The sequence below is a fragment of the Nocardiopsis coralli genome, assembly GCF_014892575.1.
GTDB lineage: Bacteria > Actinomycetota > Actinomycetes > Streptosporangiales > Streptosporangiaceae > Nocardiopsis > Nocardiopsis coralli.
In genome coordinates, this window is record NZ_JADBGI010000015.1 from 1 (window position 1) to 112,963 (window position 112,963).

105 protein-coding genes (1 of these 105 cut by a window edge) are annotated in these 112,963 nt (G+C 72.1%); 49 read left to right on the forward strand and 56 right to left on the reverse strand.

The features are described 5' to 3' along the window. Both IDM40_RS17205 and IDM40_RS17210 read left to right on the forward strand, forming a co-directional pair. Positions 1–346, forward strand: a 346-nt coding sequence (locus tag IDM40_RS17205; protein ID WP_193123034.1) for an HNH endonuclease signature motif containing protein, incomplete at its 5' end; no start/stop codon positions are given. Positions 347–1,663: 1,317 nt separating this feature from the next. Continuing rightward, complete coding sequence (locus tag IDM40_RS17210; protein ID WP_193123035.1) at positions 1,664–3,922, forward strand: hypothetical protein; 2,259 nt, start codon at positions 1,664–1,666, stop codon at positions 3,920–3,922. Here IDM40_RS17210 and IDM40_RS17215 read toward each other — a convergent pair. Then, complete coding sequence (locus IDM40_RS17215; protein WP_193123036.1) at positions 3,887–5,302, reverse strand: PQQ-binding-like beta-propeller repeat protein; 1,416 nt, start codon at positions 5,300–5,302, stop codon at positions 3,887–3,889. The genes IDM40_RS17210 and IDM40_RS17215 overlap by 36 nt on opposite strands. Positions 5,303–5,380: 78 nt before the next feature. Here IDM40_RS17215 and IDM40_RS17220 point away from each other — a divergent pair, with 78 nt between their 5' ends. The 3 genes from IDM40_RS17220 (at position 5,381) to IDM40_RS17230 (ending at position 9,076) form a co-directional block, all read left to right on the forward strand. After that, positions 5,381–7,009, forward strand: coding sequence for a sensor histidine kinase (locus IDM40_RS17220; RefSeq protein ID WP_193123037.1), 1,629 nt, complete (start codon positions 5,381–5,383; stop codon positions 7,007–7,009). Positions 7,010–7,027: 18 nt separating this feature from the next. Beyond that, positions 7,028–7,708, forward strand: a complete 681-nt coding sequence (locus IDM40_RS17225) for a response regulator (protein WP_193123038.1) — start codon at positions 7,028–7,030, stop codon at positions 7,706–7,708. A 93-nt stretch (positions 7,709–7,801) separates the two neighbouring features. Beyond that, complete coding sequence (locus tag IDM40_RS17230) at positions 7,802–9,076, forward strand: alpha/beta hydrolase family protein (RefSeq protein ID WP_193123039.1); 1,275 nt, start codon at positions 7,802–7,804, stop codon at positions 9,074–9,076. 40 nt (positions 9,077–9,116) lie between these two features. On the opposite strand, the gene IDM40_RS17235 is transcribed toward IDM40_RS17230, so the two are convergent. Together IDM40_RS17235 and IDM40_RS17240 are read right to left on the reverse strand one after the other, a co-directional pair. Beyond that, a complete protein-coding gene (locus tag IDM40_RS17235; protein ID WP_193123040.1) occupies positions 9,117–9,938 on the reverse strand; it encodes an ABC transporter permease in 822 nt (273 codons plus the stop codon). Next, a complete protein-coding gene (locus IDM40_RS17240; protein WP_193123041.1) occupies positions 9,935–10,873 on the reverse strand; it encodes an ATP-binding cassette domain-containing protein in 939 nt (312 codons plus the stop codon). The genes IDM40_RS17235 and IDM40_RS17240 overlap by 4 nt, the downstream gene beginning before the upstream one ends. 273 nt (positions 10,874–11,146) lie before the next feature. Between IDM40_RS17240 and IDM40_RS17245 the strand changes: the two genes are divergently transcribed. Genes IDM40_RS17245 through IDM40_RS17260 form a run of 4 tightly spaced genes read left to right on the forward strand, consistent with a single transcriptional unit; the run spans position 11,147 to position 15,805 of the window. After that, the gene (locus tag IDM40_RS17245; protein ID WP_193123042.1) at positions 11,147–12,676 is read left to right on the forward strand and encodes a long-chain-fatty-acid--CoA ligase; all 1,530 of its coding nucleotides are present in this window, start codon (positions 11,147–11,149) and stop codon (positions 12,674–12,676) included. Between the two features lie 38 nt (positions 12,677–12,714). Further along, entirely contained in the window at positions 12,715–13,689 is a 975-nt protein-coding gene (locus tag IDM40_RS17250) for a Bug family tripartite tricarboxylate transporter substrate binding protein (RefSeq protein ID WP_235997701.1), read from the forward strand. Next, a complete protein-coding gene (locus tag IDM40_RS17255) occupies positions 13,686–14,201 on the forward strand; it encodes a tripartite tricarboxylate transporter TctB family protein (RefSeq protein WP_193123043.1) in 516 nt (171 codons plus the stop codon). The genes IDM40_RS17250 and IDM40_RS17255 overlap by 4 nt, the downstream gene beginning before the upstream one ends. Beyond that, positions 14,201–15,805 (forward strand): tripartite tricarboxylate transporter permease, encoded by a 1,605-nt coding sequence (locus IDM40_RS17260; RefSeq protein WP_193123044.1) that lies wholly within the window; start codon positions 14,201–14,203, stop codon positions 15,803–15,805. Before IDM40_RS17255 ends, IDM40_RS17260 begins: the two co-directional genes overlap by 1 nt. 45 nt (positions 15,806–15,850) lie before the next feature. Here the strand turns inward: IDM40_RS17260 and ctaD are convergent, their stop codons facing one another. Beyond that, positions 15,851–17,512, reverse strand: a complete 1,662-nt coding sequence (gene ctaD, locus IDM40_RS17265; protein ID WP_193123045.1) for an aa3-type cytochrome oxidase subunit I — start codon at positions 17,510–17,512, stop codon at positions 15,851–15,853. Between the two features lie 247 nt (positions 17,513–17,759). Here ctaD and IDM40_RS17270 point away from each other — a divergent pair, with 247 nt between their 5' ends. The 3 genes from IDM40_RS17270 to IDM40_RS17280 all read left to right on the forward strand — a co-directional run bounded on the left by IDM40_RS17270 (position 17,760) and on the right by IDM40_RS17280 (position 21,406). Then, positions 17,760–18,686 carry a ketopantoate reductase family protein gene (locus IDM40_RS17270; protein WP_193123046.1) on the forward strand — a complete coding sequence of 309 codons (927 nt, stop codon included), beginning with the start codon at positions 17,760–17,762 and terminating at the stop codon, positions 18,684–18,686. Between the two features lie 122 nt (positions 18,687–18,808). Beyond that, entirely contained in the window at positions 18,809–19,843 is a 1,035-nt protein-coding gene (locus IDM40_RS17275; RefSeq protein ID WP_216630951.1) for an NAD(P)-dependent alcohol dehydrogenase, read from the forward strand. Between the two features lie 54 nt (positions 19,844–19,897). Next, positions 19,898–21,406, forward strand: coding sequence for an amidase (locus IDM40_RS17280; RefSeq protein WP_193123047.1), 1,509 nt, complete (start codon positions 19,898–19,900; stop codon positions 21,404–21,406). Positions 21,407–21,424: 18 nt separating this feature from the next. Here IDM40_RS17280 and IDM40_RS17285 read toward each other — a convergent pair whose 3' ends face one another. After that, positions 21,425–21,823 carry a winged helix-turn-helix transcriptional regulator gene (locus IDM40_RS17285; RefSeq protein WP_193123048.1) on the reverse strand — a complete coding sequence of 133 codons (399 nt, stop codon included), beginning with the start codon at positions 21,821–21,823 and terminating at the stop codon, positions 21,425–21,427. A 75-nt stretch (positions 21,824–21,898) separates the two neighbouring features. On the opposite strand from IDM40_RS17285, the gene IDM40_RS17290 reads away from it, so the two are divergent. After that, on the forward strand, positions 21,899–22,309 hold the full coding sequence (locus tag IDM40_RS17290) for a RidA family protein (RefSeq protein ID WP_193123049.1): 411 nt from the start codon (positions 21,899–21,901) through the stop codon (positions 22,307–22,309). 60 nt (positions 22,310–22,369) lie between these two features. Here IDM40_RS17290 and IDM40_RS17295 read toward each other — a convergent pair whose 3' ends face one another. After that, entirely contained in the window at positions 22,370–23,977 is a 1,608-nt protein-coding gene (locus IDM40_RS17295; RefSeq protein ID WP_193123050.1) for an OmpA family protein, read from the reverse strand. A 280-nt stretch (positions 23,978–24,257) separates the two neighbouring features. On the opposite strand from IDM40_RS17295, the gene IDM40_RS17300 reads away from it, so the two are divergent. Then, positions 24,258–25,160, forward strand: coding sequence for a helix-turn-helix transcriptional regulator (locus IDM40_RS17300; RefSeq protein ID WP_193123051.1), 903 nt, complete (start codon positions 24,258–24,260; stop codon positions 25,158–25,160). Between the two features lie 150 nt (positions 25,161–25,310). Then, positions 25,311–26,168 (forward strand): aldo/keto reductase, encoded by an 858-nt coding sequence (locus IDM40_RS17305; protein ID WP_193123052.1) that lies wholly within the window; start codon positions 25,311–25,313, stop codon positions 26,166–26,168. A gap of 149 nt (positions 26,169–26,317) precedes the next feature. On the opposite strand, the gene IDM40_RS17310 is transcribed toward IDM40_RS17305, so the two are convergent. Both IDM40_RS17310 and IDM40_RS17315 read right to left on the reverse strand, forming a co-directional pair. After that, positions 26,318–26,614, reverse strand: a complete 297-nt coding sequence (locus tag IDM40_RS17310; protein ID WP_193123053.1) for a hypothetical protein — start codon at positions 26,612–26,614, stop codon at positions 26,318–26,320. A gap of 343 nt (positions 26,615–26,957) precedes the next feature. After that, positions 26,958–27,989 carry a hypothetical protein gene (locus tag IDM40_RS17315; protein WP_193123054.1) on the reverse strand — a complete coding sequence of 344 codons (1,032 nt, stop codon included), beginning with the start codon at positions 27,987–27,989 and terminating at the stop codon, positions 26,958–26,960. Positions 27,990–28,405: 416 nt separating this feature from the next. On the opposite strand from IDM40_RS17315, the gene fdhA reads away from it, so the two are divergent. The 3 genes from fdhA to IDM40_RS17330 all read left to right on the forward strand — a co-directional run bounded on the left by fdhA (position 28,406) and on the right by IDM40_RS17330 (position 31,571). After that, a complete protein-coding gene (gene fdhA / locus IDM40_RS17320; protein WP_193123055.1) occupies positions 28,406–29,626 on the forward strand; it encodes a formaldehyde dehydrogenase, glutathione-independent in 1,221 nt (406 codons plus the stop codon). 208 nt (positions 29,627–29,834) lie between these two features. Then, the gene (locus tag IDM40_RS17325) at positions 29,835–30,992 is read left to right on the forward strand and encodes a glycerol dehydrogenase (RefSeq protein ID WP_193123056.1); all 1,158 of its coding nucleotides are present in this window, start codon (positions 29,835–29,837) and stop codon (positions 30,990–30,992) included. A gap of 135 nt (positions 30,993–31,127) precedes the next feature. Continuing rightward, positions 31,128–31,571 carry a protein-tyrosine phosphatase family protein gene (locus IDM40_RS17330; protein ID WP_193123057.1) on the forward strand — a complete coding sequence of 148 codons (444 nt, stop codon included), beginning with the start codon at positions 31,128–31,130 and terminating at the stop codon, positions 31,569–31,571. 32 nt (positions 31,572–31,603) lie between these two features. Here the strand turns inward: IDM40_RS17330 and IDM40_RS17335 are convergent, their stop codons facing one another. The 3 genes from IDM40_RS17335 to IDM40_RS17345 are packed head-to-tail and all read right to left on the reverse strand — an operon-like array spanning position 31,604 to position 34,709. Then, complete coding sequence (locus IDM40_RS17335) at positions 31,604–32,473, reverse strand: carbohydrate ABC transporter permease (RefSeq protein ID WP_193123058.1); 870 nt, start codon at positions 32,471–32,473, stop codon at positions 31,604–31,606. Then, positions 32,470–33,450 (reverse strand): carbohydrate ABC transporter permease, encoded by a 981-nt coding sequence (locus IDM40_RS17340; protein WP_216630952.1) that lies wholly within the window; start codon positions 33,448–33,450, stop codon positions 32,470–32,472. Before IDM40_RS17340 ends, IDM40_RS17335 begins: the two co-directional genes overlap by 4 nt. Beyond that, the gene (locus tag IDM40_RS17345) at positions 33,447–34,709 is read right to left on the reverse strand and encodes an ABC transporter substrate-binding protein (protein ID WP_193123059.1); all 1,263 of its coding nucleotides are present in this window, start codon (positions 34,707–34,709) and stop codon (positions 33,447–33,449) included. Before IDM40_RS17345 ends, IDM40_RS17340 begins: the two co-directional genes overlap by 4 nt. Positions 34,710–34,965: 256 nt before the next feature. On the opposite strand from IDM40_RS17345, the gene IDM40_RS17350 reads away from it, so the two are divergent. Continuing rightward, the gene (locus IDM40_RS17350) at positions 34,966–35,358 is read left to right on the forward strand and encodes a VOC family protein (RefSeq protein WP_193123060.1); all 393 of its coding nucleotides are present in this window, start codon (positions 34,966–34,968) and stop codon (positions 35,356–35,358) included. Positions 35,359–35,403: 45 nt separating this feature from the next. On the opposite strand, the gene IDM40_RS17355 is transcribed toward IDM40_RS17350, so the two are convergent. Continuing rightward, positions 35,404–37,116 carry an AMP-binding protein gene (locus IDM40_RS17355; RefSeq protein ID WP_193123061.1) on the reverse strand — a complete coding sequence of 571 codons (1,713 nt, stop codon included), beginning with the start codon at positions 37,114–37,116 and terminating at the stop codon, positions 35,404–35,406. 79 nt (positions 37,117–37,195) lie between these two features. Then, positions 37,196–37,816 (reverse strand): LysE/ArgO family amino acid transporter, encoded by a 621-nt coding sequence (locus IDM40_RS17360; protein ID WP_193123062.1) that lies wholly within the window; start codon positions 37,814–37,816, stop codon positions 37,196–37,198. Between the two features lie 78 nt (positions 37,817–37,894). Here IDM40_RS17360 and IDM40_RS17365 point away from each other — a divergent pair, with 78 nt between their 5' ends. The 3 genes from IDM40_RS17365 (at position 37,895) to IDM40_RS17375 (ending at position 40,374) form a co-directional block, all read left to right on the forward strand. Then, positions 37,895–38,791: a LysR family transcriptional regulator ArgP gene (locus IDM40_RS17365; RefSeq protein WP_193123063.1), complete on the forward strand. Its 897-nt coding sequence runs from the start codon at positions 37,895–37,897 to the stop codon at positions 38,789–38,791. 119 nt (positions 38,792–38,910) lie between these two features. Further along, positions 38,911–39,258, forward strand: a complete 348-nt coding sequence (locus IDM40_RS17370; protein ID WP_193123064.1) for a DUF3817 domain-containing protein — start codon at positions 38,911–38,913, stop codon at positions 39,256–39,258. A gap of 303 nt (positions 39,259–39,561) precedes the next feature. Further along, positions 39,562–40,374 carry a peptidoglycan recognition protein family protein gene (locus IDM40_RS17375; protein ID WP_193123065.1) on the forward strand — a complete coding sequence of 271 codons (813 nt, stop codon included), beginning with the start codon at positions 39,562–39,564 and terminating at the stop codon, positions 40,372–40,374. Between the two features lie 94 nt (positions 40,375–40,468). Here IDM40_RS17375 and IDM40_RS17380 read toward each other — a convergent pair whose 3' ends face one another. From IDM40_RS17380 to IDM40_RS17395, 4 genes are all read right to left on the reverse strand, one after another. Continuing rightward, the gene (locus IDM40_RS17380; RefSeq protein WP_193123066.1) at positions 40,469–42,118 is read right to left on the reverse strand and encodes an AMP-binding protein; all 1,650 of its coding nucleotides are present in this window, start codon (positions 42,116–42,118) and stop codon (positions 40,469–40,471) included. 14 nt (positions 42,119–42,132) lie between these two features. Then, positions 42,133–42,879 carry an SDR family NAD(P)-dependent oxidoreductase gene (locus IDM40_RS17385; RefSeq protein WP_193123067.1) on the reverse strand — a complete coding sequence of 249 codons (747 nt, stop codon included), beginning with the start codon at positions 42,877–42,879 and terminating at the stop codon, positions 42,133–42,135. A 73-nt stretch (positions 42,880–42,952) separates the two neighbouring features. After that, a complete protein-coding gene (locus IDM40_RS17390) occupies positions 42,953–44,101 on the reverse strand; it encodes an acyl-CoA dehydrogenase family protein (protein ID WP_193123068.1) in 1,149 nt (382 codons plus the stop codon). Positions 44,102–44,114: 13 nt separating this feature from the next. Next, positions 44,115–44,903 carry an enoyl-CoA hydratase-related protein gene (locus tag IDM40_RS17395; protein WP_193123069.1) on the reverse strand — a complete coding sequence of 263 codons (789 nt, stop codon included), beginning with the start codon at positions 44,901–44,903 and terminating at the stop codon, positions 44,115–44,117. Between the two features lie 135 nt (positions 44,904–45,038). On the opposite strand from IDM40_RS17395, the gene IDM40_RS17400 reads away from it, so the two are divergent. After that, a complete protein-coding gene (locus tag IDM40_RS17400; protein WP_193123070.1) occupies positions 45,039–45,692 on the forward strand; it encodes a TetR/AcrR family transcriptional regulator in 654 nt (217 codons plus the stop codon). Positions 45,693–45,777: 85 nt separating this feature from the next. Here the strand turns inward: IDM40_RS17400 and IDM40_RS17405 are convergent, their stop codons facing one another. The 3 genes from IDM40_RS17405 to IDM40_RS17415 all read right to left on the reverse strand — a co-directional run bounded on the left by IDM40_RS17405 (position 45,778) and on the right by IDM40_RS17415 (position 48,367). Further along, the gene (locus IDM40_RS17405) at positions 45,778–47,271 is read right to left on the reverse strand and encodes an aminopeptidase P family protein (RefSeq protein WP_193123071.1); all 1,494 of its coding nucleotides are present in this window, start codon (positions 47,269–47,271) and stop codon (positions 45,778–45,780) included. 168 nt (positions 47,272–47,439) lie between these two features. Further along, complete coding sequence (locus IDM40_RS17410) at positions 47,440–47,979, reverse strand: GNAT family N-acetyltransferase (RefSeq protein ID WP_193123072.1); 540 nt, start codon at positions 47,977–47,979, stop codon at positions 47,440–47,442. A 130-nt stretch (positions 47,980–48,109) separates the two neighbouring features. After that, positions 48,110–48,367 (reverse strand): DUF3099 domain-containing protein, encoded by a 258-nt coding sequence (locus tag IDM40_RS17415; RefSeq protein ID WP_193123073.1) that lies wholly within the window; start codon positions 48,365–48,367, stop codon positions 48,110–48,112. 171 nt (positions 48,368–48,538) lie between these two features. Here IDM40_RS17415 and IDM40_RS17420 point away from each other — a divergent pair, with 171 nt between their 5' ends. Continuing rightward, positions 48,539–49,423, forward strand: a complete 885-nt coding sequence (locus IDM40_RS17420; protein ID WP_193123074.1) for an aldo/keto reductase — start codon at positions 48,539–48,541, stop codon at positions 49,421–49,423. A gap of 24 nt (positions 49,424–49,447) precedes the next feature. Here the strand turns inward: IDM40_RS17420 and IDM40_RS17425 are convergent, their stop codons facing one another. Beyond that, positions 49,448–49,897, reverse strand: coding sequence for an Lrp/AsnC family transcriptional regulator (locus IDM40_RS17425; protein WP_193123075.1), 450 nt, complete (start codon positions 49,895–49,897; stop codon positions 49,448–49,450). Positions 49,898–50,033: 136 nt separating this feature from the next. Between IDM40_RS17425 and IDM40_RS17430 the strand changes: the two genes are divergently transcribed. Together IDM40_RS17430 and IDM40_RS17435 are read left to right on the forward strand one after the other, a co-directional pair. Continuing rightward, positions 50,034–50,648, forward strand: a complete 615-nt coding sequence (locus IDM40_RS17430) for a LysE family translocator (RefSeq protein WP_235997703.1) — start codon at positions 50,034–50,036, stop codon at positions 50,646–50,648. 79 nt (positions 50,649–50,727) lie between these two features. After that, entirely contained in the window at positions 50,728–51,825 is a 1,098-nt protein-coding gene (locus IDM40_RS17435) for a pyridoxal-phosphate-dependent aminotransferase family protein (protein WP_193123077.1), read from the forward strand. On the opposite strand, the gene IDM40_RS17440 is transcribed toward IDM40_RS17435, so the two are convergent. Next, positions 51,822–52,733 carry an oxygenase MpaB family protein gene (locus IDM40_RS17440; RefSeq protein WP_193123078.1) on the reverse strand — a complete coding sequence of 304 codons (912 nt, stop codon included), beginning with the start codon at positions 52,731–52,733 and terminating at the stop codon, positions 51,822–51,824. The genes IDM40_RS17435 and IDM40_RS17440 overlap by 4 nt on opposite strands. A gap of 38 nt (positions 52,734–52,771) precedes the next feature. Further along, entirely contained in the window at positions 52,772–53,773 is a 1,002-nt protein-coding gene (locus IDM40_RS17445) for a helix-turn-helix transcriptional regulator (RefSeq protein ID WP_328807046.1), read from the reverse strand. A 61-nt stretch (positions 53,774–53,834) separates the two neighbouring features. Between IDM40_RS17445 and IDM40_RS17450 the strand changes: the two genes are divergently transcribed. Beyond that, positions 53,835–56,150 carry an excinuclease ABC subunit UvrA gene (locus tag IDM40_RS17450; RefSeq protein ID WP_216630955.1) on the forward strand — a complete coding sequence of 772 codons (2,316 nt, stop codon included), beginning with the start codon at positions 53,835–53,837 and terminating at the stop codon, positions 56,148–56,150. Here the strand turns inward: IDM40_RS17450 and IDM40_RS17455 are convergent. Then, positions 56,111–56,815 carry a LuxR C-terminal-related transcriptional regulator gene (locus IDM40_RS17455; RefSeq protein WP_193123079.1) on the reverse strand — a complete coding sequence of 235 codons (705 nt, stop codon included), beginning with the start codon at positions 56,813–56,815 and terminating at the stop codon, positions 56,111–56,113. The genes IDM40_RS17450 and IDM40_RS17455 overlap by 40 nt on opposite strands. Beyond that, positions 56,782–58,182 carry a sensor histidine kinase gene (locus tag IDM40_RS17460; protein ID WP_193123080.1) on the reverse strand — a complete coding sequence of 467 codons (1,401 nt, stop codon included), beginning with the start codon at positions 58,180–58,182 and terminating at the stop codon, positions 56,782–56,784. The genes IDM40_RS17455 and IDM40_RS17460 overlap by 34 nt, the downstream gene beginning before the upstream one ends. Before the next feature lie 150 nt (positions 58,183–58,332). On the opposite strand from IDM40_RS17460, the gene purB reads away from it, so the two are divergent. The 3 genes from purB (at position 58,333) to IDM40_RS17475 (ending at position 60,578) form a co-directional block, all read left to right on the forward strand. After that, positions 58,333–59,763, forward strand: coding sequence for an adenylosuccinate lyase (purB, locus tag IDM40_RS17465; RefSeq protein ID WP_193123081.1), 1,431 nt, complete (start codon positions 58,333–58,335; stop codon positions 59,761–59,763). A 178-nt stretch (positions 59,764–59,941) separates the two neighbouring features. Next, entirely contained in the window at positions 59,942–60,226 is a 285-nt protein-coding gene (locus IDM40_RS17470) for a hypothetical protein (RefSeq protein ID WP_193123082.1), read from the forward strand. A gap of 55 nt (positions 60,227–60,281) precedes the next feature. Continuing rightward, positions 60,282–60,578 (forward strand): SelT/SelW/SelH family protein, encoded by a 297-nt coding sequence (locus tag IDM40_RS17475; RefSeq protein ID WP_193123083.1) that lies wholly within the window; start codon positions 60,282–60,284, stop codon positions 60,576–60,578. 20 nt (positions 60,579–60,598) lie between these two features. On the opposite strand, the gene IDM40_RS17480 is transcribed toward IDM40_RS17475, so the two are convergent. After that, positions 60,599–61,561: a threonine ammonia-lyase gene (locus IDM40_RS17480; protein WP_193123084.1), complete on the reverse strand. Its 963-nt coding sequence runs from the start codon at positions 61,559–61,561 to the stop codon at positions 60,599–60,601. 50 nt (positions 61,562–61,611) lie between these two features. On the opposite strand from IDM40_RS17480, the gene IDM40_RS17485 reads away from it, so the two are divergent. Continuing rightward, positions 61,612–62,220 carry a flavin reductase family protein gene (locus tag IDM40_RS17485; protein WP_193123085.1) on the forward strand — a complete coding sequence of 203 codons (609 nt, stop codon included), beginning with the start codon at positions 61,612–61,614 and terminating at the stop codon, positions 62,218–62,220. 28 nt (positions 62,221–62,248) lie between these two features. Here the strand turns inward: IDM40_RS17485 and IDM40_RS17490 are convergent, their stop codons facing one another. The 4 genes from IDM40_RS17490 to IDM40_RS17505 all read right to left on the reverse strand — a co-directional run bounded on the left by IDM40_RS17490 (position 62,249) and on the right by IDM40_RS17505 (position 65,575). Beyond that, positions 62,249–62,908 carry a methyltransferase domain-containing protein gene (locus IDM40_RS17490; RefSeq protein ID WP_193123086.1) on the reverse strand — a complete coding sequence of 220 codons (660 nt, stop codon included), beginning with the start codon at positions 62,906–62,908 and terminating at the stop codon, positions 62,249–62,251. Between the two features lie 158 nt (positions 62,909–63,066). Further along, on the reverse strand, positions 63,067–63,735 hold the full coding sequence (locus IDM40_RS17495; RefSeq protein WP_193123087.1) for a maleylpyruvate isomerase N-terminal domain-containing protein: 669 nt from the start codon (positions 63,733–63,735) through the stop codon (positions 63,067–63,069). A 116-nt stretch (positions 63,736–63,851) separates the two neighbouring features. Beyond that, the gene (locus tag IDM40_RS17500) at positions 63,852–64,472 is read right to left on the reverse strand and encodes an FMN reductase (protein WP_193123088.1); all 621 of its coding nucleotides are present in this window, start codon (positions 64,470–64,472) and stop codon (positions 63,852–63,854) included. After that, on the reverse strand, positions 64,469–65,575 hold the full coding sequence (locus tag IDM40_RS17505; RefSeq protein ID WP_193123089.1) for an LLM class flavin-dependent oxidoreductase: 1,107 nt from the start codon (positions 65,573–65,575) through the stop codon (positions 64,469–64,471). The genes IDM40_RS17500 and IDM40_RS17505 overlap by 4 nt, the downstream gene beginning before the upstream one ends. Before the next feature lie 145 nt (positions 65,576–65,720). Here IDM40_RS17505 and IDM40_RS17510 point away from each other — a divergent pair, with 145 nt between their 5' ends. Further along, positions 65,721–66,035, forward strand: coding sequence for a hypothetical protein (locus IDM40_RS17510; protein WP_193123090.1), 315 nt, complete (start codon positions 65,721–65,723; stop codon positions 66,033–66,035). A gap of 520 nt (positions 66,036–66,555) precedes the next feature. Here the strand turns inward: IDM40_RS17510 and IDM40_RS17515 are convergent. The 12 genes from IDM40_RS17515 to IDM40_RS17570 all read right to left on the reverse strand — a co-directional run bounded on the left by IDM40_RS17515 (position 66,556) and on the right by IDM40_RS17570 (position 78,225). Further along, positions 66,556–68,811 carry a serine/threonine protein kinase gene (locus tag IDM40_RS17515; RefSeq protein WP_193123091.1) on the reverse strand — a complete coding sequence of 752 codons (2,256 nt, stop codon included), beginning with the start codon at positions 68,809–68,811 and terminating at the stop codon, positions 66,556–66,558. Positions 68,812–68,918: 107 nt separating this feature from the next. Next, the gene (locus IDM40_RS17520) at positions 68,919–69,890 is read right to left on the reverse strand and encodes a protein kinase domain-containing protein (RefSeq protein ID WP_193123092.1); all 972 of its coding nucleotides are present in this window, start codon (positions 69,888–69,890) and stop codon (positions 68,919–68,921) included. Between the two features lie 177 nt (positions 69,891–70,067). Beyond that, positions 70,068–70,493 carry a hydroxyphenylacetyl-CoA thioesterase PaaI gene (paaI, locus tag IDM40_RS17525; protein ID WP_193123093.1) on the reverse strand — a complete coding sequence of 142 codons (426 nt, stop codon included), beginning with the start codon at positions 70,491–70,493 and terminating at the stop codon, positions 70,068–70,070. 116 nt (positions 70,494–70,609) lie between these two features. Further along, the gene (gene paaE, locus IDM40_RS17530; protein ID WP_193123094.1) at positions 70,610–71,704 is read right to left on the reverse strand and encodes a 1,2-phenylacetyl-CoA epoxidase subunit PaaE; all 1,095 of its coding nucleotides are present in this window, start codon (positions 71,702–71,704) and stop codon (positions 70,610–70,612) included. A 2-nt stretch (positions 71,705–71,706) separates the two neighbouring features. Then, entirely contained in the window at positions 71,707–72,222 is a 516-nt protein-coding gene (paaD, locus tag IDM40_RS17535) for a 1,2-phenylacetyl-CoA epoxidase subunit PaaD (protein WP_193123095.1), read from the reverse strand. Continuing rightward, positions 72,216–73,094, reverse strand: coding sequence for a 1,2-phenylacetyl-CoA epoxidase subunit PaaC (gene paaC, locus IDM40_RS17540; RefSeq protein ID WP_193123096.1), 879 nt, complete (start codon positions 73,092–73,094; stop codon positions 72,216–72,218). The genes paaD and paaC overlap by 7 nt, the downstream gene beginning before the upstream one ends. 76 nt (positions 73,095–73,170) lie before the next feature. Further along, positions 73,171–73,482 (reverse strand): 1,2-phenylacetyl-CoA epoxidase subunit PaaB, encoded by a 312-nt coding sequence (gene paaB, locus IDM40_RS17545; protein WP_193123097.1) that lies wholly within the window; start codon positions 73,480–73,482, stop codon positions 73,171–73,173. Continuing rightward, positions 73,479–74,453, reverse strand: a complete 975-nt coding sequence (paaA, locus tag IDM40_RS17550) for a 1,2-phenylacetyl-CoA epoxidase subunit PaaA (protein ID WP_193123098.1) — start codon at positions 74,451–74,453, stop codon at positions 73,479–73,481. The genes paaB and paaA overlap by 4 nt, the downstream gene beginning before the upstream one ends. A gap of 134 nt (positions 74,454–74,587) precedes the next feature. Further along, positions 74,588–75,376, reverse strand: a complete 789-nt coding sequence (locus tag IDM40_RS17555) for an enoyl-CoA hydratase/isomerase family protein (RefSeq protein ID WP_193123099.1) — start codon at positions 75,374–75,376, stop codon at positions 74,588–74,590. A 4-nt stretch (positions 75,377–75,380) separates the two neighbouring features. Next, a complete protein-coding gene (locus IDM40_RS17560; protein ID WP_193123100.1) occupies positions 75,381–76,253 on the reverse strand; it encodes a 3-hydroxyacyl-CoA dehydrogenase family protein in 873 nt (290 codons plus the stop codon). Continuing rightward, a complete protein-coding gene (locus IDM40_RS17565) occupies positions 76,250–76,993 on the reverse strand; it encodes an enoyl-CoA hydratase/isomerase family protein (RefSeq protein WP_193123101.1) in 744 nt (247 codons plus the stop codon). The genes IDM40_RS17560 and IDM40_RS17565 overlap by 4 nt, the downstream gene beginning before the upstream one ends. Continuing rightward, on the reverse strand, positions 76,990–78,225 hold the full coding sequence (locus tag IDM40_RS17570; RefSeq protein WP_193123102.1) for a thiolase family protein: 1,236 nt from the start codon (positions 78,223–78,225) through the stop codon (positions 76,990–76,992). Before IDM40_RS17570 ends, IDM40_RS17565 begins: the two co-directional genes overlap by 4 nt. A gap of 243 nt (positions 78,226–78,468) precedes the next feature. On the opposite strand from IDM40_RS17570, the gene paaK reads away from it, so the two are divergent. After that, positions 78,469–79,824: a phenylacetate--CoA ligase PaaK gene (gene paaK, locus IDM40_RS17575; protein WP_193123103.1), complete on the forward strand. Its 1,356-nt coding sequence runs from the start codon at positions 78,469–78,471 to the stop codon at positions 79,822–79,824. Positions 79,825–79,891: 67 nt separating this feature from the next. On the opposite strand, the gene IDM40_RS17580 is transcribed toward paaK, so the two are convergent. Beyond that, positions 79,892–80,695, reverse strand: a complete 804-nt coding sequence (locus tag IDM40_RS17580; RefSeq protein ID WP_193123104.1) for an SAM-dependent methyltransferase — start codon at positions 80,693–80,695, stop codon at positions 79,892–79,894. Positions 80,696–80,869: 174 nt separating this feature from the next. Here IDM40_RS17580 and IDM40_RS17585 point away from each other — a divergent pair, with 174 nt between their 5' ends. Continuing rightward, positions 80,870–81,628 (forward strand): nucleotidyltransferase domain-containing protein, encoded by a 759-nt coding sequence (locus tag IDM40_RS17585; RefSeq protein WP_193123105.1) that lies wholly within the window; start codon positions 80,870–80,872, stop codon positions 81,626–81,628. An 860-nt stretch (positions 81,629–82,488) separates the two neighbouring features. Here IDM40_RS17585 and IDM40_RS17590 read toward each other — a convergent pair. Further along, entirely contained in the window at positions 82,489–82,908 is a 420-nt protein-coding gene (locus IDM40_RS17590) for a hypothetical protein (protein ID WP_193123106.1), read from the reverse strand. A 182-nt stretch (positions 82,909–83,090) separates the two neighbouring features. On the opposite strand from IDM40_RS17590, the gene IDM40_RS17595 reads away from it, so the two are divergent. Together IDM40_RS17595 and IDM40_RS17600 are read left to right on the forward strand one after the other, a co-directional pair. Continuing rightward, positions 83,091–84,851, forward strand: a complete 1,761-nt coding sequence (locus IDM40_RS17595; protein ID WP_193123107.1) for a hypothetical protein — start codon at positions 83,091–83,093, stop codon at positions 84,849–84,851. Positions 84,852–84,993: 142 nt separating this feature from the next. After that, complete coding sequence (locus IDM40_RS17600) at positions 84,994–85,224, forward strand: hypothetical protein (protein WP_193123183.1); 231 nt, start codon at positions 84,994–84,996, stop codon at positions 85,222–85,224. Positions 85,225–85,247: 23 nt separating this feature from the next. Here IDM40_RS17600 and IDM40_RS17605 read toward each other — a convergent pair whose 3' ends face one another. After that, positions 85,248–85,814: a TetR/AcrR family transcriptional regulator gene (locus tag IDM40_RS17605; protein WP_193123173.1), complete on the reverse strand. Its 567-nt coding sequence runs from the start codon at positions 85,812–85,814 to the stop codon at positions 85,248–85,250. Between the two features lie 255 nt (positions 85,815–86,069). Between IDM40_RS17605 and IDM40_RS17610 the strand changes: the two genes are divergently transcribed. Continuing rightward, positions 86,070–87,641 carry a coiled-coil domain-containing protein gene (locus IDM40_RS17610; protein ID WP_193123108.1) on the forward strand — a complete coding sequence of 524 codons (1,572 nt, stop codon included), beginning with the start codon at positions 86,070–86,072 and terminating at the stop codon, positions 87,639–87,641. A gap of 42 nt (positions 87,642–87,683) precedes the next feature. Here the strand turns inward: IDM40_RS17610 and IDM40_RS17615 are convergent, their stop codons facing one another. The 3 genes from IDM40_RS17615 to IDM40_RS17625 all read right to left on the reverse strand — a co-directional run bounded on the left by IDM40_RS17615 (position 87,684) and on the right by IDM40_RS17625 (position 91,423). Then, the gene (locus tag IDM40_RS17615) at positions 87,684–88,775 is read right to left on the reverse strand and encodes a magnesium and cobalt transport protein CorA (RefSeq protein WP_193123109.1); all 1,092 of its coding nucleotides are present in this window, start codon (positions 88,773–88,775) and stop codon (positions 87,684–87,686) included. Positions 88,776–88,866: 91 nt separating this feature from the next. Then, a complete protein-coding gene (locus tag IDM40_RS17620) occupies positions 88,867–89,514 on the reverse strand; it encodes an alpha-ketoglutarate-dependent dioxygenase AlkB family protein (RefSeq protein WP_193123110.1) in 648 nt (215 codons plus the stop codon). A 106-nt stretch (positions 89,515–89,620) separates the two neighbouring features. Next, positions 89,621–91,423 carry a hypothetical protein gene (locus tag IDM40_RS17625; protein ID WP_193123111.1) on the reverse strand — a complete coding sequence of 601 codons (1,803 nt, stop codon included), beginning with the start codon at positions 91,421–91,423 and terminating at the stop codon, positions 89,621–89,623. Positions 91,424–91,567: 144 nt separating this feature from the next. Between IDM40_RS17625 and IDM40_RS17630 the strand changes: the two genes are divergently transcribed. Beyond that, on the forward strand, positions 91,568–91,993 hold the full coding sequence (locus tag IDM40_RS17630) for a hypothetical protein (protein ID WP_193123112.1): 426 nt from the start codon (positions 91,568–91,570) through the stop codon (positions 91,991–91,993). After that, a complete protein-coding gene (locus IDM40_RS17635) occupies positions 91,990–92,304 on the forward strand; it encodes a winged helix-turn-helix domain-containing protein (RefSeq protein ID WP_193123113.1) in 315 nt (104 codons plus the stop codon). Before IDM40_RS17630 ends, IDM40_RS17635 begins: the two co-directional genes overlap by 4 nt. Positions 92,305–92,333: 29 nt before the next feature. On the opposite strand, the gene IDM40_RS17640 is transcribed toward IDM40_RS17635, so the two are convergent. Beyond that, positions 92,334–93,341 carry an EamA family transporter gene (locus tag IDM40_RS17640; protein ID WP_193123114.1) on the reverse strand — a complete coding sequence of 336 codons (1,008 nt, stop codon included), beginning with the start codon at positions 93,339–93,341 and terminating at the stop codon, positions 92,334–92,336. Between the two features lie 71 nt (positions 93,342–93,412). Here IDM40_RS17640 and IDM40_RS17645 point away from each other — a divergent pair, with 71 nt between their 5' ends. Then, the gene (locus tag IDM40_RS17645; protein WP_193123115.1) at positions 93,413–94,339 is read left to right on the forward strand and encodes a LysR family transcriptional regulator; all 927 of its coding nucleotides are present in this window, start codon (positions 93,413–93,415) and stop codon (positions 94,337–94,339) included. Positions 94,340–94,341: 2 nt separating this feature from the next. Here IDM40_RS17645 and IDM40_RS17650 read toward each other — a convergent pair whose 3' ends face one another. Together IDM40_RS17650 and IDM40_RS28670 are read right to left on the reverse strand one after the other, a co-directional pair. Further along, positions 94,342–95,271 (reverse strand): LysR family transcriptional regulator, encoded by a 930-nt coding sequence (locus IDM40_RS17650; protein ID WP_193123116.1) that lies wholly within the window; start codon positions 95,269–95,271, stop codon positions 94,342–94,344. Positions 95,272–95,358: 87 nt separating this feature from the next. Then, the gene (locus IDM40_RS28670) at positions 95,359–95,481 is read right to left on the reverse strand and encodes a hypothetical protein (RefSeq protein ID WP_268959352.1); all 123 of its coding nucleotides are present in this window, start codon (positions 95,479–95,481) and stop codon (positions 95,359–95,361) included. Positions 95,482–95,608: 127 nt separating this feature from the next. Here IDM40_RS28670 and IDM40_RS17655 point away from each other — a divergent pair, with 127 nt between their 5' ends. The 3 genes from IDM40_RS17655 (at position 95,609) to IDM40_RS17665 (ending at position 99,756) form a co-directional block, all read left to right on the forward strand. Next, complete coding sequence (locus IDM40_RS17655; protein WP_193123117.1) at positions 95,609–96,151, forward strand: GNAT family N-acetyltransferase; 543 nt, start codon at positions 95,609–95,611, stop codon at positions 96,149–96,151. A 211-nt stretch (positions 96,152–96,362) separates the two neighbouring features. Then, complete coding sequence (locus IDM40_RS17660; protein ID WP_193123118.1) at positions 96,363–97,595, forward strand: coiled-coil domain-containing protein; 1,233 nt, start codon at positions 96,363–96,365, stop codon at positions 97,593–97,595. A 79-nt stretch (positions 97,596–97,674) separates the two neighbouring features. Then, entirely contained in the window at positions 97,675–99,756 is a 2,082-nt protein-coding gene (locus IDM40_RS17665; protein WP_193123174.1) for an FUSC family protein, read from the forward strand. Positions 99,757–99,791: 35 nt separating this feature from the next. Here IDM40_RS17665 and IDM40_RS17670 read toward each other — a convergent pair whose 3' ends face one another. Beyond that, entirely contained in the window at positions 99,792–100,445 is a 654-nt protein-coding gene (locus IDM40_RS17670; protein ID WP_193123119.1) for a cyclase family protein, read from the reverse strand. A gap of 213 nt (positions 100,446–100,658) precedes the next feature. Here IDM40_RS17670 and IDM40_RS17675 point away from each other — a divergent pair, with 213 nt between their 5' ends. The 6 genes from IDM40_RS17675 to IDM40_RS28850 all read left to right on the forward strand — a co-directional run bounded on the left by IDM40_RS17675 (position 100,659) and on the right by IDM40_RS28850 (position 110,031). Next, on the forward strand, positions 100,659–101,348 hold the full coding sequence (locus tag IDM40_RS17675) for a lysophospholipid acyltransferase family protein (RefSeq protein WP_193123120.1): 690 nt from the start codon (positions 100,659–100,661) through the stop codon (positions 101,346–101,348). A 292-nt stretch (positions 101,349–101,640) separates the two neighbouring features. Beyond that, the gene (locus IDM40_RS17680) at positions 101,641–102,987 is read left to right on the forward strand and encodes an FAD-dependent oxidoreductase (RefSeq protein WP_193123175.1); all 1,347 of its coding nucleotides are present in this window, start codon (positions 101,641–101,643) and stop codon (positions 102,985–102,987) included. Between the two features lie 406 nt (positions 102,988–103,393). Beyond that, positions 103,394–108,334, forward strand: coding sequence for a penicillin-binding transpeptidase domain-containing protein (locus tag IDM40_RS28845; RefSeq protein ID WP_328807047.1), 4,941 nt, complete (start codon positions 103,394–103,396; stop codon positions 108,332–108,334). Positions 108,335–108,689: 355 nt separating this feature from the next. Further along, positions 108,690–108,995: a hypothetical protein gene (locus tag IDM40_RS17690; protein WP_193123121.1), complete on the forward strand. Its 306-nt coding sequence runs from the start codon at positions 108,690–108,692 to the stop codon at positions 108,993–108,995. Positions 108,996–109,066: 71 nt separating this feature from the next. Beyond that, positions 109,067–109,336, forward strand: a complete 270-nt coding sequence (locus tag IDM40_RS17695; protein WP_193123122.1) for a hypothetical protein — start codon at positions 109,067–109,069, stop codon at positions 109,334–109,336. Between the two features lie 68 nt (positions 109,337–109,404). Further along, positions 109,405–110,031: a CAP domain-containing protein gene (locus IDM40_RS28850; protein ID WP_328807048.1), complete on the forward strand. Its 627-nt coding sequence runs from the start codon at positions 109,405–109,407 to the stop codon at positions 110,029–110,031. Between the two features lie 92 nt (positions 110,032–110,123). Here IDM40_RS28850 and IDM40_RS17705 read toward each other — a convergent pair whose 3' ends face one another. From IDM40_RS17705 to modA, 4 genes are all read right to left on the reverse strand, one after another. Beyond that, positions 110,124–110,447: a DUF3040 domain-containing protein gene (locus IDM40_RS17705; protein ID WP_193123123.1), complete on the reverse strand. Its 324-nt coding sequence runs from the start codon at positions 110,445–110,447 to the stop codon at positions 110,124–110,126. A 143-nt stretch (positions 110,448–110,590) separates the two neighbouring features. Then, complete coding sequence (locus IDM40_RS17710) at positions 110,591–111,646, reverse strand: ABC transporter ATP-binding protein (protein WP_193123178.1); 1,056 nt, start codon at positions 111,644–111,646, stop codon at positions 110,591–110,593. Continuing rightward, a complete protein-coding gene (locus IDM40_RS17715) occupies positions 111,646–112,482 on the reverse strand; it encodes an ABC transporter permease (protein WP_193123124.1) in 837 nt (278 codons plus the stop codon). Before IDM40_RS17715 ends, IDM40_RS17710 begins: the two co-directional genes overlap by 1 nt. Then, positions 112,479–112,963, reverse strand: partial view of a molybdate ABC transporter substrate-binding protein gene (modA, locus tag IDM40_RS17720; RefSeq protein ID WP_193123125.1) — the 3' portion only. 367 nt of this gene lie beyond the right edge of the window; only the last 485 of its 852 coding nucleotides appear in the window; its start codon lies beyond the right edge, outside the window; it ends in the stop codon at positions 112,479–112,481. Before modA ends, IDM40_RS17715 begins: the two co-directional genes overlap by 4 nt.

The window sequence follows — 112,963 nt, forward strand, 5'->3', positions numbered from 1 at the left end:
CCTGCCCCTGGACCTGGGCCGCGCCCACCGCCTGGCGCCGGGCTACCTGCGCACTGCCGCTTTTGCCGGGCACACCACCTGCGCCTGGTCCGGTGGGTGCGATGTGCCGGTCTCGCAGTGCGAGGCCGACCACATCACCGAGTTCTCCCACGGCGGCGAAACCAAGGCCACCAACCTCCAGCCCCTGTGCTCCACGCACAACCGCGCCAAGTACCGCCGCTCGAACAACAACCACACCGGCGGTCCCGAAGACGCCAACGACGGCTCGGGTGCCGAAGGCACCGACACCACCGGCACCACCGACACCGGCGCCACCGACACCGGCACCGGCACCGGCACCGGCTAGACCGGCAGGCCTCTTCCACAGGCCGCCCACCCCAGGCCCGATCCCCCTGCCGAGCCCCGCTCTGGCCGTCAGAGAATCTCCAGGCCCGGCTCCAGCGGTGCACGCCGGGACGGCCACTGCCGCAACCGGCACCGCCGAGGCCCACCGCCCACCGCCCACCACGCACCGGGCACCAGGTGCCGGGCACCGCTTCCGGAGCATCTCCATCGAAGGCCCAACACATACCCACCCACGGCGGCGGCCCGCACTCTGTCCCCACCGGACCCGATCGCACGTGAGCCTGCTCCTGGCCCGAGCGGCCGCTCCCAGCGGTTGACAGTGCTCTTTCGAGCACCTGAAAACGTTGTCAGTGCCTAATTGAGCACTACCAACGACACAGAGCCGGATACCTGCCCCACCGGGCACACCAGCGCCACCAGTAACCAGGGGTGGACCGCCCAGAACAGGTCCGCCCGGGCCCGCCCGCACACGTGCCACCCCCGAGACTCAATGCCCTGCCGGGAGCGCGCGGGGCCCGGGAGGCCACCCGCACACGTGCCACCCCCGACACTCAATGCCCTGCCGGGAGCGCGCGGGGCCCAGGAGGCCACCCGCACACGTGCCACCCCTGAGACTCAATGCTCGGCCGGGAGTGCACGGGGCGGCTTGTGCTTCCGCAGGAGCGAGCCACCATGCCCACGCCGGAAGCGTTGGTCGCAATGAAACACCCAAGGGGGGATAGCAGTGACCACCGTTCTCTTGGCTGCGGGCGGGGGCCTCGGGGGTGAAAGGGGTTCGTCGAGGTGGGTCGGGTCAGCCCGGCGAACAGGGCCGGAACGCACACCCCCAGGCGCCCCGACCAACCACGCACAACGCCGCCACCATCACCACTCAGAGAAAGGGCCGGGGGTGGCGCCGAAGTGGGTTGCGGGAAGGCCCGGCCGGGCTACGATCCCGACCCCGACGAACCACCACCCTCGAGGCAACACCACAGAACACCCCAAACCCGTCACCTACTCACGGGCCGGACACCACGGCCCGGACACCACACCCTCCCCCGCCTCGAATCGCGTCCGGATACAGCCGTTGCCCACACCCACCGCCCCACCCGTCGCCATCGGCTCAACCGTGTGCAGAAAGGAACCGACAGCGCGTCTGGAAAGTATCGGCCCCTGTTGGCGGAGGCCGACGGTGCGCACCTCGGCGGCGAGATCCAGCCGCTGGGACCACCGGTGCGAGTTCGGCAGAGACCCACTCCACCCAGCCGATCCCGACCGCGCTCGAATGCGGGCAGACCAGTAGTCTTCGGCGCGCATCCCCCGACACGGAAGGACCACGGTGAACGAGCCCGGCCAGGACCCGGCCCCCGAAGAACCCGCCGGGCCCACGCACGGCCTCGACACCCACGAAAAATGGTGGGGACTGATCGGGGCTCTCCTGCGCACCTACCCCCGGGCCCTGGTCCCGATCATGGTGGCCGCGTGCCTGCCCATGGTTCCCCTGACCCTGCTCGCCCTGCCCTGGGAGCTCTGGCTGGCGAGCGACTCGGTGGTCGTGAACGGGGCGCGCGAGTCCTTCGTCGACCCGATCACCCCGGGGACACTGGCGGGGGCGGGTGTGCTCCTGCTGCTGACCCTGGCAGTCAGCCCAGTCGCGGCGGGTTCCGGGGTGCTGATCGCCGCCACTGCGCTGCTCGGCCGCCGGATCCGGGTGCGCGACGCATGGCGGCAGGCGCTGCGGCGGTACTGGACCGGCCTGACATGGGTGCTGGCTGCGGCCGTGCTGCTGGTGGCAGCGGCGGCCGCGGCGCTGTGGGCGCTGTCGGCCGAGTGGGAGCCAATGTTGGTGAGTGTCCTGCTCGTTCCCGTCCTGCTCGTGGTGTGGCCCCCGCTGATGGTCACGCTGCCCGTCGCCCTGGTCGAGGGCCACAACCCGTGGCGGGCGTTCGCGCGCGCATGGGTCCTGGGCCGTCAGCGGCGGCGCCTGCACCTGGGGATGGTCGTGGTCGGCTTCGGGCTGCTGTACATGTCCGGGACCGGCCTGGAGCACGCCCTCACCGAGTGGACCCCGTTGGTGGAGGGCGACCAAGCGATCTCGGCGGCGCAGGCGTTGCTGTCCCTGCCCATCACCCCGATGGTGCTGTTGCTGCTGAGCGCGCCGGTCGCCTTCCACGGCCGGTTCTTCCCTCCGGACGACCAGTCCGAAGTTCCCACCCCCGTCTACATGGACCTGGAACGGGTCGACGGGCACATCCCCGCCGCCCGGCCCGCGGGCGTGCGGCCGCGCGCGGTGACGGTGGTGGTCGTCGCGGCGGCGTTGATCGTTCCGCCCCTGGTGACCCCCGTCGTGGTCGCCGCCGACCCCTTCAGCTCACCGGAGCTCACCGGCGCTCCCCTCGACGCAAGCAGCCTGGACGGAGAACGGGTCGAGATGTGGGTGGAGGACGACCGCGCTGTGGTCTCCTTCAACGGTCGCCAGGCCAATCAACTGGTGTGCGATCCCCGCTGCGAGCTCGTCGAGGAAACCCCGGGCCACTTCGGTTTCGGGCCCCTGACCCAGGTGGGCGAGGCCTACGTATACCCCGAGTGGGTGGAAGTCCTGCACGAGGACGAGGAATACGAGAGCGCCCAGTACGCCCCGCACGAGGAATCCGGCCTCTACCTGCACGTGTGCGAAGAGCCCGGCGACTGCGAGCTCGGACCCCAGGTTCGCCCCTTCGCCGGCTCCCACCACGACGTCGACGCCGTGGCCGCACCCGTGGGCGGGGAACTGGTCGTGGTCTCCCACGTGAGGTCCTACGACTACGACGAGGAGGACATCGCCTTCGCGGAGGAGGGCGACACCGCTGGGCTGCGCGCGCACGTGTGCGCGGACACGGACTGCGAGGACCCGGTCGCCCTCGACCTGCCCGAGGACCTCTCGACCAACGCCTTCCTCGCCAACGGCCACCACCTCGACCTGGAACCGGTGGGCGAGGGTTTCCTCCTGCTGGTCACCGACGCCGCCTTCGGTGCCGTCCACGCACTCCACTGCCCCGACACCGCCTGCTCGGACATGGAGGTCACCGAGCTGGCCGCGGACACGTTCGACCACGAGTACGAGGACGAGCTCCGGACCCTGGTGGGTGCCCGGGCCATCGAGCGGTCGGACGGCACGTCGGCGGTCATGCTGCGCGAGGCCGGTGACGGATCGGTGCGGGTTCTGGACTGCCAGGACGCCGCGTGCACCGAGTACACGGAGGAGACTGTGACCGGCCCGGGTTGGGTGCGGCCGGTCCCCGGGTTCGACCTGGACTCTCAGGAGCGCCCCCAGCTGCTGACCCCCGACCTCGACGACGAGCGCATGCTCCTCGTGTCGTGCCTGGACCGCGGGTGCACCGAGGCCGTGGAGACCCCGCTCACAGGCTACGAGTTGGATCCGAGGCTCACCGGGCTCGCCCTGGACGACGGCGACCGGCCCCACATCGTGTGGGGCGACGGGGGGTCGCGGTTCAACGGCGGGTACCTCACCGAGGCCCAGTACCTGCGGTGCGAGGACGCCTGGTGCGGCGCCGAGGTCCGCCTAGATTCCCAGGTCGACGGCGAACAGGCGGGGTGAGGAGCAGGGATTGCCGTCAGCGGGCGCCGCGGCCTCCTCCGGCTCCAGCCCGTCGGGTGCGCACCCCGTGAAGAGGGAGACGGCCGCCCCGTCGTCGGTGGCGTAGTCGGTCACGTGTGCGATCCCGGACGCGTGGTCCACGGTGATCGGCTCGTGTCCGGGGACGTTGATCTCCGCGGCTGCCGTGAACGGGTCGTCGTTCTCCTCCCCGGTCGCCCCTTCCTCGTGCCAGGGCATCGACACGGTCGCCGCGAGTGCCGCGAGGCGGGCCTCCCCTCCGCCTGCCGCGCGCACGACCTCCCCGCCCTCCGGGTCGACCCACCAGTAGCCGTCGGCGTCCTCGACCAGCAGGAGGACACCCTCGTCCTCTTCGACGACCTCGCGGACGGTGCTGGGCTCGGGGTGTTCCCAGACCACGTCGCCGTCGCCGGTGTCCATGCCCGTGACGGGCCGGGTGCACGGGTCCTCGTCGTCCTTCGGGTCGCAGTTGGGCTGCAGGACGACCCGGTCCTCGCTGGTGGCGACGAGCCGGCCACCGCGCTGGTGCTCAGCGAGCTCGACCGGGTCGCCGACGTCCCCGTCGGCCAGGTCCACCTCGAACAGCAGGTCGGGGTCGTCCTCCTCGGCGTCACCCGATGCACTGACGTACAAGGTGTCCCCGACCACGCCCCTGTCGACCGTCCGCCCGGGCAGGTCGGCGCTCCACTCGGCTTCTCCGGTGGAGGCGTCCACGAGGTGGTACGGGTGCGGCGCCCCGTGTTCGCCGGGCGGCTGGTCGCCCTGGAGGACGAGGAGTCCCTCGCCGTACGTGTGCGCACTGGCGGCGTCGAACTCGCCCTCAGGGGGCTCGATCGCCTGCCACTCGAGCGCGCCCTCGGGGGTGGCCTCGGCCGTGTAGAAGAGCCCGTTCCAGTCCCGGGGTTCGATCGCGTGCAGCACGAGCCGGTCCCCTTCGAGGAAGAGCTCGTCGACGCTCTTGTTCTGTCCGGGGTCGGCCTGCTCGCCTGACCGCAAGACCTCGCCGGTCCCGGCGTCGAAGGCGGAGAACCGGTCGCGTTCGTGCAGGTGCACGGTGCCCTCGTGCACGACCGCGCGGGGCCGGGCGAAGGAGGTGACGACCGCATCCTGCACCGGCGTGAGCACGGCAGGGTCCTGATGGTGGGGGAGGTGCACGTGGTAATCGTCCTCCAACGGCACCGACCAGCGCACCGCGCCCGCTTCACCGCAGTCCCCCTCGTCCTCACAGTGCACGAGCTCGTCGGGGCTGATCGCGGTCGGGGCGTACTCGGGCCCCTCGGGTTCGTCCTCCAACAGGGAGCAGGAGCTCACGAGCAGCGTCAGGGCACAGGCAACGGCGGCGGGGGATGTTCCACGGGGCATGCGCGCATCGTAGCGACCGCTGCCCGGCCCTTCCCACGCGCCCCGGTCCCGTCGGCGGCGGCCCCGTAACCTGGGCCCATGGACGCACCGCGGCACCGTCGCCGGCGATGGGCGGCCCCCGCCGCCGACCTCCTCCTGTGGGCGGTCCTGGCCGGGGCCGCCGTGGCCGAGCTCTGGGACGACCCCGGCCGGGCTGCCGTGCCCGAGTCGGCGGTGGCGCTGGTGGTCTCCGCGGTCGCGGTCGCGCTCTCCCGCCGCGCCCCGGCCGCCGCGCTGGTCCTGGTCACCGCCTACGCCACCGCGCAGGCGGTCTCGACCGGGCTGGCGCTGTTCTCCACGACCTTCCCGATGGTGCCTCTGCTCTGGCAGGCGGTCATGGCGTTCCGGTACGGGTCGCGTTCGGATCGCCCCGGGCCGGTGGTGGCGTCGTCGGTGCTGGCGGCGGGCACCACGTTCGCGGCGAATCTCGGATCGGCGGTGTGGTCGGGCCTGGAGACCCGGGCGTTCCTGTCGTCCTTGGTGGACTGGTCCGGCGGGGCACTGGCGCTGGTGTTGGCGGTGGTGGCCCCGTGGTTGTTCGCCCGGTACAGGCGCCGGCGCCTGGAGCTCACCCGCGGGGGCTGGGAAGTAGCGGCGCGGATGGAACGCACCCGCGCGGCCGAGGCCGACCGTTCCCGGTTGCGCGAACGTGCACAGATCGCCTCGCGCATGCACGACTCCCTGGGCCACGACCTGTCGCTGATCGCGGTGCGTGCGGCGGCGTTGGAGATGGCCTCCGGCGACGACCCGGAACGCTCTGCCGCCGCCGCGGAGCTGCGGTCGGCGGCGCACGAGGCCAACCTGCGCCTGCGCGAGGTGATCGGGGTCCTGCGCGAGGACCCCGCTGAGGGCCCCGGGGAGAGCGTGGCGGCGCTGGTGGAGCAGGCCGCGGAGGCCGGTCTTGCGGTACGGCTCCTCCGTGAGGGCCCGGGGCCGGACCCGGACTCGTGGGCGGGCGGCACGGTCCACCGGGTGGTGCGGGAGGCGCTCACCAACGCGGCGAAGTACACGCCCGGTTCACAGGTGTCCGTGCACGTGGTGCGGGAGGAGGGCGCGGTGCGCGTGACCGTGTCCGACACCGGCCCGGGGGCGGCCCCTTCCCTGCCCGGCCGTACCGACGGGGAGGGAGGCCTGGCCGTGCTGCGTGCCTCGGTGGAGGAGGCCGGCGGACACCTGGAGGCCGGCCCGGAGCGGGAGGGGTTCGTGGTGCGGGCACGGATCCCGGGGACCGGCACACCCGCGGAGGCCGACGATCCCACGGCAACCGCCCACGCACCGCCGAGTTCGGAGACCGACCGGCTGCGCTCCCGGGCCGGCTCGCAGGCATGGCGGAGCCTGGTCACCGCCCTCGTGGTGCCGGTGGGGCTGGGCGCGCTCGTGCTCGGGCTGGCCTTCTCAACCCTGTCGTGGGTGAGCGCCAACTCGGTGCTGCCCCCGCAGGACTACGACCGGCTCTCGCTCGGCGACCCCGTCGACCGCGTCGAGGCCGTGCTGCCGCGCTTCGAGTACCCGGCGGGTTCGGTGGAGGACCCGCCCCCGGCACCGGAGGGATCCGACGAGTGCCGCTTCTACCTGGTCGAGAACGAGAGCGGGCTGCCCCCGGTGTACCGGCTGTGTTTCTCCGACGGGGTGCTCGCCGACAAGGAGGAGATCGAGCGCCGGCAGTGACCCCGTTAGTCTGGGCCGGTGGACGAGACCAACGGCGAGACGGCGATCCGGGTGCTGGTGGCCGACGACGAGGCCATGATGCGCGCCGGGATCCGGGCCATCCTCACGTCCGTGCCCGGGTTCGAGGTGGTGGGAGAGGCGGCCGACGGCCGGGAGGCCGTGGCCCTGGTCGCCGAACTGGCCCCGGACGTGGCGCTGATCGACGTGCAGATGCCAGGGACCGACGGGCTCGCCGCGACCGAGACCATCACCGCCGAGCACCCGGGGACCGCGGTGGTCGTGCTCACGACCTTCTCCGAGGACACCTACATCGCCCGGGCGCTGTCGGGCGGCGCGGCCGGTTTCGTGCTCAAGTCGGGCGACCCGCACCAGCTGGTCGCGGGCCTGCGCGCGGTGGTGGCCGGCGGTGCGTACCTGTCGCCGGAGGTGGCCCGGCGGGTGAGCCACGAGCTCGACGGCGGACGGCTGACACGCGCCGCGGCGGCCCGGGAGAAGGTGGAAACCCTGAGCGGGCGCGAGCGCGACGTGCTGGCGCTGCTCGGCGAGGGCTGTTCCAACGACCAGGTCGCCCGCAGGCTCCACATCGCACCCGGTACTGCCAAGGTGCACGTGCGCTCGATCCTGACCCGGTTGGACCTGGAGAACCGGGTACAGGCGGCCGTGCTGGCGTACGAGGCGGGGTTGGCCCACCGGTACTGACCCCGGTCCGCCCCTCGTCTACCCATTTGTGACGAGGCGGTCGCGGCCGCCCGGGCGATGTGCGCGGAGGTGCGGGCGTCGCACGATACGGGCATGGCCGACAAGAACACCTTCCGCGACCGCACCCGTGACCGCCGCCGGGCCCCGGCCCGCCTGTGCGCCCATTCCGCCGCCGCCCTGGTCCTGGCGGCCTCCTTCTGTGTCCCGGCCCTGCACTCGGCCGCCACGACCGGGGAGAGCGTGGCCCTGAGCCCGCCCGGGCCCACCGGACCGTACACCGTGGGGCGCTCCGACGTGCACCTGACCGACCCGTCCCGGGGCCACCCGTGGGTGGAGAGCGCCGAGGAGCGCGAGCTCATGGCGAGCCTGTGGTATCCGGCCGAAGCCGGGTCCGGGGCCGAGCCGGCGCCGTACCTGACGCCGGGCATGGCCGACGCGCTGGTCTCGGGCCTGTACGGATCGGGGGTCCCGCGCGGGGCGATCGACACGGAGGGGTCGACCGCCAACGCCCTGGCCGACGCGCCGGTGGCCGAGGGCGCCTCGGGCCTGCCCGTCCTGCTCTTCTCCCCCGGGTTCGGCGAATCGCGGTTCAACAGCACCGCCGACCCGGAGGAACTGGCCTCCCACGGGTACCTGGTCGTCGCCATGGACCACCCGTACGAGTCCACCGCGGTCGACATGCCCGACGGCCGGGTCCTGCGCCAGGCCTACCCGGAACGGGAGACCCCGACCTACCGGGAGGCGATCTCGGTGCGCACCCAGGACACCCTCTTCGTCCTCGACGCTCTGGAGGAGGGAACGCTCCTGCCGGGGCCGCTGGACGAGGCGGCCGACACGAGCACGGTGGGCATGTTCGGGCACTCGGCCGGCGGCCTGACCGCCGGCGAGATCATGGTGGACGACGAACGCATCGCCGCCGGGGTCAACCTGGACGGGAGCGTGGCCTACCACGTGGGCGACGAGGAGTGGGCGCGCTCGACCACACACGGGGTGGACCGCCCCTTCGCCTACATGGGCGCGGGGACCTCGGGGGCCGACCTGCCGCACCACAGCGGGCACCACGAGGACCTGCGGCTGTTCCGGGCGGCCTCGTCCGGCCCGTTCCACGAGGTGTTCATGGCCGAGGGCGAGCACCGTTCGTTCGCGGACGACCAGTGGGCGCTGCCGGCGTTGGAGGACGAGCACGGGCTGTCCGGGCGGTCGTGGGAGAACCGCAAGGGGGGCATCGGGCACGTGGACCCGGAGGGTTCGATCGCGGCCCAGCGTGCGTACCTGCGGGCCTTCTTCGACACCTACCTGCGCGGCGCCGACGACCCGCTGGTGCACGACCCCTCCGGTGAGCACCCGGAACTGGAGCCGGTCGAGTGAGCGTGGTGCGGGGCCGCTCCTCCGCCCCGCACCACGGGTCTCACACGTCGCGCAGCGCCAATTCGCACCGGGCGGCCAGCAGGGCCGCCACCGTCCATCCGACGACCACGGCGACGTTGACCGGGCCGTCGAAGGGTGCGCTGTAGAAGCCGACGTCGCCGGCTGCGTAGAACTCGATCCCCGCGAGCCCGGGGGTGAGGGCGGCGAGGTCGTCGACGAGATCGACACCGGACAGCTGCATCACCAGCGGGAGCCCGAGCAGCAGCAGGAACCCGGCCATGACGGTGCCGGCGGTCCCCCGCAGCACGGTGCCCACCCCCACGAACAGCGCGGCGAACAGCGCCATGCACAGCCCCGCGCCGAACACGGTGGCCAGGATCTCGCCGAGGGGGAAGGCCACGTGCCCGGACAGCAGGGCGGCCAGCACCCCGGTCCCGGTCAGCCCCGCAACGACCGACGCGGCCGCGGCCAGGGCGGCGGTGACCAGGGCTCGGGCGAGCAGGACCACGGAGCGGTCCGGGTTCCAGGCCAGGGTCGCCGCCGCGCTGCGGTGCGCGAACTCGCCGGTCGAGGCCAGTGCGGCCAGCACGAGCACGCTGAACTGGACCAGGTAGAAGTAGCCCTGCGAGGTGAGCTGGGCGAACTCCACGTCGCTGCTCGCGAGCGCGTCGTCGCGGGCGGCGCTGAGCTGGGTCCAGCCCATGAGCCCGGCGAAGAGCGCCATCCCGGCCACGGCGGCGGCCACGCACCACCAGGTGGAGCGCAGGGACGACAGACGGACCCATTCGGCCGCGATCTCCCGGCGCAGGGCGCGGTGGCGCGGCACCGGCGCAGCGGCCGTGTTCTCGGTGTGCGTGCTCATGCGTGCACCTCCTCGGGTGTACGAGCCTCGTGCTCGACGGAGTTCTCGGTCAGTTCCAGGTAGGCCTGCTCGAGCGAGGCGCGTTGCGACCACAGGCCGTGCACGGGGGTGCCGGCCTCGTGGGCGAGGTCGCCGACACGTTCCGGGGACAGTCCGAAGACACGCAGGGCACCGTCGCCGGACGTTTCCACGCGTACGCGCGCGTCCGTGCCCGCGGCCCGTTCCAGGCACTGCCGCAGCGGTCCGGGGCGGGGGCTGTGCACCACGACGTGGGCGTGCGACCAGGCGCCGATGAGCTCCTGCACGGGGGCGTCGGCGACCAGGCGGCCGCGCCCGACGACGAGCAGGTGGTCGGCGACCTGTTCGACCTCGCTCATGAGGTGGCTGGAGACGAGCACGGTGCGCCCCTGGTCGGCCAGGCGCCGGGTGAGTTCGCGCATCCAGCGCACGCCGTCGAGGTCGAGGCCGTTGACGGGTTCGTCGAAGAGCAGTACCCCGGGGTCGGCGAGCAGTGCGTCGGCCACGCCCAGCCGTTGCCGCATGCCGAGCGAGTACCCGCCCACGCGCCGTCCGGCGGCCGCGGTCAGGCCGACCTCGTCGAGGACCTCCTCCACGCGGATGCGGGGCAGGCCGCAGACGTGGGCCTTGGCTCGCAGGTGGGCGCGCCCGGTACGGCCGGGGTGGGCCGATCCGGCCTCCAGCAGGGCACCGACCTCGCGGGCGGGCCAGGCCAGCTCGCCGTAGCGGCGGCCGTCGACCAGGGCACGCCCGGAGGTGGGCCGGACCAGGTCGAGGAACATGCGCATGGTCGTGGTCTTGCCTGCGCCGTTGGGTCCGAGGAAGCCCGTCACGCGGCCGGGGGCGACGGTGAACGAGAGCCCGTCGACGGCGGTGCGCGGGCCGTGGCGTTTGGTGAGCCTGTCTGCGGTGAGCACGGCGTCCGTCCCTTCGTGGCCTTGCCGTTGGGTGACCAACGCTAGGGACGCGGCCCTCTCGGCCACATCGCCGTTCCGGCCGCTCTTGCCTACCCACTTGTGCGTAGGGCAGTGCGGGCCGTGTGGGGCCCGATGGACCCCTGGGACACAAGTGGGACTTCGTCATCACTTGTCACGAGTTTCCGGATGTGTCTAGACTCACTCAAAACCTAACAGTGTCAGGTTTCTGTGCCGACGCGCACCGAACACACGGTCCACACCCCCAGGAAGACGATGAGACTCTCCCTGACCACCCTTCTGTCGGAACCGGCCCACCGGTTCCCCGAACGCACCGCCCTGGTCTGCGGCGAGCGCCGGTACACCTACGCCCGGTTGTGGAACGAGGTCCTGGAACACGCGGGTGCCCTGCGCGGGCTCGGTGTCGGCGAGGGCGACCGGGTGGCGCTCGTGGCCGGCAACCACGTCGAGTTCGTGCGCTGTTACTACGCCGCGCTCGCCGTCGGCGCCACGGTCCTGCCCCTGGCGCCCATGCTCACCGCCGAGGAGGTCGCGCACCTGCTCGGCGACAGCGGGGCGCGGGTGCTACTGAGCCAGGAACGCTTCCTGGAGACCGCCCGCGCCGCCGGTGAGCAGGCCGGCGTGGCCGTCCACCCGATCGGCCCGGAGGAGGAGCCCGGCACCGTCGCCGCCCTCGCCCGCCGTGAACCGCCCCTGGACCGGCCGGTCTCACGCAGGCCCGAGGACCCGGCGGTGGTCCTCTACACCAGCGGCACCACGGGACGGCCCAAGGGCGCGGTGCTCACCCACCTGAACCTGGTCATGAGCGCCACCGTCAACGCCTTCGACAACCACCCCTTCACGCGCGAGGAGACCGTGCTGGGGTGCCTGCCGCTGTTCCACACCTTCGGGCAGACCGTCGCGCTCAACACGACCTTCCGGCTCGGCGGCACCCTCGTCCTGCACGACCGCTTCGACCCGCACGCCGCCATCGACCTCATGCGCGCCGAGGGGGTCACGGTCTTCCTGGGTGTGCCGACGATGTACAGCCGCCTGGCCGAGGCCGCGGCCGACAGCGGACCCGCGTCGCTGCCCTCGCCCAAGTTCTGCATCTCCGGCGGCTCGGCACTGCCGGTGGCCCTGCTCCACCGGTTCGAGGAGGCCTTCGGCACGGTGGTCTACGAGGGTTACGGGCTCTCGGAGACCTCACCGACCGCGGCCACGAACCAGCCCGAGTTCGGGGCGCGCGCCGGAACCGTCGGCCACGCCATCTGGGGCGTGGAGGTCGAGATCGCCGACCCCGCCGTCGAGGACACCGTGACCCTGCTCGGCACCGGAGACCGCGGCGAGATCGTGGTGCGCGGCCACAACGTCTTCGCCGGCTACCTCGACTCCCCCGAGGCCACCGCCGCGGCCCTGCAGGACGGCTGGTTCCGCACCGGCGACATCGGCATCAAGGACGAGTCCGGTTACGTCAGTGTCGTGGACCGCAAGAAGGACCTGGTGATCCGCGGCGGCTACAACGTCTACCCCCGCGAGGTCGAGGAGGTCCTGGCCCGGCGCCCCGACCTGGCCCAGGTCGCGGTGATCGGCCTGGCCGACGACGAGCTCGGCGAGGAGGTGTGCGCGGTCGTGGTTCCGGCCGCCGGCGCCGAGGTCGACGCCGACGAGCTCGTGTCCTGGTCGCGCACCCGCCTGGCCGCGCACAAGTACCCCCGCCGGGTGGAGGTCGTCGCCGACCTGCCGCTCGGCCCCAGCCACAAGGTGCTCAAACGCGAGCTGCGCGCCCGCCTGCAGCACCGGTGAGCCTTCGCTTCCGACCCGTTCCCTTCTGAGGCGCACCGATGAAACGACCGAAGATCCCGGCCCTGGCCGTGGCCCTGACCCTGGTGGTCGCGGGCTGCGGCGGGGACGGCAGCGCTCCCGATCCCGACCAGTATCCCGAACGCCCCGTCACCATGCTCGTCGGTTTCGCCCCCGGCGGCGGCACCGACACCATCGCCCGATCCCTCGCCCTGTGTCTGAGCGACAACCTGGACCGCGAGGTGGTGGTGGAGAACAAACCCGGTGGCAGCCAGGCCGTGGCCATCAACGACCTGCTGGGCGCCGAACCCGACGGGCACACCATGGCGATGGTGACCACCAGCGGGCCCGTCGTGGTTCCCCTGCGGGTCCCGTCGGTGGGTTACACCAAGGACGACGTGACCCCCCTGAACGAGGTGTCGTTGGCCCCGTCGGTGCTCATCACCCCGCCGGACCTGCACGAGGAGGTCGGCCCCGGCTTCCTGGAGCGCGACGAACCCCTGGTGGTGGCCACCCCGGGCGCGCTCAGCGCGCCGCACCAGGCGATGGATCTGCTCCGGGACGTGCGCGGCGCACCGGTTCGGGCGGTGCCCTACGAGGGTTCGGCGCCCGCGGTGACCGCGCTCATGGCCGGGGACGTTGACGCGGTCTTCACGGAGAGTTCCAAGGAGGTCATGGACCAGCTCGGGGGCACGGACCTGGAGGTGTCGGTCTCCGGCGCGAGCGAGCGCATGGACCACATCCCGGACGTGCCCACGTTCGAGGAACTGGGCTACGACGGGCTTCCGGACTCCGACTCCTACTGGTTCCCGGTGGTGCCCGACGAGACCCCGGACGACCTGGTGGAACTGCTCGAGGAGCACACCGCCCGGTGCACGCAGGACCCGCAACTGGCCGAGACGCTGGGCGAGGACTACGTCGCCGACGACCGGCCCACCTCCTCCGACCACAGCCGACAGATCATGGACAACATGCACGGCAGCTTCCTCGAGCTGATCGAGGAGGCCGACTCATGAGCGATGCACCCACGGAGACCGCGGGCACGGAGGCCGGGACCGCACCCGCGCAGCCCTCGGAGCGCGCGTGGCCGCACCGCCTGGCCTGGGGTGTGTTCGGCGCCCTGGTGATCATCGGGTCGATCGACCTGGGCCTGGGTGAGCTGCGCGAGCCCGGCCCCGGGTTCTGGCCGCTGGTGTCGGGGCTGATGATCCTGCTCGCCTCCTTCACCCTGCGCCCGCCGAAGAACGACGAACCCCGCCCGGAGACCTTCAGCAACAATCCGTGGCGCCTGGTGTCCGCGCTGGTCAGCGTGGCCGCGTTCATCGCCGCGTTCGCCGCGGTGGGCCTGGTGCTGCCGGTGCTCGCGCTGCTGGTGCTGTGGTTCCGCGCCCTGGCCGGGATGCGCTGGTGGACGACGCTGCTCACCGCCGTCGTGGTGACCGCCGCGCTGACCGTCGGCCTGGTGTACGGCCTGGCCGTGCCCCTGCCCTCCGACCCCCTCATCGCACTCCTGGAAGGGACGGGCTGATGGACCATCTCGACAGTGTCGTCCAGGGCATCCAGGTGGCCCTGCAGCCGGGCAACCTGGTCTTCGTGGCCCTGGGCGTGTTCATCGGAACACTCATCGGGGTGCTGCCCGGGCTGGGCCCGACGGCGACGATCGCCCTGCTGCTCCCCCTGACCTACGTGCTGGAGCCTGCCACCGCGATCATCCTGCTGGCCGGCATCTACTACGGGTCCGTGTACGGCGGGACCATCACCTCGGTGCTGCTGCGGATCCCCGGCGAGGCGTCGTCGGTGGTGACCACCTTCGACGGTTACCCCATGGCCCAGCAGGGCAGGGCCGGGCCCGCGCTCGGTATCGCCGCGGTGGGCTCCTTCGCCGGCGGCATGACCGCCACCGTGGTGCTGGTGCTGCTGGCCCCGATGCTCGCGGGTGTCGCGCTCAGTTTCGGCCCTCCCGAGTACACACTCATCGCGCTGACGGGGATCCTGTTGGTGGCGTGGATGGGCAACGTCTCGGTGGGGCGGGCCCTGATCGCGGCCGGTCTCGGCCTCATGCTGGCGACCGTGGGGCTGGACCCGATCTCGGGCGAACCCAGGTTCACCTTCGAGAGCACGAGCATGCTGGCCGGGCTCGACTTCATCCCGATCGCGATGGGGCTGTTCGGGCTGGGCGAGGTGCTCTACAACATCGACAAGAGCCCGACCGGCACGAAGATCAAGCACAAGATCGGACGCATCTGGCCGACCCGCAGCGACTTCAAGCAGGCCGCGCCCTCGCTGGCCCGCGGCACCGTGCTGGGCAGCCTGCTCGGGCTGCTGCCGGGCGGGGGCAGCGTGGTCTCGTCGATGTCCTCCTACGTGGTGGAGAAGCGCCGCGCCAAGGACCCCTCGCGGTTCGGCAAGGGCGCGATCGAGGGTGTGGCCGGCCCGGAGGCGGCGAGCAACGCGGGTTCGACGACGGCGTTCGTGCCGCTGCTGACGCTGGGGATCCCGCCGAACGTGGTGCTGGCCCTGCTGTACGGGGCACTGCTGATCCAGGGCATCACCCCGGGGCCGACGCTCATGACCGACCGCCCCGAGGTGTTCTGGGGTGTGATCGCGTCGATGTTCGTGGGCAATGTTCTGTTGCTCCTGTTCAACACCGCGCTCATCGGCGCGTTCGTGCAGGTCCTGCGCATCCCCATCACGATCCTGTCGACGGTCGCGGTGGTGGTCATGCTCATCGGCGTCTACACCGTGCAGAACCGTGTCTTCGACATGGTCGTGGTGCTGGTCTTCGGGCTGGTGGGATACGCGCTGCGCAAGTTCGGATACGAGGTGGGGCCACTCGTGCTCGCCTTCATCCTCGGCGGGATCCTGGAGACGTCGTTGCGCCAGTCGCTGCTGATCTCCGGCGGTGACTTCGCGGTCTTCGTGACCCGCCCGGTCTCCAGCGGGATCCTCGCGGTCATCGCGGTGCTGGTGCTGGTCGTGGTGGGCCGCACGTGGCTGACCTCGCGCCGTGTGGCGAACACCGTTACCGAGTCCGAGTCCGAGTCCGAGTCCGGGTCCGGGGCCGTGTCCGGTGCCGAGCCCGAGTCAGGGTCCGAGCCCGAGTCCGGCTCCGGGTCCGGCTCCGAGCGCTGAGCGTGTGCGGGCCGGCCTCCTCCCCCGGAGCGCCGGCCCGCCGCATCAGGTGTGCACACTGCTGGGCGCGGCGTTGGGGTGGTGCAGATCGAAGGCCGGGCGCTCGGAACGGATACGCGGCAGGACGTCGAAGTTGTGCCGGGGCGGCGGACACGAGGTCGCCCACTCCAGCGACGCTCCGTACCCCCACGGGTCGTCCGTGCCGACCCTGGGCGCGTGGCGGGCGGTATACACGATGTTCCAGAAGAACAGGAGCGTGGACGCGCCCAGCACCAGCGAGGAGACCGACGAGATCTGGTTGAGCGTGGTGAACCCGTCGGTCGGCAGGTAATCGGCGTAACGGCGCGGGAACCCGGCCGCGCCCAGCCAGTGCTGCACGGCGAAGGTCCCGTGGAAACCCAGGAACAGCAGCCAGAACTGGGCCTTGCCGATGCCCTCGTGGAGCTTGCGTCCGGTGAACTTGGGCCACCAGAAGTAGAACCCGGCGAACATCGCGAAGACCACCGTGCCGAACACGACGTAGTGGAAGTGCGCCACCACGAAGTAGGTGTCGGTGACGTGGAAGTCGATCGGCGGAGAGGCGAGCAGCACCCCGGTCAGGCCGCCGAACAGGAACGTGGCCAGGAACCCCAGCGTGAACAGCATCGGTGTCTCGAAGGTGATCTGTCCGCGCCACATCGTGCCGATCCAGTTGAAGAACTTCACGCCCGTGGGCACGGCGATGAGGAACGAGAAGAAGGAGAAGAACGGCAACAGTACGGCGCCGGTCGGGAACATGTGGTGCGCCCACACGGTCATGGACAGCCCCGCGATGGCGATGGTGGCCGCCACCAGGGACTTGTAGCCGAAGATCGGTTTGCGGCTGAAGACCGGGATGATCTCCGTGACGATGCCGAAGAACGGCAGCGCGATGATGTAGACCTCCGGGTGGCCGAAGAACCAGAACAGGTGCTGCCACAGAATGGCACCGCCGTGTTCGGGGTTGAAGACCTGCGTTCCGACCATGCGGTCCGCGCCCAGGGCGATGAGCGCCGCGGTGAGCACGGGGAAGGCCATGAGCACGAGCACGCTGGTCAGCAGGGTGTTCCAGGTGAAGATCGGCATGCGGAAGACCGTCATGCCGGGCGCGCGCATGCACAGCCCGGTGGTGATGAAGTTGACCCCGCCCAGGATCGTGCCCAGCCCCGAGACCAGCAGGCCGAGCAACCACAGGTCGCCGCCCAGGCCCGGCGATCGCACGGCGTCCGACAGGGGCGTGTAGGCGAACCAACCGAAACTGGCCGCCCCGCCGGGGGTCAGGAACCCGCCGATGGTGATGAGCCCGCCGAACAGGAACAGGTAGTAGCTGAACAGGTTCATGCGCGGGAACGCCACGTCGGGCGCGCCGATCTGCAGCGGGACGATGATGTTGCTGAACCCGATGAAGAGCGGGGTCGCGAACAGCAGCAGCATGATCGTGCCGTGCATGGTGAAGTACTGGTTGAACTGTTCGTGCGTGAGCATCTGCATGCCGGGCGCGAACAACTCCAGGCGCATGAGCAGCGCCAGCACCCCTCCGAACAGGAAGAACGCGAACGAGGTGATCAGGTACATGTACCCGATCACCTTGTGGTCGGTCGACGTCAGCCAGCTGACGACGAGCGACCCCTTGTGTGTGGTCGCGCCGGTCTCCTGCGCCTCCTGCACGGCCTGCTGCTGCGGTGCCACGGCCCCTCCCCCGCCTGGTTCCGACCGGTCGTGCGCCCTGGGGCACCGATCCGGCGGAGGCCGACGCTAGGGCACGGGTGGCCGAGGTTCGAGCTCCACGGGCAACCGGGAGGGTCCAGGTGTCCGGGGGCGAAAGCCGTGTCCTGCGTGTACCGGGCCGTACCCGTCGGAGAGGGACCCGGTTCCCGGCCGGAGGCAGCGCCCCCGCCATACTTCAGATCCCGTAACCGAACCGAAGGGAAGAGGCATGCGCATCCTTGTCGTGGGTGCCGGAGCGGTCGGCGGATACTTCGGCGCCCGGCTGGTACAGGCCGGCCGAGACGTCGATTTCCTGGTGCGCCCCGCGCGGGCGGAGGCCCTGCGCGAGCGCGGGTTGGTGCTGCGCGACCCGGACGGCGCCGAGGAGACCGTGCACGTCGACACCGTCACGGCCGACCGGGTGGGGCCCGACTACGACCTGGTCATCGTGGCGGTCAAGTCCTACGCGTTCGACCCGGCGCTGGAGGACCTCGCTCCGGCGGTTGGGCCCAAGACCGTGGTGCTGCCGTTCCTCAACGGGATGTCGCACATCGACACGCTCGTGGACCGGTTCGGCGCCGAGCGGGTCTACGGCGGCGTCGCGATGGTGATGACCCGGCTCGGTGAGAACGGGGAGATCGTGCAGATCGGTCCGCTGGCCGAGCTGATCCACGGCCCCGTCGCGCCGGACCCGGTGGTCGCGCCGGAGCAGGTGCGCGAGGCGCTGGACACGGGCCGGTTCGACAGCCGGCCCACCGACCGGGCCGTGCAGGAGCTGTGGGACAAGTGGGTGCTCCTGGCGTCACTGGGCGCGTGCACGTGCCTGATGCGCGGGACGATCGGGGAGATCAACCGGGCGCCGGGCGGCGCGGCCTTCACCAGGGCGGTGCTCGCGGAGTCGTGTGCGATCGCGGCGGCGTCGGGGTACCCGATCGCCGAGGAGACGCGGGCCCGTACCGAGAAGATCGTGGGTAGCACGCGTGCGCCGACCACGACCTCGATGTACTGGGACCTCACGCACGGCAACCCGGTGGAGGACGAGCACATCGTCGGCGACCTGGTGCGGCGGGGCGGTGAGCTCGGGGTGCCCACGCCCCTGCTGGAGGTGGCCCGGACCCATCTGGCGGTCTACAGCGCGCAGCGGCAGGGTTCCTAGGACACCGCCGTTCACCGCGCCGGGCTGCTCGCGGCCGTGTGTTCGGGCATGGGGGCGCGGTCGGCGGGGTACCGGCCCGGACAGTGCCCTCCGCTGGCCCCGTGACGAACGGTGGTATCCCCATGAGTGTCCCGACCACGACGATGCGCGCCTCGGTGCTGCGGCAGGCCGGCGAGGTGCGCGTGGAGGAACGCCCCGTCCCCGAGCCGGGGCCGGGCCAGGTGCTGGTGCGTGTGGGCGCGGTGGGCACGTGCGGGTCGGACACGCACTACTACGAGCACGGCCGCGTCGGGCCGTTCGTGGTCCGTGCTCCCCTGGTGCTGGGCCACGAGGCTATGGGCACCGTCGTGGCGTGCGGGCCGGGCGTGGAGGACCGTGTGCCGGGCGAGCGGGTCTCGCTGGAGCCGGGTGTGCCCGACGGGGTGTGCGAGCAGTGCCGCCTGGGGCGGTACAACCTGTGCCCGCGCATGCGTTTCATGGCCACGCCCCCGGTGGACGGCGCCTTCTGCGAGTACGTGGCCTGCGACGCGCACTTCGCCCACCCGGTCCCGGACGTGCTCTCGGACGAGGCGGCCGCCCTGCTGGAGCCGTTGTCGGTGGGGGTGTGGGCGTGCCGGAAGGCCCGGGTGGGGCCGGGAGACCGGGTGCTGGTCACGGGGGCCGGGCCGATCGGGCTCGTCGTGGCGCAGACCGCCCGGGCGTTCGGGGCGGCCGAGGTGACGGTGTCGGACGTGAGCGGACCGCGCCTGGCCGCGGCACGACGGTTCGGGGCCACACACACGGTGGACGCGCGTGAGGGCCCCTTGGCCGGGTCCGGGGTGCGCGCGCACGTGCTGGTGGAGTGCTCCGGTGCGGCCCCGGCGGCGGCCGATGCGGTCCTCGCGGTGGAGCCCGCTGGGCGTGTGGTCCTGGTGGGCATGGGCGGGCAGGAGATGACTCTGCCGGTCTCCCACGTCCAGAACCGCGAGATCGAGGTGACCGGCACGTTCCGGTACGCGAACACGTGGCCGGCGGCGATCGGGTTGGCGGCGTCGGGCGCGGTGGACCTGGACGCGCTGGTCACGCACCGGTTCGGGTTGGCGCAGGTGGTGGAGGCGCTCACCGTGGGCCGCCGGGACCCGGAGGCGCTGAAAGCGGTGGTGTACCCGGGGCGGTGAAGGAACCCCTCCCCAGAACGAGAACATGTTCCAGTTCGGTGTTAGGTTCCGCGTATGCGAGTCGACGAGTACCTGAAACACGACGCCGTGGGCTTGGCCGAGCTGATCCGGGAGGGGCAGGTGAGCGCCGACGAGGTACTGACCGCCGCCATCACCCGGTCCGAGCAGGTCGATCCGCACCTCAACACGACCGTTCTGTCCATGCACGCCGAGGCGCGGCGGCTGGTGAAGGAGGGGCGCAGCGGACCGCTGGCGGGCGTCCCGTTCCTGCTCAAGGACCTGTTCCAGGACTACGCGGGGTTCCCGACCTCGGCAGGCAACCGGGCGATGCGGCGGGTGCCCGCCACCCGGCACTCGGAGGTGGTGCGGCGCTGGCTCGAGGCCGGGCTGGTGCCCTTCGCCAAGACCAACGTTCCCGAGTTCGGGGCGAAGGCCGTCACGGAGCCGCGCGAGTTCGGGCCCACCCGCAACCCGTGGAACACCGCGCACACCCCGGGAGGGTCCTCGGGCGGATCGGCGGCGGCCGTGGCGGCCGGTGTGGTGCCGGGGGCGAGCGCCAACGACGGCGGCGGGTCGATCCGGATCCCGGCGGCCTGCTGCGGGCTGGTGGGCCTCAAACCGGGGCGCGGGCGGGTTCCGTTCGGCCCGAACTGGGGCGAGCCCATGCACGGGGCGTCGGTCAACGGCGCCGTCACACGCACCGTGCGCGACACCGCGGCGCTGCTCGATGCGGTCGCCGGTCCGGAGGCGGTCTCCCCCTACCCCATCGCCCCGCCCGAGCGCCCCTACACCGAGGAGGTCGGCCGGGACCCGGGCCGGTTGCGGATCGGGTTCACCGACCGTTCCCCCTTGGGCACGCGCGTGCACCCGGAGGCGGTGCGTGCCGTGCGCGACGCGGCCGCGCTGCTGGAGGGGCTCGGGCACGATGTGGAAGAGGCCGAACCGGACATCGACGGGCGGGCGCTCACCGAGGACTTCGTGACGCTCTGGTACGGGTCGATGGCCGCGCTCGTGGACGGGATCAAGGCGGACACGGGGTGCTCGGACGACGCCTTCGAGCCCGACACGCTCATGCTCGCGGCGATGGGCCGGGCGCGCACGGCCGCCGACTACGTGCGCGGCAACGAGCGGTGGAACAACCACGTGCGGGCGCTGGTGGAGTTCCACTCGCGTTACGACCTGCTCCTGACCCCCACCATCGCGGGGCCGCCGGTGACCGTGGGGCGCCTGGACCCGCCGGCGTGGTTGCGTTCGGCCGAGCGGTTGCTGGTGCGTACCCGCACCGAGCGGGTGGTGACCGCGACCGACCTGGTCACCAAGGAGGTCATGAACAACCTGACGGCGACGCCGTTCACGCTGATGGCCAACCTGACCGGGGTTCCGGCGATCTCGTTGCCGCTGCACCACACCGCTTCCGGGCTCCCGCTCGGTGTGCAGTTCGTGGCGCCCGCCGCCGGCGAGGGGCTGTTGCTGCGCCTGGCGGGGCAGGTGGAGCAGGCCCACCCGTGGGCCGACCGCAGGCCCGGCGGGGTCCCGTTCCCCGGGTCGACCGCGCGCGGCTGATGCGTCCGGCCCCGGCGATCAGTGCTCCCCCGCACTGGTCGCCGGGCCCTCGCCGTCGAACGCCTCGCGCGCCCGGCTCACCTCCGGCATATGGGCCGTGGCCCAGCCGAACAGCGCGTCGACGAGTTCCTGGAGTGTCTTGCCCAGGGTGCTGATGCGGTATTCGACGGCCACCGGGCGGGTGCTGATGACCGCACGCTCGACCATGCCGTTGCGCTCGAGCCGGCGCAGTGTGGCGGTCAGGGATTTCTGCGAAACGGTGGGGATCACCCGCCGCAGTTCGTTGAAGCGGCGCGGGCTCTCGCACAGTTTGTCGAGCACCAGCAGGGACCATTTGTCGAGCACCTGGTCCAGGAGTTCCCGGTGCTCACCGGCGATCTGTGAATGGCCGACCTCGGGCAGGGTGGTTTCGTCCATGAAACCTAGTCTCGTTGAAGTGCTCTTCGTCCGCCGAGTAGTCATGGGACACCACCCACCGAAGAGAGGGAACCCATGACCGTGCAGCTCTCCACCCCCGAAGGCATGTTCCAGCCGGTGCCCTACCACCACGTCGCGGTCGCCACCGGAACACGGCACGTGCACGTCGCAGGTCAGATCGCCCGGGACGGGCAGGGCAACCGCCTCTCCCCCGGCGACCTCGCCGGCCAACTCGCCCACGCCCTGCGCAACACCGCGCGGGGCCTGGCCGGTGCCGGTGCGGACTTCTCCGACGTCGTGCGCCTGCGGTTCTACGTGACCGACTGGGAGCCCGAGAAGTACACCGAGTTCATGGCAGGCATCGAGAGCGTCACCGAGGAGCTGGGGATCCCGCGGCCGCTGCCGCCGCTCTCCGCGATCGGCGTGGACTACCTCTTCGAACCCGACGTGCTGGTCGAGGTCGAAGCAGAGGCCGTGCTCGACTGACTCCCCGGGGCCGGGCCGCTGCCGCCCTGATGGGGGCGGGCAGCGGCCCGGTATCGGCGATCAGGGTGTGATGGCCACACCCTCGAAGTCCTCGAGCTCGCCGATGGACACGTCCACCGCGGCCCCCTGCTCGCCCGGCACGGGCATCAGCGCGAAGAAGTCCCGGCTCTCCCCCGCCTCCATCCGCTCAGAGCCCAGGTTGGCGCCCGAGGCCGGCGAACACGCACACCACGGGTCTCCCCCGCCGCCGACCGGGTGCACCCGCAGCGTGGACGAGATCCGCTCACTGCCGGGGTCGGTCAGCCACACGGCGTACACCCCGCGGTGGCGCATCTCCAGCCACCGGTCGTAGGAGAAGGCGAACTCGGGGTCGACGGCGTCCTCGGCCCCCTCGTCGGCGTCGACCCGGTAGGCCAGCAGCGCCACACCCGGGCTGACGTGCCGCAGCTCGGTCAGAGTGACCTCGAAGTCGCCCTCGGGCGAGGCGACCGGGTCGAAGTCCTCGACCGGGCGGCCCTGCTCCTGGCCGCCGTCTCCGTCGCCGCCGCTCTCGTCCTCTGCCTGCTCCTGGGGCGCGGGCAGGGTCACCGGCATGGTCGCGGTGACACGGCGGTTGCGGGCCTTGCCGTCCTCGCTGTCGTTGTCGGCGATGGGGTCGGAGGACCCGTGCCCGTCGGCGGTGAAGTCCACGTCGACCGAGACCATGCCCTCCAACGCCTCCTGCACATTTTCGGCCCGGTCCTGCGAGAGCGGGTCGTTGATGGAATCGTCGCCGCTGGAATCGGTGTGTCCGTCCAGGGCCACCTGGCCGGGGTCGGCCGTGTCGATCTGTTCGGCGGCCCGCTCCAGGACCTGCTCGGCCTCCTCGGTCAGCTCCGACTCGTCCACGTCGAAGAGCACGTCCGAGGCCAGGTGCATCTCGGTCTGTTCTTGGCCGGCCACGGTCGTCTCATCGGGCGAGTCCACGACCGTCTCCAGCTCGGCGGTGTCCGGTTCGGCCTCGGGTTCGTCGGCCGGGGCCGTGTAGTCGAGCCCTTCGGGTGCGCCCTCGTTCACCGGCACGTCCACGAACGGCAGGGAGAAGTGGCTGTAGAGCGTCAGCTCCTCGACCCCCTCGGGCGGGGCGGCCAGCACCGTGTACAGGCTGTAGGTGTCGCCCTCGGAGATGTGGCCGCGCTGGGCACCGTCGTCATCGTCCTCGTGCGAGCACAGGCAACTGCGGTCGGGCAGGTGGAAGGGCTTGTGGAGCTGCGAACCGTCCGGGTCCAACCACGACAGGCCGCTGAAGTAGTCCCACAGGAACGTCTCCTCGTACCCAGGCTGGTGGGTGCCGTGGTCGTCCACCAGGTGGGTCCACAACGGCCCGTAGTCACCGTGGTTGGTCACCTCCAGTGTCGCGACCATGTGCTCGTCGTCGACCCGGTGCAGCTCGACCTCGGCCTCCGCCTCGTCCAGCACCCACCCGTTGACCGCGCGGGTGGTGACCGGATCGGCCGTCTCCCCCTGCTCGTCCCCGCCCCCACCGTCGGGCTCGTCCCCGCCGCCCCCGTCGGGGAACAACGAACACCCGGCCACCAGCGCCAGGCACACCGCGGCCGCGGGCAGCGCCCACCAGCGCGAACGCGCCGACGGGCCGGTGGCGGAGGGCAGGGGGGAGGGAGCACGCATAAACGTCCTTCGAACACAACGAACGAACCTACGCGCGCTGTGACGCTCACCCGCCCCCGCCGGTTCACCCTTCACGCGTCGGTATCGGCGCGGGTCCGCCGTTCCCAGCCGGCGAACCGTCCTCGACCGGTACCTGACATGAACCTCGACGTCCGGTCAGCCGGACCGCCCGGTCGGGTACCCCGCTCTCGGGCCGTCGCCACGACAATGAGCACCTTGCAGGCCAGAGGGGACCTGACAGGGCCTGCCGCGACACTTCCGCGCTGCCTAGCGTGGAGGTATGGACAGAAAGACCGTGCGGGAGTTCCTCATCAGCAGGCGAGCCCGCATCACACCCGAACAGGCCGGCATCCCCGCCTACGGCGGCGACCGCCGGGTCCCCGGGTTGCGGCGCGAAGAAGCCGCCATGCTGGCGGGGGTCAGCATCGACTACTACACCCGCCTGGAACGCGGCAACATCGCCGGAGCCTCCGACAGCGTTCTGGAGGCGATCGCCGCCGCCCTGAAGCTCGACGGGGTCGAACGCGCCCACCTGTTCGACCTCGCCCGCGCGCCTTCCGGAACACGCGCCCCCGCAGACACACCGCCGCCCGGCGGGGTCCGCACGTCGGTCCAGCGTGTCCTGGACACGATGAGCACCCCGGCCATCGCCCACAACGCCCGCCAGGACCTGGTCGCTGCCAACCCCATGGGCCGGGCCCTGTACGCGCCGCACTTCGACACCGATCACTGCGCGCCCAACATGGCGCGGTTCATCTTCCTGGACCCGCGCGCCCGCGAGTACTTCGTCGACTGGCCCCTGGCCCGGCGCACCGCCGCCGCCATGATGCGGCTGGAGGCCGGCCGAAACCCCCTGGACGAGCAGCTCACCGCCCTGATCGGGGAGCTCTCGGCGCGCAGCAGCGTGTTCGCCCAGGACTGGGCCCGACACAACGTGCACGACCACCGCAGCGGCACCAAGGCCTTCCGGCACCCCGATGTGGGCCTCGTCGAAGTGGACTTCGACGTGTTCGAGCCAGCCGGGGAGGAACGCCTGTGGATCGTGGCCTACACCGCCCCGCCCGACAGCCCCACAGCGGACGCGTTCGCCCTGCTCGGCACCCTGGCAGCCACCCACCAGGAGGCGAGCCGAGAGGAAGGCGAGGTGACCGACGGGTCGGGACAGGCCCGGAAGCAGGGATAGGACGAGGGGCGACGCTTCACGCGATCACGCTCCCCCGGGCCTGTTCCTTGATCCCACCGAACGGGTGACCCCTGCACGAACAGGGGCCGTGCAGGGACGGTGACGGGCCGAAACGCAACACGAACGAGCAAGGCAGAGGAGCACGAACCCATGGTTCTGAACGAGACGTACACCCTGTCCAACGGCGTGCACGTACCCAAACTCGGCCTGGGCACCTGGTTCATCGACGACGACAAGGCCGCCCGCGCGGTCACCGACGCCGTCGCGATCGGATACCGCAACATCGACACCGCGCAGGCCTACGGCAACGAACGAGGCGTGGGCGAAGGCATCCGCACCGCCGACATCGCCCGCGACGACCTGTTCGTGTCCACCAAGCTGGCAGCCGAGATCAAGGACCACGACGAAGCAGTCGCCGCCATCGACGCCTCACTCGCCACCATGGGGCTGGACCACATCGACCTCATGCTGATCCACAGCCCCCAACCCTGGGACGACTTCCGGGGCGGAGACTACGCCGAAGGCAACCGCCAGGCATGGCGCGCCCTCGAAGAGGCCTACCAAGCCGGCAAACTCCGCTCCATCGGCGTGTCCAACTTCGAGCAGCACGACCTCGACAACACCCTCGCCACCTGCACCGTCGCACCCCACGTCAACCAGATCCTGGCGCACGTGGCCAACACCCCCGAGGAGCTCATCTCCTACTGCCAGGGCAAGGACATCCTGGTGCAGGCCTACTCCCCCATCGCACACGGGCAGATCCTCGAGCACCCGCACGTGCGGGCCATGGCCGACCGGTACGCAGTGACCGTGCCGCAGCTCAGCATCCGCTACGCCCTGCAGCTGGGCACCGTGCCGCTGCCCAAGACCGCCAACCCCGACCACATGCGCACCAACGCCCAGGTCGACTTCCAAATCTCCGAGGCGGACATGGACGTGCTCCGGAACATGGAGCGCCTCCGCGACTACGGAGAACACAGCGCGTTCCCCGTCTTCAGCGGCAAGTAGCGCCGGCCCACAGCAGAGCGGCGGGCCCTGTCGGAACCTTCCCGACAGGGCCCGCCGCCGTCACATGTCGCCCACCGAAGGCCCGACGATCCTCGTATCAGCCCCAGCAGCGCGTTCGATCAGCTCGGTTCAGGGCACGAGGGCTGGACTCAGTGCTCGTCCCAGTGCGCCTCGTGTTTCGCGTGCCGATGACCGTCGTGGACGTAGTCCGTGTGGTCCCCATGGGGCACGGCCACGTGGCCGCATCCTGGACCGTGCTCATGGTCATGCTGCTCGTGCGCGGTGTGCACGGTCGTTTCACACTCGTCGTAGTGGTCGTCGTGGCTGCGGTGGACGTGACCGTCGTGAACGTAATCGGTGTGGTCCCCATGGGGCACGGCGACATGCCCGCAGTTCGGACCGTGCGTGTGGTCGTGGCCCGTGTGGATCTGGTGTTCGGCGATCATCGTTTCTCCCCTACGGCCTGTGAGGTCTCGTTCACCATCACAAGGCTGAGTGCAGGGCCGTACAAGCAACACGCGGCAAAGAGCCATTTACCCCGAGCCGACCCTCTCTGCGCGGCGACGACCGTGGTGGCACCACACCCATGGTCAGCCCGCTGCTCGTGGCCCAGGGCGAACAACTGGCCCACCTGGTCCGGGTGATCGACAGCGTGCTGGAGGGTTTCGGGAAGGAACTGCGGTGACCACGCCCCGGGCCCGGCCGACCGGCCTGGGCCGCGGTCGGCTGTGCGTGGTCGTCGACCGTCCTGCCCCGGTCGACCATGTTCTGCCGGGCCGCGACCGACGGTCACGGGTGGTAGTTCCGCCACACGGGGCAGCGCAGGAGACACGATGCCTCGGCGACGTTCGCTTCCGGGTCGGTGGGCCTCGCCCCCTCGATCGACCCGGCCAGGTCGACGAGGTCGACCGCCGGTGCGGCCGTCCGGAGGCGCACGTATCGCCCGTCGGAGGTTTCGATCCGCGCCTCTGTCCACCCCGAAGGCCACCGGTCGTTGTCGTCGGCCATGAGGCGGTCGGGGGTCGCCCCCTCCATCTCGACCACGAGCACCCCGTCCCGGACCTCGCAGTGCAATACGCGGAGCATCTCCCACGGCCCAGGGGTGCAGTGCTCGGGGTCGGGCACGTCGGCGGCCAGGTACTCGCCGTGTTCGTCCTCCTCCGTGAGGGGGCCGGGCGTGGAGCCGAGCAGCACCGTGCGGCCGAGAGGGTCGCGGTAGACGAGTTCGGGGAAGACCGACCGGTCGTATGCGTGGGTGAGAGTCCATCCGGGTGCGTCGAGGACGGCGACGGCATCGTAGGACATCAAGGCGGTGGTCGCATCGAGCTGTTCCTCCTGCGCCTGCGGGTAGCGCATCGCCCCGTCGACGAGGAGAAGCATCGCGGCCATGGCGGCCCAGGAGGTCGGCAGCCTGAGTCGGCCGATGGGGTTGTGTGCCCCGATCGTCAGCGCGGCGAAGACCAAGGGGACCGGGAGCACGAAGAGGAGGAACGTCACCCAGCCGGGGAACCGTTCGATGTTCTCCAGGGCGATGGCGGTGCCGAACACGGTCGCGCACGCGACGAGAGCGCTGTGCCAATAGGGGGCCGGGTCCTCGCGCACCTTCAGGGCCTTGCCCGACAACAGGACGGTCGCACCCGCCACGGGTAGGAGGAGAACCACGTGCTCGCGCATCGGTTCGATCCGGCCCGTGTGCATCGCCATGAGCCAGAGGAATATCCCGACCGACGCGGCCGGTGTGTGCGCGAGAGCCACGACGGCGGCGGAGGCGGTGGAGAGGCCGCGGGGCGCGTCGGCGGGGTCCCTGGAACCGGTGTGCATGGTGGGTCCACCTTTCCGGGTGGCCGGGTGTGCTCGTGCGGTCGGCCGTGTCCGGTCGGACGGCACCCGTGCGACGTGCCCCCGCAGGACCGCAGTTGTCGAGGTGGCCGAGACCGGCCACGGACTCAACGGGGAGCGGGGCGGTGACAACCCGCCGAGCCGGGGGTGTGGCCGGCCGGCCGCCGGCGGAACTCCGGCTCGTCACCTCGCCACGCGGGTTCCCCCGCCACAGAACGCACCCGACCCTGACAGGCGACCGGGAGCACCTGGAGCCAGGACACACCCGGGTGCACGGCACGGCCCGCCGGCCGGACACATCAGTCCCTTACGCCCCGGATTAACCACACCCGGGGCGGGAAATGGTGTGACCACCATCACCCCCCATGTCCCTCGGGGCAGGAAGGCGGGCAGCGCTCATGAGCGGCAACAGAGGCGTCATCTACCAAGGTCCCGGCGAGGTCGAGGTCACCGACATCGCCTACCCGGAGTTCGAGCTCAAGGACGGCCCCGGGGTCAACCCGGCCAACGTGGGACGCAAGGTCCCCCACGGCGCGATCGTCAAGGTCGTGGCCACCAACATCTGCGGCAGCGACCAGCACATGGTCCGCGGCCGCACCACCGCACCGGCCGGGCTGGTCCTGGGCCACGAGATCACCGGTGAGGTCGTCGAGGCCGGGCCCGGGGTGGAGTTCGTCAAGGAGGGCGACCTGGTCTCGGTGCCCTTCAACATCTCCTGCGGGCGCTGTCGCAACTGCAAGGCCCGCCGCACCGAGATCTGTCTCAACGTCAACCCCGACCGCCCCGGGTCCGCGTACGGGTACGTGGACATGGGCGGCTGGGTCGGCGGCCAGGCCCAGTACGTCCTGGTGCCCTACGCCGACTGGAACCTGCTGGTCTTCCCCGACCGCGCCCGGGCGATGGACAAGATCATGGACCTGACCATGCTCTCCGACATCTTCCCGACCGGTTACCACGGGTGTGTGAGCGCCGGGGTGGGTGTGGGTTCGACGGTCTACATCGCCGGCGCCGGCCCCGTGGGGCTGGCCGCGGCGGCCTCCGCCCAGTTGCTGGGTGCGGCGGTGGTGATCGTGGGCGACCTCAACGCCGAGCGCCTGGCACAGGCACGCGGTTTCGGCTGCGAGACCATCGACATCTCGCAGGGCAACCCCGCCGAGCTCATCGAACAGCTCCTGGGCACCCCGGCGGTCGACTGCGCGGTCGACGCGGTCGGGTTCGAGGCGCACGGCACGGGTTCGGACGCCGGACGCGAGGCCCCGGCGAGCGTGCTCAACACCGCCATGGACGTCACCAGGGCCGGCGGCGCCATCGGCATCCCGGGCCTGTACGTGACCGGCGACCCGGGCGCGGTCGACGACGCGGCCAAGGAGGGCTCGCTCTCCATCCGCTTCGGTCTGGGCTGGGCGAAGTCGCACGCGTTCTACACGGGCCAGTGCCCGGTGATGAAGTACCACCGGGAGCTCATGATGGCGATCCTGTACGAGAAGGTGCACATCGCCGACGCGGTGAACGCCGTGGCGATCCCGCTGGAGGACGCCGCGCGCGGTTACCAGGAGTTCGACCGCGGGGCGGCGAAGAAGTACGTGCTCGACCCCAACGGTTACCTCGGCACCGGCTGAGTCCGGGGCCTCCGCCACCAGGCCCGTCCGGTTCGCCCGGGCGGGCCTTCGCACACGCGCCGCCGCTCCGCCCCCGCGCCCCTCCCCCTGCTCCACCCCAGAGACCAAAAAACACACCAGTACCACCCAAACCGTGTTTAACGAGGTCACACGTGGCCAGCCCGGTAGGGGAAGGTTCTTGCCGCCGATCACTACGGGGGAAGTTGTCATGGCCGAGAACTCCAACAGCCCACACGTGAGTGTGTTCGCCTCGCCCGGCCGTTACGTGCAGGGGCGCGGCGCGCTGGGCCGCCTGGGACCGCTCGTGGTCGGGTTCGGCTCCAAACCCCTGGTGCTGGCCGACGGCGTGGTCCGCGACCTCACCGAACCGGTGCTCTCGGGCTCCTTCGAGGAGGCCGCGGTCCCGCTGGTCTTCGAGCGGTTCGGCGGTGTCCCGACCCGGGCCGAGGCCGACCGGGTCTCTTCGGTGATCGACGAGGGCGGACACGACGTGATCATCGGCCTGGGCGGCGGCGCGGCCATCGACACCGCCAAGGCCGCCGGCGACAACGCCGGTGTGCCGTGGGTGAGCGCGGCGACGGTGGCCTCGACCGACGCCCCGACCTCGGCGCTGTCGGTGGTCTACACCGAGTCCGGCGCGTTCGAGTCCTACCGCTTCTACGACCGCAACCCGGCCCTGGTGGTCGTGGACACCCAGTACGTGGCCGAGGCCCCGGCCCGCTTCCTGTCCGGCGGTGTGGGCGATGCGCTGGCGACCTGGATCGAGGCGCGGGCGGTGCGCCGTGCACACAGCCACAACATGGTCGGGGGCTTTCCGACCCACGCCGGTACTGCCCTGGCCGAGCTCTCCTGGGACCTGTTGTGGAGCTCCTCGCTCCCGGCGTTGGAGGCGGTACGCAGCGACCTGGTCACCCCGGACGTCGAGGCGATCGTGGAGGCGACCACCCTGCTGTCCGGTCTCGGGTTCGAGTCGGGCGGTCTGGCCGCGGCGCACGCGGTCCACGACGGGCTCACGGCGGTGGACCGGACCCACCACCTCACCCACGGGGAGAAGGTCAACATCGGTTCGCTCACCCAGATGCTGCTGGAGGGCGAGGAGGCCTCCGACATCGACGAGTTCGCGGAGTTCACCGCGCGGGTGGGCCTGCCCACGACCCTGACCGAGGCCGGACTGGGCGAGGCCGACGAGGCGGTCCTGGAGGAGGTCGTGCGCGCGGCCATGGACCCGTCGGAGACCATCCACAACCTCGCGTTCGAACCCACGCACCAGGATGTTCGCGACGCCCTGCGTGCCGTGGAGGGTGTGGGCCGTCGTGCCCGGTCCCGCGCGGGCCTGGGTGAGCCGACCCCGGAGGACTACACCTGAGGCGTTTCGTCCGCCGGTGAGTGCGTTCGACCGATGCGTTCCCGCACCAGTTGGGGCGGCCGGGGGAGAAGGAGTACCGTTCCACTCCCCCGGCTTCATCGAATCGACCGCCTCGCGAGAAGGGGACGCAATCGGATGAGCACGACCTGGGAACCCCGATCCCCGGGGGTCCTCCAACTGCCCTCGGGTCGTCTGTTCCGTGGACGGGGCCTGGCCAAGACCTTCCCTGAGGGTCCCCGGCCGGACTTCGCCCTGTACCTGCTGGGACACGAACCCCCCACCGTCACCTGGACCAACCGGTGGCTGCACTGGCCCGACTTCGGCCTGCCCACCGACCGCAAGGCCGCGGCCGAGGCCTTCTGGGAGGCCTGGGAACGCGCCGAGACCGAGCGGGTGGAGATCGCCTGCGAGGGCGGCCACGGCCGCACCGGCACCTCCCTGTCCTGCCTGGCCGTCCTCGACGGGATGCCGGCCCGTGAGGCGGTGTCCTTCGTCCGGTACAACTACGACCACAACGCCGTCGAGACACCCTGGCAGCAGCGTTACGTCACGCGCTTCGCCGACCAGGTGCGCGGTTGAGCACGCGGGCCCCGGGCCGTCGGGGCCCGCCCTCACCCCTTGAGCGCACCGGCCATGAGTCCGCGCATGAAGTACCGCCCCAGCACCAGGTAGATCACCAGCGTGGGCAGCGACGCCAGTACCGCGGCGGCCATCTGCTGGTTGTAGGGCACCACCATCGATCCGGCCACGTTGTTCAGCTGCACGGTGACCGGCCAGGTGTTGGGCCCGGTGAGGAAGACCGCGAACAGGAAGTCGTTCCACGCCGAGGTGAACTGCCAGATGAGGGTGACCGCGAAGACCGGCGCCGAGACCGGCAGGATCACCGACCGGTAGGTGCGCAGCAGCCCCGCCCCGTCCACGCGCGCCGCCTCGATGAGGGTGTGCGGGATCGACGCGTAGTAGTTGCGGAAGATCAGGGTGCAGATCGGGATCCCGTAGACGGTGTGCGCCAGGATCAGCGGGAACAGCCCGCCCATGAGCCCGGCCTCGACCATCGTCTGCTGGAGCGGGATCATCACCGCCTGGTAGGGGATGAACATCCCGAACAGGAACAGGGTGAAGACGGTGTCGGCCCCGGGAAAACGCCAGCGGGCCAGCACGAACCCGTTCATCGACCCCAGCACGGCCGACAGGATCGCGCTGGGCACGACCATCTGCACGCTGTTCCACAGCCCCGGCGCCAGGGCGTCCCACGCGGCCGCCCACCCCTCCAGGCTCCAGCTCTGCGGCAACAGCCAGGCGCGTGCGGCCGTGGCCTCGTCGAAGGGCTTGAACGCCGTGACCAGCAGGACGTACATCGGCAGCAGGAACAGGGCGGCCAGCACGAACAGAACGGTGAACTTGACCGCCTGCCCCACCGGTGTCGTGCCCGGGGCCCTGCTCACCGTGGCCGTGACACGTTCGGACGCGCTGCGGTTCACCGGCCCTCACTCCGTTCCTTGCGGATGGTCCACACCAGGTAGGGGATGACGAAGACCGCCACCGCGATGAGCAGGTAACTGGCGATGGTGGCGCCCTTGGCCGGGTCGCGGACCTCGAACACGGTCGTCCACATGTACACGGCGGGCACGTCGGCGACGATCTGTTGTCCGGCGATGGCGATGATGAGGTCGAAGACCTTGAGGGACATGTGGCCGAGGATGATGACGGCGCTGAGCGTGACCGGGCGCAGCTGCGGCATGACCACGTGCCGGTACACACCCCATTCGGAGCAGCCGTCGACGCGGGCGGCCTCGCGCAGTTCCTCGGGGACCCCGCGGAACCCGGCCAGGAACAGCGCCATGATGTAACCCGACAGCTGCCAGATCGCGGGCAGGGCCATGGCCGCCATGCCCATGTTCGGCGCGGTCCACCAGTCGTTGACCAGGAACTCCAGGTCGAACTGGACGAACAGGGCGTTGAGCCCGGTGGCACGTTCGGCGGGGGCGGGGTTCATGAGCCAGCGCCAGACCACACCGGTGGCGATGAAGGACACCGCCATGGGTGCCAGGAACAGGGTGCGGAAGGCCGCCTCGCCGCGGATCCCCTTGTCGAGCATGAGCCCCAGGAACCAGCCCAGGAGCAGGGCGCCTCCCACGAACACGACGGTGAAGACGACGGCGTTGCCGACGGCGGCCGGCCACCGCGACTCCTGCCAGAGTTCGACGAAGTTGGTCAGGCCGACGAAGGAGCCGTCCTGGACCGGGGCGTGCTGGTCACTCAGGGCCAGGCTCGTGTTCCAGCCGATCATGCCGTAGACGAAGACGCCGATCAGCAGGATCGACGGGGAGACCAAGAGCAGGCCGGGCAACCAGGTGCGGGACCGGACCCGCATGCGGTGCAGCCGGCCGGGGGTTCTCGGCCGGGGCCGCCGCTCGGTGGCGGTGTCGGCCCCGGCCTGCGCGCTGTCTCGGCTCATTCGGCTTGCGCGGCCTCGTGCAGGGACTCCTGGAGGGTGCCCAGGTCGCCGTCGCCGAGGTAGAGGCCGACCGCGGTGTCCACGTCGTTCTTCCACCGGTTGCCGACGGTGACACCGTGCCAGAACGACCCGGCCAGTTCGGGCTCGTCCTGCCACTCGGCGAGCGCCTCGGACAGGTAGGCGCTGTCCTCGTAGGCGGCCGGGTCGGTGTCGTCACGGGCGGGGATGGAACCCTTGACCGGGTTGAACAGGTCCTGGCCCTCGGCGCTGGAGACCAGTTCGAGCCAGGAGCGGGCGGCGTCCTCGTTGGGCGCGCCCTCGGGCAGGGTGAAGCTGTCGGAGAGCCACATGTAGGTGCCGTCGGTGCCCGGGGAGGGCGCCCAGTCGTAGTCCTCGCCGGCGGTGGCGCCCACCTCGTCGAAGTAACCGGCGGCCCAGTCACCCATCACGTTGAAGGCGGCCTCGCCCTCGGAGACACGGCGGGAGGCCTCCTGCCAGTCCTCGGCGGCCGATTCCTCCTGGGTGTACTCCATGATCTGCTCGAAGGACTCCAGAGCCTCGGTGACCTCGGGGGTGTCCCAGTCCGCGCCGGGTTCCCAGAGCTCGTTGTAGGCGTCGGTGCCCAGGGATCCGAGCAGGACCGATTCGAGCAGGTGGTCGACGGTCCACTGCGCACCCACGGCCATGGGGATGGCGTCGGTCTCCTGCTCGACCGTCTCCAGCGCGTCGATCAGTTCGTCGAGGGTCTCGGGGCTCTCCTCGATGCCCGCCTCCTCGAGCACGCCGGGGTTGGACCACAGGACGTTGGAGCGGTGCACGTTGACCGGGACCGAGTAGACGCTGCCCTCGTAGGTGATCTGTTCGGTGAGCTGGTCGGGCATGGCCTCCTGCAGGCCCTGTTCGTCGAAGAAGTCGTCGAGGGGCTGCAGGTAGCCGGCCTCGATGTAGTCCTGCAGCTCGGCGCCGGCGTGGCCCTGGAAGGAGTCGGGCGGGTCCTGGCTCTGCAGGCGGCCCTCGAGCACGGCCTGGGCGTTGGTGCCCGATCCCCCGGCGACGGCCGCGTTGACGAACTCGACGTCGGGGTGGTCCTCCTCGAAGCGTTCGATGAGGGCGTCGAGCCCGGCCTCCTCGCCGCCGCCGGTCCACCAGGAGAAGACCTCGACCTCGGTGCCGTCCCCTCCGCCGTCTCCGCCGCATCCTGAGGCGAGCAGGGCCGCGGCCAGGACCGCGGCCGACACCTGGGTATACCGTGCACGCATTGGGGGGTCCTCTCCAGACGCGGGCCGGGGCGACCGGGCGTGGATCCGGTCGTCGGACGATCCGCTGTCATGTGCTTCAGATCACGTTCATCCCGCTTCGCTCAACTTTGGAACTCACGCGTCACTGCGTCAACAGCCAGGACAATCCTTCACCGAGCCGTGACCATTCGGGGACCCGGTACCTGGGAGCGTTCCCAGATCGGAGGCGCCGGGGCGCTCTGGCCCCCGGGCGGGACCGGGCGGCAGGATCGGGGGCATGGATGTCCTGAGCAGCCGCGTACTGATCCGCCCCACCGACCCCGAGCGCAGCCGCGCCTTCTACCGCGACGTACTGGGCCTGGCCGTGCACCGCGAGTTCGGCCGCCCCGAGTCACCCGGAACCGTGTTCTTCCTGGGCAACGGGTTCCTGGAGGTCTCGGGCCACGCCGAGGACGCCGTGCCCGCCGGCATGGTGCTGTGGGTGCAGGTGCGCGATGTGCACGCCGAGTACGGCCGTGCGGTCGAGCGCGGCGCCGAGGGGCTGCGCGAGCCCCAGCAGGAGTTCTGGGGGCTGGTGGAGGGCTGGATCGCCGACCCGGACGGCGTGAAGATCGTGCTCGTGCAGATCCCCGAGGACCATCCGCTCCGCCGCGACCAGCGCACGTTCTGACCCCGCCCCGGCCCCGGGAGCGCCCCGGGGCCGGGCTGAGGGTTCTCAGGCGGTCCCGGTGCGCAACTCCGGGAACTGGTCCTCGCGCCACTCCCCGCCGGCGCCCGTGCCCTCGTCCTCGCGCGAGCGCAGTTCCACGCGGCGGATCTTGCCGGAGACGGTCTTGGGCAGCACCGCGAACTCCACGCGCCGCACCCGCTGCCACGGCGCCAGATGCTGCCGGGAGTGGGCGAAGACCGCGCGGGCGGTCTCGCGGGTGGGTTCGTGCCCAGGTGCGAGAGCGAGGTAGGCCTTGGGCACGCTCAGCCGCACCGGGTCGGGTGCGGGCACCACGGCGGCCTCGGCGACGGCGGGGTGTTCCAGGAGCACGCTCTCGACCTCGAACGGGCTCACCTTGTAATCGCTGGACTTGAAGACGTCGTCGGTGCGGCCCACGTAGGTGATCTGCCCGTCCGCGCCGAGGGTGGCCACGTCCCCGGTGTGGTAATAACCGTCCTGCTTCGCCTCGGCGTCGCGTTCGGGGTCGCCCTGGTAACCGGTCATGAGGGTCAGGGGCACCTGCGACAGGTCGAGGCAGATCTCGCCCTCCGCGTCCCCCTCCCCGGGTTCGACGGGACGGCCGGTGGCGGTGTCGACCAGCACCACAGGGACGCCGGGCAGGGGGCGGCCCATGGAACCGGGACGCACGTCCTGCCCGGGGGTGTTGGCCACGGTCGCGGTCATCTCCGTCTGGCCGTACCCGTCGCGGATCGTCAGCCCCCAGTGGCGCTCGACCTGCGCGATGACCTCCGGGTTGAGGGGTTCGCCGGCGCCGATCGCCTCGCGCAGGGTTCCGGGGCCGCCGGACAGGTCGGCGTTGATGAGCATGCGCCACACGGTGGGCGGGGCGCAGAAGGTGGTCACGCCCTCCGAGGCCAGGCGCCCGAGCAGAGCGTCGGCGTCGAAGCGGTCGTAGTTGTACAGGAACACGGTCGCCTCGGCCAGCCAGGGCGCGAAGAAGTTGGACCACGCGTGCTTGGCCCAGCCGGGCGAGGAGACGTTGAGATGCACGTCCCCCGGTCGCAGGCCGAGCCAGTACAGGGTGCTCAGGTGGCCCACGGGATAGGAGACGTGGGTGTGCTCGACGAGCTTGGGGCGGCTGGTGGTACCGGAGGTGAAGTAGAGCAGCAGGCGATCGTCGGAGGCGTTGCCGGGGTGGTCGGGGCGCACGTCCCCGAGGCCCTGGGCGTCGGCGGGGTCGAGCCATCCGGAGGCGCCGCCGACGGCGATCCGGGTCAGCTCTGCGCCGGTGTCGGCGAACTTGGCGGTGTCGGCGGCGTTGCACACCACGTGCCGGGCCCCGCTGCGTTCGATGCGGTCGACCAGGCCGGCGTGGTCCACCGCCGGGGTGGTGGGCACCAGGACCGCGCCGAGCTTGATCGCCGCGAGCATGGTGTCCCAGAGTTCGACCTGGTTGCCGAGCATGACGAGGACCGCGTCGCCGCGCCGCACGCCCTGGCGCGAGAGCCAGACGGCGAGGCGGTCGGAGCGCCGGGCCATCTCGTCGAAGGTGTGGGAGGCGCGGCTGCCGTCCGGTTCGACGATGACCAGAGCGGGCCGCTCGCTGCCGCGGGCCATGGGGTCGAACCAGTCGTGCGCCCAGTTGAAGCTCTCGCCCACGTCGGGCCAGGCGAAGCGTTCCAGGGCGGCGGCGTGGTCGGTGCGCAGGTCGAGGAGGAGGTCGCGCGCTGCGCGCAGGGAGTCGGTGGCGGGGCTCAAGCCGGTGTCTCCGTTCGCTGTGCGTGTCGGTGCCCGACACGGTAGGGCCTGGTGGCAGCCGGAGGGCACCCCTGCGGGGTCACGTTCCCAGGGCGAGTGTCACACCGAGGGTGAGCATCAGGGCGGCCACGAGCAGGTCGAGCACGCGCCAGGCGCCGGGCCGGGCGAACAGGGGGCGCAGCAGTCGGGCGGCTCCGCCGAGGGCGGCGAACCACACGAAGCTCCCGGTGACGGCCCCGATCGCCCACCACCAGCGCAGGTCGCCGTCCTGCTGGTTGGCCAGGGAGCCGAGCAGGACCACGGTGTCCAGGTACACGTGCGGGTTGAGCCAGGTGAGCACCAGCGCGGTGGCCACGGCGCCCCCGCGTGCGGGGCCGACCGGGGCGTCGGCGGCGGTGAGGGTTCCGGGGCGCAGGACCCTGCGCAGCGCCAGGAGGCCGTAGGCGAGGAGGAACCCCGCGCCGAGCAGGCGGATCGCCTCCATCAGGGAGGGCAGGGCCTGGACGAGGGCGCCGACGCCCAGAACCCCGGCGGTGATGAGCACGGCGTCGGAGAGCGCGCACACGGCCACGACGGGGAGCACGGTTCCGGGGCAGGCCTGGATCCCCACGCGCAGCACGTGGGCGTTCTGTGCGCCGATCGCGACGATGAGGGCGAGCCCGGTGCCCAGGCCGGTGAGCAGGGTGATCAGGGGTGTCATGTGCGGAACGTTAGGGCGCGTTCATCGCGGCTGTACAGTGAGGTTCATCTTTTTCAGGACTGTGAAGGGGAGCTTCACATGCCGTTCCGTTTCGAGCATCTGCACACCTTGGCGGCCCTGGTGGACGAGGGGTCCTTCGAGGGCGCGGCCCACCGGCTGCGGGTGAGTACCTCGGCGGTCTCCCAGCGGGTGCGGGCGATGGAGCGCTCGGCCGGCACGGTGCTGGTGCGGCGCACGACACCGGTGGGCACGACCGCGGCGGGCGACGTGGTGCTGCGGCACGCCCGCCAGGTGGTGATGCTGGACGAGGACACCGCGCGGGCGCTGCGGGCCGAGGGGCGCGAGCACGGGCGAGTGCGGGTGCCGTTGGCCGTCAACGCCGACAGTCTGGCCACGTGGTTCACCGAGGCGCTGGCTGCCGTCCCGGAGGAGGCGGGCGTGACCTTCGAGGTCCACCGGGAGGACGAGCAGCACACCGCGGAGCTGTTGCGCGCGGGCACGGTGATGGGTGCGGTGACCTCGCGTCCGGCGACGGTGCAAGGGTGTTCGACCGAGCCGTTGGGGGCGCTGCACTACCGGGCGGCCTGTAGTCCGGACTTCGCCCGCAAGCATCTGCAAGGCGGTCGCGAGCAGGCGCTGGTGCGGGCTCCGATGGTCAACTACGACCGCAGCGACGAGCTCCAGGACCGTTTCGTACGCGCTCTCACCGGGCGTGAGGCGGAGGGGCCGCGCCACTACGTTCCGGCCTCGGAGGACTTCGCGCGGGCGATCGTGTTCGGCCTGGGGTGGGGTGTGGTGCCCGAGCAGCAGTGTGCCGAGCACGTGGCCGCGGGCCGGTTGGTGGATCTGGCGCCGGAGCGGCCGGTGCGGGTGCGGTTGCACTGGCAGCGGTGGAACGTCTCCTCCCCGGCGCTGGACGCGGTCTCCGAGGCGGTGCTCGCGGTGGCCGCCGAGCACCTGCACTCGACGGGGTGAGGGTGCCCTCACCCGGACCCGGCGGGGTGTGCTGTGGCGGGTGCCGTAACCTGGGCCGGGGTCCCGGTCTGCACCGGGACCGACGTGTGTCCGGCCGACCGGAGAGCCCGAGGAAGAACGTGAACATCAAACCCCGTACGACGGCCCTGATCTTTCGTGTGGTCGCGGCTTTCGAGGCCTTCACCTGGGCCGGGCTCCTCATCGGCATGGGGGTGAAGTACCTCGGCAGCGGAAACGAGATCGGGGTGCAGATCTTCGGTCCGCTGCACGGCGGCGCTTTCATCGTCTACGTGATCGTGGCGCTGGCGGCGGCCCTGAAGTTCCGGTGGAGCCTGTGGGCGACGCTGGTGACGCTGGCGGCCTCGATCCCACCCCTGACGACGCTGCTGGCGGACTGGTGGCTGCACCGGACCGGGCGTCTGGTCCCGGTCTCGCAGCCAGAGCGTGAGGCCGAACCGGTGGCGTGAGCGTTAACGGTGCATTACATTCGGAACATCGAACCGAAAGGTTCGATGTTCCTTTTTTGTGTACGCACAGGATGACCCGAATCCACAATGGACGTTAATACAAAAAGAACTCCGGGCCATTGTGCAGAGACACGGGGAACAGGCCTTCCGTTTACTACAGAAAACCCTTGCACTCCAGAGGGGCACCGGGTTTACATTGTGGCCGGATTCGGCCCCTCATTCTTCTCCGCCACCCTTTGCCAAACGCGGACGGGGCATGTTCTTTTACTACTGGCACATCAACGCCGGCAGAAGGAAACCTCCATGCCAGACTCCCCCACCCCCGGACCCGACCGCAGAACCCTGTTGCGCGGCGCCGCCCTCACCTCGGGCGCGGTCGCGATCGGCGGAGCGTTCACCGTCGCCCCCGTACAGGCCTCCCCGGTCCGGATCGCCGAACCGTCGCTGTACACCCGCGCCGACTGGGACGCCCGGTCTCCGTCCAGCCCCGTGCAGATCCTGGCCGAGCCGCCGACCCAGATCGTGGTGCACCACACCGCCACCCCCAACAGCGACGACCTGTCCGAGGGCCATGCCCTGGCGCTGTCGAGGTCCATCCAGAACTTCCACATGGACGACAACGGGTGGATCGACACCGGCCAGCAGCTCACCATCAGCCGCGGCGGGCACATCATGGAGGGCCGCGACCGTGCGCTGCCGGCCATCCGCGAGGGCACACAGTGCGTGGGCACGCACGTGGCCAACCACAACAACACCACGATCGGCATCGAGAACGAGGGCACCTACACCGACGTCGAGCCCACCAGCGAGCTGATCGACGCCCTCGTGGAGACCCTGGCGTGGCTGTGCGAGGCCTACGGGCTCAACCCGCAGGACGCGATCGTGGGCCACCGCGACTTCAACGCCACCGAGTGCCCGGGCGAGGTCCTCTACGGGATGCTGCCCGACCTGCGCAGCGCCACCACGAGCGTGCTCGAGGCCAAGGGCGTGAGCATCCCGCCGCGCGGCGGGACCGACCCGGCCGACGCGCCCTCCTACCCGGCCGTGCCCGACGACGAGCCCGAACGCACCTTCTACCACGGTCCGGCGCGCGGCGCCGACGACATCTCCCGCTGACCGGCGCACGACCTCTCACCCCGCTCGAGGTCGAGCGCCCTGCCGGTGCCCGCCGTCGCCCCGACGGCGGGCACCGCTGTGTGCGGGGACCGGTTCAGTCCGCCGGGCCGGCCCCGCCCTTCTCCAGGTCCTGGCGCAGCCGGAACTTCTGGATCTTGCCGCTGGGTGTACGCGGAAGGGACTCGACCACTTCCACCCGTTCGGGCCAGTAGGGCTTGGCCACCCCCTGGTCGGCGAGGAAGGCCCGCAGGTCCTCGAGGGTGAGCCCGCGCGTGCCCTCCTGGAGCGTCACCACGGCGCAGGCGCGTTCCTGGAGCCGGGGGTCGGAGACCGCCACGACCGCGACCGTGTCGATGGCGGGGTGCTCGGACAGCACGTTCTCCACGTAGACCACGGGGATGTTCTCCCCGCCGCGGATGATGACGTCCTTGGTGCGCCCGCGGATGCCCACGTACCCGTCGGCATCCACCGAGGCCAGGTCGCCGGTGTCGAACCAGCCGTCCTCGTAGGAGGCCTCGGTCAGGTCGGGGCGTTCGGCGTACCCCGCGAACAGGAACGGGCCGCGCACCTGCAGCCGCCCCTCCTCCCCCGACGGCAACGGGGTCCCCGCGTCGTCGACCACCCGCACGCTCATACCGGGCCAGGGCCGCCCGTCGGTCTCGACGATCTTGTGCTCGGGGTCGTCGGGGCTGCCCAGGGTGACCAGGGCGTTCTCGGTCTGGCCCCATCCGCCCACGACCGCGGCCCCGGGCAGTTCGGTGCGGGCCCGGCGCAGCAGCACGCGCGGGATGGGCGCACCCATGCAGCAGAACGTGCGCAGGGACGACAGGTCGCGCCCGCCCAGATCCGGCAGGGACAGTACGTCCTGCAGGAACGGGGTGGCCGCCGAGGTCGAGGTGATGCGGTGGCGTTCCACGAGGTCGGCGAACCGGGCCGGGTCCCACACCTCCTGGTAGACGCCGGTCGCCCCCAGCATCAGGGCCAGGCGCACCCCGTAGAGCAACCCGGTCAGGTGCGCGAACGTGGAAGCCATGTGCAGCACGCTGTCGGGGCCGTGGCCGAGCCGGGCGGGCAGGGGCTCGAGCGCGGCCGCGAGCGTGTTGTGGGTGTGCATGACCCCCTTGGGCTCACCGGTGGTGCCGGAGGTGAAGATGAGCAGGGTGAGGTCGTCCGGTTCCGGGCGCAGGGCCGCCAGGGTTGCGGGGTCCCGCCCCCGGTCGGCGACCAGGTCCGACCAAGGTCGGGTGCCCTCGGGCGCGGGTTCGCCGGCATCGGGCACCACCACGACGTGTTCGAGGTCGGGCAGGTCGGGGCGCATGCGCTCGACCATGGCCACGTGGTCGAACCCGCGGAAGGTACGCGGCACGACGAGCACCTTGGAGCGCGCCAGCCGCAGCGCGAAGCCGACCTCGCGTTCGCGGTGGGCGGGGATCACGGGGTGGCTGACCGCGCCGATACGGGTGGCGGCCAGGTGCAGCACGATCCACTCGGTGCGGTTGGGCAGTTGGAAGGAGACCACGTCGCCGGGGCGCACCCCCAGGTCCAGGAGGGCGAAGGCGCAGAGGTCGACCTCCTCGCGCAGGCGGGCGTGGTCGGTGCTGCGGTGGCTGTCGACGACGGCGGTGCGGGCCGGGGTCCGGTCGGCGGCCAGGTCCAGGTCATCGGTGATCAGCCGGCCGGGCCAGTGGCCGGAAGCGGTGTGTGCCGCGATGCGCTCGGGGGTCAGGTGGGTCCTCAGGGTCATCACTGCCCCTTTCCTCAGCTCATCGTGAGTCCGCCGCTGACGCTGACGGTCTGGCCGGTGACGAAGGAGGCCTCCGGGGAGGCGAGGAAGGCGACCGCGTTGGCCAGGTCGGTGGGCTCACCCAGCCGGCGCAGGGGGATCGCCTTGGTCAGGGCGGTGCGCAGCTTGGGGTCCTCACCGCCGATGGAGGAGAACAGCTCGGTGTCGGTGGGCCCGGGGCTGACGCAGTTGACGGTGACACCGTGGCGGGCGACCTCGCGTGCGGCGGCCTTGGTGAAGGCGATGACCCCTCCCTTGGCCGCGGAGTAGACGGCCTCGCCCGAGGAGCCCACGCGTCCGGCGTCGGAGCCGATGTTGACCACCGCTCCCCTGCCGCGTCCGATCATGTGGGGCAGCACGGCGCGGCAGGTGTGCAGGACCCCGTAGAGGTTGATCTGCACGATGCGGTCCCAGTCGGCGGGGTCGGAGTCCACGAACGGGCCGGCGGTGTCCCAGCCGGCGTTGTTGACGAGCACGTCGATCCCGTCGAACTCCTCCTGCGCCCGGGCGAGCGCGGCGGAGACGGAGTCGGGGTCGGTGACGTCGGTGCCCAGGCCCAGGGCGCGCCCGCCCAGGTCCTGCGCGGCCTGCTTGGCCGCGCCCTCGTCGACGTCGGTGGCCACGACGTGGGCGCCCTCGGCGGCGAGTTTGCCGGCCACGGCGCGTCCGATGCCGCGTCCGGCGCCGGTCACGAACGCGACCTGGTCCTGCAGTCGTCCCATGGTGCTTGCCTCTCGGTTCGGGGGTCGGGATGGCCCCGGGAGATCGGGCCCGGGGTCGAAGGCGGGGTCGGGGTCAGGGGGCCAGCTCGCGGCCCAGACGCTGCCGGGCGATGACGAGCTTCATGATCTGGGCGGTACCGTCGCCGATCTGCAGCCCGAGGACGTCGCGCATGCGCTGCTCGAGGGGCCGTTCGGTGCGGTAGCCGTACTGGCCGTGCAGGAGCAGGCACTGCTGGGCGATCTCGTGGGCGACCACCGGGGCCCACCACTTGCACATGGCGGCCTCGGAGGTGTGGGGCTGCCCGGTGTCCTTGAGCCAGAGGGTGCGCAGGCACAGCAGTCGGGCGGCCGACAGGCGGGTCTCGGCCTCGGCCAGCGGGAAGGCCACGCCCTGGAACGTGCTCAGGGGCCGGTCGAAGGCGGTGCGCTCCCCGACGTACTCCCAGGTCTCCTCGAGGGAGCTGCGGGCCGCACCCAGGCACTGGAGCCCGATGAGGGCGCGGCTGAAGTCGAAACCCTGCAGGACGTGGGAGAACCCCTCGCCCTCGGGGCCCAACCGGTGGTCGGCGGGCACCCGCACACCGTCCAGATGCACGGCGCCCCGGCCCACCGCCTTTGTTCCCATGTCGGAGTAGGGTTCGCGGGTCACGCCGGGCAGGTCGAGCGGGACGAGGAAGGCGCTGATGTCGCGCCCCCGCCTCCGGTCGGGGCCGGTGCGGGCGATGAGTACGGCCGCCGAGGCCTGCCCGCAGAAGGACAGCGACTTCACCCCGTCGAGCACGTAGGTGTCGCCCTCGCGCCGTGCCGTGAGGTGGAGGTTGGCGGCATCGGAGCCGGCGTGGGGCTCGGTCAGGCCGATACCGATGAGGTCCTGGCCCGAGCACAGCCGCCGCACCCAGGTTCGGGCGAGTTCGGGCGGTGCGTGCTCGGCGAGGATCTGCCCGACGAGGGAGCCCACGACCTGCACGTAGGCGGCGGAGACGTCCCCGGCTGCGATCTCCTCGGTCACGAGCCCGGCGGTGATGCGGTCGGCCCCGTCTCCGCCCAGGTGCGCGGGCAGTTCGGGGGCGATGAGGCCGTGCGATCCCATCGCGCTCAGCAGTTCTGGTTCGACGCGTCCGGCGGCCTCGCGGTCGGCGGCCCCGGGTGCGACGTGGGTGCGGGCCAGGACCTTGGCCTTCTCGGCGGCCCCGGTCTGGGCGGGTGTGGGTGCGAAGTCCATGGTCTGCCCCGGCTCAGACGAACTGGGAGAAGTCGGGGGCGCGCTTCTCGGAGAAGGCGCGGGCGCCCTCCTTGCCCTCGTCGGAGGAGCCGAAGAGGTCCAGGGCCGACATGGACAGGCTGCTCAGGCCGGCCTGGTGGTCGGTGTCGGCGTTGAAGGACTGCTTGAGGAAGCGCAGCGCGGTGGGGCTCTTCTGCCCGATCTCCTCGGCCCACTGCCGGGCGGTGGCCATGAGGTCCTCGTCGGGCACGACGGCGTTGACCAGGCCCCAGCGCTCGGCGGTCTCGGCGTCGTAGAGGTGGCACAGGAACCACATCTGGCGGGCGCGCTTCTCGCCGACGACGCGGGCGAGGTAGGCGGTGCCGAAACCGGCGTCGAAGGATCCGACCTTGGGCCCGGCCTGGCCGAAGCGGGCGCTCGCGGCGGCGATGGACAGGTCGCACAGCACGTGCAGGACGTGGCCGCCGCCGACCGCGACCCCGTTGACGGCGGCGATGACGGGCTTGGGGATGTCGCGGATGATGCGGTGCAGGCGGCCGATCTCGAAGAGCCCGCTGTCGGTGGGGCCGTAGTCGCCGGTCTCGGCGCGCTGCTTGACGTCGCCGCCGGGGCAGAAGGCCTTCTTCCCGGCGCCGGTGAGGATGACCGCGCGCACCGTCGGATCGCCCCAGGCCCGGCGGAAGGAGGCGATGAGTTCGTCGACGGTGCGGCCCCGGAAGGCGTTGTGGCTGTCGGGGCGGTCGATGGTGATGACGGCGGTGGTGCCCTCGACGGAGTAGTCGACGTCCTGGAACGGTTCCATGTCCGGCCTCCCTGAATCTTGGCTCAGCAGAAGTGAATATTCGTTCACTTGTGATGAACCTAGATTCACATAACTCGGGTGTCAAGACCTCCGCCGCGTTGACAGTGCACGGGAGTGAACGTAACTTCACCTGACATGAACACCGGTTCACCGGCGGAGGCAGCGCGCTCGGCGCGGGCCGAACAGCGCCGCCACCAGCTCCTGACCGCCGCGGCCCGCCTCATGGAACGCGACGGTTTCCACGGGGTCTCGATGCAGGCCCTGGCCGAGGAGGCCTCGGTCAGCGTCGGCCTCATCTACCGCTACTTCGGCGGCAAGGACGAGGTCCTGCTCGCCGTCATCTGGCGCGTGCTCGACGCCTTCGCCTCCCAGGTGCCCGAGGCCATCGACAAGGCCGGCCCGGACCCGGTCGAACGCACCGCCGCCGCGTTCGCCGCCTACTGCACCATCATCGACGAGCACCGCCACGCCGCCGTGCTCACCTACCGCGAGAGCCGCACGCTCAGCACCGAGGGGCGCGCCCGGATCAAGAGCGCCGAGGTCGAGACCGGCCGCCCGCTGCGTGCGTGCCTGCGCGAGGCCATCGACGAGGGCCTGTTCAGGGACGTGGACGTGGAGCTGTGCTCCTACGACCTGCTGCTGCTCGCCCACGGGTGGGCGCTGAAGTACTGGTATTTCGAGCACAGCCACGACCTGCAGGACTACGTGCGCACCCAGACCGCGCTGATGTTCGGCGGCCTGTTGCGGCCCGAGCACCGCGGCGCCTACACCCACCTGCTCGCCGGCTGAGACCGCACACACGTGTGGGCCGCCTCCACGACGGGAGACGGCCCACACGGTGCAAGGGCCCGCGGCGCGGCCGCGGGAGGGTGGATCAGGCGCGCGGCAGGCGCTCGGCCAGCCAGGCCTCGACCTCGGCCGAGGAGCGCGGCAGCCCGGCCGACATGACCGTGCGGCCCTCCTCGGTGACCAGCACGTCGTCCTCGATGCGCACGCCGATGCCGCGCAGCTCCTCGGGGACGGTGAGGTCGTCGGGCTGGAAGTACAGGCCCGGCTCGACCGTCAGGACCATGCCGGGCTCCAGCTCGCCGTAGAGGTGGGCCTCCTGTCGGGCCACGGCGCAGTCGTGCACGTCCAGGCCGAGCATGTGGCCGGTGCCGTGCAGGGTGTAGCGGCGCTGCAGGCCCAGTTCCAGGATCCGTTCGACCGGGCCCTCCAGCAGCCCCCACTCGACCAGGCCCTCGGCGAGCACACGCTGGGCCGCCTTGTGGAAGTCGCCGAAGGGGCGCCCGGGTGCGACGGCGGCGATGCCGGCCTCCTGGGCCGCGTACACCAGGTCGTAGACCTTGCGCTGCAGGTCGGTGAAGGTACCCGAGACCGGCATGGTGCGGGTGACGTCGGCCGTGTAGAGGGTGGTGGTCTCCACGCCGGCGTCGAGCAGCAGCAGGTCGCCCTCGCGGACCGAGCCGTCGTTGCGGGTCCAGTGCAGGGTCGTGGCGTTGGCACCGGAGGCGGCGATGGTGCCGTAACCGACGTCGTTGCCCTCCACGCGGGCGCGCAGGAAGAACGTGCCCTCCACGAACCGCTCGGAGGTGTCCCGGGCCTGCGGCAGGGCTGCGGCCACGTCGCCGAAGCCGCGCACGGTGGCGTCGACGGCGCGCTGGAGCTGGGCGACCTCCCACTCGTCCTTGACCAGGCGGTGGTCGGCCAGGGCCACCCCGAGTTCGGTGTCCAGGCGGGCGGACTTGGCCTTGGCCTCGCTGTCGGTGTCGCCGCGGACCTCGTCGACGAGGGCGTCCACGTCGGCGTCGTGGCCGCGTACCACGCGCAGGGCCGTGGTTCCCGAGCGCAGGGCCTCGGGCAGGGTGCGCACGTCGGCGGTGGCCACGGCGAACAGGGCGGAGGCCTCCTGGAGGCTGTTGCGGCGGCCGGTCCACAGTTCGCCGTACTGACCGAGCCAGAACTCGCCGTTCTCGCGGTCCGAGCGCGGCTTCAGGTAGAGGACCGCGTCGTGCCCGCCGTCGGCGTTCGGGGTCAGCACCAGGCAGCCGCCGTCGGCGGTGTCACCGGTGAGGTAGGCGTAGTCGGTGGCCGCACGGAAGGGGTACTCGGTGTCGTTGGAGCGGGTGACGAGCTGTCCGGCCGGCACGACCAGGCGCTCCCCGGGGAAGGCGGCACCGAGGGCGGCGCGGCGGCGTGCGGTGTGCGGGGCCTGCTCGATGGGGTCCAGGTCGCGCAGTTCGGTGTCGGCCCACCCGGTGCTCATCCACGCGGCCAGCTCGTCGGAGACCGACTGGGACTGACCGTTCTTGCGGGGGGTGAACACGAAGGCGTCGGCTCGGTCTCCGGGGCGCTGCTGGTCGCTCACGTGGGCTCTCTCCTCGTGGGGTGTGCGGGCTCGTGCGGGGGCGGTGCCGCTGGTGGCGGCCGTGTCCCATCGTAGGCCCCGGGCCGCCGCAGGGGCCGTGCGCGGGACATACCACCGGCCATAACACCGGCCCGGCCCGCTTTGATCCCCGCTCCCCCGCGAGGGCGCTCAGAGCTCGGCGGCGAAGGGGATGGCCTTGGGGTATGGGAGGTCGTCGACCGTGGCGGGGTCGAGCCGGCTGTAACCGAGGCGGTCGTAGAGCCCGACGGCCTCGGGCTGCGAGGGGCCGGTGAACAGGACCACGCGTGTGTAGCCGAGGTCGCGGGCGGCCTGTTCGAGCGCTCCCATGACGGCGCGGGCCAGCCCCTTGCGGCGGTGGCGGTCCGAGGTCCAGATGCGCTTGAGCTCGGCGGTTCCCGGTTCCTGGGAACGGTCGGCGCGGTAGGGGCGCACGGCCCCTCCGGCCACGATCTCACCGTCGAGTTCGACCAGGACCATGCGCCCGTCGGGGGCGACGAACTCGGTGACGGGGTAGCGGGAGAGCTCGTACGCGGCGCCGTCGGCCCCGTAGCGCTGGGTGTACTCCTCCAGCAGCCCGGCCAGGAGCCCGTCCACACGCGGGTCGTCGTGCTCGACCGTCAGGATGCGCGGCGCGGACTCGGGTGCGGCAGTGCTGGGCCGGCCGGCGCCGGTACCGGTGGTGGTCACCTCGTCGTTGCTCCCTCGCTCGCCTCGGACACCGCCCCGGTGCCCGCGTGGTCCGCCGGGAATCCTATGCGCGGCCGTTGCGGTGCGCCACGCGCAGGCGGGGTCGGTCCGCTCACACGTGCGGCGCGGCTCAGCGGGGTGCAGGGCCCTCGGGATGGTCCTCGTCTCGGGGTTCGGCGTTGGGCCCGTAGACGGCGTCGTGGTCCCGGGGGTCGTCGGGGTCGGCGAGGTTGCCCAGGGTCATCGCCACGGGCGGCAGCACGGAGGCGACCACGCACATGGCCACCGCCCATCCGGTGCCGAAGAGGAAGTACACGGGCGCCGAGGCGGCGAAGAGCAGGACACACACGCCCATGACGAGGCTGTACTGGCGGACCCGGCGTTTCATGCGCGCACCTCCCGGTTCGCAGCGGTGCTCGGGTGCACCCCTTCCACGCTACCTCCGCCGGCCGGGACTGCCGGGGCCCCAGGTCCGGGCCCGCGGCCCGGAGGCGGCACCTGCGACACGGGTACTGCCAGTACCTGCCTCACACGGGGGCGCGGGGCCTAACGTGGCCCGATGGCGATCACACATTTCACGCTGAACAACGGGGTCGAGATCCCCGCCATCGGCTACGGCGTCTACCAGACACCGCCCGAGCAGACCGTCGACTCCGTCCGGAGCGCGCTCTCGACCGGTTACCGCCACATCGACACCGCGGCCGCCTACGGCAACGAGCGGGAGGTCGGCGAGGCGATCCGCGGCTCCGGCCTCGACCGTTCCGAGGTCTTCGTCGAGACCAAAGTCTGGATCAGCGACTACGGCTACGACGAGACCCTGCACGCCTTCGACAAGAGCGCCGGCAAACTCGGCATCGACCGGATCGACCTGTTCATCCTCCACCAGCCCCTGCCCGGCGAGTTCGACCGCACCATCGCCGCCTACAAGGCGTTGGAGAGGCTCCTGGCCGACGGCAAGGTGCGGGCCATCGGCGTCAGCAACTTCATGCCCGAGCACCTGGAGCACCTCATCGGGGCCACCGACGTCGTTCCCGCGGTGAACCAGATCGAGGTGCACCCCTACTTCCGACAGTCCGACCTGCTCTCGCTCGATACCGAACACGGCGTCCTCAACCAGGCCTGGTCGCCCATCGGCGGTATCACCTTCTACCGCGACGGCGCCACGGGCTCCACGCTCGAGGACCCGGTCGTCAACGGCATCGCCCGCGCGCACGGTAAGAGCCCCGCCCAGGTGATGCTGCGCTGGCACCTGCAACAGGACCGGCAGGTGATCCCCAAGTCGGTCACGCCCTCGCGCATCGCGGAGAACTTCGGCGTCTTCGACTTCGAGCTCACCGCCGAGGAGCTGGCCGCCATCGACGCCCTGGACACCGGGACCCGCGGCGGACCGGCCCCGGAGGCGCTCACGCGGGAGGACTTCGGGTTCCCCATCCCCGAGGCCTGAGCCCCGGTCCTGCCGTCGGCCGGTTCACAGGGGTGCGCGGTGCTCCACGACCGTCTTCATGATCAAGGTCGACCTCAGGCGCTGGACACCGGGGAGCTGGAGCAGGGTCTCGTCGTAGAGGGCCTGGAAGTGCTGCTTGGAGGCGGTGGCGACGTAGATCTGGTAGTCGGGGTCGCCGAACAGACGGTGCGCCTGGACGATGCCGGGGACCTCGGCGACCGCTTCCTCGAAGGCGACGACCGCCGCCCGGTCCCCGGCGTTCAGGGTCACGAACACCAGGGCCTCGAAGGGCACCCCGAGCAGGTCGAGGTCGAGGTCGGCCCGGTAGCCGCGGACCACCCCGCCGGCCTCCAGGTCGCGGAAACGGCGGTGGCAGGCGGACAGGCTCAACCCCACGCGTGAGGCCACGTCCGTCATCGTCGCCCGCCCGTCCTCCTGGAGGATCGAAAGAATATTCCGGTCGATGGCGTCCATGCGGAAGATGCTTGCACCATTGAAGGGAATCAGCAAGAGATCCCGAAACACATTTCGCGCCTTCTCCAATAATCTTGTTTCCGGACGAGATGAGCCGTGGTGGAACCGTGAGGGGTGGGCACGCGTGGAGGGGTCGTTGCTGGCTGCGTTCTGGGGTGTCTCGGCGCTCCTGGCCCTGACACCGGGGGCGGACTGGGCCTACGCCATCTCTTCGGCGGTGCGCCCCGGCGGGGCCCTTCCGGCGGTCGCGGGCATGCTCACCGGGCACCTGGCCGCGACCTTCGCCGTGGCCGCGGGGGTCGCTTCCCTCATCGCCGCCTCGGACACGGCGATGTCCGCGCTGACGCTGATCGGGGCGCTCTACCTGCTCTGGCTGGGCGCCACGTCCCTGCTGCGTTCCCCGGCGCAGGACACGAGCGAGCCCGCCGCACCCGCGGGCAGGGCGCGCACCTTCGCCAAGGGGGCGGGCGTCAGCATGCTCAACCCGAAGCTCCTGCTGCTGTTCCTGGCGCTCCTGCCCCAGTTCACCGACCCCGGCGGCGCGTGGGCGATGGGTGCCCAGATGGTCGCCCTGGGCCTGGTGCACGTGTTCACCTGCGCGGTGATCTATTCGGGCGTCGCCTTCGGGGTCGGCGCTGTGCTGACCGAACGGCCCCGAGCGGCACGCGCCGTCGGGCTGCTGTCCGGCCTGGTCATGATCGCGCTCGGCCTGGCCCTGGCCGGGGAGCAACTCCTGGCGTACGTGCGCTGACCAGGGGACGGCACCACCGTCCGCGGCCGGTGGCGCCCCCTGGCACCAGAACCCGGAGTGACTTGTCTAGGGTGTGCCCATGTCAGTCACCGAACGCACCCTGTTGGGGCCGGGGCCCAGCAACCCCTACCCGGAGGCGACTCTGGGCTCGACGGCACCCCTGCTCGGCCACCTGGATCCCCAGTTCATCGCCCTGCTGGAACGCGTCTGCGATCGCCTGCGTTCCCTGTGGGGCACCCAGAACCCGCTCACCCTCCCGCTCTCCGGCACCGGCTCCCTCGGCATGGAGACGGCCTTCGCCAACACCGTGCGCAAGGGTGACACGGTGGTCGTCGCGGTCAACGGACTCTTCGGCGAGCGCATGTGCGAGGTCGCCGGACGCTACGGCGCCGAGGTGGTCCGTGTCGACCACGAGTGGGGCCGGCCGGTGGACGTCCAGCGAGTCCTGGACGCCCACCCCTCCCCCGCGCTGGTGGCCGCGGTGCACGCCGAGACGTCCACCGGTGCGGTCAGCGACATCGGCGCCCTGGGCCGGGCCCTGCGCGAGCGCTCCGACGACACCCTGCTGATCGCCGACTGCGTCACCTCCCTGGGCGGCATGCCCATGGAACTGGACGAGTGGAAGGTGGACATCGCCTACTCCGGCACCCAGAAGTGCCTGGGTGTGCCGCCGGGCCTGGCGCCCTTCACCTTCTCCGAGCGCGCCTGGGAGCGGCGGGTGCAGTCCCCGCCGGTCTGGTACATCGACCTCGGGCTGCTGGGGGCCTACGTACGCGGCGGCCCGGGCGGCCGCGCCTACCACCACACCGCACCGACCTCGATGGTCGCCTCCCTGGACGCGGCGCTGGAGCGCATCGAGTCCGAGGGCGCCGAGGCCGTGGCCGCGCGGCACGAGGCGGCCGGCGCCCGGCTGCGCGAAGGCCTGCAGGAGATGGGCCTGGATCTGTTCGCCGCCGAGGGACACCGGCTGCCGCAGCTGACGTCGGTGCGTGTGCCCGAGGACGTGGACTCGGGCAAGGTGCGCGAGCAGCTGCTGCGCGACTACGGCCTGGAGATCGGCGCCGGGGTGGGGCCCTACGCCGCTTCGGTGTGGCGCATCGGCCTCATGGGCCACAACGCCCGCCTGGACCGGGCCGAGCTGGTTCTGGGCGCCCTTCGCCGCGTCCTGGGGCGTTAGCGCCGAACCCCAGTACCTGCGGGGACGGCGCCGGGCCGTCCCCGCACGCGGAAGCCCTCCTCGATCCGGTACCCGGCGGCCACCAGGCGCTTCTTGGCCTCGTCGGCGCTGCGCACGGTTGCCTCGTCGAAGATCCGGTTGTAGTGGTGCTCGGGGATGCGGTGCAGACCCGCGCGCAGCAGGCGCAGACCCTCGGTGGTGGCGGTCGGGGCGCCGGGCACCTCGGGCAGGATCCGGTAGGCGTGGCGGGCCCAGGCGGGCAGGGTGTAGTAGCTCAGCGCACCGAAGGGGAACCACAGCGGCCGGAGCGGGGCGAGGGCGGCCAGGTGTTCGGGCACGTCGGGCCGGAGCAGGAACCGCACCGCCTGCCCGGCCTCGGGCGTCACACGCAGCTGCGGGCGCACCCTGGCCAGGTAACGCCGCAGGGAAGCGGTGTCGCGGGGCACGTCGTCGCGGTGCAGCCCCACGTGTTCGGCGGTGCGGGACTGCTCGTCGATGTAGCGGTCGCATTCGGCCGGGGTGAGCCGCAGCCCGGCGCGCACGGTGGTCTCCAGGTAGGAGGAGACCTCGGCGCAGTGCACCCACACGAGCAGGTCGTGCTGGTCGACGCGGTGGGTGCGGCCGGTGTCGGGGTCGGTGAAGGTCAGGGCTCTGTGCACCCGGCGCACGCGTTCGCCCAGTTCACGGGCTTCGTCAGGGCTGCCGTAGGTGGTCACGGCGACGAAGTGCGCGGTGCGCAGGAGCCGGCCCGTGGGGTCCTCGCGGAAGTCGGAGCGCTGCCACACGCCCCGCATCGCGACCGGGTGCAGCGCCTGGAGCATGAGGGCGCGGACGCCGGCGATCCACATCGTGCGGTCCAGGTGGACCTTCCAGGTGACGCTGTCGGGTGCGGCGGCGGTGGGCTCCATCAGGCTTCCTCCTCCGGGGTTCCGCGCCGCTCTCCACATTAGTTCCCCGGATCCGGGCCTACGGGGCCTGCCGGGCGGTCGTCGGGGTCGGGGCGGCTCGCGCCGAGCAGTCGGCGTGCGGTGTGTTCCAGGTGCCGGGCGAACTCGGCCGGTTCCTCGACGCGGAACCCGATGTCGGAGGCGGCCAGCACGGCGGTGAGCCACTCGAAGGAGTCGACGTGGGCGGTGTAGCGGCACCCGTGCTCCCCGAGCGGCTCCAGGGTGCCGTCGATGCGGTGCAGGCGCGCGGCCGCGTCGTGCATGCCGGTGTCCAGGGTGAGCACCACACGCACGCTCCTGGGCCCGTGGAACCGCTCCTGCAGGTGGTGGGCGAGGTCGTCGGCGGGCGGCCGGCGCGCCAGGAAGTGGTCCCCGCTCACGCGCGGGGCGGACATGCGGTCCAGGCGGAAGGCCCGCCAGTCGTCGCGTCCGGTGTCCCAGGCGTACAGGTACCAGCGCCTGCGGAGCCGGACCAGGCGCACGGGTTCGACGGTGCGCGGCGCGGGCCCGGTCCCGGGGTCGTGGTCGAAGGACAGGTACCGGTGGGCGTCGACCGCGGTGACGACGGTGTCCAGGAGGTGGCGGTCGATGCCGGGTTCCTCGGCGGGGCCGAACTCGACGGCGGCGCGGACGGCGTCGGCCGTGCGGCGCAGTCGGGGCGGCAGGATGCGGCGGAGTTTGGTGCGGGCACGGTCGGCGGGTTCCTCGGTCTCGACACCGGTACCGCCCGAGGCCGCCAGGCCCAGCCCGAGCACGGCGGCGACCGCTTCGTCGTCCTCCAGCATCAGGGGCGGCAGGGTGGATCCGGCCAGGAGACGGTAGTGTCCGCCCGGCCCGCGGGCGCTCTGCACGGGGTAACCCATGGCGCGGATCTGGCCGATGTCGCGCCGCAGGGTGCGAGGCGGAACCCCGAGCGCGTCGGCGAGTTCGGCGGCGGGCCACTGCCGCCCGGACTGCAGCAGGGACAGCAACCGCAGCACCCGCCCCCTGGGTGTGGACACCGACCGCCACCCCCCTTTTTTGTGGCCGGAAACCTGCCACATCCGATCCTAGCCTGCAGGTATGGCACAGACACAGGGCTCGGGGGCCGACCGCGGCCGGTGGATCACCGTGGAGGGCGCGCGCACGCACAACCTCCGGGAGGTCTCGGTGCGCCTGCCCAAACACCGGCTCACGGTCTTCACTGGCGTCTCGGGTTCGGGCAAGTCGTCGCTGGCCTTCGACACGGTCGCCGCGGAGGCCGAGCGGCTGGTGACCGGGGCCTTCCCCGCGTTCGTGCGCAACCGCCTGCCCCAGCACCCGGCGGCGGACGTGGACCGCGTCGACGGCCTGGTCTTCACCACGACCGTGGACCAGCGCCGGTTCACCGGGAACGCTCGCTCCACGGTGGGCACGGCGAGCGACACCGCGCCGCTCCTGCGTCTGCTGTTCTCCCGGATCGGCCGTCCCGGCGCAGGTTTCTCCCCGGCCTACTCCTTCAACGACCCCGCGGGCATGTGCCCGGGGTGCGAAGGGCTCGGCACCGTCGACGACATCGACCTCGGGCGACTGCTGGACCGGTCCCGGAGCCTGCACGGGGGCGCGGTGGACTTTCCCGCCTTCGCGCCCGGCACCTACCGGTGGAAGCGCCTGGTCCACTCGGGGATCGTCGATCCCGGGGTCCCCCTGGCCGAACTGCCCGAGGACGCGCTCGACACACTCCTGCACGCGCGGGACCTGCCGCTCACCTCACCGGGGCCCGCCTACCCCGGGCACGGCCGTTTCGACGGGGTACTGCCCCGGTTGCGCGACTCCTACCTGCGCCGCACACCCACGCGCCTGACCCGGGAGGAACGCCTTGCGCTGGAGCGTGTCGTGACCCGCCGGACCTGCCCGGAGTGCGAGGGCACCCGGCTGCACGCCGCAGCACGCGCGAGCCTCGTCCGGGGCCGCTCGATCGCGGACTGGTCGGCGCTGCCCGTGCGGGACCTGCGCGAGGTCGCCGCCGCGGTGGACGACCCCTCGGTGGCGCCGCTGCTACGAGCGCTCCGGGAACGCCTGGATGCCCTGGAGGCGGTCGGATTGGGCCACCTGAGCCTGTCCCGGGGCTCGTCCACGCTGTCGGGCGGCGAAGCGCAGCGGGTCAGGCTCGTGCGCCACCTCGGCAGCGCCCTCAGTGACGCCTGTTATGTCCTGGACGAACCCAGCACCGGGCTGCACCCCCACGACGTGCACCGTCTGCTGGGGCTGTTGGCCGGGCTGCGCGACGCACACAACACCGTGCTCGTGGTCGAACACGACCCCGTCTTCGTGCTGGGCGCCGACCACGTCGTGGAGCTGGGCCCGGGCAGCGGCGCCGAGGGCGGCCGTGTCTGTTTCGAGGGCCCGCCCACCGCGCTGGACGGGAGCGGAACGGCGACCGCCCGGGCCCTGAACACCCCGATCCGGTTCCGGCAGCACCTGCGCACCCCGCACGGCAGTGTGGCCATCACCGGTGCGCGCCGGCACAACCTGCGCGGGGTCGACGTGCACGTCCCCCTCGGGGTGCTGACCGCGGTCTCGGGCGTGGCCGGATCGGGCAAGAGCACACTGGTCGCCGAGGAACTGCCGCACCGGCACCCCGAATTCCACGTGGTCGGCCAGGGCCCACTGCACGGGGGCGTGCGCTCGACCCCCGCGACCGTGCTCGGGGTGGCCGAACCGCTGCGCAGGGCCTTCGGCCGGGCGAGCGGGCTTGCCCTCTCCTGGTTCAGCGCCAACGGGCGCGGGGCCTGCCCGCAGTGCGGCGGCAAGGGGGTGATCGTCACCGACCTGGCCTTCCTCGACGACGTGCGCACCACCTGCGAGGCCTGCGGCGGAACCCGGTTCGCACCGACCGCGCTCACCGCGACCCTGCACGGGCACACGATCGCCGACGTGCTGGCGATGCCCCCGGCACAGGCCGCCGCCGTCCTGGACCAGGCCCCGGACGCGCAGCGACGGCTCCGGTGGATGGAACGCGTCGGGCTCGGACACATGGCGATCGGCCGCGGCCTGGACACACTCTCGGGCGGTGAACGCCAACGGCTCCTGCTCGCACGGCACCTGGCCGCGGCAGGAGACCCCGGGAACCTGCGCCTGGTGCTCGACGAACCGACCGCCGGCCTGCACGGGCAGGACGTCGAACGGTTCCTGGGCCTGTGCGACGAGCTCGTGGACGGCGGCGCCACCGTGGTCGTGGTCGAGCACGACCTGCGGGTGATCGCCCGCGCCGACCACGTCATCGACGTCGGCCCGGGCGCGGGCGAGGACGGCGGCCGCATCGTGTACGCGGGCGCCCCCGCCGGCCTGCCCTCGGTCACCGCGTCGGTGACCGGGCGCTACCTCCCGGCCCCTCGGTCGGCCGAGGCCCGCAGGTAGGCCAGCACCGCCTGCACCCGGCGGTGGATGTTGTCGTCGGGCGGCAGGTCGAGCTTGGCGAGGATGTTGCCGACGTGCTTACCGACGGCGGCGTCGCTGACCACGAGCCTGCGCGCGATGGCCCCGTTGGAGTGCCCCTCGGCCATGAGCGCCAGCACCTCGCGTTCACGCTCGGTCAGGCGCTCCAGCGGGTCGGAGCTGCGGCGCAGGAGTTGGCGCACGACCTCGGGGTCGACGAAGGTGCCGCCCTCCACGACCCGGCGCAGCACCGACGCGAACTCGCGCACGTCGCCCACGCGCTGCTTGAGCAGGTAACCCACCCCTGCCCCGTCGCCGGAGTCGAGCAGGTCGGAGGCGTAACTGAGCTCCACGTACTGGCTCAGGGCCACGACTGCGAGCCCGGGGTGGGAACGGCGCAGCTCCACGGCGGCGCGCAGGCCCTCGTCGGTGTGGTCGGGCGGCATACGGATGTCGGTGACCACCAGGGCCGGGCGGTGTTCGGCCACGGCCTCGGCGAGGGCTCCGGCGTCCCCGACGGCGGCGGCGACGGGGAACCCGAAGCGTTCCAGGAGCCCCACGAGCCCCTCCCGCAACAGCACACCGTCCTCGGCGAGCACGGTCGGGACCGCGGTCACGGTGTCTGCGGGGTCGGGTCGGTCTGGCACGGAAGCTCCACTCGTACTCGGGTCGGGCCGCCCGGAGGGCTGGACAGCTCCATTGTGCCGCCCATGACGGCGACCCGGTCGGACATGCCGGTGAGCCCGCTGCCCCTGCGGGGGTCGGCGCCACCGGGGCCGTCGTCGCTGACCTCCAGGGTCAGGCGTTGGCGGGGCCGAAGACCGTCGACGCGGGCGTGCACGGTCACGTTGCGGGCCTCGGTGTGTTTGTGGGCGTTGGTGAGGGCCTCGGCGGCCACGAAGTAGGCGGTGGCCTCCACGTGGGCGGGCAGGCGGTGGGGCAGGTCGGTGCGCACGGCCACGGGCGCGGGGTTGTGGTCGGCCAACTCGCCCAGGGCGGCGGGCAGACCGCGGTCCACGAGCACGCGCGGGTGGATGCCGCGTACGAGTTCGCGCAGGTCGTCGATGAGTTCGCCGGTGCGGGCGTGGGCGGCGGCCACCCGCCGGTCGGCCTCACTGTCCTCCTGCAGGTCGAGGCGGGCCAACCCCAGGTCCATCTGGATGGCGACGAGCTTCTGCTGGGCGCCGTCGTGCAGGTCGCGTTCGATCCTGCGGCGCTCGTACTCGAAGGCGCCCACGAGGCGGGCCCGGGAGTCGGTGACCTCACTGAGCTCGGCGCGCAGTTCCTCGGGGGGAGGGCCGGTGACCAGCGCGCGGGTGATGAGCCCGTGCACCCCGGCCAGCAGGGCGTTGGCATAGAGGGCGGCCACGAGCACGACCGGTGCGGCCAGGGCGTAGGGCAGCGCCTCCTGCGGCGTGGTCAGGGTGACCGGCCCGAGCGCGACGGCCTCGCCCGGTGTGGTGAGCAGCAGCGGGGACGCGGCGAGGATCACGGCCAGGATGACCAGGTTGCTCACGACGACTGCGGTCAGGACGAGCACGACCGGGGAGAGGGCGACGTGGGCGACCTCGCGCCAGGTGGCGGCCTCGGTGTAGCGCACACGCAGCCACACCCCGGGGCCGGGTTCGGTGACGGGCCGGTGCCCGCTCGGGGGCACGTCGTCGTCGATGAGCCCCAGGCGCCAGCGGTCGACGGCGCCCAGTACCATGCCCACCATCGGCCCGAAGAGCGCTCCCATGATGAGCCCGCTCAGGACCAGGGCCACGCCGGCGCCGCCGAAGAAGGTGTCGGGTGTGGTCAGCACCAGCCCGAGCGAGAGCGCCCAGGGCAGGTAGAGGGGCCCGGCCACCGTGGCGAGCACACCGAGCACGACCATGCTGCCCGCGGTGAAGGCCAGGGCGCGCCAGGGCCAGGCGGTCAGCAGGAACCGGGGGCGGACCATGGCCCGCAGGACCGTGTCCGGGGCGTAGGGGCGCCCGCGCGGGGCGGCGTCGGTGTCGGTGCGTTCGTTCATGCGTTCCACGCTAGAGAGCGGGGGCGGCGCCGGGAATCGGTCGCGCCACCGTTCTCGGGTAGGGCCTGCCCCACCCGCCCCGGTATGCCCCGCCGGTGCGGTGCGACCTGCGCGTCGGCGGGTGGCCGGGGCCCGCTAGGATGGCCCGACGTGAGTGCGAAACCGCTGATCCCCGATGTCCTGGCCGCCCGGTACGCGTCCCCTGAGCTGACCCGGCTGTGGTCCCCCGAATACAAGGTGGTCGCCGAGAGGCGGCTGTGGTTGGCCGTGCTGCGGGCCCAGAAGCGTCTGGGTGTGGACGTGCCCGACGGTGTGGTCGAGGACTACGAGAAGGTCCTGGAACAGGTCGACCTGGCCTCGATCGCCGAGCGCGAGCGTGTCACCCGCCACGACGTCAAGGCGCGCATCGAGGAGTTCAACGCCCTGGCCGGGCACGAGCACGTGCACAAGGGCATGACCTCGCGCGACCTGACCGAGAACGTCGAGCAGCTGCAGGTGCGCGACAGCCTGCTGTTGGCCCGGGACCGCACGGTGGCGCTGTTGGCGCGGCTGGGCCGGCTGTCCGCGGAGTACGGCGAGACGGTGATGGCGGGGCGTTCGCACAACGTCGCGGCCCAGGCCACCACGCTCGGCAAGCGCTTCGCCTCGATCGCCGACGAGGTCCTGGTGGCCTACGGGCGCCTGGACGAACTCATCGCCCGGTACCCGCTGCGCGGCATCAAGGGCCCGGTGGGCACCGCACAGGACATGCTGGACCTGCTCGGCGGCGACCGCGAGGCGCTGGCCGCCCTGGAGCAGGAGGTGGCCGGGCATCTGGGGTTCGCGCACCGGTTCACGAGCGTGGGCCAGGTCTACCCGCGGTCCCTGGACTTCGAGGCGGTCACGGCGCTGGTGCAGCTGGCCGGCGGCCCCTCCTCGCTGGCCAAGACGATCCGGTTGATGGCCGGACAGGAACTGGTGACCGAGGGCTTCGTCGAGGGCCAGGTGGGCTCCTCGGCGATGCCGCACAAGATGAACACCCGCTCGTGCGAGCGGGTCAACGGCCTGACGGTGATCCTGCGCGGGTACGCGTCGATGACGGGCGAGCTGGCCGGCGACCAGTGGAACGAGGGCGACGTGTCGTGCTCGGTGGTGCGCCGGGTCGCACTCCCGGACGCCTTCTTCGCCTTCGACGGCCTGATCGAGACGATGCTGACCGTGCTGGACGAGTTCGGGGCCTTCCCCGCGGTGGTCTCGGCCGAGCTCGACCGTTACCTGCCGTTCCTGGCCACGACGAAGATGCTGATGGCCGCGGTGCGTGCGGGCATGGGCCGCGAGAGCGCGCACGAGGTCATCAAGGAGCACGCGGTGGGTTCGGCTCTGGCGATGCGCCAGGAGGGCGCCGACAACCAGCTGCTGGACCGGCTGGCCGCGGACGAGCGCTTCCCGCTGGACCGGGCCGAGCTGGACGCGCTGCTGTCCGACCGTCTGACGTTCACGGGCGCGGCCGCCGACCAGGTCGCCTCGGTGGTCGAGCGGGTCGGGGAGGTCGTGGCCGCCCACCCGGAGGCGGCTTCCTACAGCCCGGGCTCGATCCTCTGAGCACGTCCTTCCCGTTGCGCGGGCCCCGTCCTCATCGAAGGGCGGGGCCCGCGGCGTTCGCGGCCCGCGCCCCACCGCCGGGGATATGACGCAGTTCACTACCGCGAACAGTGGGTTTGAAAGTTAACACCTATTACGGTTGGTGGGGAAGGCGCGAACCCGACCCCCGGAGCCCCTCATGATCGACCCCACGTCCATCGGCACCGCGCTCACCGTGCTGGCGGTCATCGCCGCGCTGGTCATCGCCTTCGGCCTGGCCATCGTCTCCGACATGGCCATGCGCCGCCGCGAGGACCGCGCAGCCGCTGCGTCGGCCGGGACCGCACCGGCACGGGGGCCACAGGCCGAACCGGCCGCCGAGACCGCCGAGTTCCCCGAAGACCTGCGCGGGACCGAGGAACTGGTCGCCCACGCCCCCACCGATGCCGTGGCCGCCAACGGGCGCGAGCCGAGCCACCCCTGAACCGGCCCCGGGCCCCGCTTCCGCAACGCCACAGGCCGACCGGCATACTGGACCCGTGTCACAAGAGCCCCACAGCCCCAGGCTGGAGATCGAGTACTGCACACGCTGCCGGTGGCTGCCCCGCGCCACGTGGATGGCCCAGGAGCTGCTGACCACCTTCGAGGCCGAACTCGGCGAGGTGGCGCTGGTCCCGAGCGCCGGCGGCGTCTTCGAGGTGCGCGTGGACGGTGAGGTCGTGTGGTCGCGCAAGAGCGACGCCGCCTTCACCGACGCCGCCGACATCAAACGCCTGGTCCGCGACCGCGTCGCCCCCGACCGCCCCCTGGGCCACTCGGAACGCTCCACCGACTGACGCACCTGTGCCCCCGGCCCTCAGCCGGTGGCCACCAAACGGGCGAACAGGGCCGGGTCCACGTTGCCGCCGGAGACGACCGCGACGGTGGACCCGGGCCGCTCCGGATCATCCGCGACCCGGCCCGACAGGACCGCGGCGGCCGCCAGCGCCCCGCTGGGTTCGGCCACCAGACGCGACCCGCGGGCCAGCGCCGTCACCGCGTGGGCGATCTCGTCCTCGGTGACCGTGACGATGCCCTCCAGCCGGGCCTCCAGGTGCGCGAACGTCAGGTCCGACAACCCGGTGCGCACCCCGTCGGCCATGGTGCGCCCGGTGCGCTCGGCCGGCCAGGTCACACGGCGACCCAGGCGCAGGCTCTCAGCGGCATCACCCGCCAACTCCGGCTCCACCCCCACGACCCGCACCCGGCCCGGGTGCACGGTGCGCGCCGCGGTCGCCACACCCGAGGCCAGACCCCCGCCCCCGACCGGCACCACCACGGTCTCCACCTCCGGGGACTGCTCGAGGATCTCCAGACCGACGGTGCCCTGACCCGCGATCACCGCCGGGTCGTCGAACGGCGGCACCAGTTGCAGGCCCTGTTCCTGCTCGAGCTGCCGGGCGCGCGTGAGGCGCTCCTCGACCGGGACCAGTTCGACCCGGGCCCCGGCGGCACGGATGCGCTCGACCTTCACCTCCGGCGCACCTTCGGGCACGACCACCGTGCAGGCCACCCCCTGGGCGCGGGCCGCCGTGGCCAGAGCCAGCCCGTGATTGCCCGAGGAATGGGTGACCACGCCGCGCTCACGCCGGTCCGCGTCGAGCAGGGCGACGGCGTTGGTGGCGCCGCGCAGTTTGAACGCGCCCGTGGGCTGCAGGCTCTCGGGTTTGAGACAGAAACCGGGGCCGGTTCCGGGACCCGCGGTCAAAGGGGTGCGCACCACCAGGCCGTCGATCCGGGTGGCCGCGGCACGCACGTCGTCGGCGGTGACAAGGTCCATGCGGCGAGTATGCCCCCGAACCCCCGCCACACACGGGACAATGGACCGTGATGCGTACAGAATGGACCCCGCAGGACCTCTCCGGCCGCGACTTCTACAAGCTCATGACGGCCGTGGTGGTCCCCCGCCCGATCGCCTGGGTCTCGACGACCTCCGCCGACGGTGTCGACAACCTGGCCCCGCACTCCTTCTTCACCGTCTCCTGCGTCGAACCGCCGATCGTGCAGTTCACGTCGGTGCGCCGCAAGGACTCCCTCGTCAACGCCGAGGAGACCGGCGAGTTCGTGGTGAACCTGGCACCCGAGTGGTTGCAGGAGCAGGTCAACGCCAGCGGCACCCCCTACCCCCCGCACACCAGCGAGTTCGACGAACTGGGTGTGGAGCGCGAGGCCAGCAGCCTGGTGGCCCCGCCGCGGGTGTCGGGCTCCCCCGCGGCGCTGGAGTGCACGCTGCACTCGACGCTGCGCCTGGGCAACTCCACGGTGGTTTTCGGCCGGGTGGTCAACGCCGCCGTGGACGAGGCGGCGCTGACCTCGGGCGGGCACCCGGACGTGGAGCTCCTGCGCCCGCTCGCGCGCCTGGGCCGCAACGAGTGGTCGACGGTGGGCGAGGTGCGTGCGATCGACCGGATCCCCTACCTGCCCGACCGGCGCGACTGACGCCGCCCGGGCGCGCAGTACGGATCGCCTACCGGCCGGTGTTCCTGCGGGCCCGCAGGACGGCGTCGTGCAGGGTGATCTCGCGCCCGTCGCCGACGGTGGCGGTGCGCACGCGCGCGTCGGCGGTCTCCACGGTCCACTCGCCCGCATCGAGCAGGTCGGCGACCTGCTGCGCGGTCAACTGCGTGCCGTGGTGACCGGCGTGCGCCGCGTCGCCGTGCAGGCCGTCGGGGTGGTGCCCGACCACGAGCAGGGTCCCGCCCGGTGCCACGGCCGCGGCCAGGCGCCGGTACAGGTCGGCGTAGGGCGCGTCGGTGTGCACGTAGTGGGAGTAGACGAGTGCGTACCCGCCGGCCGGCGGTTGCCAGGTGGTGAGGTCCTCACACTGCCAGTGCACACGCCCGGCGACGGGTGCGCCGAGCTCCTGTGCGCGGGCGCGCGCGGTCTCCAGGGCGTTCTCGGCGATGTCGACCGCGGTGACCTGCCACCCCTGCCCGGCCAGCCACAGCGCGTCGGTCCCGGTGCCGCAACCGGCGTCCAGGGCGCTCCCGGGTTCCAGAGGCGCGGTCTCGGAGGCCAGGTGCGGGTTGGCCTCGAGCGCACCGTGCCCGTGGCCCCCGCGGTGGTCCGATCCGTGGCCGGAGTAGCGCTCTTCCCAGTAGTTGCGGTCATACGTTGCGTCGGACACGAGCCCACTCCCCCGTCGTCGGTGTCCCGCCTGCCGTGTGCGGCGGCGCGGGATCCACGGTGCCCGTGCACGGCTCGGGCCTCAAGGTCTGTTGCCGACGCGGCAAAACGCAGCGCCCCGCGGCCGGCCGGGGCCGCGGGGCAGGCTGCTGCCGGCGCTCAGACCGCCAGGTCGCGTTCGGGGAAGGGCATGGCGGACAGGTGTTCCAGGACGGGCGCGGGGTCCCCGCTCCAGTCCATGGCGGCGACCTGGCCTCGGCTCCGGCGGCCGAGCACGGCCCGGGCGAGCTCGAAGAGCGGGGCGCGCCAGATGAGGTCCTCGCCCTGGCCGAGCGTCCAGGTCCGGCCGGTGTCGGTGGCCTCGACGCGGACCGACGCCAGCTCGGGGCTCCACCCCTTGGCGAGGCCGCCGATGGTGAAGTCGGCGAGCTGGTCGGTGTCCTCGGTCTGCGGCCCCAGGTCCAGTGCCCCGCGCAGGTCGTTCTCGTGGTGCCAGATGTCGACCACGGGCAGGCGGTAGCGGGTGCGCTGCTGGGTGGAGATCAGGTCCAGGAAGGCGGGGGTCTCGGCCTTCCACTCCTGGCAGATCTCCTCGGCGTCCAGGTGTGCGCGTTCGGCGACCTGGCGTGCGGTGACGGTGTCGGTGGCCGGCGGGGTCAGGGCCCCGCTGAGCACGTCGGAACAGATCCCGGCGAGATGGGCGTAGGTCTCGGTGACCGTCCAGTCGGGCAGGGCCGGGACGGGGGCGTCGGCCTGCTCCTCGGTCAGGCCGGAGGCCAGGTCGAACAGGCGGCTCTGGGTGTTGGCGTAGATGCGCGCGGCGTCCATGGCGCAACGTTAACGAACAGCGTTCGGTTTTCACAGACCCCTGTTCGGGGCGGTCGACAACGGGGCGTGCCGGGCGCGGGGAGCAGCGCGCGCCCGGCACGTTCGGCCGGCGTCCCTCAGGTTCCCAGCCCCGACATGAGGTCGGCGAAGGGCGTGGGCTCCTCGAAGGGGTCGGCGCCCTTCGGTGCGCGTTCGGTGGCCAGCATCGCGAGCTGGCGTCCGGCGCGGTCGATGCGCTGGCCCAGTTCACGGCCGCCGTTCTCACCGGAGCCCCAGTCCTCGGAGGCCGCGTAGACGCCGGTGGGCACGACCGTGGAGCGGGTGTAGGAGAACATGGGCCGCAGGGCGTGCTCGAGCACCAGGGAGTGGCGCGGGCTGCCCCCGGTGGCGCCCATGAGCACGGGCATGCCGTCGAGGTCGTCGGGTTCGACGATGTCGAAGAAGGACTTGAACAGCCCGCTGTAGGAGGCGTTGAAGACCGGGGTGACGGCGATGATGCCGTCGGCCTCGCCCAGGTCCTCGAGCACACCCCGCAGTTCGCCGGTGGGCACGCGGGTGGTCATGGCGTTCATGATGTCGTGTGCGACGTCGCGCAGTTCCACCACGCGGGTCTGCACCTGTTCGCCGCGTTCGGACAGCGCCTTCTCGGTGGCCTCGGTGAGCCGGTCGGCCAGCATCCGGGTCGAGGACGGGGTGCTCATCCCCGCGCTGACGGTGACGATCCTGCGTGTGCTCATTCCTGCTCCTCCTGTTCCCCTTCCCCTGCAGCCTTCTTCGCGGCCAGGAGCGAGGCGTGGGTGGGTGCGTCGGGAACGTGGTCGGGCTTCTTGGCGGCGAACTCCTTGCGCAGGACGGGCACGACCTCCTCGCCGAGCAGGTCGAGCTGTTCCAGGACGGTCTTGAGCGGCAGGCCGGCGTGGTCCATGAGGAAGAGCTGGCGCTGGTAGTCGCCGAACATCTCACGGAAGCCGAGCGTGCGGTCGATGACCTCCTGCGGACTGCCGACGGTCAGCGGGGTCTCGCGGGTGAACTCCTCCAGGGAGGGGCCGCCGCCGTAGACCGGTGCGTTGTCGAAGTAGGGACGGAACTCCTTGACTGCGTCCTGGGAATTCTTGCGCATGAAGACCTGGCCGCCGAGACCGACGATGGCCTCCTCCGCCTTGCCGTGGCCGTAGTACTCGTACCGGCGCCGGTACAGCGAGATGAGCTTACGCGTGTGGGTGGCCGGCCAGAAGATGTTGTTGTGGAAGAACCCGTCGCCGTAGAACGCGGCCTGCTCGGCGATCTCCGGGCTGCGGATCGAGCCGTGCCAGACGAAGGGCGGCACGCCGTCGAGCGGGCGCGGGGTGGCGGTGAAGCCCTGCAGCGGGGTGCGGAACTTGCCCTGCCAGTCGACGACGTCCTCGCGCCAGAGCCGGTGCAGCAGGTTGTAGTGCTCCAGGGCCAGGTTGATGCCCTCGCGGATGTCGTAACCGAACCAGGGGTAGACCGGGCCGGTGTTGCCGCGCCCCATCATCACGTCCACCCGGCCGTCGGCCAAGTGCTGGAGCATCGCGAAGTCCTCGGCGATCTTGACCGGGTCGTTGGTGGTGATGAGGGTGGTGGAGGTCGAGAGCTGCAGGCGCTCGGTCTGCGCGGCGATGTAGCCCAGCATCGTCGTGGGCGAGGACGCCACGAACGGCGGGTTGTGGTGCTCCCCGGTGGCGAAGACATCCAGGCCCACTTCCTCGGCCTTCAGGGCGATACGCACCATCGCCTTGATGCGCTCAGCCTCGGTGGGGGTGCGCCCGGTCGTGGGGTCGGGTGTGACGTCACTGACCGAGAAGATTCCGAACTGCATGGCCCGCTCCCGTATTTGCTTCCATAGAAGTAGCTTCCTCAGAAGCTATCACGTGTGAACACCCGGGACCACCGGTGCATTCCCCGCCCCCGAGGCCCGTGTTCGTCCACAGGCACGCTCCGTGTCCGCAGAATGTCACCGGGGCGTGCTATCCCAGGTAAAGGACGACACACCCTCGGTCACCGCGGCCGCGACCGCCGACCGACCGCAGCCGACGAGGAGGCAGGGCGCCCGCGCCCGCACCGCCATGACCCCCACCGACCCCGTCGAGACCACCGCCGAGGACCGCGCACCCGTCCGCCTCTCCCAGGCCCTGCCCGAGGTGCTGGAACACCTGCACCGCCACAGCCGCGCCACCGCCCCCGACCCCGACCCGGCGCCCCCGCACCGCTCCCCCGCCACCCGTCCGCCCGGCCGCACGCACCGCCACCGCGCCCCCGCACCCCGCCCCGTGAGCTAGCCCTCCCTGGCGGGTGTCCCGACACACCCACGAGCCCGGCACCCGGGGGAACACCCACGCGCCCCTGCCACCTCCCAGACCCCGAAAACCCCGCGTGACAAGGGTTTCGGCCAGATTGCCAAGGCCCGCTCACAACGCTCCGCCGACCCCTTGCACCCTCCCGTTGCCCGACTCTCACCGGGTTTTTACCGGCCCCGGCGAAAAATCGGGGCCGACAACGGGAACACCACAGCCATAAGAGGCGTTGAGCCAGGTGAAGCGCCTCGAGACCGAAAACCCCGCACCCTTCAGGACCCTCGGAGCACTCACCACAATCCATGCGCGAATGCGAGCGCGCGTGTCGGTAATGGGGGTTTCCGACACGCCCAGAGACGCCGCATTCGCCTTCCCAGCGGCCAGACCGCACTCAGTGCACCCTGGCCGCGCCCGCTGTGGCCCGCGTTGGGGGACGCGGGCCACAGCTATGTCCGGGGGGCGCGGCACCGTCGCGCCCCCCGGACCTTTTTGCGTGCGGCCCCGGTCAGCCCCGCTCGTGGAAGTCGATCACAGCGATGTCGTCGACCTCGGCCTCGTACTCCGCGGGGCTGCCCTCCGGGTCGGGCTGGGTCAGCTCCGTCACCGGACTGCACGGCTCGTACATGATCCCGGGCAGTTCGGGGTTGTCCAACGCCGCCGGGAGATCCCTGGAATCGGAGCAGACCACGGACTCGTCGATCACCCAATCGAACCCTCCGGAGGAATAACCCCACAGGTGCACGGTCCGGTCCGAATTCTCGGCCGGGTTCTCCAACACGTCCGCCACGTCCATCGCACCGTCGCAGTCCATGTCCCAACCGGTGGCCCGGACGTCCCACTCCGACTCGTAGGGCTCACCCATGACCACCGATCCACAGATCGGGGCGTGCACCGCCTTCCAACCCGGCCCCTCCTCACCGGCGGCCCACATCTGCGGGTCCTCCAGCCTCACCCCGGAGTCGACCTCCTCGAACTCGACCCGGACCTGCCGGCGGTCCGCCGTGTATTCGGCCCACACGGGCCGCTCCTCCTCATCCAGCTCGACCCGGGCGACCACCTGCTCCTCCACGAGATCCCCGCCGTCCAGGAACCCCAGCACGGCGGGCCCGGTGTACACACGGTCCTGCCCCTCCTCGGCCTCGGCGTCCTCCTCGGCCAGCGCACGCAGCGGAGCGGAGACCAGGGTCGCGGCGACCGAATCAGCACCGAAACCGGGTTCGAGCTCCCGGACCTCGACCGCCTCCTCCGGGACGGAGGCCTCCTCGCGCTCGGCGTACACGTACAGCTCACCCTCGTGGTTGGCCACCGCGGTGGTGCCGGCGCCCATCCCCTCGCCCCGCACGAGAAAGCTGTCGGTGCCGGCCGAGTACAGGTACTCCTCCTCGACCCGGCTGTCCTCCACCACCTGGTCCACGGGCGTACCGGTCCTGCCGGAGACCTCTTCGGCGTGCTCCTCGGTGAAGGAACGCTCCACCGACGCGGTGAACCCCTGACCCTGCTCGAGCACGTCCGCGGCCGCGGCGATCCTCTCCCCCGGTGTGACCCGGAGCTGGTCGTAGGAGACCGCACCCACCGCGGCCAGCCCGGCCACCGTGAGCAGGCCCGCTCCGGCCAGGCCCATCTTGGACGTGGCGACCGCGCTCAGCGCACCCCCGGAGGCCAGACCCGTGCTGCCGCTGCCGGCCGCGGCAGCACCCGCGGTTCCGGTCCCGGCAACGCCTCCACCGGCGGTGGCTGCGCCCGACCCCACGGCCCCCGCACCCAGGCCGACCGCGGAGGCCGTACCCAACGCCGCCGCCCAGCGGGCCGGGTCGTGTCCGGCATCGTCCACACCGCGCCAGTAGTCGCCGAGCATGCGGCGCAACGTGTCGGCCGCGGTGACCGGACGGCGCTCCCCCCGGACCTCCCCGGGCGGGTCCACGGGCTCGGGCAGCAGGGCACCCACCAACGCCTCGGAGGTCGGGCGCCGGCCCGGGTCCACCGACAGCGCCTCCTCGACCAGAGCGACCAGGTCCTCGGGCACACCCTCGACGTCGTGCTCGCCCTCGCGCACCCGGCGCGCCAGCTCACCCGCGTCACCGGTCCCGAACGGCTGACGCCCCGTGGCGGCCAGCGTGACCAACCCGCCCCAGGCGAACACGTCGGCCGCCGGGTCCGCGGCCGCCCCGGAATAACGTTCGGGCGCCGACCAGCCGGGGGTGCCGTAGGTGGCCGAGGCGTCGGCGGAACGCTCGGTACCGATGTCGACGGCGATCCCGAAGTCCACGATCTTCGGCCCGTCCGGGGACAGGATGACGTTGCCCGGCTTGATGTCGCGGTGCGCGATACCCGCGCCGTGCAGAGCCGCCAACCCCTCGGCCGCACCCAGGGCGAAGGTGCGCAGCATGTCGCCCTCCAGCGGGCCGAAGGCCCGCACGTGCGCGCGCAGGTCCCGTCCGGGCACGTAGTCGAAGGCCAACCACGGCACCGGCGCCGCGGGATCGGCCGCGTGCAGGCGGGCGGTACTGATGCCGTCGGCTCGCCCCAGCATCTCGACCTCACGGGCGAAGGCCTCCCGGAACGCGGGCTTCTCGGCGGCTGCGGTGTGCACGGTCTTGACGGCCACGCACGCGCCCTGCCCGTCCAGGGCCCCGAAGACGGCACCCATGCCGCCCGAGCCGATGCGTCCCACCACCCTGTAGGGGCCGACCCGCTCCGGGTCGCCCTCCTCGAGCGGTGCGAGTCCGGGCGGCAGGGTCACGGCGTCAGGGGATGTGGACATCGGGGCCTTTCAGGGGGACGGGGGATGTGATCGGCAGGGCGCACCCCACTCCCCGACTCCGATGCCCCGATGCACACGAAGGTTCACACCACGGCCCGTGTTCCGGGTCAGGACCCGGTGCGCCCCCACCGGATGCCGCGGCCCGGGCGCCGGCGCGTGGCACGTTCGGGCGCCATCGACCACAGCACCGGATCGTGCCCGGCCGCGTCGAAACCCCTCCAGTGCTCGGCCAGCAGCGCACCCAACGCCTCCGGCAGGGCCGAGGTCGCACCACGCGGCAGCAACGCCCTCGCCAGGGCGTGGGCCCCCGGCCGGGCGCGCGGGTCCGGGTGCAGCGACTTGGCCACCAGCGGCGCCATCCACTCCGGCACACCCCGCAGGTCGAAGCGCCCGTGCAGGGCCCGTTCGTGGATCTCCTGAACGGTTCCCCGGCCGAAGGGCCCGCGGCCGGTGGCGGCGAGCACCACCGCGCACGCCCAGGAGAAGACGTCCGCGCCCGGTCCGGGAGCGCCCCCGTGGGCTGTCTCCGGTGCACTCCACCCGGCGGCCCCGGCCGCGGCAAGGGTCTCGTCGGCCAGCCCCGCCCCGACCACACGGGGACCGCGGGGCGAGAGCAGCACCCTGTCGGGGGCGAGGTCGCCGTGCACGGTGCCCGCGGTGTGCAGCGCACCGAGGGCCTCGGCGGTACCGGCGGCCGCGCCGGTCAAGTGCGCACCCTCCAGGGGACCGAAGGAACGCACGTGGGTGTCGAGGTCGCGGCCCGGCACGTACTCCATGGCGATCCAGGGCACGGGCCCGGACAGATCGACGGTGTGCACCGGCGCGGCGCACACCGCCGCGGACAGGCACAGCGCCTCCACACGCCGGTCGAGGGTGACACGGTCACGGGTGGGCAGTGTGCGCAAAGCCGCACACCGGCGGTTGACGTCCACCGCCCCGTAGACGACGCCGTTGCCGGTGTCGCTGATGCGCCCCAGGAGCCGGTGGCCGCCCAGATGCACGGGGTCCTGCCCGGTCAGGGGGTCCAGCCCGGGCGGAGGGGCCGGTCGCTGCGGGGCGGGGCCACCGGGTCCAGTCATCACCACGGTCCCTCGGAGACGGAGGAAGGGCACGCCGGCGCCGCGGCGCGCCCCAGGGGGGTCGTGTCCCGCGGCCCGCACGGGCAAAAGGCGCCCGGGACACCCCTGACGTTCCCACTTCGCGGCGCAACGAACCGGATCGGCACCTTTGTCCGGATGGCCCGGTTCCCCGCCGGCTCAGGTCCGCGAGGCCAGCGTCCGGCTGCGCCCGCGGAACTCGGCGACCACGTCCCCGCCCCGGCGCACGGTCACGTCGTAGATCCCGCTGCGGCCCTGGACCACCCGTTCGGTGGCGGTGGCCACGAGCAGATCACCCTCCTTCGCGGGGGCCACGAAGGTCACGTCGGCACCCGAGGCCACGGTGACCCCGCGCCCGTCCACGTTGCAGGCACACGCGAAGGCGGTGTCGGCCAGCGTGAACACGAACCCGCCGTGTGCGATGCCGTGGCCGTTGACCATGAGGGGGCCCACGGCCATCTCCACCACCGCCCTTCCGTGGCCGGCCTCGACCAGGCGCATGCCCAGGTTCTTGGAGGCGCGGTCGGCCTCGAACATGCGGCGGGCGGTCTCGTTCTCCCCCTGCGGGGTTGGGGTGGCGCTCATCCGTGCGTCGGGCTCCCCGACCGGGCAGGGGCCCTTCTCCTTCCTCGAACCCGCCCTCCCGAGCGGGGCTGGATCTCCGGGGCGGGCGGGGGACCCGCGGGTCCCCCGCGCTCGGCTCAGGAGTCGAAGTCGACCGTGAGCTCGTCGGTCGTGGGCAGCGACTGGCAGGCCAGCGCGTACCCGGCGTCGACCTCAGCCGGGGTCAGGGCGTAGTTGCGGCGCATCTGCACCTCGCCGTCGCAGACCCTGACACGGCAGGTTCCGCACACCCCGCCCTTGCAGGCGAAGGGCAGGTCGGGACGGTAACGCTGGGCGGAGTCGAGCACCGGAACCCCCTGCGGGAGCGTCATGGTGCTGGAACGACCGTCCAGGACCACGGTGACCTCGCTGGAGGGGCCCTCGACCTCGGGCTCCTCGTGGCGGGCCTGGGGCGGCGGCTCCGCACCCTCGACGAAGAACAGCTCCTGGTGGATGCGCTCGCCCTCGACAGCGTGGTCGGCCAACACCTGCTGGGCATCGGTGACCATCCCATAGGGACCGCACAGCCACCAGTGGTCGACGGCGTCGGGCGCCACGACCGTGCTGAGCAGCTGGTCGAGCTTGTCGGCGTCGAGCCGCCCGGTGAACAGCTCCGACTCGCGCGGCTCCCGGGAGAGCACGTGCACCAGCTCCAGGCGTGCGCCGTAACGGTCCTTGAGGTCGGCGAGCTCATCGGCGAACATCACCGAGGCGCTGCGGCGGTTGCCGTACAGCAGCGTCACCGTGGAGTCGGTACGCGCCAGCAGCGAGGACGCCATCGACAGCATCGGGGTGATGCCGGACCCCGCGGCCACCAGCACGTGCCGGCCCGCGTGCCCCAGGTCGGGGCTGAACCGCCCGGTCGGGGCACCCACCTCGATCTCGTCGCCGGCCTGCACCTCCTTGACCAGCCAGCTGGAGAACAGCCCGCCCGAGACCAGGCGCACACCCACCCGGGGAGCCTCGCCGACGGGGGCGCAGATGGAGTAACTGCGGCGCTCCTCCACCCCCTCGACCTCACGGCGCAGCGTCAAGGACTGGCCCGGCGCGAACGCGTAGAAGTCGGCCAGGTGGTCGGGAACGTCGAAGGTGACAGCGACGGCGTCGTCGCACAGGCGCTCGACGTCGGCCACGCGCAGCCGGTGGAACGCGGCCCGGTTGCGTGCGGGCGCTTCGGTCACGGTTGTGGACACTGTCAGATCTCCTTGACGTGCTCGAACGGTTCGAGGCAGCTGCGGCAGCGGTGCAACGACTTGCACGAGGTCGCACCGAACCGGGACAGCTCCTCGGTGTCGGCGCCACCGCACAGCGGGCAGCGCGGGACGGTCCTGGTGGGCGAAAGGGTGAGCGGGACGGGGCCGCTGGTGCGGGCCGGGGCCTGGCCGGGCGGGGAAATGCCGTGTTCGGAGAGCTTGCGGCGCCCCTCGTCGGTGATCCAGTCCGAGCTCCAGGCCGGCGACAGCGCGGTGCGTACCTCGACCTGCGCGAAACCGGCGGCCCGGACCGCGCGGTCGACGTCCACCCGCATCTCGGCCAGTGCGGGGCACCCCGAGTAGGTGGGAGTGATCCACACCGCGACGGTGCCGTCCTCCTCGATCCGGACCTCCCTGAGGATGCCCAGGTCCTCGAGCGTGAGCATGGGCAGTTCGGGGTCGGTCACCGCCGCGGCGGCCCTGTGGGCACGGTCGCGGTCGGTCAGGGTGGTCACCATGACGCCTCCGGGTGCTCTCGGGCCACCTGCTGCATCTCCTCCAGCAGCGGGGCGAGCTCGGGACCGTGGTCGCCCTTGCGCCCGGCCACGGCCGGTTCGGGGAAGGGCCCGGGCTCGCCGAGGGTGGCGGTGGTCAGGACCTGGGCGAGCACGTCGTGGACCTCGCCGGCGACCGTGGCCGGGTCGACGCCCACGCCGAGCTCGGCCATACGGGCCTCGACGGGGTGGGTGGCGAACAGTTCGCCGGTGGCGGGCCACACGTGGGCGACCGCCTCGGCCATGCGCTCGTGGGAGTACTCGGTGCCGTCGCCCAGGCGCAGCGCCCAGGAGACCGCGTACTCGCGGTGGTAGGCCAGCTCGTTGACGGCCTTGGCGGCGATCGCGGCCAGGACCGGGTCCCGGCTCTCGCGCAGCCGGCTCATCAGGGACAGCCGCCACCCGGACAGCACCAGCAGGGTCGTGATCGCGCGGGCGAAGTCGCCCCGGGGCGCCGCGGTCAGGCGCACGTTGCGGAACTGTGCGGCATCGCGCCGGTAGGCGAAGTCGTCCTCGTCCCGGCCGGTGCCGTCGGCCTGTCCGGCCCGGGCCAGCAGCAGGCGGGCCTGGCCGAGCAGGTCCAGCGCGATGTTGGCCAGGGCCACCTCCTCCTCCAGCTCGGGTGCGTCGGTCACCCACTGGCTCAGGCGCTGGGCCTGGACGAGGGCGTCGTCGCCGAGCATCTGGCAGTACCGCGCCAGTTCCTCACCGTCCACGCCCTCGGGGAGGGTGGTGTCCACACCCGCGAGCGCCTCGGTGAAACCGGTACCGAAGGCCCAGCGGGCATCGCCGTCGTGTTCCTCGGCCAGTCCGGTGAAGATGTTGTCACCACTCAATGTCGTTCCTCTGTGCCTCTTCGGTCCCCTGGGTGCGTGCCCGTGCGGGCGGGCCGCGGCGCTGGTGCCGCGTCGCCTAGATGTGGGGGACGTCCTCGGGGATGGGGTAGAAGGTGGGGTGGCGGTAGACCTTGTCACCGCTCGGCTCGAAGAAGGGATCCTTCTCGTCCGGGCTGGAGGCGGTGATGTGCTCCGCGAGCACCACCCAGATGCTGACGCCCTCGTTGCGGCGCGTGTACAGGTTGCGGGCGTTGTGCAGCGCCATCTCGTCGTCGGGGGCGTGCAGGGAACCCACGTGGACGTGGTTCAGGCCCCGCTTGCCGCGGACGAAGACCTCGAAGAGCGGCCATTCGGGCCGGACGGGACCGGGCTTGTTCTCGGTGCTCATGCGGCCACCTCCTGGGAGTTCTGGTGCTTCTTCGCGTAGGCGGTGGCGGCCTCGCGGACCCACGCGCCCTTCTCGTGTGCGGCGCGGCGGCGGGCCACGCGTTCGGCGTTGCGGGGGCCCGAACCGGTGACGACCTGCTTGAACTCGTTCCAGTCGGGCTCACCGAAGTCGTACTGGCCGCTCTGCTCGTTCCAGGCCAGCTCGCTGTCGGGCAGCGTGACACCGAGCTTGTCGGCCTGGGGCACGGTCATGTCGACGAACTTCTGGCGCAGGGCGTCGTTGGTGTCGATCTTGATGCCCCACTCCAGCGACTGCTGGGTGTTGGGCGAGTCGGCGTCGGGCGGGCCGAACATCATCAGCGACGGCCACCACCAGCGGTCCACGGCGTCCTGGACCATCGCGCGCTGGCCCTCGGTGCCCTCCATCATGCGCATCAGCAGCTCGTAACCCTGGCGCTGGTGGAAGGACTCCTCCTTGCAGATGCGCACCATGGCGCGGGCGTAGGGCCCGAAGGAGGTGCGGCACAGCGGCACCTGGTTGCAGATGGCGGCGCCGTCCACGAGCCACCCGATGACACCGACGTCGGCGTAGGTCAGCGAGGGGTAGTTGAAGATCGAGGAGTACTTCTGGCGGCCCTCGATCAGACGCTCGGTCAGCTCGGCGCGGTCGATGCCGAGGGTCTCGGCGGCGGCGTAGAGGTACAGGCCGTGGCCCGCCTCGTCCTGGACCTTGGCGAGCAGGATGGCCTTGCGGCGCAGGCTCGGCGCGGACGCGATCCAGTCGCCCTCGGGCTGCATGCCGATGATCTCGGAGTGCGCGTGCTGGGCGACCTGGCGCACGAGTGTCTTGCGGTAGCCCTCCGGCATCCAGTCACGGGGTTCGATGCGCTGGTTGGCGGCGACCTTCGCGTCGAAGTCGGCCTGCCGAGCCTGGTCGGCACCGGGGGGCGCTTCCTGGGCCGTGGTTGTCATGGTTCTCCGTCCCCATTGATAACCGAACGTTCGGTCAGTAATTAGTATCCCCGGATCCGGCCGCCCGATGCAAGTCCCCGGGCGGCCGGATCCGAACGCGGCAGGAACGGGCCGCCCGCAGGCGGCCCCGTCCCTCAGCTGCCGGAGAAGGCCGGCTTCTCCTTGTTCAGGAAGGACTTCACCGCACCGACGTGGTCGCCGGTCACCCCCAGCTGGTTCTGGAGATCGGCCTCCTCCTCCAACAGCTCGGGCAGATCGCGGCCGCCCTCGGAGGCCGAACGCACCTCGCGCTTGGCCGCCACGAACGCGCTGGTGGGCCCGGCGGCCAACACCGAGGCCAGCTCACGGGCGCGCTGCTCCCAGGCGTCGTCGTCCACGACCTCGGTGACCAGACCCAGCTCGTGCGCCCGCTCCGCGGCGATCGTCGTGCCCAGGAGCATCATCTCCATGGCACGCGCACTGCCCAACGCACGCACCAAACGCACCGCCAGCCCCGAGTCCGAGGCCAGGCCGATACCGGTGAAGGCGGTGCCGAACTTGGCCCGGCGCGCGGCCACCCGCACGTCCCCGGCCAGCGCGAAACCCAGCCCGGCACCCACACAGGCACCGCCGATACCGACCACGACCGGAACCTGGATCGACTCGAAGGTCTGCACGATGGGGTTGTAGTGCTCGCGCACCGTCGTCAGAGCCTGCTCGGGCTCCTCGTCCAGGATCCTGGCGTGCTCGGCCAGGTCCTGACCCACGCAGAAGGCCTTCTCCGAACCCAGCAACAGCACCGCACGCGCGGTGGTGGACTCGGCCGCCAGACGCAGTGCACCCAGCAGCTCCTCCTTGACCTCGCGGGTCAGGGCCGGGCTGTTGAGCCGCACCGTGGCCAGACCGTCGGCCTCGACGAACTCCGCCGCCTTCTGATCGCTCACGCTCTCACTCCTCGTTCCAGTCGTGGAAACCCGCGCCGCTCTTGCGGCCGAGCTTGCCCTCGGCGACCTTACGGCGCAAGAGCTCCGGCGGCGCGAACCGGTCCCCCAGTTCACCCGCCAGGTGCTCGGCGATGGCCAGGCGCACGTCGAGCCCCACCAGATCGGTCAACTTGAGCGGACCCATCGGGTGCCGGTAACCCAACTCCATCGCGGTGTCGATGTCGGCCGGGGAAGCGACCTCCTCCTCCACCATCCGGATCGCCTCCAACCCCAGCGCCACGCCGAGGCGGCTCGTGGCGAAACCGGGGGCGTCGCGGACCACGATCTCGGCCTTGCCCAGCGCACCGACCCAGCCGCGCACCGACTCCAGCACCGCCGGGTCGGTCTCGGGCGCGGTCACGATCTCCACCAGCTTGGACGCCGGAACCGGGTTGAAGAAGTGCGTGCCCAGGAACCGCGCGGGACGCTTCAACGCCGCCGCCAGCTCGGTCACCGACAGCGAACTGGTGTTGGAGGCCAGGACGGTGTCCTCGTCCACGGCCGCCTCGGCCGCGGTGAGCACGGCGATCTTGAGCTCGGGCTTCTCGGGCACGGCCTCCACGACCAACCCGGTCCCCGCGGGGATCTTCTCCGCCGAGTCCACGGTCGACAGCGCCGCCAGGTAGGCCCCGGGCTCGCCCTCGATCTTGCCGCGCTCACGCGCCTTGTCCAGCCCTGCCGCCACACGCTCGCGCCCGGCCGCGGCGGCCTCCTCGGTGGCCTCCACCAGCACCACGGAAGCGCCCGCGGTGAGGAACTGCTGGACGATACCGGCACCCATGGTGCCCCCGCCGATCACAGCGACGGACGCGGGCACGGCCTGCTCGGTGTTGCTCAACGCTTCTTCCTCTCCAGGAAACCGGTCATCCGGTCGTGTTTGTCGGCGCTCTCGAACAGCACCGCCTGCGTCAGGTCGTCGGCCAGCGGGTGGGGGCCCTCCGCGTCCACGACCATCTTGGTCAGGCGCAGGGCCTGGGCCGAGCTCTTGGCCATACGGTCCAGCAGGCCGTGGGCGCGCTCGCGCAGCTCCTCGGAGGGCACGATCTCGGCGACCAGGCCGTGGCGCAGGGCCGCGTCGGCGTCGAGCCTGAACCCGCCCAGCAGAACCTGTTTGGCCACCGAGACACCCACCAGCTCGCGCAGGCGCCAGCACGCACCGGCCCCCGCGATGATGCCCAGGCCCGGCTCGGGCTGGGCGAAGACCGCCGTCGGGGTGGCGATACGGATGTCGCAGGCGTAGGACAGCTCGGCGCCCCCGCCCAACGCGAACCCGTCCACCGCTGCCACGGTGGGCGCCTGGAGGCGGTGCAACCGCTCGAACAGGCGGCTGTTGATCCCGGCCAGGGCCTCCTCACGGCCGCGGGCGCGCAGCTCGGAGATGTCGGCGCCGCCGGCGAAGACGGTCCCGTGCCCGGTCAGCAGCAGGGGCCTGGGATCGGCCTCGATCTCGGCGCACACGTGGTGCAGTTCCTCGATCATGCGGCCGTTGATGGCGTTGCGGGCCTCGGGGCGGTGCAGCTCCACCACCACGCGGTCCTCACGCCGGTCGACGTTCAGGGTCTCGAAGTTCTCACTCACACGCGCTCCACCAGCAGTGCGGCGCCCTGACCCACACCCACGCACAGGGTGGCCAGGCCGCGACGGGTCTCCTCACGCTCCATGCGGTTGAGGAGGGTGACCAGGATGCGGGAGCCGGAGCTGCCCAGGGGGTGGCCCAGGGCGATGGCGCCGCCGTCGTTGTTGACCCGCCCCTCATCCAGGCCGAGCTGCCGGATCACACCCAGGGACTGGGCGGCGAAGGCCTCGTTGAGCTCGACGGAACCGACCTCGTCGAGCTTCCAGTCGGCGCGGTCGAGGACCTTGCGGGTGGCCGGCACCGGGCCCAGACCCATGACCTGCGGGTCGACGCCGGCGGAGGCCGAGGAGACCACACGGGCGCGCGGGGTCAGGCCGTACTTGCGCACGGCCTCGGCACTGGCCAGGACGAGCGCGGAGGCACCGTCGGACAGCGAGGAGGAGTTGCCGGCGGTGACGATGCCGTCGCGGCGGAAGACCGGGCGGAGCTTGCCCAGGCTGTCCATGGTCGACCCGGCGCGGGGACCCTCGTCCGCGGTGACCTCGTGCGTCTGCCCCTTGCGGCCGTGCACGGTGACCGGGACGATCTCGCGGTCGAAGCGGCCCTGCTCGGCGGCGGCGATCGCACGCTCGTGGCTGCGCAGCGCGAAGGCGTCGCTCTCCTCGCGGCTCAGGCCCTCCAGGCGCGCGACCTCCTCGGCGGTCTCCCCCATCGACAGGGTGTAGCGCAGGTCGCCCGGGCCGGCGTCGGCGGGCGCCTCCTCGTCGGCGCGGGCGAACTCCGGGTTGGTGAAACGCCAGCCCAGAGAGGTGTCGGCGACCTCGCCCGGCTTGGCCCAGGGGGTGCCCGGCTTGGCCATGACCCAGGGGGCGCGGGTCATGGACTCCACACCGCCGGCCACGATCACGTCGGCCTCGCCCGCGCGGATCGCCTGGGCACCGGAGGAGACCGCGGTCAGGCCGCTGGCGCACAGGCGGTTGACGGTGTACCCGGGCACCGTGGGGGCCAGCCCGGCCAGCAGTGCGGCCATGCGGGCGACGTTGCGGTTGTCCTCGCCGGCCTGGTTGGCGGCGCCGAGCACGACCTCGTCCACGGCGTCACCGGGCACCCCGGCGCGCTGGACCGCCTCGGCGACGACGGTGGCGGCCAGGTCGTCGGGGCGGACCGCGGACAGGGCGCCGCCGTAGCGGGCCTGGGGGGTCCGAACCCCGTCGACCAAGTAGACCTCGCTCACGTGTGGCCTCCCATGTTAATCGTGGTGGTTCGTGCCACCATCGTCTGTGAACTCATCGACACATCTCCTTGACACGGCTGGCCGGAGACTGAATTAATGCATTAGTAACCGAACGTTCGGTCAGTAAGCAAGTCGGTCGTCCCCGCAGACGGACCGCGTCCACCCGACGCGCGGCCCATCCCGCCGACCCCACCCAGGCATCCGGCCTGGCGGAACAACCGCGCTCAGTATCCGGAGAGGCCCATGGCAATCCACGACACCACCCCGCAGTCGGCCGGTGCTGCCCTTCCCCAGCGTCTCGGGCAGGCGCCGGACCCCCAGGCGCTCGACCCGGCCGAACGAATGAGTGTCGACGAACTGCGCGCCACGCAGCTCACCCGCCTGAAATGGACCCTGAAGCACGCCTACGAGAACGTGCCGCTGTACAAGCGCAAGTTCGACGAGGCCGGCGTGCGCCCCGAGGACCTCAGGACCCTGGAGGACCTCGCCCTCTTCCCCCACACGACCAAGGCCGACCTGCGCGACACCTACCCCTTCGGCATGTTCGCGGTCCCCCAGGAACAGGTCAGCCGCATCCACGCCTCCAGCGGAACCACGGGCCGCCCCACCGTGGTCGGCTACACCAAGGAGGACATCGACACCTGGGCCGGCGTCGTCGCCCGCTCCGTGCGCGCCGCCGGCGGCCGCCCCGGCCACAAGGTGCACGTCTCCTACGGGTACGGGCTCTTCACCGGTGGGCTCGGCGCCCACTACGGCGCGGAGAAACTGGGCTGCACCGTCATCCCCGCCTCCGGCGGCCAGACCGCCAAGCAGGTCCAACTCATCCAGGACTTCCGGCCCGAGATCATCATGGTCACGCCCAGTTACATGCTGACCCTGATGGACGAGTTCGAGCGCCAGGGCATCGACCCCCGCACGACCTCCCTCAAGACCGGCATCTTCGGCGCCGAGCCCTGGACCGAGCAGATGCGCCGCGAGATCGAGGAACGCTTCGACATCAACGCGGTCGACATCTACGGCCTCTCGGAGGTCATGGGTCCGGGTGTGGCCAACGAGTGCGTCGAGACCAAGGACGGCCTCCACATCTGGGAGGACCACTTCTACCCCGAGGTCCTCGACCCCGTCAGCCACGACGTCCTGCCCGACGGCGACAACGGCGAGCTCGTCTTCACCTCGCTCACCAAGCAGGCCATGCCCATCATCCGCTACCGCACCCGCGACCTCACCACGCTGCGCCCGGGCACCGCCCGCCCCATGCGCCGCATGGACAAGGTCACCGGCCGCAGCGACGACATGATCATCCTGCGCGGTGTCAACGTCTTCCCCACCCAGATCGAGGAGGTCATCCTCGGCCTGGACGGGCTCGCCCCGCACTTCCAGCTCGTCCTGACCCGCGACGGGCGCCTGGACCGCATGGCCGTGCGCGTGGAGGCCGCCCCCGACTGCACGGCGGACCGCCGCGTGAGCCTGAGCAAGGAGATCGTGGCCACCGTCAAGGACAAGGTCGGCGTGAGCGTCACCGTCGACGTCGTCGACCCCGAGGGCATCGAGCGCTCCGTCGGCAAGTTCCGCCGCATCATCGACCAGCGTCCGCGCTGACCCGAAGCACGACACCGAGCCCGCCGGGAGGCCACGCCCGGCGGGCTCTCGGCGTTCCCGGGCCCGATCAGCGTTTGCGGGCCACCGCACCGTACTCGGCGACCGGTCGCACGTTGCCGACCTCGGTCTCGTCGGGGCGCCACAGAGGGCAGGAGACCACGCCGGGCTCCAGCAGTTCGAGACCGTCGCAGAAACCGCGCAGCTGCTCGGCGCTGCGCACCGTCAACTTGGGCGTGCCGCGCTCGTTCCAGGCCTGGGCGACCTCGTGGGCACGCTCGTGGTCGACCTCGTCGGTCGGGTGCGCCAGGACCAGGAAACTGCCCGGCGCCAGCGCCCCCAACAAACGGTCGAGCACGTCCCGCACCACGGCGTCGTCCCCGACGAAGTTGATCACGCCCAGCAGCATCAGACCCACCGGACGCTCCAGGTCGAGCGTGCGCGCGGCCGCCTCCAGGATCGTGTCGGGATCGGTCATGTCGGCGTCGGCGTAGTCGGTGCGGCCCTCCTCCGAACCCACCAGCAGAGCGCGGGCGTGGGCCAGCACGAGCGGGTCGTTGTCGACGTAGACCACGCGCGCGTGCGGGGCCAGCGCCTGGGCGACCTCGTGGGTGTTGTTGTGCGTGGGCAGGCCGGTCCCGATGTCGAGGAACTGGTCGATGCCCTCCTCCCGGACCAGGTGGGTGACGGTGCGCACCAGGAAGGCACGGTCTGCGAGGGCGTTGTCGACGATCTCGGGGAAGAAGGAGCGGATCTGCTCACCGAGCTCGCGGTCGACCGGATAGTTGTCCTTGCCGCCGAGCCAGTGGTTCCAGATGCGGGCGTTGTGGGCGACGGTGGTGTCGATCTCGGGGCGGGTGCTGCGAGGGGGCACGGTCTCTTCTTTCGGGGACGGGACCCGTCGTCGGGCCCTGTGTGGCAGTCGGTGAACAGTCCTACGGCGTGCGGGGCGGTCCCGGCAAGGGCCGGACGGCAGGAAAAGCGTTCGGCCGGGCGCTCCGGACGCGGGTAGATTGCCGCCGTCGTCACCCAACGCGCGGGAGGTCCCTTGAAGCACACGAGCGAGGAGTTCGCCCGGATCGCCGAGAAGGGCACCGTGCTGCGCTGCCAGGTGGGGTCGCGGGTGCACGGGCTGGCCCTGGACGGCGGGGACCGGGACGAGATGGGCCTGTGCGTGGAACCCCCGGAGTACGTGATGGGGCTACGCCACTTCGAGCAGTACGTGTACCGCAGCCGCCCCGAGCACGTGCGTTCGGGCGAGGGCGACCTGGACCTGACGGTGTACTCGCTGCGCAAGTGGACGCGCCTGGCTCTGGACGGCAACCCGACGGTGCTGCTGCCGCTGTTCGCGCCCGAGTCCGAGCTGGTGACCGTCACCGACCTGGGCCGGGAGCTGCGGGCCGAGGCGGGGCGCTTCGTCTCCCGCCGGGCCGGGCACCGGTTCCTGGGTTACCTGCGCGCCCAACGCGGGCGCCTGACGGACGGGCGGGGGCACACCAACCGGCCCGAGCTGGTGCGCGAGCACGGGTTCGACACCAAGTTCGCATACCACATGGTCAGGCTGGGCCTCCAGGGCGTGGAACTGATGGAGCGGGGGCGTATGACCCTGCCCATGCCGGAGCCGGACCGCGGGTGGCTGCTGGGCCTGCGCCGCGGGGAGCGCACGCTCGAGGAGGCGATGGAGCGCACCGCGGAGCTGGAGACACGCCTTGCCGCGCTGGTCGAGAGCGCCGACGTGCCCGACGAACCCGACGCGGGCTGGGCGGACCGCTGGCTGGTACGGGCGCATCTGCGGACGTGGGGGTGAGCACGCAGGTCGCGGCGGGTACCCGCCGCGGGCACGCGCACGGGTCGGGATAAGGTGAGCGCGTAGAGGTACACGCCGCGCCCGTTCGGGGGCGGCTCCGGCGCGGACCGCCGTCCGCGGCGGTCGCGACGGTCACAAGCGAAGGTGAGGACACCCAACGATGCTCGGAACCGCCGCGTTCGTGCTCATGGTCATCAGCATGGTCATGATGATCATCGCCGGCATCCTGCCGGCGATCGTGAAGACCCGCTGACGGGCTTGCGACGGGTACCGGGGGTGTCCCCGGTACCCGCCACGGCCCCGTGTGCGCCGGCCTTCCGGCCCGGGGTACCCGTCCTGTACCCCGCACCGGCCCGCACGTGGGGCGCGTGCTTCCCACCTTACGGAACCGGGGTGGGGAGTCGGGAGTGCTTTTTGGTACCGGTGTGATGGAGCTCTCAGGACGCGAGCCTCTCCTTTACGATGTAGATCCCAGGTGATCCGTTCTCCTCCTCACGGCACGGCACGGCCGTACCGATCGGATGCCGGTGCCGGCCCGGGCCGCTCGGCACGGGCGGGGCGGCACAGGGGCCGCCCCGGCGGTGCCCGCGGCCCGGTCGGCCGGTCCGTTCGGGTTCGCAGGTCAGGATCGGGGCTCGTTGGCGCGGCTGGGGGCGGACCGGGGCCCGGGGGCCACAGGGCCGGGAAGGACGGGGTCGGGGGCGGTGGGCGGCGGCCTCGGCGAGGTCATCGGCGTCGGCCTCCTTCACTCGATGACGGATCACGCACTCCACCCAGCCCCGCCGGTCCGGAGAGCGTCGCCAGGATGCACCCGCGAGGCCGCGGGGACAACCCACCACCGGCCCGGGACCGCGCCGGACTCAGTCGCCGGTGGCCTCGAACCAGCCCCGTGCGCTGCGGGTCTGCACCAGGCCGAGGGCGACCATCGCGCTGATCACGCCCATGTAGGCGAGCTGGCCGACCACCAGGGCGTTGGCGATGGTGAGCAGGCCGCCCAGGCCGACCAGGATCCGCACCACCAGGTGCGAGCGCGACCCACCGCGGCCCAGGCGCAGCCCGCCCAGCAGGAAACACACCGTCGAGGCCAGACCCAGGGCGAGCCCGGCCACGGCCAGGACGGGGGTCGTTCCGGCCCCGGCGAGGACCTCGGCGCCGTCGGGCGCACTCAACAGGAACACCAGGTTCAACAGGTTGACCACCAGGACGACCCCGAGCACGCCGGCCGTGACGAAGAGGACGATCCGTGCGGCCTTGGCCGTGGTGGGCATCGGGGGATTCACGCGTGGGGTTCCTTGTCCGTTCGAGGGTGGGCCCCGCATGGTATCGGGCGCGCCCGCGACCCCGCCCCACCAGGGCCGACCCGACATTCACGCCACAATCGGACCGAAATCGGCGTTCCGCGTACACCACTCTGTGTATGCACTTAGTGTCGCTGGGGCACTGTTACCCCCGAGGAGCCCGTATGCCGACCCCCTCAGGCCACGAGACCCCGCGCAACCCCTACCGCAACCTCGTTCTGCTCTCGCACCTCACACTCTCCGGTTCCGGCCCCGCGTCAGGCCTGCTGGAACGCGCCCACCTGCTCGTGGTCGGCGCCCTGCCGCGCGGACGCCGCCACCCGCGCCCGCACGAGTACGCCAAGGTCCGGCGCCGTGTACTGCGCCGCTCCCTGTACCCGCGCCGCTGGCACCCGCGCGGCGAGGCCGGCCTGAGCGTGATCCCGGCCGCGGGCCTGGGCGCCGAGAGCCGGGACCTGGACGGGTTGTCCGGGCTCGGCCCCGCCGAACGCGCCGCCTACGCACTCCTGTACGTGGAGGGCCTGGACCCGCGCGCCGCGGCGGAGGTGCTCGCCTCGGCCGGCGCCGACGCCTCCGAGAGGGCCGTCGAGCGCGCCGCCCAGGCCCCCGCCGACGCCCACCTGCCCGACCCGACTCTGGTGCGGGTCAGCGGACGCGGGGCGCTCGTACAACGCCGCCACTTCGTCGTCGTGGGTGTGGTGGGCGCCGTCCTGCTGCTCGGCGCGGGTCTGACCGCCGCCGACCCGGTCACCGACACCGGCGGGCCCGAGGCCGCCCTCCCGCAGACCGCGCACGCCGAGACCGACCCGGTGTGGGACGAGCGCTTCACCCTGGACCTGACGGCCTGGCACGCACGCGGCGAGGCGGCCGGGGACGAGGGGTTCACCGGCCGGGCCCTGGACGCCTGGGCCGAACGCTCCGTGCAGGAGGGTTCGGTGGCCGCGCCCTCCGAGCCGTCGGTGCTCTACGCCGGTCAGGTGGACGGCAGCGACGTGGTGCTGCTGCACGACGCCCCGTACCTGGCCCGTTGGGTCGAGGACGAGGACGGCCAGGAGAGCCTGGGTGTGTTCGACGCACCCGAGAACGGCGTCGCTAACTGGCCGGCCCTGCGCCTGACCGAGAACGGCGACGGGGTTCGCTACCTCCTGCCGCCCTGGGTCGAGGAGGCCTCCACCGCCCGCTTCGACGAACCCGGGCAGGGGTGGAACGACCTGGAGCACGACGAGAAGGGCGTGACCGCCGCGGCGCCCGACCCCGAGCAGTGCGAGGCGGGCCCCGTCCTGCAGCTGCGCGCACCCGAGGTCGCCCACGGTGAGCCCTACACCGCCGTCGACATGGGCGGACCGGGAACCGCCCACCTGGGGTACATGCCGCCTCCCCCGGAAGAGATCCGCCGCCTGGGCCCGCACGAGGTCCTGGACACCGAGCACGGGTTCGATCTCTGGGCCGACCTGGCCTGCTCCGGCGCACCGCCCGAGGGCCAGATCTCCACCGCCACCGCCTGGGAGTTCGCCGAGCAGGAGCTGCCCGGGGGCGAGGGCACCGGGCGCTGGACCTGCGTGCGCTACGGGACCCGCGACGGCAGCGGGCTCGCCCGCGCGGTCCTGGTCACCGAGGGCGGCGACGGGTCGGCGCGCACCACCGTGGCCGGGGAGCGCGAGAACGGCTGGGACTGCAGCAACCTCAACCGGCAGATCGTCGCCGGCACGTGGTGGCAGGACACCGACGACGCCTGGCACTACCTGGCCGCCGCCTCCCGCGAGGCCGCCGAGATCACCGCGCGCGGAGAGGTGAGCGGCTCGGAGGAGGACACCACCCTGGCCGTGGAGGGGCCCGCGTCCGGCGAGCAGCCCTCGGGCGGCGTCGAGGTCTCGGCCGTGGACGGGCGCAGCGAGGAGATGACCGCGTTCGACGGTCTTCCGTGACCGTTTCCGGCCACGGGCTCCGCGGGAGGGGCCGGGGCGGGGCGACGCCCGCGGTGGTATGTCTGGAGGTGGCGCGAGTCCCCGGTCTCGTCCGGGTGGCCGGTGTCCACCCCCGTCCAGGAACCTGAGTGAGGGTTGGCAGATGTCGTCGATTTGGTCACGCGGTGACCGCACGGGCAGGGTCGAGGAGGCCCTGCTGATGCTGGAGGGGCAGAGGATCATCGACGGCCTGGAGATCCGCGCCTCCGAGGACAAGCCCTACCGGGTCCGGGTCCCGGCCGGCATCGTGCACCTGGACGAGGACGAGGCCTCCATGTTCGCCCTGGGCGCCGTGGTCGGCGCGTTCGGGGGTGTGGCCCGCCGCCAGGGGTGAGGCCCCGCCGCCGGGGCCCGGCCTCAGTGTCGACCCAGGGTGCGCAGGACCGCGTCGAGCAGGAGGTCGCGGACCATCCTGCGGTGTTCGTCCGTGTGCTCGACGGTCATCTCGGTGTTGAGCGTGCTCAGGCACAGGCCGACGACCATCTCCGCGAGCGGGAGCGCGGGCCGACCGTCCTTGGGCAGCTCCTCGACGAACCGGGCCACCTCGACGGCCTCCCGCACCGCCTCGGTCCAGGGGCCGGTGCACTCGCGCCACCAGTCGCGCTCGGGGCCGGGCTCGGCGCCCAGGCCCGAGGCGGCGGCGAGCAGGTTCCCGGACTCGCGCCACAGGGCGATCCAGGCGTCGACGAGGCGGCCCATGTACCCGTCGATGGACTCCATGCGGCCGAAGGTCAGGTCCAGCTGGGAGGCGAAGGCGGTCAGGCGTACCTCGACGGCGCCCTGCAGCACCTGGTTCTTGTGGTTGTAGTACCGGTAGACGGTGGACCGGTCGAGCTCGACGCCCTCGGTGATCTCCTTGTACGTGACCTGGCTGAAGGGCTTCTTCCGCAACAGGTCGACCAGGCTGTTCTGCAACTGGAGCATGCGTTGCGCGGCGCGGACGCTCCCGCTGGTTCCCTGACCCGACTCCAACGGCGCGGCCATGCGAGATCCTGTTCTGTCGTCTGCGTGCACGGGCCCGTCTGTCGGGCCGGTCCCTCCAGGTGGGACCCTACCGGGCGGCGGTGACGCGTGCCGCGCCAGCCCGTGGGGACGGGTGCGAACCGTGCGCGCCCGGCGGCCGTCACACCCGCTGCGTGCCGACCCCCTCGGCACGTGAGGAAAGGAGCTCCCCCACCCATGAACCACTGGATGGACCACACGCAGAACCGGCGGATCCGGGAGCTGCAGGACGACGTCGCCGCGGCCCACGCCAGCGCCGCCCACGCGCGCAAGCAGCTGCGTTCGGAGGTCTCCCACCTGCGCGGCAGCATCGAGGAGCGCCTGAACAGGGTCTCGGCCACGCTCGACGCGTTCGTGGAACTGAGCGATCTGCGTATGGACCTGGCGCTGTACACCGACGCCGCCAGGGTGCGGCAGCGGGTCCTCCAGCTGCTCGACGGTCTGCCCGCGCCCGGGGCCGCACTGCCGGACGTGCCCGGGTACTGGTTGGCCCCTGCTTCCGAGGCGCTGACGGCTCTGCTCGAGGGGGACCCGGCGCGGGCCCGGGAGCGTTTCGACGAGGCCGACCGGCGCGACGCGTTGCGTTCGCGCACGTTCGCGGCGCTGGCGACCGTGCTGACCGACCCTGGTGAGGCGCGGGCGCTGGGGGCGGCGCGGGTCGGCGAGCTCCTCCCCCACCTGCCGGTGCCCGACCACGAGGTCACCCGGTCCGAACGCACGCTCTGGCTGTTGGCCGCCGACGGTGCGTTCGGGGAGGACGCCCGGACCGCGCTGCGGCTGTCGACGCTGGCGCACTGGAAGGAGCTGGAGGCGGAGCAGCCCGCGCCCGAGCTCGTGGACGCCTCGAAGGCCGACCGGCGGGGCAGGTCCGCCGCCAAGGGCGCATCGGCGCTTGTGGAGCGGCGTTCCCGTGCGGCCCGGGCGCTGGGCGAACTGCGTGAGCGGACGGAGCTGCTCGGGGCCCTGGGCAGCGAGGATCTGCCCGAGGGTGCGGTGGAACCGGGCGGGCCGAGCGCGGAGATGGTGCGCGAGACCCTGCGCCTGCTCGTGGAGGAGGGCAGCGCGGAGGAGGCGCCGTTGCTGGCACGGGCCGTGGAGCTGCGCCAGGTGGTGGAGCTCAGCGGCGACAGCGGCCCGCCGCCGGCCCGGTGGGACGACCCCGTGGGCACGGTCGCGGCCCTGGCCTCCGAGGACGTGGCCGCCGGGGAAGCGCCCGCCCACCGGCGCGGGTTCGCCCTGGCGTTGCAGACCGAGGGTGTGCTGCGCCGGGCAGGGGAGCTGCACGACCGGGTGCGGGAGCCGGTTCCGGACGAGGGCAACGTGTCGGTCGCGGGGGTCAGGGTCGCCTTCACCTCGGCCGGCCCGAACGCCGGTGACCTGCGCCGGGCCCGGGACCGCCTGCAGGAGCGCGCCAAGGACGACGGGGACGGGGCCTCGCTGCTGACCTTCGCGGTGCTGTGCGGCATGGTGGCGCTGTTCTGCGTGCTGGCCGCGGCCGGGGCGCAGGACGGCGCGGGCCTGTGGCTCCTCGCCCTTCTCTCCGGGGGCGGCGCCGTGGCCCTGGGTGTGGCCCACACCAACCGGGGGACGGCCGACACGAGCGTGGTCGAGACCCAGATGGTGCGCGTGCGCAGCCGGGCGGAGGAGGCGGCCCGTGCGTGGGGCCGGCAGCTGCAGGGGTCCGAGGAGCTGGTGGCCCGGGCCGAGGAGGACGCCGCAGCGGTGCGCGAGGCGCTGTCCCGGGTCTGAGGGGGTGCGCCCCCGTCCGGGCGAACGGCTCCGGGGCGGGTCTCAGAGCCAGCCGCGGCGGCGGAAGACCGTGTACAGGCAGACGCTGGAGGCGGCCATGGCGACCAGGGCCGTCGGCCAGCTGAACACCCAGTGCATGAACCCGTGCGGGGCGATGTTCATGCCGTAGAAGGAGGCGATGAGGGTCGGCACGACGAGGATGCCGCCCCAGGAGGAGACCTTCTTCATCGCCTCGTTCTGGGACTGGTCGATGAGGTTGTTGTTGACCGCCATGATGTTCTGCAGCAGCTGGCGGAACCCGTCGACGTGCTCGCGTACGGCGGTCTCGTGGTCGGCGACGTCGCGCAGGTCGTTGTGCAGCCGGTTCAGGCCGTGGTCGGAGCCGTGGGCGCGGGGCAGGCCCGGGGCGACCCGGTCGGGGCGTTCCAGGGGTGCCATGAGGTCCTGCAGCACCCTGTCGAGGGGATCCACGGCCCGCTGGAGGAGGATGACCTCGCGGGCCAGCCGGTAGGTGCGCCGGGAGGCCCCGGGGTCGCCGTCGAAGACCTGGTTCTCGACCTCGTCGATGTCGTCCTGCAGGCCGGAGACGACCGGGGCGTAGGCGTCCACGACCGCGTCCACGACGGCGTACATCACCGCGAGCGGGCCGTGTGCGAGCCGGTGCGGGCCCGATTCCAGGCGTTCGCGTACGTGCTCGAAGTCGATCTGGTCGGTGTGGCGGATGGTGAGGACGAAGTTCTCCGAGGCGAACAGGTGCACCTCGCCGATCTCGACCTTCTCGTGCACATCGTCGTAGCGGGCCGGGCGCAGGACGACGAAGAGCACCTCCCGGTAGATCTCGGCCTTGGGGCGCTGGTGGGCCACGATCGCGTCCTCCAACGCCAGGGAGGGCAGGCCGAAGGTGCGGGCCAGTTCGGTGAGCTGGGTGCGGTTCGGGTCGGTCATCGACACCCACGCCATGAGTCCGGGATCGGCGGTGATCGCCTGCCGGGCCTCCTGGACGGTGTCGGTCTCCCGTTCGCGCAGGCCCTCCCGGTACAGCAGCGTGCGTACCTGCCCGGGGTCGGCGTCGGGCGGTGCCATGGCGGCGGTGCGGCCCAGGGCCATGGTGCGTTCGGGCGCTGGATCGGGCATCGGCGGCTCCCCGGGGTGGATCGGCGCGGACCAGCTCGATCTTCGCGCCTGGGCGGCGGGGCCGCGGGGGACGACACGCACGCCCGGGGCCTCAGGGACGGCCGAGCGCGCGCAGAGTGATGTTGAGGCGGCCGCGGAGCCCGAGCCAGGCGGGTGCGGTGCCCGGCCGGGTACGGGGCACACCGTGGTAGGAGAGGCGGGAGGGGCCGCCGAAGACGAAGAGGTCGCCGCTGCGGAGTTCCACGTCGGTGTAGGGGCGGGTGCGGGTCTCGGTGTTGCCGAACCGGAAGAGGCAGGTGTCGCCGAGACTGAGGGAGACCACGGGCATGTCCGCGTGTTCGTCCTTGTCCTGGTGCATGCCCATGTGCGCGTCGGCGTCGTAGAAGTTGACCAGCGCGATGTCGTAGGGCGGATCGTCCTCGGTGAGGGGCCGGCCGTAGGCGTCCAGGGCACGGCGGGGCAGCTCGGCCAGGGGCTCGGGGAAGGGCTGCACGGGTGTGCCGTCGGGCAGGAGGCCGCTGTAGGAGTAGGGCTTCCAGAACCATCCGAGGCTGGTCATGGACACGCTCATGCGGCCGCCGCGGGGCATGGTGTGGTGACGGGTCCCGGCCGGGCCGCTCGCCCAGGCGCGGCAGTGTTCCAGCAGGGTGCGTTGTGCGTCGGCGCCGAGCCACCCCGGCACGTGCACGGCGCCGGGTGCGACGGTCACCGGGGGCGCCCCGAACAGCGGCTCGTCCATGCATCCAGTTTACGGGCCGGGGCAGGTGGGGTCCGGGGTGCGGGCCCGCCGGGCCGGGGTCGGCCGGCCCGGCGGGCGGGGGTGCTGCGGGCGGGGTCGGGCGGGCTCAGCGCCGGACGAGGTCGCGCACGTTGACCACCAGCAGCACCACGACGACGATGCCGATGGGCACGCTGACCGCGATGCGCCAGTCGGCGATGAAGGCGGCCACCACCCCCGCGAGGAGGCCGAGGGTCACTGCGAGCACCGCGATCCCGACCAGGTACTGGCGGAACTTGCGCCGGGCGATGGCGTCGACGGCGGCGAAGGCGAACACGACGCCGATCATCGCGTAGAGGGTCTGCTGGCCGTCGAGCAGGAACAGCGTCAGTGCCAGCGAGACCAGCAGCAGCGGGGTGCTCAGGGCCACCCACAGGTGCTGGAAACGGTTGTGCCGCTGTTCCCCCGAGGCGTAGGGCATGTGCGGGGCCTTGAGGTGGCCGGTGGGGTCGGGCACCAGCGGGGTGTCGGACTCCAGGGCCTGCCGGTGCGACTCGCGTTCGTCCTCGGCCAGCACCCTGCGCTCGTACATCCGGGCGTGCTGTTCCTCCCGCTCCTCGAGCTGCTTGCCGTACTCGCGCGAGCGCTGGCGGGAGTGGGCCTCGCGGTCCAGGGCCATGCGTGCGGAGTCCAGGCGGCGCATCGCCTCGCGCCCGCGCACGAGGTCGGCGTCCAGGTCGGCGATGGTGCGGTCGAGGTCCTCGACGTGGGCGCGCAGTTCGGCGCGGGCGGCCTCCTCGGTGGGTGCGACCTTCTGCAGGCCGACCCAGGCGAGGGTGTCGGCCCAGGAGCGGCGGATGGTGCCGTCGCGTTCGTACCGGGGCCCGCTGGGCGCGCGCTCGCCGTCGAAGAAGTCGCGGGTGTCGCGTCCCCACAGGCCGCGGAAGCCCCGAACCCACGGGGTGTCGTCGTCGATGAGGACGGCGTTCCACTCGCGGTCGCCGCCGGGGCCGAGGGTGACGCCGTCGCCGCGGGCGTAGTCGACGAAGGGGACCCCGATCCCGTGCCGGTTGATGGCGCTGTCGGCGCGGAAGAGGCGCTCGGTCAGGCGGCGCCAGGCGCGGACGAGCCCGCGCAGGAAGGAGGGGTCGACCTGGATGAGGTAGTCGCCGGGCAGCATCTGGTGCGAGTGCGATCCGGCCCCGACGTAGATGCGCGGGTGGTCGCCTTCTCGGTGCAGGTCGGGGTCGTCCCAGCTCCGGCGCAGGTCGTCGCCGTGGTACTCGTGCGATGAGGCGCCCACCCAGACGGGGCGGGTCGTGCCGTCGGGTTCCTCGACGACGTAGACGGTGACACGTTCCCAGTCGGCCTCGTGGTCGTTGACACCGCCGTAGATGGTGCGCCAGTCGTTCATCGCGTAGAAGAACCAGTACTGCAGGATCGTGTAGCCGCCCTCGCGGGTGACCCTGCCGTAGTAGTGCGCGCGGCCGTCGTCGAGGCGTTCGCGGTACCGGGTCACGGCCGCGTAGGTGACACCGCCGGGGACGGTCCCCCGCACGAGCAGGGAGACCTTCATGAGGATGTCCAGGACCCGGCCCAGGACACCGACGGCGACCAGGCGGCCGCTCTTGGGGATGACCGAACGTGCGATGCCTTTGAAGCGGCGGGCCTCTTCGCGCAGGGTGTCGGCCTGGACGAACCGCAAGTGCTTGTGGCGGCGGGGCCACTCCTCCTCGGCCTGGGAGAGGCGGTCGAGGGTGAGTTCGCCGGCGGGGACGGCGAGGCTCTCGCGGCCGCCGGGTTCCTCGATCCAGAGGCTGCAGTTGCGGACGTAGGCGTCCACGTCGGTCGGGAAGAACAGTTCCCCTTCGGTGCACACGAGCACCGGTTCGTGGGCGCGCAGGAGTTCGAGATCAGATGGGGACGACATGATCGCCCCAAGCTAGTACATGGGCGCGGTGGCGCGTGACCAGTAGGGGCGCCGCCCGCTCGCGGGTTCCCGGCCGGGCAACCGTTTGCCCGGGGCGCAGGCGGGTGCCACTCTGGCATCACGTGCAGTGGAGGAAGGGGTCCCATGCGGGAGGACGAGGCGCGCGACGCCCTGGAACGGGCCGGCTCGGTGGAGAACCGGGTCCGCCGGGGCGGACGCTGGTTGGCGGGTTACTGCGCGCTCTACGGCACGGGGTCGATCGCGGTGGTTCTGGCCGTCGGGCTGGCCCCGCACGGACCGCTGCGTACGGGTGTCTTCGCCGTGTTCATGGTCATGGTGGTGGTGCTCGTGGTGTGGGCCGCGACACGGCCGGTGAAGCCGCGGGGGTTCGCGTGGCTGCACACCGGGATGATCGCGGGCTGGGCGGTGCTGTACACCGTCGCCCTCAACGTGGGTCTGCGGGCCTTCCCCGGTGATCCGGCCTGGTGGGTGCCGATGGCGGTGGCCACGGCGGTGCCGCCGTGGGTGCTGGCCGCCTACATGCTGCGCACCTCCGGGGGCCGGGCGTGAAGCATCCGCGTTCCCGTCTGGACGAGGTCATCCACTCCCCCGTCCGGTTCTCGGTGGTGGCGGCGCTGGCCGGCGCCGACCAGGCCGAGTTCCGGTTCGTGCGCGACGCGGTGGAGGTCTCGGACTCACAGCTGTCCAAGCAGGTCTCGGTGCTGGAGAAGGCCGGTTACGTCAAGGTCGGCAAGTTCGCCGTGGGCCGGCGCACCCGCACGTCGTTGAGCCTGACCCCGGAGGGCCGCGCAGCGTTCGACGCGCACGTGCGCGCGCTGCGCGAGATCGCCGAGGGCAGCGGCGCCCCCGACCAGGGCTGACCCCGAGCCGTTGTGGCCCGGGGCCGGGGTCAGGGCGAGGCCGGTGCGGGCGCCGGGTGGGCCGGGTCGGTGGAAGAGGCCGGTCCGGGAGGGCCGTCCTCCACCCCCGGACCGGGGTCGGGGTTCCGGCGCCGGACCACCCGGCGCACGGCGGGGCCGTCGGAGCGGTCTCCGCGGGCGGCCCCGATTCCGGCGATCACGACCAGCGCCATGCCGGCGACCTGCACGGCGACCGGCGTCTGGCCGATCAGCAGCATGCCCATGATGAGCGCGACGGCCGGTTCCAGGCTGGAGAAGGTGCTGAAGGCCGTGCGGCTCATGCGCTGCAGGGCCACCATCTCCAACAGGAACGGGATCATCGGGAACAGCAGGGCGATGAGCAGCGTGAACACGATCAGCTGCGGGTCGGGGTCCACGACCGCGCCCGCCGCGCCCAGGGGTGCGGTGACCACGGAGCCGACCACCATCGACAGCGCCAGGCCGTGCACCGCGCCGAACCCGGCCCCCACCCGCTGGGTCAGCACGATGTAGCCGACCACGCACAGCGCCCCGGCCAGGGCGAAGCCGACCCCGGCGAGGTCGAGGTCGCCCTCCCAGGGGCGGGTGAGGCACACGACCCCGGCCACGGCGGCGACGATCCAGACCAGTTCCCGGCGGCGGCGCATGGCCAGGACGGCGACCACGAGGGTTCCGAGGAACTCGATGGAGGTCGCGGTGCCCAGCTCGATCCGGGCCGTGGCCTCGGAGTAGAAGAGCATCATCCCCGCGCTCGCTGTGCCCAGGATCACCACGGCGCCGAGCTCTCGGGCGCTCGCAGCACGTACCGCGCGCCACAGGGAGGGCCCGCCGAGCGCGATGAGGAGCAGCGCGGCCCAGGTCAGTCGCATCCAGGTGACGGTGGCGGGGTCGGCGGCCTCGAAGGCGTGCACGGCCAGGGCACTGCCGGTGTGCAGGGCGAACATGCCGATGACCAGCATGAGGGGCGCCGGCACCCCGAATCGGGCACGGCGCAGCGAGGGGAAGAAGGAGAGGATCACCGGACCATTGCATCCAGACGCTCCGTTTCTGTCCAGGGAGCTCCGGTTGATGAACCATGTAGTTTCGGTGGATGGATTTCACGCGGCTGCGCCTGTTGGTCGAGCTGGAACGCCTGGGCACGATGGCGGCGGTCTCGGAGGTCACCGGGATGAGCACGTCGGCGGTGTCCAAGCACTTTGCCGTGTTGGAGCGTGAGGCCGGTGCCCCGTTGATCGCACCGGACGGGCGCCGGGTGCGCCTGACCCCGGCGGGGCGGCGCCTGGCCGAGCACGCGGTGGACATCCTGGCGCGGGTGGAGGCCGCGCGCGCCGAGTTCGAGGGCGGCGGCGAGCCGGTGGGCCGTGTCCACCTGGTCATGTACACCAGCGCGGCCCCGGTGGTGTTGCCGGCGCTGCGGCGGCTGCGCGAGGACCACCCGGGCATCGAGGTCGACCTGACCGAGTACGAGTCGGTGCAGGCGCTGGACCTGCTGCAGGAGGGCGGCGCCGATCTCGGGGTGGTGTACCAGTACAGCCTTCTTCCCCGGATTTTCCCGGAGACCTTGACGGTGCGCCCGATCGGCACGGAGGAGCTCCTGCTCTCCCAGCCCTCGGCGGGGGCCGACAGCCGCACGCTCACCCGGCGGCGCCTGAAGCAGCACGCGGACGCGTCGTGGATCGCCAGCCCGTTCCGCAGCGACGAGGACGCCTTGGTCGAGCGCATGTGCGCCGACGCCGGTTTCACGCCGCGCCTGGTGCACCGGATCGACAACATGGCGCTGATCGAGGACATGGTCGCGGCGGGGCTGGCGGTGGCCCTGGTCCCGCGCTCGGCCGCCACGACGCGCCGCGGGGTGGCGCACGCCCCTCTGGGCGAGCTGGGCGGGGTGCGGCAGGTCTACCTGGCCGGGCGCACCGGCGGGTGGGTGTGGAAGCCGATCCGGGTCACCGCGCGCTACCTGCACGAGGCGGCGCGCGGTGTGCTGGACGACGTTCCGGAGCCTCCCGAGGAGGGGTGAGCTCAGCCGGCGACGGCGAAGGGGCCCACGGAGGGCACGGGCACCTTGCTCGCGGCCTCGCGCACGGCGGTGAGCAGGGGTTCGGCGCTGGAACCGGCGCGGGTCACGGCGACCACGTGGCGGCGGGCGGTGTCGCGCACCCCGCGAACGACCACGTGCGGCGGGTTGAGGCCGGTCCAGGCCAGGCGCGGCACGACGGCGATGCCGAGGCCGGCGCGCACGAGGGCGAAGACGGCGCTGAAGTCGTCGACGATGTGGGCCACGCGGGGCTGGAACCCGGCCTGGCTGGTGGCGGCGGTGACGCAGGAGTACCAGGCGGTGCCGGGGGCGGACATGATCCAGTCCTCCTCGGCGAGGTCCTCGGCCAGGTGCAGGTCGGTGCGCGAGGCGAGGGGATGGTGGTAGGGCAGGATCGCGTCGAAGAGCTCGACCATGACCGGTTCGGTGTGGAACTCGGGGTCCCCCGCGGCGGGCATGTGGGAGGTCGACATCGTGAGCGCGACGTCGATGCGGCCCGAGCGCAGCATCTCGGTGCTGGACTCGGGTTCGGCCTGGACGACCTCGAAGTTCCAGCCCGGGTGGCTCCCGCGCAGGCGCGCGAGGGCGGGGGCGACCAGGTCGCTGATGCCGGTGGAGAAGGCGCCCACCCGAACGACCCCGCGGTCGCCCGCGGAGTAGGCGTGCAGGTCGGCGTTGGCGCGTTCCATCTCGGCGAAGATGACGTGCGCGCGCTCCAGCAGGACCCGTCCGGCCCCGGTGAGCAGGAAGCGGCGGCCCTGGCGTTCGACGAGGGGGACCCCGGCCTCCTTGGCCAGGGACGCGAGCTGCTGGGAGACCGCCGACGGTGTGACGTTGAGGGCCTCGGCCGTGCCCGCAACGGTGCGGTGGTGGTCGAGGGCCTGAAGGAGCTGCAACCGCCGAACGTCGATCATGTAGTCCAACTTAAGACAGTGTGTTGTTGTTTCGTTCTGGTTTCGGTCATGTTGACTGGTTTCGGAGCGTGATTCCGTGCACAGCGCTCAGCCGTCCAGGGGCAGCACCACCGTCCACCCCGGGCGGACCCGAGACCGCACGGGCGAAAGAAAGAACCGCACTTCTTTTTCTTCGGAGATCTCCTGCGCGACTTTCTTCGTGTCGAGCATGTACGGGCGCATACCCGCACGTACAGTCAGAGTCACAGCTCAACCACCGAGCCCCAGGGTCCGTCGACCCCGGTGGCCACCACCCCACGCTGCTGGAACGGGTGAGAAGAAAATGCAAACTTCGCTGATGACCAAACCTCGACCGTCCGACCTGGGCGTCCTCGGTTTCCGGTACCTGGGGGCCCACGAGGTGGAGGAACTCGCAGACCTGTGGGGCGCCCTCCACCAGCGGCACACCGTGACCGCCCCGCACCTGCAGGACATCATCGGCGCGGTGAGCCTGGACGAGTCCTGGCGGCGCCGCCGGGCCCAGTACCTGCAGTGGATGCGCGACCCCGACACGATGGCCATCCTCGCCGAGCACGACGGAGACCTGGCCGGCTACGCGATGGTGACCCTGCGCGACAACGCCCTGGGCAGCTGGGACCGCGGCGACCGTGTGGCCATCGTCCAGACCTTCGCCATCGACCCCGAGTACACCGGCACCGGGGTGGGATCCAAGCTCCTGGAGGAGATGCGCCACCAGCTCAGCGCGTCGGGGATCCGCGACATCGAGTTCTCCGCGCTGGCCACCGCGTCCGAGGACATCGACTTCCTCGAGCAGGAGGGTTTCCAGCCCTTCGTGACCACCATGGTCTGCCGCGTGGACGGCTTCGGCGCCCACGACTGATCCTGGCCCGCGACCGGACCGGCAACGGCGGTTGGGCGAGATCGGTGGAGCCCCCGGGCCCGAGGGTCCGGGGGCTCTCGCGTGCCCGGGGTGCGATGACACCCGGTACGGAAGGGCAGGAGCGCTCCCGGCGGACACGGCGGCCACCCACCGCCGTGTCCCGTGCGACACACCCCGGCACACTGTCGCGGCGAGACGCTACCCTCACCCCGTGGCCTCCTCCGACACCAACACCTGCACCTTCCCCGGATGCGACCGCCCCGTCCCCCGGTCCTCCTCCCCCGGGCGCCCGCCCCAGTACTGCGAACTTCCCGAGCACACCCGATGGCGTGCCTGGAAGGAACGCCAGCGCCAGGCCCAGGAGGCCGAGCGCGCGAGCGCGGAGCACGCGGCCGAGCGCAGCGGTGAGGGTTCCGACACCCCCGCGGATGCGCCCGCCGCCCCCGCAGGCGGACGCGGCGAACCGGTCACGGCGGCACGGCTGCGCGCCGACGACCTGCTGACCCGGTTCGCCGTCCAGAGCGAGCAGCTCGAGCAGACCCTGCGTTCGGCGACCGAGGCGTTCGCCACCATGAGCGACCCCGCCACGGCCGAGGCCCAGGTGGAGTCGGCCCGGGTCGAGGGCGCCAGGCGGGTCGCCGAGGCCGACGCCGCCCGTCTGGAGGCGGAGAACCGGCGCCGGCAGGCCGAGACCTCACAGCGCGGCGCGGAGAAGGCCGCGGCCGCCGCGGTCGAGGCCACGCACGAGGCCGAACGCATGGCCCAGGAGGCCATCGAACGCCGCGACAGCGCGGAGGCGGAGCGCGACCGGTACGCTCAGGAGCACGAGCGGGCCGTGACCGAACGCGACGCCGCCGCGTCCGAGGCCAACGCGGGCCTGGCGGCCGCCGAGCGACGCCTGGCACAGCAGAGCGCTCGCGCGCAGGCCGAACTGGACCACGAGCGGGCCGAATCCGAACGCCGCGCGGCCCTTGCGCGCGAAGAGATCACCCAGCTGCGCCGTGAACGCGACGAGCACGCCCGGCGCGCGGACGAGGCCGACCTCGCCGAGCAGCGTTCCCGAGACCGCGCCGACCGCGCCGAGGACCGTGCGGTGACCGCGGAGCGGACCCTGGCCGACGAACGTGCACGTCTGGACGCCGAGTTCGAGCGCGCCCGTGAGCAGCGCGAGCACGAAGCCGCGGCGGCTGCCGCCGAACGCGAGCGCCTCATGGCCGAGGTCGAGCGCCTCACCGGGGAGCGGGACCGCATCGCCGGCGAGCTCGACACACAGCGCCGCAGCGCCGAGGTCACGCTCGCCGAGTCCCGTGAGGCCGCGGCGGCCCGGCTGTCCGCGGCCCAGCAGGAACGCGACACGGCCGTGCAGCGCGCCGAGCGGGCCGAGGCCGAGCTCGGTTCTGCCCGTGCACGGGCCGGCGAGAGCACGCGCGACCAGGAGAGATGACCACCGATCGTCCCGGCAGGGACCGATCTCTAGGATGGAGACCGTGCGAGATCTGGGAACCACTGGAAACACCGGCCCCATGGACGTGGGGGGTTCCCGCGACGAGGGCCCCAGACGTGCGGCCGTGGCGGAGCGCCCCCGCCCCAAGGTCGATCTGAAGGCGTTGTTCGGCCTGGAGCCGGGCACCAGCTGGCAGTGGACCACCGCGGTGAAGGCCGCCGTGGCGATGATCGTCTCCTTCGGTGTGGTCGCCCTGTTCATCGAGCCCCGGATGGCCACGCTCGCGGCCCTGGGGTCGATGACGGTCCTGTACGAGAAGAAGACCCCCTACGCCTACCGGTCGGCGGCCCTGGCCCTGGTGGGTCTCGGGTTCGTGGCCGCGGTCGCGGTCGGGTCGCTCGCCTCGGCGCTGTCCCCCTGGGCCGCGGTCTTCTCCATCGGACTCACGGCGGGGGTCGCGACGTGGTTGTGCGCGGCCTGGCGGGTCGACAAGCCGGGGCCGATGTTCTTCGTACTGGTCGGAACGATCTCCACGATCGTCCCGGGCGGCCCGGCCGACGTCCCGATGCACGCGGGGCTGGCCGCGCTGGGTGCGGCCGTGGGCTGGTGCGTGTCGATGTCGGGCGCGCCGGTGCGGGCCCGCCACCCCGAGTACCAGGCGGTCTCCGGGGCGTTCCGCCAGCTCGCCAAGCTCCTGCGGGCGGTGGGCACCAAGGAGCTGGACCACGCCCAGCACAAGGCCTCGGTGGCCGTGGCCGACGCGTGGCGGATCGTGCTCCTGGCCCAGACCCGCGGGTACCGGGGCACCCCCGAGGCGGCCCGGCTGCGTTCACTGCTGCGGTGGGTCTCCGACATCCATCTGGCGACGACGCAGGTGTGCATGGCGCGCACCGAACGGTTGCCGGACGGTGCGGCCGACTTCGCCGACGAGATGGCCGCGTCCGTGGCCGATCCGGCTGCGGCCCCCGACCCCGACGAGCTGGATGAGCTGCGGCGGGGCCTGCGCCCGCGTTCCCTGGAGGGCCGGGTCTACGGTCTGCTGGCACGTGCGGCGGGGGCGGCACGGCGCACCCCCGACGAGGCCGAGGAGGAGGACGAGCGCGGCAGCCGCCTTCACGACGACCGGTACCCGGCGCTGTGGGGAGCACTGCGTTCCAGCCTGACGGGCCAGTCCTTGATCCTGCCGACCGCGCTGCGCATGTGGATCACCGTGACCGTGGCCGGTGCGCTGGGGCTGTGGATCGGGCTCGACCACTACTACTGGGTGGCGCTGACCACGACCGCGGTGCTGCAGGGCGGCAACGTGGTTCTGACACTGAACCGGTCGCTGCAGCGCTCGCTCGGCACCCTGCTCGGCGTTCTCATCGGTGCGCTCCTGCTCGCCCAGAACCTGCCGCTGGTGGCGGTCGTGGTGATCGCGGGCTGCTTCCAGGGGCTGACCCAGGCAGTGGTGGGCCGCAACTTCTTCTACGGGTCGGTCACGATGACCCCGATGGCGCTGCTGCTGGCCTACACCGCGGTGCCCTACCCCGTCGAGCAGCTCGCGCAGTCGCGCATCATCGACACCGTCGTGGGTTCGCTGGTCGGCATGGCCGGTGCGCTGATCCTGTGGCGGCGGGCCTCGGCGACGCGGCTCCCGCAGACGATCATCAAGGTGTTGGACACCGCACGCCGCTGCGTGGTGGAGGTGCTCGACCAGGACGTCCGCATCTCCGACGCCCGCCGCTACGAACTGCGGCGGGACATGCGGGCGGCGCTGGTGAGCCTGCGCGGTGTCTACGACAGCGCCGTGGGCGACGTACCGCGCGCCCGTTCGACCCGGCCGCTGTGGCCGGTGGTGGTGGCCACCCAGCGCACCGGGTACCTGGCGCTGTCGGCCCTGCAGTTGGAGAACCCCGAACCGGTCGGGACCATCACGCTGCAACGGGTCGACCTGGCCTTCAAGGAGCTGGTGTCGTCCCTGGACGAGCGGCGCACGCCCCGGATGGGTGCGATGCCGCGGCTGCCCGCCTACCCGCGCATCAACATGGAGTTGCGTGCGCTCTCCAGTGCCATGACCAGCGCCGTGGCCCAGGACGAGCGGGCCGCGCAGAAGGAGGCCGAGCGTCGGGCCCAACGCGAACGGCGCCGAGCCCAGAAGGACGTCGACGCCGACCTGTGAGGGAGGGCCCGCCCACATCGGGCGGGGCCTCCGGTTCAGCCGGTCACGGCGAAGGCGCGCACCGGGAAGGCGGCCATGCCCCGCACCTTGGCGGGTACGGCGTGGAAGCGGAACCCGTCGGAGGGCAGGAGCTCGAGCGCACGCAGGTGGCGCACGACCGGGATCCCGGCGGAGAGCAGCAGCCCGAGCGAGGGGCGGGCGCCCTCGGAGGCGGGCGCGGTGCGGTCCACCCCCACGGAGTCGATGCCCACGAGCGCGGCCCCGCCCTCGACCAGGAGCTTGGCCGCGGCCTCCTCCAGGTAGGGGTGGTCGGGGTCGGCGTAGGCGTCGGTGCGCCAGTGGCGGTCCCAGCCGGTGCGCAGCAGCACCGCGCGGTCGCGCACGTCGAGGTTCTCCACGAGGCGGGCGTCGATGGGGTGCCGGTCGGTGGCGTCGACGACGAGCCCGGGCAGGTCGGCGACGCGTTCGAGGTCGAGGTCGGCCAGATCGGCGCCGTCGCGGTAACGGTGGGCGGGCATCTCGACGTAGGTGCCGGTGGCCCCGACGAGGCTGACGCGGCCTCCGGTGTCACCGGTTCCGGGTGCGGACTCGGCACCTGAGCCGGCCTCCTCGACCGCGGGGGCCGGCAGCCCGGGGCTGGTGGTCATCCCGTCGGTGATCTGGTGGCTGACGTCGACGAGTGTGGGCATGGCTGGCTTCCCCGTTTCACGATCACCCTGTGGTCCGGCCATCACCCTACGGGGTGTGTCCTGTATCACGGGAGGGCTTCGCGACATCGATTCCGAGGACCTGTGGCCGTGGGTGCTGAGTGCTCGGCGATAAGCTCGGGGCTCGGCCGCCGGCGCCGCCCCGGCCGAACCCCACCCCCGTCAGCCCCACACAGAACGAGAAGGGTCGGCATCGTGTCACTGTACGGAGCGGCCAAGGTCGTCGTCGCCCCCCTGAGCAGGGTCGTGTGGCCCCAGCGCGTGGAGGGCGTGCACCACGTCCCCGCCGAGGGGCCGGTGATCCTGGCGTCCAACCATCTGGCGCTGATCGACCCGCTCTTCATCGGCACGGCCTGCCCCCGGCCGGTGCGTTTCATCGCCAAGCGGGAGCTGTTCGACGAGAGCACCCTGCCGCGCAAGGCGGTCTCGAAGGTCCTGCGCGCCCTCGGCCCGCTGTCGGTGGACCGCCGCCCCGGGCAGAGCGCCCAGGAGGCGATGGACGAGAGCGTGGAGGTCATCAACGGCGGCGAGGTGTTCGGGATCTTCCCGGAGGGCACCCGCTCCCCCGACGGCCGCCTGTACAGGGCGCAGACCGGCCTGGCGTGGCTGGCGCTGACGACGGGGGCGCCGGTGGTGCCGGTGGCGCTGTCCGGCACGGAACGGATCCTGCCGCCCGGGCGCAAGGTGCCCTCGTTCAACCGCGTCGGGGTGCGGTTCGGCGCCCCCGTGGACCTGTCACCATGGTCGGGGCAAGCCCACCGGGCCCGCCCCCGCCGGGAGGCCTCGGACGCGATCATGGCGGCCGTGGCCAAGCTGTCGGGCCAGGAACAGGTTCCGCGGTTCGCGGCTTCGGTGAAGGCGGAGCTCGAGCGCGGCCATGAGTGACTTTCCCCACAGCCACACGGGGGCTGAACGGCCGCCGACCGTGCGTTGACCCCTGGTTGAGGCCCTTTCCGATCGGACGCCGAAGGGCCTCGCGCCCGCTGTGAGCGGGTTTTCCGCGCCCGGACGGACTCGACCCCCTTCCGGGAGGACTCCGGCGCGGGAGCACAATTTCCTACCTTTATAGTGGGGTTTCCGGTGCGTGACACCGGATAGATTAGGCAAGCCTTACCTTTTGATGGCGTCCGACTCTGGCGCGAAGACTTGGAGCTGTGCGATGACGCGACCCCTGCGAGTGGGAATCGTTGGTGCGGGACCGGCCGGAATCTACGCGGCCGACCTGCTCACCAAGGACGAGACCCTGTCCGCGTGCGGCACGTCCGTCAGCATCGACATCCTCGACAAGCTGCCCTCGCCCTACGGCCTGGTCCGTTACGGCGTCGCACCCGACCACCCCCGGATCAAGCAGATCCAGGGGGCCCTGCACAAAATCCTCGACAAGCCCGAGGTCACCTTCTACGGAAACGTCGAGTACGGCGTCGACCTCAAGCTCGAGGACCTGCAGCACCACTACGACGCCGTCGTGTTCGCCACCGGCAGCGACCGGGACCGTCCGCTGGACGTCCCCGGCGTCGACCTGCCCGGCAGCCACGGTGCCTCCGAGTTCGTCTTCTGGTACGACTCCCACCCCGATGTGGCCCCCTCCTGGCACGTGGACGGGACCAGTGTCGCGGTGATCGGTGCCGGCAACGTCGCCGTCGATGTGGCTCGCATCCTGGCCAAGGACGCGGACGACCTGCTGCAGACCGACATCACCGACAACGTCTACGAGGGTCTGCGCGCCAAGCAGATCACCGACGTGCACGTGTTCGCGCGCCGTGGCATCGCCCAGTGCAAGGCCACACCGATGGAGCTGCGCGAGCTCGACAAGCAGCCCGGCGTCGAGGTCATCGTCTACCCCGAGGACTTCGACCTGGACGAGGACAGCGTGCAGGCCTGCGAGGAGTCCAACCAGGTCAAGACCAACGTCAAGATCCTGCAGAACTGGGCCATCCGCGACGAGCGCGGCGACGCCAAGCGCCTGCACCTGCACTTCCTGCACAGCCCGGTGGAGATCCTCGGCGAGGACCGCGTGACCGGGCTGCGCACCGAGCGCACCGAGCTGACCGGCGACGGCAACGTCAAGGGCACCGGCGAGTACATCGACACCGAGGTGCAGGCGGTCTACCGGGCCATCGGTTACCTCGGGTCCCCGCTGGCCGGGCTTCCCTTCGACGAGGCCCGCGGCGTGGTCCCCAACGACGCCGGCCGGGTCCTGGACCTGGACGAGAAGCCGGTCGAGGGCGTCTACGCGACCGGATGGATCAAGCGCGGCCCGGTCGGCCTGATCGGCCACACCAAGGGCGACGCCCTGGAGACGATCACCAACCTGGTCGGCGACCGCGAGTCCCTGACCCCGGCGGTGGAGCCGGAGCCGGAGGCCTTCCGGGACCTGCTGCGCGAGCGCGGCGTCGAGTTCACCACCTGGGAGGGCTGGCAGCGTATCGAGGCCCGCGAGGAGGAGCTCGGTGCCGAGCGCGGCCGCAAGCGGCTCAAGATGCTCACCCGCGAGGAGCTGAACGGGGCCGCCCGGCAGTCCTAGGGCACACGCCCCCGGAGCCGTCGCGCCCCTGCCCTCCGACCTGCCCTGACGGGCTTCCCGGCCGGTCCCGCACCCCTCTGCGGGACCGGCCTTTTTTGCCTCGGACCGGCCGTGACATAGTGCATGCCGCTCTCTTGGAGGTGCCGGAACAACGGGCGGCCGACATGGGTTAGAGTCACTGTTGGTCGGCGTGGTAGCAAGTGTCCCCCGGGCCTCAACTATTGCCTTCGCGGAATACCGCGTCCGGCCCCTCTTCCGGGAGGGTGACCGTACGGCCTGGAGCCCCGTTGTGCCCTGCGCCGAGAGGCGACCGCCACGCCGGCCATCAAACCCTGTGCCCCGCTCCCGCTCCTGTGGGAGCGGGGCATCGTGGTATCGAGGACCACTCAACGAAGGACGGTCAGGCGTGGACGAACGGTCCCCCCGGCAGCCGGATTCCTCCGGGCCGCCCGAGGATTCCGCAGACACGGGCGGCGCCCCCGAGGCGCGCCCGCAGAACCCGTACCGGATCCCTCAGCGGCCGCCGGAGAGCGCACGCGAGGAGACGGGCGGTTTCGGTTACGAGCGCCCCGAGAAGGAGGAGCCCGCCCGGGACGGGTGGGACAACCCCTTCCGCGGGGGTCCCTCCGGCGACGCAGAGGGCGATGCCGAGGACGGTTCCGACGCCGAGCTCCACACCCCCTGGGGTCCCCCCGTGCCCGGTGACGCACCTTCCGGGAGCGACGCAGGGTCCGGCGACGCCGACGACGCCTGGGACCCCGGAACGCCGTGGGGCGCACCCGTGCCGGGTGGGGGAGCCGGCAGCGCCGCCTTCGGCGGCGACGGTCACGCGCACGCGCGCGCGGCCGACGACGGGGACCGTGACGACGCCGGTGACGCCTGGGGCGAGAGTGCCTCGCGCAGCGAGAGCGACCCCACCGACCGTTCCTGGGGCGCCGGTTCCACGAGCGACGCATGGGGCACGGACGCCGCCGCAGGCAGCGCCTGGAACGCCGAGTCCCGCCGCGGCGCAGACGCCGACCGGGCGTGGGGTGCCGGTTCCGGGAACGACCCGTGGGGTGCGAGCGCCGCACACGGCGGAAGCGACGCCGGGAGCGCACACGATGGAGCCGAGGCGCACCACGACGCCGCGAACAGCGCAGGCGACCGTTCCTGGGGCACCGGTTCCTCCAACGACACGGGCAGCGCCGGCGGCGCGTGGAGCGCGCCTTCTGCGATCGGCCCGAGCGACCCGGGCGCGGAGGCTGCCGCGGGCAGTTCCTGGAACACCGACGCGGGTACCCCCGGTGAGACGTGGGGCGCAGGCGCCTCGCGCAGCGGAGATGAGACCCCCGACGCGTGGACGAACCGCCCCGAGCGCAGCTCCGGTGACGCCTGGGGCGAGGGTGCCTTCGGAGGGGCTGCTGTAGCCGGCGCGTGGGGCTCCGAGGACGGCCGCGGTTCCGACGCCGACCAGACGTGGGGCGCGGGTTCCTCGGATGACGTGTGGGGCGCGGGCGCCGCGCGTGGCGAGAGCACCACCGGAGCATCCGGTTCCGCGTGGGGTGACCGGGACGACGCCTGGGGCTCCACGCGTTCGGAGTACGGCGCGTGGACCGCCACGGCCGGCAAGGGTTCCGACGGGCCTCGCTCGGACGACGACTCCGACCCGGACAACGATGCCCGCGGTTCCGAGAGCAGCACGGGCCCGGACGCCGATGAGGCGCGCGACCCCTGGGGCACTGCGAGCGCAGGTGCTGCGGGCACCGACAGCGAGTGGAACGCGGACGACACGTGGGGCACGGGCGCCTCGCGTGGCACAGGTGATGACGACCGGGCACAGTACGACGCCCACGACAGCTGGGGCTCCGACGCCGATTCCGCGGGCGGCGCTTGGAGCGCGCCCGGAAGCAGCGCCTGGGGCGCGGGCGACCCGGACGCCAGTGCTGGTGCCGGCGCAGGTGCCGCCGCGGGCAGCGCCTGGGGCGCGGACGCCTCCCCCTACGGCTCCGACGCCGACCACGCATGGGGCACCAGTGCCGGACGCGCCGAAAGCTCCCTCGGAGACCACGACGACGCCTGGGGCACGAGCTCCGCATACAGCGAAGGCGACCCCGGCGCGGCCGGGGCCGACGCCACCTGGGGCAGCGACCGCGACGCCACACGCGACGCGCGGGGCTCCGACTCCGACCCCACGGGCGACCTCGATGATCGGGGCACCGGCATGGGCGGCTTCGGCGCAGGGGCTGCCGCAGGCAGCGGCTGGGGCACCGCAGACACCGGCGCCGCCGACGCGGGCAGCGAATGGCACCCCGACACCACCGGTTCCGGAGGGGACCGGGACGCCGACGAGGCACAGCACGAGTCCTACGCCAGTTGGGGCTCCGGCGCGCATTACTCCAGTGACGCCTGGGGCACGAGCGCCGCATACAGCGAAGGCGACCCCGGCGCGGCCGGGACCGACGCCACCTGGGGCAGCGACCGCGAGGCGCGGGGCTCCGACTCCGACCCCACGGGCGACCTCGATGATCGGGGCACCGGCATGGGCGGCTTCGGCGCAGGGGCTGCCGCAGGCAGCGGCTGGGGCACCGCAGACACCGGCGCCGCCGACGCGGGCAGCGAATGGCACCCCGACACCACCGGTTCCGGATGGGACCGGGACGCCGACCAGGCACAGCACGAGTCCTACGACAGTTGGGGCTCCGGCGCGCATTACTCCAGTGACGCCTGGGGCACGAGCTCCGCATACAGCGAAGGCGACCCCGGCGCGGCCGGGACCGACGCCACCTGGGGCAGCGACCGCGAGGCGCGGGGCTCCGACTCCGACCACACGGGCGACCCCGATGATCGGGGCACCGGCATGGGCGGCTTCGGTGCAGGGGCTGCCGCGGGCAGTGCCTGGGGCAGCGCAGACGCAGGTGCCGGTGACGCGGGCAGCGAATGGCACCCCGACACCACCGGTTCCACATGGGGCACGGGCTCCGGAGACAGCACCCGTGACGCCTGGGGCTCCCAGGAGGGGTCCCCGTACGGCGGCGCTGAAGGTTCGTGGGGCACCGACCCGGTGCACGGCGAACACGACGCGTGGAGCGCCGGCGCCGAACGTACCGAAGGCAGCACCGGGAACCAGGACGACGCCTGGGGCTCCGGCGGCTGGGGCACCGGCCACGACTCCCCCTACGGCTCCGACACCGACCACACGTGGGGCGGACACTCCGCGGGCGACCAGCACGACAGCGGTTACGCCTGGGGCACGAGCACCGCACACGGCGAGGGCCGCCCCGACGACCCGGACCGCGGCCGGAACGCCTCCGACGAGGACGGCGGGCACTGGGGCGCCGCCGCCTGGGGTCTGGGCGCAGCAGGCGCTGCGGGCGCCGCAGGGGCCGCCGCGGCCGGTGCCGCTGGATCCTGGGGCTCCCCCGGTTCCGACGACCACACGCACGACTCCTGGAGCGCGGGTTCCGACGGGTCCCCGTACGGCGGCGGCCCCTCCGAGGGCCACGACTGGGACGACCCCTACCGCGGCCAGCCCGCGTACCAGGGCGACACCCCCTACCCGGGCGGCCCGGCCCCGGCACAGCCCCCGGCCTCCGACGGTTACGAGTACCTGTACGGCGGCGGCCGCGGCGGCGGGAACGGCCACGACGGCTACGGTGCCGACCACGGCGCGGACGCGGGGCCGGAGCCCGAGGGCGAGGGCCGCAAGTCCCGCAAGGGCCTGATCATCGGCGCCTCCAGTGTGCTCGTGCTCGCCCTCATCGGCGGCGGCATCGGCTGGTACGTGTGGCAGCTGCCCGAGCCGGAGGAGGCCACGGCCGCCTTCGCCTCGAGCTGGGAGGCCCAGGACTACGAGGCCCTGGCCGAGACCACCATGGGCGACGACGCCGCGCAGATCCTCGGCGGCATCGACGCCGGACTGGGTGTGGACGCCATCGACGTCAACGTGGGCGAGCCGTCCGTGGACGGTGGCGAGGGCAGTGCCTCCTACGAGGTGACCGTCTCGCTGACCAACGCCGACGACTGGGGTTGGGAGGGCGAGCTCCCGCTCCTGCGCGAGGACGGCGAGTGGTGGATCGACTTCTCCCCCGAGGTCGCCTACCCCGGGCTGGGCGAGGGCCAGGTCCTGGCCCGCACCGCCGTGTGGGGCGAGCGCGGCCACATCCTCGCCGCCGACGGCACCCGGTTGGACGGACCCGACTCCTCCGGCTCGCTGCAGATGCTCGCGGGCTCGCTCGGTGAGGCCGACGAGGACGACGTCGAGCGTCTCGGCCCGGCCTACAGCGTCGGCGACACCATCGGTGTGGACGGCCTGCAGCGCACCTACGAGGAGCACCTGGCCGGCGAGGCCGCGACCACGATCGTGATGGCCGACGCCGAGGAGGCCCAGGCCGAGGGTTCGGTGGAGGCCACCGAGGACAACACCGTGGCGACGCTCGACGGCTCCGACGGCGAGGACATCACCACCAGCATCGACATGGACGTGCAGAACACCGCAGCGAACGCGATCATCGACGCCGACGACCCCGCGGGTCTGGTGGCGATGCGCCCGTCCACGGGTGAGGTGCTCGCGGCCGTGAACGTTCCCGGCGGGTTCAACCGCGCCTTCGAGGGCCAGTACCCGCCCGGTTCGGCGTTCAAGATCGTCAGCTACAGTGCGCTGCTCGACAACGGCATGTCCACGGACGAGACGATGGACTGCCCCGAGGAGTACGAGCTGGGCGGGTGGCCGTTCCGCAACGCGAACGAGGCCGAGTACGGATCGCAGTCGGTGACCGAGGCGTTCGCGACCTCCTGCAACACCGCGCTCGTCGCGGAGCTGGGCGACCGGCTCAACGGCGAGCAGCTGCAGGCCAGCGCCGAGCAGTTCGGGATGAACCAGCCGCTGGACGTCGGTGTGACCAGCCACGAGCCGGTCTTCCCGGCGGTGGACAGCGCGACAATGCTGGGCTCGCAGGGCATCGGCCAGGGCCAGATCCTGACCTCGCCGCTGCACATGGCCACCCTGCCGTCCGCGATCGCCGACGGTTCATGGCGCCACCCGGTGCTGGTGAACGAGCCGGAGGTCGAGGACCTGCCGGAGCCGCGTCCCATCGCCAACGCCGAGGCGATCAGGCCGATGATGCGCGCGGTGATCACCGACGGCACCGCCGAGGACATCGACTTCGAGGGCGAGGTCTTCGGCAAGACGGGCACGGCCGAGTACGGCACCGCCGAGGACGCCGACGACGATGACGAGCTGCCCAGCCACGCGTGGATGGTCGGTTACAAGGGCGATGTCGCTTTCGCCCTGGTCGTCGACGGCGGTGGCGGCGGCTCGTCGGTGGCCGGCCCGCTGGCCGCCGACTTCACCAACGGCCTGCCCTAACGCACCATCTCCGGAGCCAAGGGCCCGTACCGGGAGCAGTGCGACTCTCCCGGTGCGGGCCTTCGTCGTGGGGTGCCGGCGGCAATCGCCAAGCCAACCCCATAAGCGACAAAATCGGACGGAAGGCGCAGCCCCCACTACTGCCAAGGCAGCCCGCGTTCAAGTGCCCCCCAGGCCAACCCGGGTAAAGGTCCAACACAGGGAACCTAATTTTACTTTAAGTTATTTATTCGCTACGGAGCGTTATAGCCCGTGGTCGAGGGGCATGACAGGGGTGGCTTCGGACAGGCCCTTCGCCCCGAGCGAGCCGGGTCGGCCGAACCGGAAGAGCGTATCCGTGTCGAGAGGACACTTGATGAACCGCAAGACCCTGACCCGCATCGCTTTCGCGGCCGTTGCAGCCCCTGCCCTGGCCCTCGGCGGCCCGGCCGTGGCGATGGCGGACAGCTTCTACGGCTCCGGCGGCCAGCACGCCGGTCCGACCGGCGCCACCCAGTGGGGCACCGGTTCCGCCGTCGTGAGCCCCGACTTCCACCACAAGGGTGACAAGGTCGAGCAGGGCCACGGCCACCACCACGGCGGCAGCGTCTACGTGGACGGCTACGAGTACGCCGGCCCGTGGGGCGCCGGCCAGGGCGGAACCATCAGCGGTACCCGCTAGGACACTCCGGAATCAGGCGCGGTGGTGCATGCACCACCGCGCCTGATCGTTTTCCACACCCGTTTCCTGACATGCACCGAGAAGAGGAACAGATGGGGCACGAACGCCGGGTCCTTGCGGTGGCCGTGATCACCGCCGGGCTCACCCTGGGGGCTCCCGCCCTCGCCCTGGCCGAGTCGCACTTCACCGGCAGCGACGCACAGGCCGGGCCGGACGGGGCTTCGCTCTCCTACGTCCAGAGCGTCGTGGACGACGAGGGCAACGTCTCCTACGAGCGCGTCACCCTGCACGCCGGGCCGGACGGGGCCTGGAAGGAGACCACCGCGAGCAGCACCGGCTGACCCTCCACCGCACCCCGGGGTGGCCAGGCCGGCCCGGCCGGTCCCCCATTGCCGACGAAAGAGGCGACGTGAAACTCACTCACTCCATCCGCCGCTGGTCACTGGCCGTGGGTGCGGTGGCGCTGTCCTGCGCCGCCGCCACCGGCGCCGCCCACCCCGCAGACCCCTTCGGACACCACCACGGCGGGCCGCAGGGTCCGCCGTCCGCACCGGCCGGACCGACCGGGCCCACGGGACCGTCCGGGCCGACCGCCGGCCCGCCTTCCGGGCCTGACGCGGACGCACCGGGGATGCCCGACCGGCAGCAGGTCGAGTACTGGGAGGAGGCCGAGGAGGAGCTCCTCTCCCTCATCAACGACGCACGCACGGCCTCGGGCTGCGAGATCCTCACCGAAGACGAGCAGCTCACGCAGGCCGCGCGCGACAACAGCGCGGAACAGGCCGGTCTCGGTTCCACCGGACGGTCCGGGTTCGAGCTGGGCGGGCCGGCATCGGGCCTGGACGGCCACGAGGGCCGCACCGCGCACTTCTCCGCCTCCGGACCGGAGGACGCCCAGGCCGCGATGGACTCCTGGGACAGCGGCCGCGGGGGCAGCGACTCCCTCGTGGACTGCGACTTCACGACCGTCGGCGTCGGTGTGGTCGATGACGGCGACGGCCCCCACTGGACCGTGGTCCTGGGCGAGGACGGCTGACCCCGCTCCACCCGTCGACATGGAAGGGCCGTCCGGCGCAGCGCCGGACGGCCCTCGTGCGTCCCCCCGGCCGATGCGGCCGGAGCGGTCGGTCAGGATCCAGGTGCCTCCACCGTCTCACCGGCGGGGTCGTCGGCGGGCAGGCTCTCGCCCGTGCCCGGAACACTCTCGCCGGACGGTTCGGGCTGTGGGGTCCCCGGTGTGAGCAGGAACAGCAGGACCAGCAGGCCGGCGGTCACCGCGGCGATGACCGCGCACGCCGCCCAGGGTTTCCAGCTCCCCAGGTCGGGGTCGGCCGGTGCGTCCGGGTCCTCGGCCGCGAAAGTGTCGAGTCGGTCCGCGAGATCGGGCGCCTCTTCGTCCAGCTTGCGTTCGATCTCCGCGAGGATACGCCGTTCATGTTCTCTCAGGGACATGGCACCCTCCTCCGCCGTTGGGGGACTCACCGCCGTCTCCGGGTGCCTACAGTCTCCCCAGGCCGCGCCGCGAATATCCCGTTAAGGGCAGCTTTTCCCCGGCCCCGTTCGCCAAACTCGCGCCGCGCCCCGGAGCGCCCCGTTCAGGCGCCGTAGGACTCCACCTCGGCGGCCTTCACACCCGCCCAGACCGTCTGTCCGCGCACCAGGCCGAGTTCGGCCACGGCGGCGGGGCTGACGTCGGCGGCCAGGTCGGGCGGGCCGGCCAGGTGCACGCGGACCTGGTCGCCGAAGCGCTCCACCCCGTCCACACGCACCCGCCAGACGTTGCGGGGACTGCCGTGCGGGGGTTCGGAGTACAGCGCGACGGCCCGGGGCGGGAAGGCGACCAGGGCGGGACCCTCGGCGGGCGCGGGCAGGCGCACCTCCACCGTTTCCTCCTCCCCCAGCGTGTCCAGGGTGACCGTGGTCCCCTCGGCGGTGCCGCGGAAGAGGTTGAGCCCCACGAGCCGGGCCACGTACGCGGTGCGGGGCCGGCGGGCGACCTCGGTGGGGGTGCCCTGCTGCACGACGCGGCCGCCCTCGACCACCGCGATCCGGTCGGCGAGCACCATGGCGTCGAGCGGGTCGTGGGTGACCAGGACCGTGGCGCCCTCGAACCCCTCCAACCAGTGCCGCAGGCGCGCCCGCACCTCCACCCGGGTGCTGGCGTCCAGGGCGGCCATGGGTTCGTCGAGCAGCAGCAGGCGCGGTCGCACGGCCAGCGCCCGGGCCAGGGCCACACGTTGGGCCTGGCCGCCGGAGAGGCGTCCGGGGCGGGCACCGGCGTGTTCGGCCAGGCCCAGGTGCTCGAGCAGCCCCGCGGCCCGCTCGCGCGCCTCGGCCCGGCCGGCGCCCTGGCACCGGGGCCCGAAGGCGACGTTGTCGAGGGCGCTCATGTGCGGGAACAGCAGGTAGTCCTGGAAGACCATGCCGATGGGGCGCTGCTCCACCGGGGTGGTGGTCTCGTCGCGCCCGTCCACGCGCACGTGTCCGTCCTCCAGGGGCACCAGGCCGGCCAGGGCACGCAGGGCGGTGGATTTTCCGGCGCCGTTGGGGCCGAGCAGGGCGAGGATCTCACCGCGTTCGGCGCCGAGGGCGGCGTCGAGCGCGAACGTGCCGCGGCTCAGCCGCAGTTGTGCGTCGAGGAAGCTGCCCATCAGGCGTTCACCCACCTCTCGCGCAGGGTGACCAGGACGGCCAGGGAGACCAGGAGCAGGACGAGGCTGAGCACGACGGCGGCCTCCGGGTCGCGTTGCATGGCCATGTAGACGGCCAGGGGCATGGTCTGTGTTGTCCCGGGGAAGTTGCCGGCGAAGGTGATGGTCGCACCGAACTCCCCGAGTGCGCGGGCCCAGCAGAGCACGGCCCCGGCCGCGATTCCGGGCAGCACCATGGGCAGGGTGACCCGGGTGAAGACGGTGGTTCGGCTCGCGCCGAGGGTGGCCGCGGCCTCCTCGTAGCGCCGGTCGGCCCCGCGCAGGGACCCTTCGACGCTGATGACCAGGAACGGCATCGCCACGAAGACCTGCGCCATGACCACGGCTGCGGTGGTGAAGGGGATGGTGATCCCGAACCAGGTGTCCAGATGGGTGCCGAGGATGCCGTTGCGGCCGAGGACCAGCAGCAGGGCCACACCGCCGACGACGGGCGGGATGACCAGGGGCACCGTCACCAGAGCGCGCACCAGGCGGCGGCCGGGGAACTCGGTGCGGGCCAGCAGCCAGGCGAGCGGAACCCCGAGCAGCAGGGAGACCACGGTGGCCGCGGTGGCGGTGGTCAGCGAGAGCCAGAGCGCGCTGAGCACCTCGGGGTCGCGCAGGCGCTCGCCCATGTCGGGCCAGGGGGCGCTGACGAGCAGTCCGGCGAAGGGCAGGACCAGGAAGGCGACGGCGGCCAGGGCCGGTACGACGAGGATCCAGGGCGGCCGCCCCGAGCGGGCGCGCAGTCGGCGCCGTCCCGGGGCGGCCGGTGTGGCAGGGGAAGCGGTGGTCACGGGGTGCCGAACCCTGCCGCGTCGAGTTCGGCGGCGCCGTCCTCACCGAGCACGTGCTCGATCCAGGCCTCGCCGGCCTCGGGGTTCTGCGCGCCGGAGAGCAGGCCGATCGGGTAGTCGTTGACGGCCTCCTCGGCCTCGGGGAAGTCGATGCCCTCGACGCGGTCCTCCGCGGAGACCACGTCGGTGGTGTAGACGAGGCCTGCGTCGACCTCGCCGAGCTCGACCTTGGTAAGGACGGCGCGTACGTCCTCCTCGTAGGTGACGGGGGTGATGTCGGTGCCGGCGGCCTCCATGGCCTCGGCGGTGGCGGCGCCGCAGGGGACCTCGTCGGCGCAGAAGGCGACGTCGGTGCCGTCCTCGGCGAGGTCGTCGAAGGTCTCGATCCCGGCGGGGTTGTCCGGCGGTACGGCGATCTGCAGGGTGTTGGTCGCGAAGAGCGCGCCGTCCTCGCCGTGTTCCCCGGCCCAGTCGGGGTCCA

Coding starts and splice junctions, on each gene's coding strand:
- IDM40_RS17505 (WP_193123089.1), bottom strand. CDS start 65,575: ATGCAGTTCGGAATCTTCTCGGTCAGTGACGTCACACCCGACCCCACG.
- IDM40_RS17295 (WP_193123050.1), bottom strand. CDS start 23,977: ATGCGTGCTCCCTCCCCCCTGCCCTCCGCCACCGGCCCGTCGGCGCGT.
- IDM40_RS17260 (WP_193123044.1), top strand. CDS start 14,201: ATGGACCATCTCGACAGTGTCGTCCAGGGCATCCAGGTGGCCCTGCAG.
- IDM40_RS17425 (WP_193123075.1), bottom strand. CDS start 49,897: ATGGACGCCATCGACCGGAATATTCTTTCGATCCTCCAGGAGGACGGG.
- IDM40_RS17275 (WP_216630951.1), top strand. CDS start 18,809: ATGAGTGTCCCGACCACGACGATGCGCGCCTCGGTGCTGCGGCAGGCC.
- IDM40_RS17435 (WP_193123077.1), top strand. CDS start 50,728: ATGTCAGTCACCGAACGCACCCTGTTGGGGCCGGGGCCCAGCAACCCC.
- IDM40_RS17285 (WP_193123048.1), bottom strand. CDS start 21,823: ATGGACGAAACCACCCTGCCCGAGGTCGGCCATTCACAGATCGCCGGT.
- IDM40_RS17380 (WP_193123066.1), bottom strand. CDS start 42,118: ATGACCCTGAGGACCCACCTGACCCCCGAGCGCATCGCGGCACACACC.
- IDM40_RS17365 (WP_193123063.1), top strand. CDS start 37,895: ATGCCGTTCCGTTTCGAGCATCTGCACACCTTGGCGGCCCTGGTGGAC.
- IDM40_RS17460 (WP_193123080.1), bottom strand. CDS start 58,182: ATGAACGAACGCACCGACACCGACGCCGCCCCGCGCGGGCGCCCCTAC.
- IDM40_RS17615 (WP_193123109.1), bottom strand. CDS start 88,775: ATGCCCGATCCAGCGCCCGAACGCACCATGGCCCTGGGCCGCACCGCC.
- IDM40_RS17300 (WP_193123051.1), top strand. CDS start 24,258: ATGGACAGAAAGACCGTGCGGGAGTTCCTCATCAGCAGGCGAGCCCGC.
- IDM40_RS17415 (WP_193123073.1), bottom strand. CDS start 48,367: ATGAAACGCCGGGTCCGCCAGTACAGCCTCGTCATGGGCGTGTGTGTC.
- IDM40_RS17520 (WP_193123092.1), bottom strand. CDS start 69,890: ATGACTGGACCCGGTGGCCCCGCCCCGCAGCGACCGGCCCCTCCGCCC.
- IDM40_RS17215 (WP_193123036.1), bottom strand. CDS start 5,302: ATGCCCCGTGGAACATCCCCCGCCGCCGTTGCCTGTGCCCTGACGCTG.
- IDM40_RS17360 (WP_193123062.1), bottom strand. CDS start 37,816: ATGACACCCCTGATCACCCTGCTCACCGGCCTGGGCACCGGGCTCGCC.
- IDM40_RS17710 (WP_193123178.1), bottom strand. CDS start 111,646: ATGGGCAGCTTCCTCGACGCACAACTGCGGCTGAGCCGCGGCACGTTC.
- IDM40_RS17605 (WP_193123173.1), bottom strand. CDS start 85,814: ATGCTCCAGTTGCAGAACAGCCTGGTCGACCTGTTGCGGAAGAAGCCC.
- IDM40_RS17645 (WP_193123115.1), top strand. CDS start 93,413: ATGGATTTCACGCGGCTGCGCCTGTTGGTCGAGCTGGAACGCCTGGGC.
- IDM40_RS17420 (WP_193123074.1), top strand. CDS start 48,539: ATGGCGATCACACATTTCACGCTGAACAACGGGGTCGAGATCCCCGCC.
- IDM40_RS17595 (WP_193123107.1), top strand. CDS start 83,091: ATGCCGACCCCCTCAGGCCACGAGACCCCGCGCAACCCCTACCGCAAC.
- IDM40_RS17495 (WP_193123087.1), bottom strand. CDS start 63,735: ATGGACGCCGCGCGCATCTACGCCAACACCCAGAGCCGCCTGTTCGAC.
- fdhA (WP_193123055.1), top strand. CDS start 28,406: ATGAGCGGCAACAGAGGCGTCATCTACCAAGGTCCCGGCGAGGTCGAG.
- IDM40_RS17350 (WP_193123060.1), top strand. CDS start 34,966: ATGGATGTCCTGAGCAGCCGCGTACTGATCCGCCCCACCGACCCCGAG.
- IDM40_RS17480 (WP_193123084.1), bottom strand. CDS start 61,561: ATGGACCTTGTCACCGCCGACGACGTGCGTGCCGCGGCCACCCGGATC.
- IDM40_RS17630 (WP_193123112.1), top strand. CDS start 91,568: ATGCGGGAGGACGAGGCGCGCGACGCCCTGGAACGGGCCGGCTCGGTG.
- IDM40_RS17245 (WP_193123042.1), top strand. CDS start 11,147: ATGAGACTCTCCCTGACCACCCTTCTGTCGGAACCGGCCCACCGGTTC.
- IDM40_RS17390 (WP_193123068.1), bottom strand. CDS start 44,101: ATGGACTTCGCACCCACACCCGCCCAGACCGGGGCCGCCGAGAAGGCC.
- IDM40_RS17470 (WP_193123082.1), top strand. CDS start 59,942: ATGATCGACCCCACGTCCATCGGCACCGCGCTCACCGTGCTGGCGGTC.
- IDM40_RS17690 (WP_193123121.1), top strand. CDS start 108,690: ATGAACCGCAAGACCCTGACCCGCATCGCTTTCGCGGCCGTTGCAGCC.
- IDM40_RS17270 (WP_193123046.1), top strand. CDS start 17,760: ATGCGCATCCTTGTCGTGGGTGCCGGAGCGGTCGGCGGATACTTCGGC.
- IDM40_RS17655 (WP_193123117.1), top strand. CDS start 95,609: ATGACCAAACCTCGACCGTCCGACCTGGGCGTCCTCGGTTTCCGGTAC.
- IDM40_RS17315 (WP_193123054.1), bottom strand. CDS start 27,989: ATGCACACCGGTTCCAGGGACCCCGCCGACGCGCCCCGCGGCCTCTCC.
- IDM40_RS17610 (WP_193123108.1), top strand. CDS start 86,070: ATGAACCACTGGATGGACCACACGCAGAACCGGCGGATCCGGGAGCTG.
- IDM40_RS17670 (WP_193123119.1), bottom strand. CDS start 100,445: ATGCCCACACTCGTCGACGTCAGCCACCAGATCACCGACGGGATGACC.
- paaB (WP_193123097.1), bottom strand. CDS start 73,482: ATGAGCACCGAGAACAAGCCCGGTCCCGTCCGGCCCGAATGGCCGCTC.
- IDM40_RS17305 (WP_193123052.1), top strand. CDS start 25,311: ATGGTTCTGAACGAGACGTACACCCTGTCCAACGGCGTGCACGTACCC.
- IDM40_RS17500 (WP_193123088.1), bottom strand. CDS start 64,472: ATGAGCACACGCAGGATCGTCACCGTCAGCGCGGGGATGAGCACCCCG.
- IDM40_RS17450 (WP_216630955.1), top strand. CDS start 53,835: ATGGCACAGACACAGGGCTCGGGGGCCGACCGCGGCCGGTGGATCACC.
- IDM40_RS17695 (WP_193123122.1), top strand. CDS start 109,067: ATGCACCGAGAAGAGGAACAGATGGGGCACGAACGCCGGGTCCTTGCG.
- IDM40_RS17220 (WP_193123037.1), top strand. CDS start 5,381: ATGGACGCACCGCGGCACCGTCGCCGGCGATGGGCGGCCCCCGCCGCC.
- IDM40_RS17515 (WP_193123091.1), bottom strand. CDS start 68,811: ATGTCCACATCCCCTGACGCCGTGACCCTGCCGCCCGGACTCGCACCG.
- IDM40_RS17625 (WP_193123111.1), bottom strand. CDS start 91,423: ATGTCGTCCCCATCTGATCTCGAACTCCTGCGCGCCCACGAACCGGTG.
- IDM40_RS17255 (WP_193123043.1), top strand. CDS start 13,686: ATGAGCGATGCACCCACGGAGACCGCGGGCACGGAGGCCGGGACCGCA.
- IDM40_RS17485 (WP_193123085.1), top strand. CDS start 61,612: ATGCGTACAGAATGGACCCCGCAGGACCTCTCCGGCCGCGACTTCTAC.
- IDM40_RS17280 (WP_193123047.1), top strand. CDS start 19,898: ATGCGAGTCGACGAGTACCTGAAACACGACGCCGTGGGCTTGGCCGAG.
- IDM40_RS17400 (WP_193123070.1), top strand. CDS start 45,039: ATGAACACCGGTTCACCGGCGGAGGCAGCGCGCTCGGCGCGGGCCGAA.
- IDM40_RS17330 (WP_193123057.1), top strand. CDS start 31,128: ATGAGCACGACCTGGGAACCCCGATCCCCGGGGGTCCTCCAACTGCCC.
- IDM40_RS17290 (WP_193123049.1), top strand. CDS start 21,899: ATGACCGTGCAGCTCTCCACCCCCGAAGGCATGTTCCAGCCGGTGCCC.
- IDM40_RS28670 (WP_268959352.1), bottom strand. CDS start 95,481: ATGCTCGACACGAAGAAAGTCGCGCAGGAGATCTCCGAAGAAAAAGAA.
- IDM40_RS17705 (WP_193123123.1), bottom strand. CDS start 110,447: ATGTCCCTGAGAGAACATGAACGGCGTATCCTCGCGGAGATCGAACGC.
- IDM40_RS17345 (WP_193123059.1), bottom strand. CDS start 34,709: ATGCGTGCACGGTATACCCAGGTGTCGGCCGCGGTCCTGGCCGCGGCC.
- IDM40_RS17440 (WP_193123078.1), bottom strand. CDS start 52,733: ATGGAGCCCACCGCCGCCGCACCCGACAGCGTCACCTGGAAGGTCCAC.
- IDM40_RS17250 (WP_235997701.1), top strand. CDS start 12,715: ATGAAACGACCGAAGATCCCGGCCCTGGCCGTGGCCCTGACCCTGGTG.
- IDM40_RS17375 (WP_193123065.1), top strand. CDS start 39,562: ATGCCAGACTCCCCCACCCCCGGACCCGACCGCAGAACCCTGTTGCGC.
- IDM40_RS17230 (WP_193123039.1), top strand. CDS start 7,802: ATGGCCGACAAGAACACCTTCCGCGACCGCACCCGTGACCGCCGCCGG.
- IDM40_RS17385 (WP_193123067.1), bottom strand. CDS start 42,879: ATGGGACGACTGCAGGACCAGGTCGCGTTCGTGACCGGCGCCGGACGC.
- IDM40_RS17650 (WP_193123116.1), bottom strand. CDS start 95,271: ATGATCGACGTTCGGCGGTTGCAGCTCCTTCAGGCCCTCGACCACCAC.
- IDM40_RS17665 (WP_193123174.1), top strand. CDS start 97,675: ATGGACGTGGGGGGTTCCCGCGACGAGGGCCCCAGACGTGCGGCCGTG.
- paaK (WP_193123103.1), top strand. CDS start 78,469: ATGGCAATCCACGACACCACCCCGCAGTCGGCCGGTGCTGCCCTTCCC.
- IDM40_RS17395 (WP_193123069.1), bottom strand. CDS start 44,903: ATGGAACCGTTCCAGGACGTCGACTACTCCGTCGAGGGCACCACCGCC.
- paaA (WP_193123098.1), bottom strand. CDS start 74,453: ATGACAACCACGGCCCAGGAAGCGCCCCCCGGTGCCGACCAGGCTCGG.
- IDM40_RS17340 (WP_216630952.1), bottom strand. CDS start 33,450: ATGAGCCGAGACAGCGCGCAGGCCGGGGCCGACACCGCCACCGAGCGG.
- IDM40_RS17310 (WP_193123053.1), bottom strand. CDS start 26,614: ATGATCGCCGAACACCAGATCCACACGGGCCACGACCACACGCACGGT.
- paaI (WP_193123093.1), bottom strand. CDS start 70,493: ATGAGCGCCACCCCAACCCCGCAGGGGGAGAACGAGACCGCCCGCCGC.
- paaD (WP_193123095.1), bottom strand. CDS start 72,222: ATGGTGACCACCCTGACCGACCGCGACCGTGCCCACAGGGCCGCCGCG.
- IDM40_RS17325 (WP_193123056.1), top strand. CDS start 29,835: ATGGCCGAGAACTCCAACAGCCCACACGTGAGTGTGTTCGCCTCGCCC.
- IDM40_RS17620 (WP_193123110.1), bottom strand. CDS start 89,514: ATGGACGAGCCGCTGTTCGGGGCGCCCCCGGTGACCGTCGCACCCGGC.
- IDM40_RS17600 (WP_193123183.1), top strand. CDS start 84,994: ATGTCGTCGATTTGGTCACGCGGTGACCGCACGGGCAGGGTCGAGGAG.
- IDM40_RS17235 (WP_193123040.1), bottom strand. CDS start 9,938: ATGAGCACGCACACCGAGAACACGGCCGCTGCGCCGGTGCCGCGCCAC.